113 protein-coding genes and 3 tRNA genes (1 of these 116 running past the window's edge) are annotated in these 115,343 nt (G+C 28.7%); 56 read left to right on the forward strand and 60 right to left on the reverse strand.

What is annotated here, in order from left to right:
- Positions 1-209 precede the first annotated feature (209 nt).
- The 5 genes from L3J60_RS00005 (at position 210) to L3J60_RS00025 (ending at position 8,842) form a co-directional block, all read left to right on the forward strand.
- A complete protein-coding gene (locus L3J60_RS00005; RefSeq protein ID WP_291973088.1) occupies positions 210-2,720 on the forward strand; it encodes a DUF5686 and carboxypeptidase-like regulatory domain-containing protein in 2,511 nt (836 codons plus the stop codon).
- Between the two features lie 54 nt (positions 2,721-2,774).
- Positions 2,775-5,150 (forward strand): MMPL family transporter, encoded by a 2,376-nt coding sequence (locus tag L3J60_RS00010; RefSeq protein WP_291973090.1) that lies wholly within the window; start codon positions 2,775-2,777, stop codon positions 5,148-5,150.
- A 92-nt stretch (positions 5,151-5,242) separates the two neighbouring features.
- Positions 5,243-6,676: an asparagine--tRNA ligase gene (gene asnS / locus L3J60_RS00015; protein WP_291973092.1), complete on the forward strand. Its 1,434-nt coding sequence runs from the start codon at positions 5,243-5,245 to the stop codon at positions 6,674-6,676.
- A 79-nt stretch (positions 6,677-6,755) separates the two neighbouring features.
- Positions 6,756-8,216 (forward strand): RNA polymerase factor sigma-54, encoded by a 1,461-nt coding sequence (rpoN, locus tag L3J60_RS00020; protein ID WP_291973095.1) that lies wholly within the window; start codon positions 6,756-6,758, stop codon positions 8,214-8,216.
- Positions 8,217-8,236: 20 nt separating this feature from the next.
- The gene (locus L3J60_RS00025) at positions 8,237-8,842 is read left to right on the forward strand and encodes a hypothetical protein (RefSeq protein WP_291973097.1); all 606 of its coding nucleotides are present in this window, start codon (positions 8,237-8,239) and stop codon (positions 8,840-8,842) included.
- On the opposite strand, the gene L3J60_RS00030 is transcribed toward L3J60_RS00025, so the two are convergent.
- The 6 genes from L3J60_RS00030 to L3J60_RS00055 all read right to left on the reverse strand — a co-directional run bounded on the left by L3J60_RS00030 (position 8,830) and on the right by L3J60_RS00055 (position 13,242).
- Positions 8,830-9,504 carry a porin family protein gene (locus L3J60_RS00030; RefSeq protein ID WP_291973099.1) on the reverse strand — a complete coding sequence of 225 codons (675 nt, stop codon included), beginning with the start codon at positions 9,502-9,504 and terminating at the stop codon, positions 8,830-8,832. The genes L3J60_RS00025 and L3J60_RS00030 overlap by 13 nt on opposite strands.
- Before the next feature lie 81 nt (positions 9,505-9,585).
- A complete protein-coding gene (locus L3J60_RS00035) occupies positions 9,586-10,056 on the reverse strand; it encodes a biopolymer transporter ExbD (protein WP_291973101.1) in 471 nt (156 codons plus the stop codon).
- Between the two features lie 9 nt (positions 10,057-10,065).
- On the reverse strand, positions 10,066-10,683 hold the full coding sequence (locus L3J60_RS00040; protein WP_291973103.1) for a biopolymer transporter ExbD: 618 nt from the start codon (positions 10,681-10,683) through the stop codon (positions 10,066-10,068).
- A gap of 4 nt (positions 10,684-10,687) precedes the next feature.
- Positions 10,688-11,149, reverse strand: a complete 462-nt coding sequence (locus L3J60_RS00045) for a hypothetical protein (protein ID WP_291973105.1) — start codon at positions 11,147-11,149, stop codon at positions 10,688-10,690.
- 8 nt (positions 11,150-11,157) lie between these two features.
- A complete protein-coding gene (locus L3J60_RS00050; RefSeq protein WP_291973107.1) occupies positions 11,158-11,907 on the reverse strand; it encodes a MotA/TolQ/ExbB proton channel family protein in 750 nt (249 codons plus the stop codon).
- Positions 11,908-12,204: 297 nt separating this feature from the next.
- A complete protein-coding gene (locus tag L3J60_RS00055) occupies positions 12,205-13,242 on the reverse strand; it encodes an asparaginase (protein WP_291973110.1) in 1,038 nt (345 codons plus the stop codon).
- A gap of 78 nt (positions 13,243-13,320) precedes the next feature.
- On the opposite strand from L3J60_RS00055, the gene L3J60_RS00060 reads away from it, so the two are divergent.
- The gene (locus L3J60_RS00060; protein ID WP_291973111.1) at positions 13,321-14,019 is read left to right on the forward strand and encodes a zinc metallopeptidase; all 699 of its coding nucleotides are present in this window, start codon (positions 13,321-13,323) and stop codon (positions 14,017-14,019) included.
- 1 nt (position 14,020) lies between these two features.
- On the opposite strand, the gene L3J60_RS00065 is transcribed toward L3J60_RS00060, so the two are convergent.
- The 7 genes from L3J60_RS00065 to pdxA form a co-directional block, all read right to left on the reverse strand.
- Positions 14,021-14,485, reverse strand: a complete 465-nt coding sequence (locus tag L3J60_RS00065) for an Lrp/AsnC ligand binding domain-containing protein (protein ID WP_291973113.1) — start codon at positions 14,483-14,485, stop codon at positions 14,021-14,023.
- Positions 14,486-14,571: 86 nt separating this feature from the next.
- Positions 14,572-15,930: an acetyl-CoA carboxylase biotin carboxylase subunit gene (accC, locus tag L3J60_RS00070; protein WP_291973116.1), complete on the reverse strand. Its 1,359-nt coding sequence runs from the start codon at positions 15,928-15,930 to the stop codon at positions 14,572-14,574.
- A 77-nt stretch (positions 15,931-16,007) separates the two neighbouring features.
- Positions 16,008-16,490, reverse strand: a complete 483-nt coding sequence (gene accB / locus L3J60_RS00075) for an acetyl-CoA carboxylase biotin carboxyl carrier protein (RefSeq protein WP_291973118.1) — start codon at positions 16,488-16,490, stop codon at positions 16,008-16,010.
- Between the two features lie 27 nt (positions 16,491-16,517).
- Positions 16,518-17,513, reverse strand: coding sequence for a beta-ketoacyl-ACP synthase III (locus L3J60_RS00080; protein ID WP_291973120.1), 996 nt, complete (start codon positions 17,511-17,513; stop codon positions 16,518-16,520).
- A 149-nt stretch (positions 17,514-17,662) separates the two neighbouring features.
- Positions 17,663-17,857 (reverse strand): 50S ribosomal protein L32, encoded by a 195-nt coding sequence (rpmF, locus tag L3J60_RS00085; protein ID WP_291973122.1) that lies wholly within the window; start codon positions 17,855-17,857, stop codon positions 17,663-17,665.
- Positions 17,844-18,404, reverse strand: a complete 561-nt coding sequence (locus tag L3J60_RS00090; RefSeq protein WP_291973124.1) for a DUF177 domain-containing protein — start codon at positions 18,402-18,404, stop codon at positions 17,844-17,846. Before L3J60_RS00090 ends, rpmF begins: the two co-directional genes overlap by 14 nt.
- An 84-nt stretch (positions 18,405-18,488) precedes the next feature.
- Complete coding sequence (pdxA, locus tag L3J60_RS00095) at positions 18,489-19,526, reverse strand: 4-hydroxythreonine-4-phosphate dehydrogenase PdxA (protein WP_291973126.1); 1,038 nt, start codon at positions 19,524-19,526, stop codon at positions 18,489-18,491.
- A gap of 61 nt (positions 19,527-19,587) precedes the next feature.
- Between pdxA and L3J60_RS00100 the strand changes: the two genes are divergently transcribed.
- Positions 19,588-20,172 (forward strand): riboflavin synthase, encoded by a 585-nt coding sequence (locus L3J60_RS00100; RefSeq protein WP_291973128.1) that lies wholly within the window; start codon positions 19,588-19,590, stop codon positions 20,170-20,172.
- A 3-nt stretch (positions 20,173-20,175) separates the two neighbouring features.
- On the opposite strand, the gene L3J60_RS00105 is transcribed toward L3J60_RS00100, so the two are convergent.
- Complete coding sequence (locus L3J60_RS00105; protein WP_291973130.1) at positions 20,176-20,376, reverse strand: PID-CTERM protein-sorting domain-containing protein; 201 nt, start codon at positions 20,374-20,376, stop codon at positions 20,176-20,178.
- Between the two features lie 274 nt (positions 20,377-20,650).
- Positions 20,651-20,724: transfer RNA gene (locus L3J60_RS00110), tRNA-Ile, on the reverse strand.
- Positions 20,725-20,824: 100 nt separating this feature from the next.
- Between L3J60_RS00110 and L3J60_RS00115 the strand changes: the two genes are divergently transcribed.
- Positions 20,825-21,343, forward strand: coding sequence for an alpha-ketoglutarate decarboxylase (locus L3J60_RS00115; RefSeq protein WP_291973132.1), 519 nt, complete (start codon positions 20,825-20,827; stop codon positions 21,341-21,343).
- Here the strand turns inward: L3J60_RS00115 and L3J60_RS00120 are convergent.
- On the reverse strand, positions 21,327-21,671 hold the full coding sequence (locus L3J60_RS00120; RefSeq protein WP_291973134.1) for a hypothetical protein: 345 nt from the start codon (positions 21,669-21,671) through the stop codon (positions 21,327-21,329). The genes L3J60_RS00115 and L3J60_RS00120 overlap by 17 nt on opposite strands.
- Entirely contained in the window at positions 21,671-22,642 is a 972-nt protein-coding gene (locus tag L3J60_RS00125; protein WP_291973136.1) for a polyprenyl synthetase family protein, read from the reverse strand. The genes L3J60_RS00120 and L3J60_RS00125 overlap by 1 nt, the downstream gene beginning before the upstream one ends.
- 265 nt (positions 22,643-22,907) lie before the next feature.
- Between L3J60_RS00125 and L3J60_RS00130 the strand changes: the two genes are divergently transcribed.
- The 10 genes from L3J60_RS00130 to L3J60_RS00175 all read left to right on the forward strand — a co-directional run bounded on the left by L3J60_RS00130 (position 22,908) and on the right by L3J60_RS00175 (position 34,061).
- The gene (locus tag L3J60_RS00130; protein ID WP_291973138.1) at positions 22,908-23,651 is read left to right on the forward strand and encodes a hypothetical protein; all 744 of its coding nucleotides are present in this window, start codon (positions 22,908-22,910) and stop codon (positions 23,649-23,651) included.
- Positions 23,652-23,662: 11 nt separating this feature from the next.
- On the forward strand, positions 23,663-24,220 hold the full coding sequence (locus L3J60_RS00135; protein WP_291973140.1) for a DUF308 domain-containing protein: 558 nt from the start codon (positions 23,663-23,665) through the stop codon (positions 24,218-24,220).
- Between the two features lie 116 nt (positions 24,221-24,336).
- Positions 24,337-24,915, forward strand: coding sequence for a DUF6134 family protein (locus tag L3J60_RS00140; RefSeq protein ID WP_291973142.1), 579 nt, complete (start codon positions 24,337-24,339; stop codon positions 24,913-24,915).
- A 5-nt stretch (positions 24,916-24,920) separates the two neighbouring features.
- Positions 24,921-25,154 (forward strand): hypothetical protein, encoded by a 234-nt coding sequence (locus L3J60_RS00145; protein ID WP_291973144.1) that lies wholly within the window; start codon positions 24,921-24,923, stop codon positions 25,152-25,154.
- 135 nt (positions 25,155-25,289) lie between these two features.
- Positions 25,290-26,579 carry an APC family permease gene (locus L3J60_RS00150; protein WP_291973146.1) on the forward strand — a complete coding sequence of 430 codons (1,290 nt, stop codon included), beginning with the start codon at positions 25,290-25,292 and terminating at the stop codon, positions 26,577-26,579.
- A gap of 381 nt (positions 26,580-26,960) precedes the next feature.
- Complete coding sequence (locus L3J60_RS00155; protein WP_291973148.1) at positions 26,961-27,560, forward strand: TetR/AcrR family transcriptional regulator; 600 nt, start codon at positions 26,961-26,963, stop codon at positions 27,558-27,560.
- 7 nt (positions 27,561-27,567) lie between these two features.
- Positions 27,568-28,911, forward strand: coding sequence for a TolC family protein (locus L3J60_RS00160; RefSeq protein WP_291973150.1), 1,344 nt, complete (start codon positions 27,568-27,570; stop codon positions 28,909-28,911).
- Positions 28,912-28,925: 14 nt separating this feature from the next.
- Positions 28,926-30,059 carry an efflux RND transporter periplasmic adaptor subunit gene (locus L3J60_RS00165; protein WP_291973153.1) on the forward strand — a complete coding sequence of 378 codons (1,134 nt, stop codon included), beginning with the start codon at positions 28,926-28,928 and terminating at the stop codon, positions 30,057-30,059.
- A gap of 24 nt (positions 30,060-30,083) precedes the next feature.
- The gene (locus tag L3J60_RS00170) at positions 30,084-33,557 is read left to right on the forward strand and encodes an efflux RND transporter permease subunit (RefSeq protein WP_291973154.1); all 3,474 of its coding nucleotides are present in this window, start codon (positions 30,084-30,086) and stop codon (positions 33,555-33,557) included.
- An 18-nt stretch (positions 33,558-33,575) separates the two neighbouring features.
- The gene (locus L3J60_RS00175) at positions 33,576-34,061 is read left to right on the forward strand and encodes a regulatory protein RecX (RefSeq protein ID WP_291973156.1); all 486 of its coding nucleotides are present in this window, start codon (positions 33,576-33,578) and stop codon (positions 34,059-34,061) included.
- Between the two features lie 50 nt (positions 34,062-34,111).
- Here L3J60_RS00175 and L3J60_RS00180 read toward each other — a convergent pair whose 3' ends face one another.
- Both L3J60_RS00180 and L3J60_RS00185 read right to left on the reverse strand, forming a co-directional pair.
- On the reverse strand, positions 34,112-34,642 hold the full coding sequence (locus L3J60_RS00180; protein ID WP_291973158.1) for a nuclear transport factor 2 family protein: 531 nt from the start codon (positions 34,640-34,642) through the stop codon (positions 34,112-34,114).
- Positions 34,643-34,651: 9 nt separating this feature from the next.
- Positions 34,652-35,287: a hypothetical protein gene (locus L3J60_RS00185; RefSeq protein ID WP_291973160.1), complete on the reverse strand. Its 636-nt coding sequence runs from the start codon at positions 35,285-35,287 to the stop codon at positions 34,652-34,654.
- Positions 35,288-35,429: 142 nt separating this feature from the next.
- On the opposite strand from L3J60_RS00185, the gene L3J60_RS00190 reads away from it, so the two are divergent.
- From L3J60_RS00190 to scpA, 8 genes are all read left to right on the forward strand, one after another.
- Positions 35,430-36,386 carry an NAD-dependent epimerase/dehydratase family protein gene (locus tag L3J60_RS00190; protein WP_291973162.1) on the forward strand — a complete coding sequence of 319 codons (957 nt, stop codon included), beginning with the start codon at positions 35,430-35,432 and terminating at the stop codon, positions 36,384-36,386.
- Positions 36,387-36,954: 568 nt separating this feature from the next.
- On the forward strand, positions 36,955-37,362 hold the full coding sequence (gene mce / locus L3J60_RS00195; RefSeq protein ID WP_291973164.1) for a methylmalonyl-CoA epimerase: 408 nt from the start codon (positions 36,955-36,957) through the stop codon (positions 37,360-37,362).
- Between the two features lie 18 nt (positions 37,363-37,380).
- A complete protein-coding gene (locus tag L3J60_RS00200; protein WP_291973166.1) occupies positions 37,381-38,940 on the forward strand; it encodes an acyl-CoA carboxylase subunit beta in 1,560 nt (519 codons plus the stop codon).
- A 2-nt stretch (positions 38,941-38,942) separates the two neighbouring features.
- On the forward strand, positions 38,943-39,299 hold the full coding sequence (locus L3J60_RS00205; RefSeq protein WP_291973168.1) for an OadG family protein: 357 nt from the start codon (positions 38,943-38,945) through the stop codon (positions 39,297-39,299).
- Between the two features lie 54 nt (positions 39,300-39,353).
- Entirely contained in the window at positions 39,354-39,776 is a 423-nt protein-coding gene (locus L3J60_RS00210) for a biotin/lipoyl-containing protein (protein ID WP_291973170.1), read from the forward strand.
- Positions 39,777-39,830: 54 nt separating this feature from the next.
- Entirely contained in the window at positions 39,831-41,153 is a 1,323-nt protein-coding gene (locus tag L3J60_RS00215; RefSeq protein WP_291973172.1) for a sodium ion-translocating decarboxylase subunit beta, read from the forward strand.
- A gap of 33 nt (positions 41,154-41,186) precedes the next feature.
- A complete protein-coding gene (locus L3J60_RS00220; RefSeq protein WP_291973175.1) occupies positions 41,187-42,998 on the forward strand; it encodes a methylmalonyl-CoA mutase family protein in 1,812 nt (603 codons plus the stop codon).
- Between the two features lie 5 nt (positions 42,999-43,003).
- Positions 43,004-45,136, forward strand: a complete 2,133-nt coding sequence (gene scpA / locus L3J60_RS00225; RefSeq protein WP_291973177.1) for a methylmalonyl-CoA mutase — start codon at positions 43,004-43,006, stop codon at positions 45,134-45,136.
- Between the two features lie 82 nt (positions 45,137-45,218).
- On the opposite strand, the gene meaB is transcribed toward scpA, so the two are convergent.
- From meaB to L3J60_RS00270, 9 genes are all read right to left on the reverse strand, one after another.
- The gene (meaB, locus tag L3J60_RS00230) at positions 45,219-46,235 is read right to left on the reverse strand and encodes a methylmalonyl Co-A mutase-associated GTPase MeaB (RefSeq protein WP_291973178.1); all 1,017 of its coding nucleotides are present in this window, start codon (positions 46,233-46,235) and stop codon (positions 45,219-45,221) included.
- 84 nt (positions 46,236-46,319) lie between these two features.
- Positions 46,320-47,102: an ABC transporter permease gene (locus L3J60_RS00235; protein ID WP_291973180.1), complete on the reverse strand. Its 783-nt coding sequence runs from the start codon at positions 47,100-47,102 to the stop codon at positions 46,320-46,322.
- Positions 47,095-47,802 carry an ABC transporter ATP-binding protein gene (locus L3J60_RS00240; RefSeq protein WP_291973182.1) on the reverse strand — a complete coding sequence of 236 codons (708 nt, stop codon included), beginning with the start codon at positions 47,800-47,802 and terminating at the stop codon, positions 47,095-47,097. Before L3J60_RS00240 ends, L3J60_RS00235 begins: the two co-directional genes overlap by 8 nt.
- Positions 47,795-49,027 (reverse strand): nitrous oxide reductase family maturation protein NosD, encoded by a 1,233-nt coding sequence (locus tag L3J60_RS00245; RefSeq protein WP_291973185.1) that lies wholly within the window; start codon positions 49,025-49,027, stop codon positions 47,795-47,797. Before L3J60_RS00245 ends, L3J60_RS00240 begins: the two co-directional genes overlap by 8 nt.
- Before the next feature lie 5 nt (positions 49,028-49,032).
- Positions 49,033-49,470 carry a nitrous oxide reductase accessory protein NosL gene (locus tag L3J60_RS00250; RefSeq protein WP_291973187.1) on the reverse strand — a complete coding sequence of 146 codons (438 nt, stop codon included), beginning with the start codon at positions 49,468-49,470 and terminating at the stop codon, positions 49,033-49,035.
- 53 nt (positions 49,471-49,523) lie between these two features.
- On the reverse strand, positions 49,524-50,150 hold the full coding sequence (locus tag L3J60_RS00255; protein ID WP_291973189.1) for a hypothetical protein: 627 nt from the start codon (positions 50,148-50,150) through the stop codon (positions 49,524-49,526).
- 73 nt (positions 50,151-50,223) lie between these two features.
- Positions 50,224-52,200, reverse strand: coding sequence for a Sec-dependent nitrous-oxide reductase (nosZ, locus tag L3J60_RS00260; RefSeq protein WP_291973191.1), 1,977 nt, complete (start codon positions 52,198-52,200; stop codon positions 50,224-50,226).
- A gap of 40 nt (positions 52,201-52,240) precedes the next feature.
- On the reverse strand, positions 52,241-52,699 hold the full coding sequence (locus L3J60_RS00265) for a cytochrome c (RefSeq protein ID WP_291973193.1): 459 nt from the start codon (positions 52,697-52,699) through the stop codon (positions 52,241-52,243).
- Between the two features lie 24 nt (positions 52,700-52,723).
- Positions 52,724-53,305 carry a fasciclin domain-containing protein gene (locus L3J60_RS00270; RefSeq protein ID WP_291973195.1) on the reverse strand — a complete coding sequence of 194 codons (582 nt, stop codon included), beginning with the start codon at positions 53,303-53,305 and terminating at the stop codon, positions 52,724-52,726.
- Positions 53,306-53,534: 229 nt separating this feature from the next.
- Between L3J60_RS00270 and L3J60_RS00275 the strand changes: the two genes are divergently transcribed.
- Together L3J60_RS00275 and L3J60_RS00280 are read left to right on the forward strand one after the other, a co-directional pair.
- Positions 53,535-54,131, forward strand: a complete 597-nt coding sequence (locus L3J60_RS00275; protein WP_291973197.1) for a thioredoxin family protein — start codon at positions 53,535-53,537, stop codon at positions 54,129-54,131.
- Positions 54,132-54,176: 45 nt separating this feature from the next.
- Positions 54,177-54,662, forward strand: coding sequence for an ABC transporter ATPase (locus L3J60_RS00280; protein ID WP_291973199.1), 486 nt, complete (start codon positions 54,177-54,179; stop codon positions 54,660-54,662).
- Positions 54,663-54,673: 11 nt separating this feature from the next.
- Here the strand turns inward: L3J60_RS00280 and truB are convergent, their stop codons facing one another.
- Genes truB through L3J60_RS00300 form a run of 4 tightly spaced genes read right to left on the reverse strand, consistent with a single transcriptional unit; the run spans position 54,674 to position 57,309 of the window.
- Positions 54,674-55,366 carry a tRNA pseudouridine(55) synthase TruB gene (gene truB / locus L3J60_RS00285; RefSeq protein ID WP_291973201.1) on the reverse strand — a complete coding sequence of 231 codons (693 nt, stop codon included), beginning with the start codon at positions 55,364-55,366 and terminating at the stop codon, positions 54,674-54,676.
- Complete coding sequence (locus L3J60_RS00290) at positions 55,366-56,178, reverse strand: undecaprenyl-diphosphate phosphatase (RefSeq protein ID WP_291973203.1); 813 nt, start codon at positions 56,176-56,178, stop codon at positions 55,366-55,368. The genes truB and L3J60_RS00290 overlap by 1 nt, the downstream gene beginning before the upstream one ends.
- 2 nt (positions 56,179-56,180) lie before the next feature.
- A complete protein-coding gene (locus L3J60_RS00295; protein ID WP_291973205.1) occupies positions 56,181-56,429 on the reverse strand; it encodes a DUF3098 domain-containing protein in 249 nt (82 codons plus the stop codon).
- Between the two features lies 1 nt (position 56,430).
- The gene (locus L3J60_RS00300) at positions 56,431-57,309 is read right to left on the reverse strand and encodes a permease-like cell division protein FtsX (RefSeq protein ID WP_291973207.1); all 879 of its coding nucleotides are present in this window, start codon (positions 57,307-57,309) and stop codon (positions 56,431-56,433) included.
- A 531-nt stretch (positions 57,310-57,840) separates the two neighbouring features.
- On the opposite strand from L3J60_RS00300, the gene L3J60_RS00305 reads away from it, so the two are divergent.
- A complete protein-coding gene (locus L3J60_RS00305) occupies positions 57,841-58,137 on the forward strand; it encodes a GIY-YIG nuclease family protein (protein ID WP_291973209.1) in 297 nt (98 codons plus the stop codon).
- A gap of 332 nt (positions 58,138-58,469) precedes the next feature.
- Here the strand turns inward: L3J60_RS00305 and mce (L3J60_RS00310) are convergent, their stop codons facing one another.
- Entirely contained in the window at positions 58,470-58,871 is a 402-nt protein-coding gene (mce, locus tag L3J60_RS00310) for a methylmalonyl-CoA epimerase (RefSeq protein ID WP_291973211.1), read from the reverse strand.
- A gap of 99 nt (positions 58,872-58,970) precedes the next feature.
- Here mce (L3J60_RS00310) and rbfA point away from each other — a divergent pair, with 99 nt between their 5' ends.
- Together rbfA and L3J60_RS00320 are read left to right on the forward strand one after the other, a co-directional pair.
- Entirely contained in the window at positions 58,971-59,363 is a 393-nt protein-coding gene (gene rbfA, locus L3J60_RS00315) for a 30S ribosome-binding factor RbfA (RefSeq protein WP_291973213.1), read from the forward strand.
- A gap of 1 nt (position 59,364) precedes the next feature.
- Positions 59,365-60,567 (forward strand): FtsX-like permease family protein, encoded by a 1,203-nt coding sequence (locus tag L3J60_RS00320; protein ID WP_291973215.1) that lies wholly within the window; start codon positions 59,365-59,367, stop codon positions 60,565-60,567.
- A 7-nt stretch (positions 60,568-60,574) separates the two neighbouring features.
- Here L3J60_RS00320 and dusB read toward each other — a convergent pair whose 3' ends face one another.
- Complete coding sequence (dusB, locus tag L3J60_RS00325; RefSeq protein WP_291973217.1) at positions 60,575-61,555, reverse strand: tRNA dihydrouridine synthase DusB; 981 nt, start codon at positions 61,553-61,555, stop codon at positions 60,575-60,577.
- A gap of 94 nt (positions 61,556-61,649) precedes the next feature.
- On the opposite strand from dusB, the gene L3J60_RS00330 reads away from it, so the two are divergent.
- Entirely contained in the window at positions 61,650-62,756 is a 1,107-nt protein-coding gene (locus L3J60_RS00330) for a hypothetical protein (RefSeq protein ID WP_291973219.1), read from the forward strand.
- A 74-nt stretch (positions 62,757-62,830) separates the two neighbouring features.
- A complete protein-coding gene (gene lepA / locus L3J60_RS00335; protein WP_291973221.1) occupies positions 62,831-64,627 on the forward strand; it encodes a translation elongation factor 4 in 1,797 nt (598 codons plus the stop codon).
- A 62-nt stretch (positions 64,628-64,689) separates the two neighbouring features.
- On the opposite strand, the gene L3J60_RS00340 is transcribed toward lepA, so the two are convergent.
- Entirely contained in the window at positions 64,690-65,043 is a 354-nt protein-coding gene (locus tag L3J60_RS00340; RefSeq protein ID WP_291973224.1) for a 4Fe-4S dicluster domain-containing protein, read from the reverse strand.
- A 168-nt stretch (positions 65,044-65,211) separates the two neighbouring features.
- On the opposite strand from L3J60_RS00340, the gene L3J60_RS00345 reads away from it, so the two are divergent.
- From L3J60_RS00345 to L3J60_RS00410, 14 genes are all read left to right on the forward strand, one after another.
- On the forward strand, positions 65,212-67,068 hold the full coding sequence (locus tag L3J60_RS00345; protein WP_291973226.1) for a 2-oxoacid:acceptor oxidoreductase subunit alpha: 1,857 nt from the start codon (positions 65,212-65,214) through the stop codon (positions 67,066-67,068).
- Positions 67,069-67,070: 2 nt separating this feature from the next.
- Positions 67,071-68,084, forward strand: a complete 1,014-nt coding sequence (locus L3J60_RS00350; protein ID WP_291973228.1) for a 2-oxoacid:ferredoxin oxidoreductase subunit beta — start codon at positions 67,071-67,073, stop codon at positions 68,082-68,084.
- An 86-nt stretch (positions 68,085-68,170) separates the two neighbouring features.
- Positions 68,171-68,521 (forward strand): NADH-quinone oxidoreductase subunit A, encoded by a 351-nt coding sequence (locus L3J60_RS00355; RefSeq protein ID WP_291973230.1) that lies wholly within the window; start codon positions 68,171-68,173, stop codon positions 68,519-68,521.
- On the forward strand, positions 68,512-69,111 hold the full coding sequence (locus L3J60_RS00360) for an NADH-quinone oxidoreductase subunit B (protein ID WP_291973232.1): 600 nt from the start codon (positions 68,512-68,514) through the stop codon (positions 69,109-69,111). Before L3J60_RS00355 ends, L3J60_RS00360 begins: the two co-directional genes overlap by 10 nt.
- Before the next feature lie 18 nt (positions 69,112-69,129).
- Positions 69,130-69,591, forward strand: a complete 462-nt coding sequence (locus L3J60_RS00365; protein ID WP_291973234.1) for an NADH-quinone oxidoreductase subunit C — start codon at positions 69,130-69,132, stop codon at positions 69,589-69,591.
- A gap of 8 nt (positions 69,592-69,599) precedes the next feature.
- Positions 69,600-70,721 (forward strand): NADH-quinone oxidoreductase subunit D, encoded by a 1,122-nt coding sequence (locus L3J60_RS00370; RefSeq protein ID WP_291973235.1) that lies wholly within the window; start codon positions 69,600-69,602, stop codon positions 70,719-70,721.
- A 10-nt stretch (positions 70,722-70,731) separates the two neighbouring features.
- A complete protein-coding gene (gene nuoH / locus L3J60_RS00375) occupies positions 70,732-71,811 on the forward strand; it encodes an NADH-quinone oxidoreductase subunit NuoH (protein WP_291973236.1) in 1,080 nt (359 codons plus the stop codon).
- A 19-nt stretch (positions 71,812-71,830) separates the two neighbouring features.
- A complete protein-coding gene (locus L3J60_RS00380; RefSeq protein ID WP_291973238.1) occupies positions 71,831-72,307 on the forward strand; it encodes a 4Fe-4S binding protein in 477 nt (158 codons plus the stop codon).
- 4 nt (positions 72,308-72,311) lie between these two features.
- Positions 72,312-72,824 (forward strand): NADH-quinone oxidoreductase subunit J, encoded by a 513-nt coding sequence (locus L3J60_RS00385; RefSeq protein ID WP_291973240.1) that lies wholly within the window; start codon positions 72,312-72,314, stop codon positions 72,822-72,824.
- A gap of 6 nt (positions 72,825-72,830) precedes the next feature.
- A complete protein-coding gene (gene nuoK, locus L3J60_RS00390; protein ID WP_291973242.1) occupies positions 72,831-73,148 on the forward strand; it encodes an NADH-quinone oxidoreductase subunit NuoK in 318 nt (105 codons plus the stop codon).
- Between the two features lie 55 nt (positions 73,149-73,203).
- Entirely contained in the window at positions 73,204-75,120 is a 1,917-nt protein-coding gene (gene nuoL / locus L3J60_RS00395; RefSeq protein WP_291973244.1) for an NADH-quinone oxidoreductase subunit L, read from the forward strand.
- Between the two features lie 9 nt (positions 75,121-75,129).
- Entirely contained in the window at positions 75,130-76,617 is a 1,488-nt protein-coding gene (locus L3J60_RS00400; RefSeq protein ID WP_291973245.1) for an NADH-quinone oxidoreductase subunit M, read from the forward strand.
- A 13-nt stretch (positions 76,618-76,630) separates the two neighbouring features.
- Positions 76,631-78,061 (forward strand): NADH-quinone oxidoreductase subunit N, encoded by a 1,431-nt coding sequence (locus L3J60_RS00405; protein ID WP_291973247.1) that lies wholly within the window; start codon positions 76,631-76,633, stop codon positions 78,059-78,061.
- A gap of 6 nt (positions 78,062-78,067) precedes the next feature.
- Positions 78,068-78,388: a hypothetical protein gene (locus L3J60_RS00410; protein WP_291973249.1), complete on the forward strand. Its 321-nt coding sequence runs from the start codon at positions 78,068-78,070 to the stop codon at positions 78,386-78,388.
- 275 nt (positions 78,389-78,663) lie between these two features.
- On the opposite strand, the gene L3J60_RS00415 is transcribed toward L3J60_RS00410, so the two are convergent.
- The 10 genes from L3J60_RS00415 to L3J60_RS00460 form a co-directional block, all read right to left on the reverse strand.
- Entirely contained in the window at positions 78,664-80,484 is a 1,821-nt protein-coding gene (locus L3J60_RS00415) for a sodium:proton antiporter (RefSeq protein WP_291973250.1), read from the reverse strand.
- 40 nt (positions 80,485-80,524) lie between these two features.
- Positions 80,525-80,995, reverse strand: a complete 471-nt coding sequence (locus tag L3J60_RS00420) for a CYTH domain-containing protein (protein WP_291973252.1) — start codon at positions 80,993-80,995, stop codon at positions 80,525-80,527.
- 197 nt (positions 80,996-81,192) lie between these two features.
- The gene (locus L3J60_RS00425; RefSeq protein ID WP_291973254.1) at positions 81,193-82,479 is read right to left on the reverse strand and encodes a YaiO family outer membrane beta-barrel protein; all 1,287 of its coding nucleotides are present in this window, start codon (positions 82,477-82,479) and stop codon (positions 81,193-81,195) included.
- Between the two features lie 60 nt (positions 82,480-82,539).
- Complete coding sequence (locus tag L3J60_RS00430) at positions 82,540-83,094, reverse strand: methyltransferase (protein WP_291973257.1); 555 nt, start codon at positions 83,092-83,094, stop codon at positions 82,540-82,542.
- A gap of 44 nt (positions 83,095-83,138) precedes the next feature.
- The gene (locus L3J60_RS00435) at positions 83,139-85,553 is read right to left on the reverse strand and encodes a sulfatase-like hydrolase/transferase (RefSeq protein ID WP_291973259.1); all 2,415 of its coding nucleotides are present in this window, start codon (positions 85,551-85,553) and stop codon (positions 83,139-83,141) included.
- A 14-nt stretch (positions 85,554-85,567) separates the two neighbouring features.
- A complete protein-coding gene (locus L3J60_RS00440) occupies positions 85,568-87,004 on the reverse strand; it encodes a glycosyltransferase family 2 protein (RefSeq protein ID WP_291973261.1) in 1,437 nt (478 codons plus the stop codon).
- A 3-nt stretch (positions 87,005-87,007) separates the two neighbouring features.
- A complete protein-coding gene (locus L3J60_RS00445) occupies positions 87,008-88,108 on the reverse strand; it encodes a hypothetical protein (RefSeq protein WP_291973263.1) in 1,101 nt (366 codons plus the stop codon).
- A gap of 17 nt (positions 88,109-88,125) precedes the next feature.
- The gene (locus L3J60_RS00450) at positions 88,126-88,494 is read right to left on the reverse strand and encodes a response regulator (protein ID WP_291973265.1); all 369 of its coding nucleotides are present in this window, start codon (positions 88,492-88,494) and stop codon (positions 88,126-88,128) included.
- Positions 88,491-90,779 carry a response regulator gene (locus L3J60_RS00455; RefSeq protein WP_291973267.1) on the reverse strand — a complete coding sequence of 763 codons (2,289 nt, stop codon included), beginning with the start codon at positions 90,777-90,779 and terminating at the stop codon, positions 88,491-88,493. Before L3J60_RS00455 ends, L3J60_RS00450 begins: the two co-directional genes overlap by 4 nt.
- A 500-nt stretch (positions 90,780-91,279) precedes the next feature.
- The gene (locus tag L3J60_RS00460; protein ID WP_291973269.1) at positions 91,280-92,683 is read right to left on the reverse strand and encodes a hypothetical protein; all 1,404 of its coding nucleotides are present in this window, start codon (positions 92,681-92,683) and stop codon (positions 91,280-91,282) included.
- A 103-nt stretch (positions 92,684-92,786) separates the two neighbouring features.
- Between L3J60_RS00460 and L3J60_RS00465 the strand changes: the two genes are divergently transcribed.
- The 7 genes from L3J60_RS00465 to L3J60_RS00495 all read left to right on the forward strand — a co-directional run bounded on the left by L3J60_RS00465 (position 92,787) and on the right by L3J60_RS00495 (position 100,544).
- Complete coding sequence (locus L3J60_RS00465; protein ID WP_291973271.1) at positions 92,787-93,302, forward strand: RNA polymerase sigma factor; 516 nt, start codon at positions 92,787-92,789, stop codon at positions 93,300-93,302.
- Between the two features lie 51 nt (positions 93,303-93,353).
- Positions 93,354-94,256: a FecR family protein gene (locus L3J60_RS00470; RefSeq protein WP_291973273.1), complete on the forward strand. Its 903-nt coding sequence runs from the start codon at positions 93,354-93,356 to the stop codon at positions 94,254-94,256.
- Complete coding sequence (locus L3J60_RS00475) at positions 94,240-96,798, forward strand: TonB-dependent receptor plug domain-containing protein (RefSeq protein WP_291973275.1); 2,559 nt, start codon at positions 94,240-94,242, stop codon at positions 96,796-96,798. The genes L3J60_RS00470 and L3J60_RS00475 overlap by 17 nt, the downstream gene beginning before the upstream one ends.
- Positions 96,799-96,939: 141 nt before the next feature.
- Positions 96,940-97,692, forward strand: a complete 753-nt coding sequence (locus L3J60_RS00480) for a hypothetical protein (RefSeq protein WP_291973277.1) — start codon at positions 96,940-96,942, stop codon at positions 97,690-97,692.
- A 353-nt stretch (positions 97,693-98,045) separates the two neighbouring features.
- Complete coding sequence (locus L3J60_RS00485; protein ID WP_291973280.1) at positions 98,046-99,350, forward strand: tyrosine-type recombinase/integrase; 1,305 nt, start codon at positions 98,046-98,048, stop codon at positions 99,348-99,350.
- 142 nt (positions 99,351-99,492) lie between these two features.
- Complete coding sequence (locus tag L3J60_RS00490; RefSeq protein ID WP_291973281.1) at positions 99,493-99,957, forward strand: mobile mystery protein A; 465 nt, start codon at positions 99,493-99,495, stop codon at positions 99,955-99,957.
- A complete protein-coding gene (locus L3J60_RS00495; RefSeq protein ID WP_291973283.1) occupies positions 99,948-100,544 on the forward strand; it encodes a mobile mystery protein B in 597 nt (198 codons plus the stop codon). The genes L3J60_RS00490 and L3J60_RS00495 overlap by 10 nt, the downstream gene beginning before the upstream one ends.
- Before the next feature lie 10 nt (positions 100,545-100,554).
- On the opposite strand, the gene L3J60_RS00500 is transcribed toward L3J60_RS00495, so the two are convergent.
- The 13 genes from L3J60_RS00500 to L3J60_RS00560 form a co-directional block, all read right to left on the reverse strand.
- Positions 100,555-100,974, reverse strand: coding sequence for a hypothetical protein (locus tag L3J60_RS00500; protein ID WP_291973285.1), 420 nt, complete (start codon positions 100,972-100,974; stop codon positions 100,555-100,557).
- Positions 100,975-100,993: 19 nt separating this feature from the next.
- Positions 100,994-104,743 (reverse strand): CUB domain-containing protein, encoded by a 3,750-nt coding sequence (locus L3J60_RS00505; protein ID WP_291973287.1) that lies wholly within the window; start codon positions 104,741-104,743, stop codon positions 100,994-100,996.
- A gap of 33 nt (positions 104,744-104,776) precedes the next feature.
- Complete coding sequence (locus L3J60_RS00510; RefSeq protein WP_291973289.1) at positions 104,777-105,364, reverse strand: hypothetical protein; 588 nt, start codon at positions 105,362-105,364, stop codon at positions 104,777-104,779.
- Positions 105,365-106,013: 649 nt separating this feature from the next.
- Positions 106,014-106,403, reverse strand: a complete 390-nt coding sequence (locus L3J60_RS00515; protein ID WP_291973291.1) for a hypothetical protein — start codon at positions 106,401-106,403, stop codon at positions 106,014-106,016.
- The gene (locus tag L3J60_RS00520; protein WP_291973293.1) at positions 106,403-107,020 is read right to left on the reverse strand and encodes a recombinase family protein; all 618 of its coding nucleotides are present in this window, start codon (positions 107,018-107,020) and stop codon (positions 106,403-106,405) included. The genes L3J60_RS00515 and L3J60_RS00520 overlap by 1 nt, the downstream gene beginning before the upstream one ends.
- A gap of 117 nt (positions 107,021-107,137) precedes the next feature.
- Entirely contained in the window at positions 107,138-107,335 is a 198-nt protein-coding gene (locus tag L3J60_RS00525) for a hypothetical protein (protein WP_291973295.1), read from the reverse strand.
- Positions 107,322-107,513, reverse strand: a complete 192-nt coding sequence (locus L3J60_RS00530) for a hypothetical protein (RefSeq protein WP_291973297.1) — start codon at positions 107,511-107,513, stop codon at positions 107,322-107,324. The genes L3J60_RS00525 and L3J60_RS00530 overlap by 14 nt, the downstream gene beginning before the upstream one ends.
- Positions 107,510-107,866: a hypothetical protein gene (locus L3J60_RS00535; protein WP_291973299.1), complete on the reverse strand. Its 357-nt coding sequence runs from the start codon at positions 107,864-107,866 to the stop codon at positions 107,510-107,512. Before L3J60_RS00535 ends, L3J60_RS00530 begins: the two co-directional genes overlap by 4 nt.
- Positions 107,867-107,922: 56 nt before the next feature.
- Entirely contained in the window at positions 107,923-108,456 is a 534-nt protein-coding gene (locus L3J60_RS00540) for a hypothetical protein (RefSeq protein WP_291973301.1), read from the reverse strand.
- A gap of 38 nt (positions 108,457-108,494) precedes the next feature.
- Positions 108,495-108,680, reverse strand: coding sequence for a helix-turn-helix domain-containing protein (locus tag L3J60_RS00545; RefSeq protein ID WP_291973303.1), 186 nt, complete (start codon positions 108,678-108,680; stop codon positions 108,495-108,497).
- A 123-nt stretch (positions 108,681-108,803) separates the two neighbouring features.
- Positions 108,804-109,613 (reverse strand): hypothetical protein, encoded by an 810-nt coding sequence (locus L3J60_RS00550; protein ID WP_291973305.1) that lies wholly within the window; start codon positions 109,611-109,613, stop codon positions 108,804-108,806.
- 149 nt (positions 109,614-109,762) lie between these two features.
- Positions 109,763-109,837 (reverse strand) — tRNA-Arg (locus L3J60_RS00555).
- Positions 109,838-109,880: 43 nt separating this feature from the next.
- A tRNA-Asn gene (locus L3J60_RS00560) sits at positions 109,881-109,954 on the reverse strand.
- A gap of 287 nt (positions 109,955-110,241) precedes the next feature.
- On the opposite strand from L3J60_RS00560, the gene L3J60_RS00565 reads away from it, so the two are divergent.
- Positions 110,242-112,971 carry a 2-oxoglutarate dehydrogenase E1 component gene (locus L3J60_RS00565; RefSeq protein ID WP_291973307.1) on the forward strand — a complete coding sequence of 910 codons (2,730 nt, stop codon included), beginning with the start codon at positions 110,242-110,244 and terminating at the stop codon, positions 112,969-112,971.
- A gap of 156 nt (positions 112,972-113,127) precedes the next feature.
- The gene (odhB, locus tag L3J60_RS00570) at positions 113,128-114,339 is read left to right on the forward strand and encodes a 2-oxoglutarate dehydrogenase complex dihydrolipoyllysine-residue succinyltransferase (RefSeq protein ID WP_291973308.1); all 1,212 of its coding nucleotides are present in this window, start codon (positions 113,128-113,130) and stop codon (positions 114,337-114,339) included.
- Between the two features lie 160 nt (positions 114,340-114,499).
- On the opposite strand, the gene L3J60_RS00575 is transcribed toward odhB, so the two are convergent.
- A complete protein-coding gene (locus tag L3J60_RS00575) occupies positions 114,500-114,952 on the reverse strand; it encodes a retropepsin-like aspartic protease (protein ID WP_291973310.1) in 453 nt (150 codons plus the stop codon).
- 10 nt (positions 114,953-114,962) lie between these two features.
- Positions 114,963-115,343: the 3' portion of a CHAT domain-containing tetratricopeptide repeat protein gene (locus L3J60_RS00580; protein ID WP_291973312.1), read on the reverse strand. Its footprint extends 2,310 nt past the window's final position; only the last 381 of its 2,691 coding nucleotides appear in the window; the start codon falls outside the window, past its right edge; its stop codon occupies positions 114,963-114,965.

Genomic DNA, 115,343 nt, shown 5'->3' on the forward strand with positions numbered 1-115,343 from the left:
TCAATTCGAGTGAATTTTAGCCTTTTTAGGCTTAAAATTAGTATCGAGAATAGGTTTTTTATTTAAAAACAGCCGTTCTCGATACAATTTTTTATCAAAAATTACCTGCCTTGCCGTCAGGCAGGCTCGAACTGACGTAACAGTAGGTTTAAAAAGTTAAAATGCACAACGAGTTAACTTATATTTGTACATCCATCATCCAATATTGAATGAAAAATATATTTTTATTAATACTATTACTTCCTCTTTCTGTATTTTCACAATATCAAATTAATGGAAAGGTTATTGACTCTAAATCTAAAAATCCTTTAGTTTTTGCCAATGTAATCTTAAATAAAACAAATGGTACTTTAACTGATATTGATGGGACTTTTCAAATAAACAGTACAAAACCTATTACAAAAATTACCATATCGTATGTTGGTTATACTACAAAAATAGTTGCGGTAAGCAATTCTAAAAAATATGTAATTATCCCTTTAAAAGCTTCTGTAGAAAATTTAAAAGAAGTATTAATAACGGCTAAAGAAAATCCAGCTTTACAAATTATACGTGCTGTTATTAAAAATAAAAAAGAAAACAATATTGAAACTCGTTTAAATTCGTTTAAATTTAATGCATATAATAAAATATTAGTTACGGCTAACCCAGATTCTATTAAAGGGAAAATAGATTCTATTTTCAAAATTGCTAACGGTAAAAAATCATTTTTTAAATTAGATTCTTCTAATTATAAATTCCGTAAAGAAATTGAAAACAAACATCTATATATTTCTGAAAAGATATCTGAATTTCAATTTCAAAAAAGAAAAAAGAAAAAAGAAATTATTTTAGCTTCAAGAATGGCTGGGTTACAACAACCTGTTTATGAATTATTAGCAATTACGTTACAAAATTTTTCAATTTACAATCCATTTTATACTATTGCCGGAACAAAATACAATAATCCAATTGCTGACCATGCATTAAAACATTATTCGTACAAAATATTAGACACGGTTAACAATACCATAGGAAAATCAGTAGTAATTCATTTTAAACCTAAACAAAATAAAAAAGTTTTGGGTATTGAAGGCGTTTTATATATTGATCAAAAAAGTTTTGCAATTACTAAAGCTATATTTGAATTAAAAGGAATTGTTCATATTAAAGCAACTCAAAACTTTATTTACAAAAAAAAATCAAAAATTTGGTTTCCTAGTGTTCAAGATATTTTGATAAAAAAAGGAATTAATAAAAAACAGATTTCACTTTTTGGCGGAATGGTTCAATTTTCTGAATCTGTTAAAAATGATAGCATTCAAAATACCAAAAAAAATAGTGCAGAAACAATTACGTATTTTCTTTCAAAAACTAAAAATTTTAATATTGAAATTAATAAACCCGTAAACATAAATAAATCGGCAACTACCATACAATTTAAGGATGATGCAGCATATAAATCTGAACTTTTTTGGAATACGTATAGAACGGATTCCATTTCTAATCGTGATAAAAAAACTTATTTGGTTTTAGATAGTTTAGCAAAAAAAGAACATATAGAACACAAAATTAATTTAGCTCGTTCTATCTTAAAAGGATTTTACCCAACAAAATATATCGATTTAAATCTGGGAAAAATTATCAATTTAAACAATTATGAAGGACTTCGATTAGGTTTTGGAGGAGTTACAAATAACCAGTTTTCTTCAAAATTTAGACTTGAATCATTCATAGCTTACGGAACTAAAGATAACGATTTTAAATACAGTTTTGGTGGATCAATTAGGTTAAATAAAGAAACTAACACCTGGCTTTCAGCTAATTACACAAACGATATTAAGGAAGCCGCTTCATTAGATTTTATTGCGAAAAACACTTCTTTTTCTCCTGTTAATCCAAGAAACTTAAACATCAGTAAATTTTACAATTACAAAACAATTAGTGTTGATTTAAAACATGATGTCCAGCCTAATTTTGAAACCAAACTTCAATTAAGTACCGGAGATTATTCACCTGTTTTTAACTATAAATTTATTTCTCCAACCAAAAATTTAAACAAATACCAATTAACTTTGGCTATTATTGGATTTCAATACAATCCAAATAGCGAGTATATGAACTCGCCAATTGGAAAGTTAACTATCAAAAATAAATATCCTCAATTTACATTTCAAGTAGCAAAAAGTTTTGAAAATATTTTACAAAGCGATTTTAATTTTACACAAGTAAATTTACGTATTTTAGAAAACATAAAACCACTTAGAAAGGGAACTACTAAAATTTTAATTGAAGGCGGTATTGTTTTTGGCGATGCTCCTATTTCTCATTTATTTAATTCTGCACCAAATTACACGTTTAAAAGTCCTTGGAGAAGACGCATTAATTTAGCAGGAACCAATAGTTTTGAAACCATGGGTTATAACGAGTTTATTTCAGATAGATATGCTGCAATTCATATAAAACATTTATTAAAACCACTTAGATTATTTAAAAAATTTAGACCACAATTTACATTGGTAACTAGAGCCGTTATTGGTAATATTAATAATCCTAGCTACCAAACTGGTATTCAATTTAAAAGTCTAAAAAAAGGATATTTTGAAAGTGGACTAGAACTAAATAACTTATTTAAAGGTTTCGGCTTAAGTGCAGATTATAGATATGGAGCTTATACAAACCCTATTTGGAGCGATAATTTAGCCGTTAAATTAACCTTTAAACTTAATTTAGGAATTTAATGGGCGAAATAATAATTAGTCAACATTTTTTATAACTTTGCAGAAATTTTTTTAATGGATTTTTGGTCTCACGTTTCACGTATAATTATTAAAGGACGCTACTTTATTTTAGTACTACTAGCAGCAATCACTTATTTTTTAGCTACACAAATGCAATATATGCGTTTTTCATATACAGAAGCTAATTTGTTACCCGAAAACCATCCTGTTAACATACAATATAATAAGTTTTTAAAGTTATTTGGAGAAGAAGGAAACTTGATTGTTATGGCAGTTCAGGATTCTACCATTTTTACTCCTAAAAAATTTAAAGCTTGGACCCAACTTTCAAAAAAATTAGACAGTTTTCCAGAGATTGACTTTTCATTAGGAATTGGAGATGTTAAAGTTCTTAAAAAAGATAAAACTAAGCAAAAATTTGATATCGTTCCTTTATACACAAAAGAACCTAACACTACAAAAGAAATTTTAAGTATTAAAAATAAGCTTTATAATAAATTACCTTTTTATGAAAACTTATTATATAATAAAAAAGCAAAAACGCTTAGAACTATTATTTATTTAAAAAAAGACATTGTAAATACAGTTGTACGAAAGGATTTTATTTTTAACGTTCTAAACCCAGCTATTAAAAATTTTGAAAAAGAAAATAATATAAAAGTTCATGTTTCTGGTATGCCATATATCCGAACCATGAATGCTCAAAATATTATAGATGAAATTGGTTTGTTTGTTGGCTTGGCTTTAGGAGTTACTTCCTTAATTTTCTTCTTTTTCTTTCGCTCAATTAGGGCTACTTTTATCGCCTTTTTAGTAGTAGGTATCGGCGTAATTTGGGCTTTTGGGTTTATAGGACTGTTCCGTTACGAAATTTCGGTTTTAATGGCATTAATTCCTCCTTTAATTATTGTTATTGGAGTTCCAAATGCAATCTTTTTAATTAATAAATACCAGCAAGAAATTAAAAAGCATGGCAATCAGGCAAAATCATTACAACGTGTTATTACCAAAATTGGTAACGCAACTTTAATGACTAGTACAACTACTGCAATAGGTTTTTTAACCTTCGCTTTTACTAAAAGTGAATTGTTGCGGCAGTTTGGTATTATCGCATCTATTAATATATTTGGAATCTTCCTTTTAGCTTTATTATTAATCCCAATTATTTATAGTTTTTTACCACCGCCAAAAGAAAAACATTTAAAACACCTTGACCGCAAGTGGATTGAATCTATTGTTAAAGGACTTATTTTAATCGTAAAAAATCATAGAATTGCAGTTTACTTAACTACAGTAGCTTTAATTATTATAAGTATGATAGGTATTTATATGATTCGAGTTTCTGGTAGTTTAATTGAAGACATGCCTAAAGGAAAACCATTTTTTAAAGATATTGTATTTTTTGAAAAAGAATTTGGAGGCATAATGCCTTTAGAAATAATTATTGATACAAAAAAGAAAAATGGTGTAATGAAACTTTCAACCTTAAAACGCATGAATAAGTTGGAAGAAACAATAAATGAAATACCTCAATTATCTAAACCAATTTCTATTTTAAATTTAGTAAAGTATGCTAAACAGGCATTTTATAATGGTAATCCTGCATTTTATCAACTCCCTAACAATCAAGAAAAAAATTGGATTTTAAACTATACTAAAAATTCAATTTCAAACACCAATTTATTAAATAATTACGTTGATTCTACAGGAAGATATGCTCGGATAACCACTTTTATGAAGGATATTGGAACCGATAAAATGGATATTATTGAAACTCAAATAGCTCAAAAAGTAGCAAAAGTATTTCCTAAAGATAAATTTAACGTTACCCTAACAGGTAAAGCATTAGTATTTCTAAAAGGAACACATTATTTAATTTATAACCTAGTTATATCTTTATCATTAGCCATTTTATTTATTGCCTTATTTATGGCAATGATGTTCCGTTCGTTTAAAATGATTTTAATTTCATTAATTCCAAATATTTTCCCACTTTTAATAACAGCAGGTTTAATGGGTTATTTAGGAATTCCTATAAAACCATCTACAATTTTAGTGTTTAGTATTGCTTTTGGTATTTCTGTAGATGATACTATTCATTTTTTAGCAAAATACCGACAAGAATTAAAAATAAATAATTGGAAAATTACACCTTCCGTTCTTGCCGCATTAAAAGAAACAGGAGTAAGTATGTTTTATACATCAATAGTGTTATTTTTTGGATTTTTAGTGTTTACAGCTTCAAGTTTTGGAGGAACAAAAGCTCTAGGAGGTTTAGTATCAATAACCTTATTAATAGCAATGGTATCCAACTTAATATTGTTACCTTCATTATTACTTTCTTTAGAAAAAAGTATTGCCAATAAAGAAGATTTTAAAGAACCAACATTAGATATTTTGCCGCCTGAAGATGAAAATAATAATTTTTAGGTTAAAATATTTCTTAAATTTTTAATTTTAATTGCTGGATATTCGTATTTTTTAATGCAATTGGTATCTTTGCATCTCTTAAAATATAGAACATGAAAAGATATACGGTTGCTGAACTTTTAAGTTCCACTAATTTTTTAAATGAAGTTACCTTAAATGGCTGGGTAAGAACCTTTAGAGCCAATAGATTTATTGCGTTAAATGATGGTTCAACCATTAAAAATATTCAATGTGTAGTTGATTTTGAAAATACCGATGAAAATATATTAAAACGGATAACAACAGGAGCTGCAATTAAAGTAAAAGGCACCTTAGTAGAAAGTTTGGGAAAAGGGCAAAGTATTGAAATACAGGTTTCTGAAATCAAAATTTTAGGAGAGTCAAACCCTGAAGAATATCCAATTCAACCAAAAAAACACAGTTTAGAATTTTTACGTGAAAATGCACATTTACGCATTAGAACAAACACCTTTAGTGCTGTTATGCGTGTTAGATCTGCATTAGCCTTTGCAGTTCATAAATACTTTACTGAAAAAGGTTTTTATTATTTTAACGCTCCAATTATTACAGGCTCTGATGCCGAAGGAGCAGGCGAAATGTTTAGAGTTTCAACGCTTGATTATAATAATTTTCCTAAAAACGAAGATGGAAAAGTAGATACTTCAAAAGATTTTTTTGGAAAAACCACCAACCTAACCGTTTCTGGTCAATTAGAGGCAGAAACTTATGCAATGGCACTTGGTAAAGTATATACTTTTGGTCCAACTTTTAGAGCAGAAAATTCTAACACAACAAGACATTTATCTGAATTTTGGATGATAGAACCTGAAGTTGCATTTAATAATTTAGATGATAATATGGATTTGTCTGAAGATTTTATCAAATCTGTTATTAATTATACTTTGAAAAATTGTAAAGATGATTTAGCGTTTTTGGAAAATAGATTACTACAAGAAGAAAAATCAAAACCAGCGAATGAAAGAAGTGACATGAACCTTTTAGAAAAGCTGAATTTTGTAGTAAATAACAACTTTAAACGCGTAAGCTACACTGAAGCTATTGATATTTTGAGAAATTGCAAACCCAATAAAAAGAAAAAATTTCAATATTTAATTAATGAATGGGGAGCAGATTTACAAAGTGAACATGAACGTTTTTTAGTTGAAAAACATTTTAAATGTCCAGTGATTTTATTTGATTATCCTGCTAATATAAAAGCATTTTATATGCGATTAAATGAAGATGGAAAAACAGTTAGAGCAATGGATGTTTTATTCCCCGGAATTGGAGAAATTGTTGGAGGAAGCCAGCGTGAAGAACGTTTAGATGTTTTAAAACAAAAAATAGCAGAGTTACATATTGACGAAAAAGAACTTTGGTGGTATTTAGATACTCGAAAATTTGGTACAGCAGTTCATAGTGGTTTTGGTTTAGGATTTGAACGCTTAGTACAATTTACTACAGGAATGGGAAATATTAGAGATGTTATTCCCTACCCTAGATATCCTCAGAATGCTGAATTCTAAAAAGAAACAAATCAAAAACATAGTATAAATTATACTATGTTTTTTTGTATTTTTAACTATTATATTTTTAATTAAATTTATGCTAAGACAAAGTTTACAACAAAGATTATTACAAAAATTATCGCCTCAGCAAATTCAATTAATGAAATTGATTCAATTGCCTACGCAAGCATTTGAACAAAAGTTAAAACAAGAATTAGAGGAAAACCCTGCTTTGGAAAGTGGCAAAGAAAATGATGAAGATGCTATAAATTCAGAATTAGATAATTCAGAATTTGATACCACAGACAATGAGAGTATAACTGCTGATGATATTAATATTGATGAATATTTGAGTGATGATGAAATTCCAAATTATAAAATACAATCCAATAATTATTCTGTTGATGATGATGAAAAACAAATTCCTTATGCCGCAGGTACTTCATTCACTCAATATTTAAAAAATCAAATTAATACTTATAGCTTATCTGAAAATGAAGCAATTATAACTGATTTTTTAATTGGAAGTATAGATGAAAGTGGCTATATAAGAAGAGATTTAGAAGATATTTTAGATGATTTAGCCTTTACTCAAAATATTTATACCAACATTGAAGAATTAAAACGATTATTAAAAGTTGTTCAACATTTAGATCCGGCAGGAGTTGGTGCAAGGAATTTAAAAGAATGTTTAATCATCCAACTAAAAAGAAAAAAAGAGAATCCGAGTTGTAATTTAGCAATTAAAATACTTGAAGAAGGTTTTGAACATTTTGTAAAAAAACACTACGTTAAACTTCAGCAAAAATTTAAAATAAGTGAAGTAGAATTAAAAAATGCCATTTCTGAAATTGAAAAATTAAATCCAAAACCTGGTGGTTCTTATGTAAATAATAACAAAATTGCAGAACAAATTGTTCCTGATTTCAACATAAAAATTGAAGAAGGAGAATTAATTTTAAGTTTAAATTCTAGAAATAGTCCAGATCTCCACATTTCAAACGAGTACAATAATTTATTACACGGTTATAAAGATTCTAAAATTAAGTCTAAATCTCAAAAAGATGCAGTACAATTTATCAAACAAAAATTAGATGCAGCTAAATGGTTTATTGATGCTATAAAACAACGTCAGCAGACTTTATTTTTGAATATGAACGCTATAATGCAATACCAAAAAGAATATTTTTTAACTGGAGACGAGCGTAAACTTAAACCAATGATATTAAAAGATATTGCTGAGACTATTAAAATGGATGTTTCTACAGTGTCAAGAGTTGCTAATAGTAAATATGTTTCAACACCTTATGGAACTAGATTAATAAAAGATTTCTTTTCAGAATCTATGAAAAATGATAAAGGTGAAGATGTTTCTACCACAGAAATTAAAAATATTTTATCTTCAGTTATAGATAAAGAAAACAAAAAGAAACCTTTAACTGATGATAAATTAGCAATAATTTTAAAGGAAAAAGGTTATCCTATTGCACGAAGAACTATTGCAAAATATAGAGAACAATTAGATATTCCTGTTGCAAGGCTACGAAAAAAAATATAGATTTACTCTAAAAAAAAACTATGAAATTATCTAAAATTATATCTGCATTTTTCCACCCAATCAATTTTCCCATTGCTGGTGCAATTTTGTATTTTTTATTACTCCCAAAATATTTATTTATAGAGCAGGAGCGATTTTTATTAATCGTAATATTTGTTATCACCTATATTTTTCCTCTTATTCTAATTTTTTTGCTAAAATCATTTAAAATGATAGATAGTTATCATATGGTAACCATTGAAGAACGTAAATTCCCTTTACTCTTATTTATATCTATTACTATTTTTATAGGATATTGGTTATTAAAATCTACAGTTGTAAATCTACTTTCTCTTTTTTATTTTGGATACGGATTAGGTTTAATTATAACCTATGTTTTACTTTATTTTAAAATAAAAGTTAGCTTACATACCTCTGCAATTAGTGGTTTAATAGGTTTTATTATTTGTTTTAGCTTTTACTACAAAGTTAATCTTATCATTTTATTAGTAGCTCTTTTGTTGTTAGATGGAATTTTAGCAACTTCAAGACTTCGCCTAAACGCTCATAAACTTAATGAAGTAATAATAGGTTTCTTTTTAGGTTTATTATCACAATTTTTAGTTTATTTTATTTACATAATGTAGAATTTTAATCCAACATTTAACTGTTTTAATTCTATTTTATTAGTGTTAAAAACTGCGTTATCAAATAAAGGATTAAGAGCATAATATATAAACAAATTCCAGGTTCCATATCCTGCAGCTAAAGTTAATCCATATTGAAATCTATTAAATTCAGTACTATTTTTGGTGCTTACCAATTCCGTACTACTCCTAAATTTTGATTTTACAGCAGTTACGTAAGACAATTTCATACCTGCATATATTCTCCAAAATTTAAATTTTAAAGGTGTAGAATTTCTCCATCTAAATTCAATAGGAATATCAACAGACTTAATTGTTAATTTATTACTGGTAAAGTTAACTGCTTCATCAAAAATAGTTGTTCCATTTATTTGGCTGATTTTTAAATTTTGAATTAACGCATTATAAGAATACCCAATTCCTACTCCAAACCCTAAAGTTCTTGACTTATTTATTGGTAAGTCTTTAATAAAGCCCAAAGAAACACCACCCGAAAAGCCATTCTGATTAATTAAAGGAGGTTTATTTAGCAATAAATTATAAGTTAAAGAAACATATATTTGATCTTCTAAATATTTATCATCACTTAATAAATTATTTTGTGCATAATTTATTTCGACTGTTAATAAAAAAACAATAAACCAATAGTGTGGAATTTTCATAAAACAAATATACTTTTAAAAATAAAAAAAGGCAATCAAATTTATGATTGCCTTATATATTTAATAAAACTAATAAAGTTATTAGTAGTTACTTTTAAAGTTATCGCCTCTTCTTGTTGAAAAACTAACCTTAAGAGCATTAACATCTCTAAGCTGATCTTTAATATCTAATATAGTACCAACACTTGCTTTTTTATCTGCTTTAATAGAAGTTGTCATATATTTTACTTCATCTTCTTTTCTTTGAGATCTTTCTGATAAAATAAAACTAATAATATCACCAACTTTAATAATTTTATCATTTACCTGAATTTCATCTCCTGAAATACGTTTATCTTTAGATTTACCAACATAAATTGTGCTAACTAAACTTTTATGTTCAAGTTTTTTAACCTCACTTGCCATAGGTAAATCTGGTTTCTTAATTATTAAATCTGTTTGTCTCATAGTTGTTGAAACCATAAAAAAGAACAATAACATAAATACAATATCAGGTAATGACGCTGTCGAGATTGCAGGCAATCCTTTTTTCTTTTTTGAAAATTTACTCATAATCTGATATTATTTAATAGGTTCAGGTTCAGTAATAATTTGAGGGTATTTTGCTTTCAAATTATCTAATTTCGTTTTTATCGCTTCTGACTTATCATTTTTATAATCCTTCTTTAAATCACTATAAGATCTATTATATAATTTTAAAGAAAGATTATTTCTTAATTCATTATATGCCATTTCAATTTCATTTTGAATGGTAATGTACATACCATAAGTAGTTCCTCTTGAGCTTGTTAATGAAATAATCGCTTTTGTAGGATGATCAGAAGATGCAGGGTCTTTTGCTCCATTACAGTAATCACAAGGCTCTCCAGGTTTACCATCTTTTGGGGCACTTAATCCTCCACCATTATCTATAAAATCCATTGCTAATTTCTTAATATCTCCAACTTTCACATTTGCATTCTCAACTAACAACTGGTTATTTCTGTTAACCACAATATCTAAGATATTTTTTTCCTTGATAGTAACTTTAGATTCTACTTTTGTTTTTTCAGGCAATTTACGTGCTATACCTGAATCAACATCCATAGTAGTTGTTACTAAGAAAAATATTAAAAGCAAAAATGCAATGTCTGCCATAGAGCCAGCATTAATTTCTGAATTTTCTGTTCTTCTTCCCATATTATTATTTTACTAATGATTTTAAAAAATCATATAAAAACAGCACTAAGCCTATAACACCTAAGTAAAAACTAAAATTTATTAAAGTACTCACCCATTTAGACACTACGCCTGCTTCTCCATCTTTAATTATATTTCCTAAGTTATTAGTAACTGCCCCACTAGATGCAGTACTATACCCAATTACTAATAAAACAGCAAAAAAGGCTACACCTATTAAAGTTTTCTTTAATATTTCTGGGTTTTTAAATAAGTTAAGTAATGAAAAAACGACAGAAACAACCGCAACTAATACTAACAAAATTAAAGAGTAAGTTATAAATGGCGATAATATAGAATTTTGTAACGCTACATCTGATTTAATTGAATCATCACCCGCCATTACAATTCTAATGAAATAATAGATACCTATTAGTCCAAATACTCCTGTAATTAAGGTTAGTATTTTTGATAATTTCTTATTCATAATATTTCTTATTTTTTTTGTCTAATCAAAAGATCAATAAGTGAAATTGAAGCATCTTCCATATTATTTACAATACTATCTACTTTAGAAATAATATAATTATAAAATATTTGAAGAATAATTGCAACCACTAAACCAAATACTGTTGTTAATAATGCTACTTTAATACCACCAGCAACAACTGCAGGGGAAATGTCACCTGCTACTTGAATAGAGTCAAAGGCAGAAATCATACCAATTACAGTACCCATGAAACCAAGCATTGGTGCAAGAGCAATAAATAAAGATAACCAAGAAATATTTTTTTCTAATAATCCCATTTGAACACCACCATAACTTACTACGGCTTTTTCAACGTTATCAATACCTTCGTCCATTCTATCTAAACCTTGATAGAAAATAGAAGCAACAGGTCCTTTTGTATTTCTACATAATTCTTTTGCAGCTTCAACACCTCCAGAAGCCAAAGCTTCATCAACTTTACCCACTAATTTTTTAGTGTTAGTAGTTGCCATGTTTAAATATAAAATTCTTTCAATTGCAATTGCTAAACCTAAAATTAAGGTTACCAATACAATACCCATAAAGAAAGGTCCTCCTTCAATAAAACGTTGTTTTAATTCTTGGCGGAAAGTTTTTGCTTCAACTGGTTTGTCAGCAACTTGTTCGGTTTTAGCAGCTTCTTGAGCTATAGCTTTTGGTGCCGCTCCAAATAACAATAATCCTGTAATTGCAAGGATAGTAAATACTCTTTTCATCGTGTAATAGTTAATTTATTAATTTTTTACGAGTTAAATATAAAATAATTTTCACAAAACAAACAAATCTTAAGAAAAGAAAGATTTTGAAGTCTTTAACTTCTTCTCATCCCCTGTTTTTGATATCTTTTGCGAATGGCAAGTAACAAAAAATTGTTGAATTCTGAAAATTTTACAAGTACTTTAAGCTATTTTTTTATAAATAAACACTTTTTTAAACATTCAATAAATTTTTATTAAAAAATGAGTTGTTTATTAACAATTAGACTAATAATAGCTTATTTAACTATAAAATAGTTATTCAATAATACTGATTTCTCCACGCAAAGAAGTTTCAAAAACACTTTTAAATTCTTTTTTGGAAATATTTTCACCTAAAAGATACATTAATTTTGCTAGAGCAGACTCTGTTGTAATATCATTTCCACTTATAATTCCAATTTCTTTTAAAGCAATACTTGTTTCATATTGTCCCATAATAACATTACCTGATTCGCATTGAGTTACGTTAATTATATGGATACCTTTTTGTATTCCTTTTTTTAATAAATTGATAAACCAAGATTCAGTACTTGCATTTCCTGACCCGTAGGTTTCTAAAATAACTCCTTCAATATCTGGAATATTTAAAATACTTTCAACAACCTTTTTATTAATACCTGGAAATACTTTTAGTATAACAATATTGTTATTTAGTTTTTTTCTAACTTTTAATTCCTTTCTTAATTTTGGCTTATAAATTATTGATTTATTAAAATTTAAATGCACTCCACTTATAGCTAAAGGTTGAAAATTTGGTGAAGTGAAGGCTTCAAAATTTTCAGCATTTATTTTTGTAGTTCTGTTAGCTCTATATAATTTATATTCAAAATACAAACAGACTTCCGAAATAATTGGCAATCCATTTTCTTGTGCTGATGCAATTTCAATGGAGGTAATTAAGTTTTCTTTAGCATCCGTTCTTAAATCTCCAATTGGTAATTGTGAGCCTGTAAAAATTACTGGTTTAGCTAAATTTTCAAACATAAAACTAATTGCAGATGATGTATATGACATTGTATCAGAACCATGTAACACTACAAATCCATCATAATTTTCATAATTTTCTTCTATAATTCCAGCAATTAACACCCAAGATTTAGGATTCATATTAGAGGAATCAATAGGATTTTCAAATGAAATACTACGTACTTTACAATTAAGCTGATTAATTTCAGGAATATGTTTTAATAATTTATCAAAATTAAAATTCTTTAAAGCTCCTGTTTTATAATCTTTAAGCATACCAATAGTTCCACCAGTATAAATCAATAATATTTGAGGAATTTTTGTCATTTTGTCTTATTCTTTTTTTGGAATAATTTATGATGTAAATTTACCAAATAAAAACACATTACATAAAAAATTAAAGAGATGATTGGATTTTATGTCTTAATAGGAATTATATCACTAATTAGCTGGCTTGTCAGTAACCAATTAAAAAAGAAATTTGCCTACTATTCTAAAATTAGCTTACAAAACGGATTAAGCGGAAAAGAAATTGCTGAAAAAATGTTACATGATAATGGTATTTATGATGTTAAAGTAATTTCAGTACAAGGACAATTAACAGATCATTACAATCCTATCACCAAAACGGTTAATTTAAGCGATGTTGTTTATAATCAACGAAACACCGCATCTGCCGCAGTAGCAGCTCACGAATGTGGTCATGCAGTTCAACATGCAAAAGCGTACAAATGGCTAACTTTACGTTCACAACTTGTTCCTGCCGTTAATATTTCTTCAAAATTTTCTCAGTGGTTAATAATTGGTGGACTTATTTTAGGTGCAGCATCTGGAAATACTGGAATAGGATTTTTAATTGCTGTAATTGGATTAATAATGATGGTAGTTGCTACTATTTTCAGTTTTATTACACTCCCAGTAGAATATGATGCAAGTAACAGAGCTTTGCTTTGGTTAAAAAATAACAACATGTTAACTAATAATGAACAAGAAGGAGCAAAAGATGCTTTAAAGTGGGCTGCACGAACTTATTTGGTTGCTGCTTTAGGTTCTTTAGCAATGTTACTTTATTGGGGATTAAAAATTTTAGGTTCTAGAAATTAAGTTATATTTTTATTTGTCGATCTATTTGTTGATCTAATGATATAAAAGTTTCTGTTCTGGCTACTCCTTTAATAGATTGAATTTCTTGATTTAATAATTTCATTAAATGCTCATTATCTTTACATAAAATTTTTATGAAAATTGCCCAGTTTCCTGTGGTATAATGACTTTCAATTACTTCTGGTATTTCTTTTAAACGCTTAATTGCTTCAGAATATTTACTTGCGGTATCTAAAAACACACCCACAAATGCCAATGTTTTATATCCGATTACTTTTGGGTTAATTACAAATTTTGAACCTGCTATTAAACCTGATGCTTCTAATTTTCGTAATCTTTGATGAATGGCAGCACCAGATATTCCAACTTTTCTAGCAATACTTAATATTGGTGTACGAGCATCTGCCATTAAACTTTTTAAAATAATTTTATCTATACCATCAATATGTAATTGCTTTTCTTTCATAAGTTCTTAATTTGAAGGTAAATTTATAAAAAAAAGAGGATTTGAAACCAAATCCTCTTTTTTAATTTAAAATATACTTTTTTAACTTATTCTTCCTCTTCTTCTATTGGAAGTAATTCAAAACTATCCATAAAAGCAGTAGTATATTTACCTGCAATATAATCAGGATTATCCATCAATTGCCTATGAAATGGAATAGTTGTTTTAATTCCTTCAATTATAAACTCCTCTAAAGCTCTACGCATTTTATTAATTGCTCCTTCTCTCGTTTGAGCCGTAGTAATTAATTTTGCAATCATAGAATCATAATTTGGCGGAATAGTATATCCTGCATACACATGAGTATCCACACGAACTCCATGCCCTCCTGGAACATGCAATGTTGTTATTTCACCTGGTGACGGCCTAAAATTATTAAAAGGATCTTCTGCATTAATTCTACATTCAATAGCGTGTAATTTTGGAAGATAATTTTTTCCAGAAATTGGAATACCTGCAGCAACTTTAATTTGTTCGTAAATTAAATCATAATCTATAACTTGTTCTGTAATTGGATGTTCTACTTGAATTCTAGTGTTCATTTCCATAAAATAGAAATTTTTATGTTTATCCACTAAAAATTCTACAGTTCCTGCACCTTCATAATTTATACTTTCTGCTGCCCTAATAGCTGCTTCTCCCATTTTTTTTCGAAGTGCAACGGTCATAAAAGGTGATGGAGCTTCTTCTGTTAATTTTTGATGACGACGTTGAATAGAACAATCTCTCTCAGATAAATGGCAAGCGTGCCCTTCTGAATCACCAATTATTTGAATTTCAATATGACGAGGTTCTTCAATTAATTTTTCCAAATACATTCCGTCATTTCCAAAACAAGCAAAGGCTTCTTGTCTGGCGGCATCCCATTTTTCTTTTAAATCTTCCTTTTTCCAAACATCTCTCATTCCTTTTCCTCCTCCTCCAGCAGTTGCTTTTAACATTACTGGATAACCTATTTCATCAGCTAATTTTTCAGTTTCTTCAAAAGTTTCTAAAATCCCCTCAGAACCCGGAATTATTGGTATACCTGCAGCTTTCATTGTTTCTCTGGCAGATGCTTTATCTCCCATTCTATTAATCATATCTTCAGAAGCTCCGATAAATTTAATACCATATTCTTCACATAATTTTGAAAATTTAGCGTTTTCAGCTAAAAATCCGTACCCTGGATGAATGGCATCTGCATTGGTAATTTCTGCTGCCGTAAAAATAGCTGTCATTTTTAAGTAGGATTCACTGCTTGGTGCAGGACCAATACAAACTGCTTCATCAGCAAATTTAACATGTAAACTATCGGCATCAGCAGTAGAATAAACTGCAACTGTTTTTATACCAATTTCCTTACAGGTTCTAATTATGCGCAATGCTATTTCACCTCTATTGGCTATTAATATTTTTTTAAACATACTATCTATTTGAAGTTTCAATTTTCAATAAATATCAAAGAGTTGATAAATTTAATTATTGAAGTTTGGATTAAACGTTACGATGGATCTACTAAAAATAGAGGTTGTCCAAATTCAACTGGTGTACCATCTTCTACTAAAACTTTAATTATTTTACCTGATACTTCAGATTCAATTTCGTTAAATAGTTTCATAGCTTCTACAATACAAACTATAGTATCTTCATTAACATTATCTCCTACTTCGATAAACATTGGTTTATCAGGTGATGGTTTTCTATAAAAAGTACCAATAATAGGTGAAGTTATTTCAATATATTTTGAATTCTCTTCTTTTGTAGAATCCTCAGCTGGTTTTGATATTTCAGCAGGAGTTTGAGCTACAGGTACTCCCATTGTCATTTGGGGCATTCCCATTGGTGCTTGTTGAACAATAGTAGTTTCGGTTTTCTCTGATCCCGTTTTAATGGTGATTTTTATATCTTCCATTTCCAATTTCACTTCACTTGCTCCAGATTTTGCAACAAATTTTATAAGATTTTGAATATCTTTTAAATCCATACTCTTTTGGTGTTAGTTGTTTATATTTTATGAGTTATAGCCCCATTTAAAGTAAATGGCTCCCCAAGTGAAACCACCTCCAAAGGAAGCAAAAATTATATTATCTCCTTTTTTAAGTTGTTTTTCGTAATCTGATAGTAATAATGGAATGGTGGCTGAGGTTGTGTTTCCATATTTTTCAATATTCATCATTACCTTAGAATCGTCTAAATTAATTCTTCTTGCAGTAGCATCAATAATACGTTTATTTGCTTGATGTGCTGTTAACCAATTTACTGATTCATTAGTTAAATTATTTCGTTCTAATATTTTCACAGTAACATCTGCCATGTTAAAAACAGCATTTTTAAAAACAGTTTTACCATCTTGAAATACAAAATTTTCTTTTTTATCAATGGCTTCTTTGGTTACAGGATATAATGAGCCACTTGCTTTTACTTGTAAAAATTCACGGCCAACGCCATCACTTTTTAAAATTTCATCTTGTAACCCTAATCCTTCTTCATTTGGTTCAAATAAAACTGCACCAGCACCATCTCCAAAAATAATACAAGTTGCTCTATCAGTATAATCAATCATTGATGAGCATTTATCTGCTCCAATAAGCAACACTTTTTTATATTTACCAGATTCAATATAACTTGACGCTACAGACATTCCGAAAAGAAAACTTGAACAAGCTGCTTCTAAATCGAATCCAAAAGCATTAGTTGCACCAATTTGAGTTGCTGTAAAAACCGCTGTTGATGCCGCTTGCATATCTGGCGTTGCAGTAGAAACAATTACTAAATCAATTTCTTTAGGATCAAGATTTTTTTTCTCTAGAAGTTGCTTTGCTGCTTTAATTGCCATATAGGAGGTTCCTTTACCTTCTCCTTTTAATATTCTGCGTTCTTTTATTCCAGTTCTTGCTGTAATCCATTCGTCATTTGTATCTACCATTTTTTCTAACATTTTATTTGTTAAAACAAAATCTGGTACATACTTTCCTACGCCCGTTATTACTGCTGTAATTTTTTTCATATATAGTTAAATCATACTAAAAAAGTGGTTCAAAGTAATGAAAATTATTTTGATTTAATAGCGACTTTTATCATTTTCTGATGAGATTAAATGTTAAAAATAAAAAAACCCTCAGTAAGAGAGTTTTTATAATCTTAATATTAAACCAATTAAGCTATGTTTTCTTCAGAATCAATTACTATTTGACCACGGTAATATAACTTACCTTCGTGCCAATGAGCTCTGTGATACAAGTGAGCTTCTCCTGTAGTTGGGTCAACAGCTACTTGAGGTGCAACAGCTTTGTAATGAGTTCTTCTTTTATCTCTTCTGGTTTTTGATATTTTTCTTTTAGGATGTGCCATTACTTGTATTTTTATCTATTAGTATATTCTTTAATTTATTCCATCTAGGATCAATATCCTCGTTTTCAATTTTATTTTTTAATTCTTTTGGTTCTAATTCTTTTAACTTTTCTAAAACTTGAGATTGCAAAGTTCCATCTTCAACACCTGGATGAATTCGTTTTAAAGGTATTGTCAATACTATTGATTCATACAAATATTGAGCAACATTTACTTTAAACTCACTATGCGGAAGAATTAATAACTCTTCATTTTCGTTGTTATAAGCATCACCAAACTTAATAATTAAGTTGTTTTCTGCTTTTATTGGTTGATGATATAATTCGTTTGTAACATCACAAGCCATTTCAACCCAACCTGAAAATGAAAAATTTAATTCAAAAATAGTAGGTTTTTTTAAAAACTTTATGTGCACCTTTACATTTGAATCATTTAATTCATCGTAGTTAAAAAAATCAAAGAACTTTTTTTCAATTAAATATTCAAATTGATGGTTTCCTTCTTTTAATCCTATAAAAGAAATGTCAAAGTCTTTTAAATCTTTCATTTAGATCTTCAATTTGAGCGTGCAAAGATATAAAATATTTATTTTTTAAATAGAATATATTTTGAAAATTTATTTATTTTATTTTTATTTTTCTGCTTTTAACACATTTTTAGTTAATAATTTGTAATCTTTTCGAGTTCTATAAATTTTTATAGCGGTAAAAATAGCTTCTTTAAATGAACTAATATTTGCAATTCCCTTACCTGCAATATTATACGCTGTGCCATGGTCAGGCGAAGTTCTAATTTTATTTAAACCCGCTGTATAATTTACACCTTCGCCAAAAGACAGTGTTTTAAAAGGTGCTAAACCTTGGTCATGATACATGGCTAAAATTCCGTCGAAGTTTTTATAACTATCTGAACCAAAAAAACTATCTGCTGCAAAAGGTCCGTAAACCAACTTACCTTCTTCCTGAATTTTAGTTAAAGTTGGTTTAATAATTTCATCATCTTCATTTCCAATAACGCCGTGATCTCCACAGTGTGGATTTAATCCTAAAACTGCTATTTTTGGTTTAGAAATTGCAAAATCTTGCACTAAAGTAGTATAGAAATTTTCTACTTTTTTTGTAATTAATTCTGGCGTAATAGTTTCTGCTACTTTTGATATTGGAATATGACCTGTTATTAATCCGATTTTAAGTTCATCAGTCATTAAAATCATTAAACTTTCTCCGTCTAATTTTGATTCTAAATATTCTGTATGCCCTGCAAAATGAAAATTTTCTGATTGAATATTATTTTTATTTATTGGTGCTGTTACCAAAACATCAATTTCTCCTTTTACTAGAGCAGTTGTTGCAGATTCTAAAGATTTAAATGCATGTTCACCTGCAACTTTTGTTGCTTTCCCTAATTCAACTGGCACATCTTCATTCCAAATATTTAAAATATTTAGTTTCCCTGTTAAAGCTTTATTAACATATTTAATACCATTAAATTGTATATCAATATTTAAATTCTTTTTATAGAATGAAATTAGTTTGGTGCTTCCAAATATAATTGGAGTACAAAAATCTAACATTCGTTTATCTAAAAATGTTTTCAGAATAATTTCAATACCTACACCATTACAATCTCCAATAGATATTCCTACTTTTATTTTTTCACTTTTATTCATAAATAAAGTTAATTATACTTAATTTTACGAATCAAAAGTAATCAATTAAATTGATAAAAATATGTTTACAGGTATTATTGAAAAACTAGGTGAAATTACTGCAATTGAGCAAGAAAATGAGAATTTTAATTTTACAATTAAAAGTGATTTTACTTCAGAATTAAAAATTGATCAAAGTATTGCTCATAACGGCGTTTGCTTAACTATTGTTAATATTAATGGTGATAATTATACCGTTACAGCCATTAAAGAAACCTTAGATAAATCGAATATGCGTTTCTTAAAAGTGGGTGACAAAATTAATTTAGAACGGGCCATGAAATTAGGGGAACGATTAGATGGTCATATTGTTCAAGGTCATGTGGATCAAACCGCAAAATGCACTTCTATTTTAGATGAAAATGGAAGCTGGCTTTTTACTTTTGAATATGATAAAAATGCACAAAACATTACTATTGAAAAGGGTTCTATAACTATTAACGGGGTTAGTTTAACTGTGGTAAATTCTAAAAAAAATAGTTTTTCAGTTGCTATAATTCCGTATACTTTTGAATTCACCAATTTTCACACTATAAAAATTGGCTCAGTAGTAAATTTAGAATTTGATGTTATTGGAAAATATGTGGCTAGGCTATTGGAAAAATAATTACTATTTTTTCTTTAATTTATATACTCCATAAGCAGCTCCCATAATTAATAAATAAGTTAATCCTCCGTCAATTGGTAAACCAGGATTTGGTGGTGGTCCAGGTGGTGGTGGTCCTTTATATGAATAGGCAGAAATGCTTATAAATAGAAAGCATATACTCACAATTAATAATCTAAATCTATTTTGGAAATGGGGTTTCAAAAATAATATTTTTAGGGGTTTATTTTTTAATAAAAACTATTTCACTAAACAACTTTTATGATACAAATTTACAGTTTTTTATTAAAAATCAAACAGTTACAAGTTAAAAAATGCTGAAACAACTATTCTTTTAACGAATAGTAACTATCTGCTAATAAACGGTAAATTTATTTAACTACCAAAAAACTGTTAGGTAATTTTAAAGAAAAAACTACTTCGGTTTATTGATTTTTAAAAAAAAGCCTTGTATTGCTACAAAGCTTTTTAATAATTGTGGTCCCACTAGGGCTCGAACCTAGGACCCTCTGATTATGAGTCAGATGCTCTAACCAGCTGAGCTATGGGACCAAAAACTGGTGGCAAAAATAATACTTATTTATATGATGTACAATATTTATTTAACAAAAATATTTTCAATTAATTATTTATATTAGCAAAAACAGATAACATGCAGAAAATCTATATTTTACTTTTATTGATGTTTTTTACAATCAGTAGTTTATTTAGTCAAAATTCTGAATTAGAAAAACACAAATTTATAGATGATGTTCGGTTTGGCGGAGGATTCAATATTGGGCTAAATAATTCATATTCAACTTTTTCTTTCTCACCAAGTGCACTTTATGATTTTTCAGATGAATTTAGTTTAGGATTAAGTTTAAAATACGTTTATGTCAAAAATAAATCTACCATACAAAATACTTCAAATATATTTGGGGGTAGCGTTTTAGCTTTTTATCGTCCTATTGAAAATATTCAATTTTCAACAGAATTTGAGCAATTAAAATTAAATCGAAAAATAAATTATGTAAATGCTATTAATTCGTGGCAACCTGCTTTATATGTTGGTTTAGAATATGTAACTGGTAATTTAGCTATGGGTTTGCGTTATGATGTTTTGTTTGATAAAACAAAAAATGTTATTTATGCATCTGGATTAACGCCTGTATTTAGATTGTATTTTTAAACCATACTTTTTGGTATTCTCTCTTTAAAATTAAAAAGGTAATATTTTCAACGATTAGTTCTAAAGATTTTTCTTTGATGTTTGCCAATTCTTTTTCTGATAAATCAATTCTGTAAATTAAATTTAAATATCCGTCGTAATTATTGACAATTATTTTCTGTAAAATTATTGTTAAAGAATTTATGAGTTCTTTAGGGGTTTCTGTTTCTAAAAAACGGTACGGTAAGTTTGCTAATAAAAAATCTTTATTTAGTTGTTGAATTAGCTTTAAATACAAGCTTTCATTTTGAATTTTATTTAATAATTCAGAAATTACAGGTAATATCATTATAAAGCTCTATTCATTAAATTTAAGCTGAAATTTTTAAGAATTTCTTTTTTATCATTACTAATAGATAAATATTTTAAAGTATTAATGGCAATATCAGTGTACTTTTTAATTTCGTTTTTTGTAATTTCTGCAATATTATTTTTAGTAAATATTTCGGTTACTTCTTTCACCTTCAAATTTGATGGTACTTCTGATTTATACCATTTCAATAGTTGTGTTTTATCATTATTGCTACACTTATCCAATGCTTTTAAAAATAGAAAAGTTTTTTTATTTTCATTAATATCTCCGCCAATTTTTTTACCAAAAGTAGCTACATCCCCAAAAGTATCTAAATAATCATCTTGTAATTGAAAAGCTATTCCTAAGTTTAATCCAAATTTATAAATTTTATTTGCTTCTTTTTCTGAAACCTCAGCTAAAATTGCACCCATTTTCATAGCAGCAGCAACCAAAACTGATGTTTTGTAGGTAATCATTTTAATATATTCAGCAATACTAACTTCTTCTTTAGTTTCAAAATCAATATCAAATTGTTGGCCTTCGCAAACTTCTAAGGCTGTTTTACTAAATAAAATATTTAGTTTTTTATAAATAATAGGTTCGTAATTTTCTAAACATTGATAAGCTGTAATCATCATGGCATCACCAGATAAAATCCCTGTATTTACATTCCACTTTTTATGAACTGTAGTTTTACCTCTTCTAATAGAGGCACTATCCATAATATCATCATGAATTAGGGTGAAATTATGAAACACTTCAATAGCCGTTGCTGCATCCATTGCTTTTGCTATATCTCCATTATAAATATCGCAAATTAACAAAGCCAAAACGGGTCGTAATCGTTTACCTCCTAGTTGTAAAATATATTGGATTGGTTCGTATAATTTTATTGGCTCTTTTACTTTTATTGTTTTATTTAAATAAAGTAAAAAATCTTCTTTGTAGGTTTCAATGCTTTTCATTTAGTTACAAATTTTGGTAAAAATACAGCTTTCAATAGTACTTTAAAAAATTTATGGTTTGTTTTTAAACTTGGCACGTATCTTTAATGTTATAGAGCGTTTCTTTTAATATACTTTAAAATTATGTTAAATTTAGAGTTAAGCACCTTTAGGTGTTTTCAATGGCTAATTTTCATATTACTTTTGATTATAATTTAAATATTATGCAAAAAAAAAGTAACTACTAAATTAATTTTGATATAATTAAATATAAAACTTAAATAAAATGAAAAATTTTGTAAAAACTATTAGAGATAAAGACATCAAACTAACTAAAAGTTTAGATAAAAAGGAATTAGTTGATATTGAAAAAACGTTAAGTGACTTAGAAACTCAACATCAAGAAATTAAAGATGATTTAAAAGATGTAAATTATTTATTAAATTTAATTGAAAAACATAATATTGCAGAAGTTAGTGATTCAGAAGCAAATAAAAAAGTAGCACATAGGTCAAGCTGGTTAGCTAAAATAAAAGATAACATTGAAAAAATTCATGTATTACATACTAATAAGCTAACTTCAGATGATATTGCCTTTTTACAAAAAGAAAACAGTAAGCTAAAATTTGAAAAAGATCAGTTAGAAAAAGAGCATCATTTAATACATCAATTAATAGCCAAAGCTAAGGTTTACTTAATGAATACTCGTAATGTTATTTGTGAAGAAATTACAAAAGGTCATGACATTGCAGCTGTTGGCGAAAAATTATTAGAGCATTTTGGAAAAGAAATAAAAGAAGAAATGGATTATGATTTTGGTAGAAGAAAAATTATAAACAATCTTGAAGACACATTTTTAATTAACAAAATTCAAGCCCATAAATTATTTAATATCCTTGAAAAAAGTAAGGTTTTACAATATAATATGGATACTTCAAACATTATTCCTATTCCTGATTTTGAAAATTATAGTGAATATACAAATATAAATTACATGCCTTTATTTGGTACTTGGCATATTAATGCATAAAACTTAAAAAAATGAGACACAACAATAAAATTGCAAAAAATTGGTGGTTATTAAGTATTGTAGGAATATTAATAACTTTTCTAGGGTTTTGGGTTTACCAAAATCCATTAGCAAATTATATTGGGTTAAGCGTATTATTTAGTGTAATCCTATTTATTTCCGGTGTATTTGAAATAATTTTTGCAATAACTAATAAAAAAATTCTAAAAAGTTGGGGGTGGATGCTTACCTCAGGAATTTTTGATTTAATAATTGGTGTAATATTAATAGCCAAAGAAAATTTATCCATGGAAATTTTACCTATTGTTTTTGGTATTTGGTTAATTTTTAAAGGAGTTTCAATGATAAGCAGAGGCTTTTTACTCAAAGAAATGCATCTTTCAAATTGGGGATGGCCTATTTTTGGTGGAATATTTGTTGCTGGTTTTGGTTTTATGGTTGTTTACAGTCCTAGTTTTGGAGCCTCTAGTATTGTTATTTGGACTTCTATGTCGTTAATTCTTTTAGGAATATTAACTATTCTATTTTCATTTTTAATAAAAAAAGTACAAAATTTTATAGCCAATTAAGGTATATCTATTTATTTTCACACTATTATTTAGTTCTAAATCTATATAAAAATTTAATTAAAAATATTATACTTGCTAAATTAACCTACCATTAATTTTGAAATAATTAAATTATGATGAAGAATTACATATTGATGCTATTTTTGTTAATTACTTATATTACTAAGGCTCAAACATTAAATTATGATATAATATCTAATCATTTTAAACTTGGAGATTTAACAGCAACAAAAACAGAAGATAAAAATAATGTAAAAATTAATATTGTTAGTCAGGTTAAAATTGATTTGTTAATAAAAACAGATGTAACCTATAATGTAAATTGTATTTATAAAAATAATCAATTAATGACTAGTAATGTTACCGTACGTGAAAATGGGAGAATTCATTCAATTAACAAAACTGAAAATTTAGGAACTTATTATTTGTTAACAGATAATAAGCATAGCTCTAACTATTTTAATAAAATCTACTACTCAAGTGCTCTATTATATTTTAAAGAACCTAAAAATATTTCCATTATTTTCTCTGAAACCGATAATAAAAATAATATAATTAACCATGTTGGAATTAACGAGTATCAAATTACAAATTCTAAAAATGGACTTAAAAATCAATATTATTACAAAAACGGAATACTTCAAAAAGCAATTATTCATCACTCATTATTCACTTTTAGTATTATAAAAAAATAAAAACAATGCAAAAACATATAAAAAAAAATAGACTATCTTTAAAACGAATTTTATTACTTTTAATGGTATATATTCTAGTATTTATTACAATATTTTCCTTTTTAGATTATTATGCTTATTATATAATTAATGTTTATTTATTAATACTGCTATCCGTTATTTTAGGAGTAATTTCAACGTATGTACATATAAAAGCCAAAGGAAGATCAAGAGTTGACGATATTGTAGATAAACTATAATTATAGAAAATTATTTATTATTTTGTTTAACTATATTTGGTAAAATAATAAGATTAATAATAGCAATTATTGATGCAGAAATGGTAACCAAAGAAATAAAAACATCCTTTTCAATTTAACAAAAACAATATATAAATGAAAGATAGTCAAATAGGATTAAAAGATGCGGTAGCTATTGGAATTGGAGGAATGGTTGGTGGTGGAATTTTTGCAGTTTTAGGCCTTGCTGTTGAATTTGCTAAAGGCGGAACTCCTTTAGCTTTTTTAATTGCAGGTATTATTGCAATTTTCACTTCATATTCTTATGCAAGATTATCCTTATTTTTTCCTGATAAAGGAGGTACCGTTCATTATATAAATAAAGGATTTGGTAAAAATGTATTTAGTGGAGGTACAAACAATTTACTTTGGATTAGCTATATAATAATGCTTTGCTTATATGCTTCTGCTTTTGGTTCGTTTGGGGCAAAACTAATCAAAATAACAGGAGATTATACCACAGATAAACATATTTTATTAAGTAGTATTATTCTATTTTCAGCACTATTAAACTATATTAGTTTTAAAGCTGTTAGCATTGCAGAATCCATAGCTGTTTATACTAAAATGATTATTTTAAGTGGTTTTGTTATCATTGGCTTTTACGGCCTATTTAGCAGCAATTATATATCTCAATTAGAAATTTCAAACTGGTCGCCATCAATTAAATTAGTTAGTGGCGGAATGATTATTTTTGTAGCTTATGAAGGGTTTGAGTTAATAGCAAATGCTGTTCCTAACCTTAGAAATCCAGAAAAAAACGTATTTAAAGCCTTCTTTATTTCTGTTATAAGCGTTGTAATTTTATATATATTAATTGCAATTATAACTGTTGGTTCCGTTTCATTTAGTCAAATTGGCAAAGCACAAGAATATGTACTAGCTGTAGCCGCAGAACCAACACTTGGCAAAATTGGATTTGTAATTATTGGAATTACTGCAATGATATCTACCTTTTCTGCAATAAATTCTACACTTTACGGAGGAAGTAGAGTAAGTTATGAATTAGGAGAAGACGATGAAGATCCACATGAGCTTACAAAAATATTTTGGAATGAACCTATAGGATTATTAATAACAGTTGTTTTAACATTAGTAGTTGGGAATATTCTAAACTTAGAAAGCATATCTACTGTAGGTAGTGCTGGTTTTCTGTTTATTTTTGCACTTGTAAATTATGTAAATTATAAACTATCTAAAACCACTAAATCAAAAAAATACATTTCATTATTTGGTGCACTATTATGTATTGTTGCACTTGTAACTTTACTATACCAACAATTTGGAATAAACCCTGCCGGATTATATACCGTTTTAGCAATTGCATTTGCTAGTTATTTTGCAGAATATATTTTTAAAAAAACAGAAAAGAAAAACAAAAAATAATTTTTATATTTTAAAAACCATCAAAATATATAAGCCTTATTTTATTTTACCCATAACCTGAGTTCGATGTAAGAAAATAAATACCGGGTTGAAAATCAACAAGCTACGTCATTGCGATGAATGAAGCAAAGCGAAATGAGGAAGCAATCTCATTTTTATGAAAAGATTGCTTCAAATTATGGCACTACGTTTATAATTTTCGCAATGACATTTTGATTTTCAGTTATTTAAAGTAAATCCTTAGGTCGAACTCAGGTCCATAAGTTATATATAAAAACAGCCTACAACATTTACATAAATTTCAAAACTTTGGAAACTTTTTTTGTGTTTTAAGTTTCCTTTTATATCTTTGCACTTCAAAATTGTAAAAACACAATTTTAATGAAAAATGAAATCTTAAAAAAATCTGGTGAAATATTTTTAAAATTTGGTTTTAAAAGTACTACTATGGATGATATTGCTAACAAATTAGCAATCTCTAAAAAAACTATTTATAAATATTTCAAAAACAAAGAGCAATTGGTAGATGAATCCGTTAGTTTTTTTCATAATTCAATTCATAATGAAGTTTCAGTAGTTTGTAATAAAGGATACAATGCCATTGAAGAAAATTTTGAAATAAAAAAAATGTTTAAAGATTTACTTCAAAACTCTAGTGAATCACCAATGTTTCAATTGCAAAAATACTATCCAAAAACCTACCATAATGTAATGGTTAACGAATTTACTATGTTTAAAGATTGTATTTCTCAAAATATTGAAAAAGGTATTACTGAAAAATTATATCGAAATAATATTGACATTAATATTACCACTAAACTGTATTTTACTATAGTTTTTGGTATTCATGATTCTAACCTTTTCCCATTAGAAAACAAAACATTAAATCAACTAGAAATTGATGCTTTAGAATATCATACCAGAGCAATTGCAACAAAAAAAGGAATAGATATATTAGAAAATCAATTAGATAAAATATAATTAAGGAATGAAAAAATTATTAGTTATAACTTTTACTTTACTAATCGCAATTATAAGTAATGCCCAACAAACCAAATCTCTTTCGTTAAAAGAAGCCATTAATTATGCTTTAAAAAATAGTTATGCATCTATTAATGCTTCACGCGATATAAAAGCGGCAAAAAAGAAAAAATGGGAAACTACTACTATTGGCTTACCAAAAATTAGTGCCGAAATTGATTATCAAAACTGGATTAAACAACAAGTATCTTTACTGCCTGCTGAATTTTTTGGTGGAAACCCTGGTGAATTTACTGAAATTACCTTTGGAAATAAACAAAACATGAATGCTACCGCTACGGTGAATCAATTACTTTTTGATGGCTCGTATTTAGTTGGATTACAATCCGCCAAAACCTATTTAAAAATTTCAGAAAACGCTAAAGAAAAAACTGATCTAGGAGTTAGAGAAGCCACAATTAATGCGTATGGAAATGTACTATTAAGTGAAGAAAGTATTAAAATTTTAGAAAAAAATAAAAAGACTTTAGAGAAAAATCTGCACGACACCAATCAAATATACTTAAACGGTTTAACAGAAGAAGAAAATGTTGAACAGTTAAAAATTACGCTTGCAAAAGTGAATAGTCAATTATCTAGAACAAAAAAATTGAATGATATTGCGTATAAAATGCTAAACATTACCTTAGGAATTGATATACATTCTAAAATTATTTTAACCGATACTTTAGATCATTTATCCCAAGAAAGTGAAGATTTACAATTATTAAATAATCAACTTAACATTGAAAATCATATTGATTATAAAATTGCAAAAAATACTGAAAGATCTAATGAGCTTTTGGTAAAACTAGAACAAAGTAAAGCATTACCATCCTTAAGTAGTTTTGTGAATTTTGGATATTCTGGTTTTGGAAATAATTTTGATTTCTTAAAAAAACAACAAAAATGGTTTGATTCTTCTTTATTAGGTGTGAATTTAAAAATTCCGCTATTTAGTAGTTTAGAACGAAGCTCAAGAACACAACAAGCTAAAATTAAATTAGATAAAGCTAAAACTAATTTATACGAAACCTCTCAAAAAATTCAATTACAAGTAGAAAAAGCTAAAACTAATTATAATTATAGTTTGGAAGAATTAACCACATCAAAACAAACCTTGGCATTAGCCGAACGTATTGAACATAAACAAGAAATTAAATTTTTTGAAGGAATTTCAACCAGTTTTGATTTATCCAATGCACAAACTCAATTATACACCATGCAACAAAGCTATTTACAAGCAATGCTAAATGTTATATCATACAAAGCCGCTTTAGATACCGCTTTAAACACACCAATTAACCACTAGAAAAACCTATAAAAATGAAAAATATATCACTACTTATTCTTACGGTTATCACTATCCTTTCTTGTGGTGAAAAGACTGAGAAATCAACTTTAGAACAACTAAACCTAAATAAGAATAACATTATAAGCAAAATAGATAGTTTATCTACAGCATTAAAATCTGTAGAACTAGAAATTGCCAAAATAGATACTACCAAAAAACTACAAATTGTAACCTCAATTCCTGTAAAAAATGAAATTTTTAAACATTATGTTGAAATACAAGGTGTTGTAAAAACTAATAAAAATATTGAAATTAGACCTGAGTTAGGTGGCAATGTTACCAAAATATTTGTAAAAGAAGGTCAACATGTTGCTGCTGGACAAATACTGGCTCAATTAGATGACTCAACCATCAAAAGAAATATTGATGAATTGAATACCCAATTAGCTTTAGCTAAAACAACTTTTGAACGACAAAAACGTCTTTGGGATCAAAAAATAGGTTCTGAAATTCAATACTTACAAACAAAAACTAAAAAAGAAAGTTTACAAAATAATATTGCTGTTTTAAAAGCACAAGCAAAAAAAATGAAAATTATTGCTCCGTTTAGTGGTGTAATTGATGAAATTTTTCCAAAAGTTGGAGAACTTACCAGCCCGCAAACACCCGTTGTAAGATTACTAAATTTAGACAAAATGTATATAGAAGCAGACGTTTCTGAAAAATACGTTAACGCTATAAAAAAAGGTACTGAAGCAATAATTTCATTTGAAAACAACCCAAATCAAATAATTTCAAAAGTAAATCAAGTAGCTAACTTTATTGAACCAAATAATAGAAGTTTTAGAATTAAAGTGCCTATAAATGGTTTTAACAAAATACTAAAACCAAATTTAATAGCAAATTTAAAATTAAACGATTTTACAGCTAATAATGCAATAACAATTCCTTCAAATTTAATTCAAGAAGATCAAAAAGGAGAAAGTTTTGTGTTTAAAATTCAAAAAAATAACAATCAATTTAAAGCTGTAAAAACAATTGTTAAAACTGGTTTATCCTACAATAACACTACAAACATATTAGCTGGTTTAACCACAAACGATTTAATTATAAATAAAGGTTCAAGAGGTGTTAAAAACAATCAAGCTATAACCGTTGTAAACTAATTTTTAATTTGTAGAAATCAATTTATGGAAACAACCAAAAACACCATACTTAAAGAATTTAAACTTTCCTCCTGGGCTATTAAGAATAAAATGACAGTCTATGTTCTTATTCTTATCATATTTTTAGCAGGTTTAAGTTCATATATGGGAATGCCACGTGAAGCATTTCCTGAAGTTTCAGCTCCCGAAGTTTATATTACCACTCCATATCCTGGAAATTCAGCTTTAGATATTGAAAAATTAGTAACCCGACCTATTGAAAAAAAGGTAAATAACATCTCTGAAGTAGATGATATTATTTCTAATTCACTAGAAGGATATTCTACTATTGATGTAAAATTTGATTTTAGCGTAACTCCTGATGAAGCCTTACGGAAAGTAAAAGACAAAGTTGACGAAGCAAAAGCAGATAAAAATTTCCCAAAAGATTTACCCGCTGAACCCAACGTATTTAAACTAAATTTTGCTGAAATGATGCCTATTATGAATATCAACCTATCAGGTGATTTTTCTATGGATCAATTAAAAAAATTCGGTGAATATTTACAAGATGAAATAGAAGCATTACCCGAAATTAGTGAAGTTGACATTCGTGGAGTTCAAGACAAAGAAATGGCTATTAGTATAGACTTGTACAAAATGCAATCTATGGAAATTAATTTTAATGATATTGCTAATGCTATAAAAAATGAAAACATAACTATTAGTGGTGGTGAAATTAAAGAAGGTGGTTTACGTAAAAACATTAGAGTTGACGGCGAGTTTAAAAACGCACAAGAAATTGCAAATATTATAGTAAAACGTGAAAAACAAAAAGCAGTTTATTTACGTGATATAGCAACAGTAACCTATAAAGAACAAGAAAAAGAAAGCTATGCACGCCAATACGGACAATCTGTTGTTATGCTTGATGTAAAAAAACGCGGTGGCGAAAACTTAATAAACGCTTCAGAAAAAATTGATAAAATTATAGCAAAATCAAAATCCGAAGTCTTTCCTCAAAATTTGGTTATTTCAAAAACCAATGATATGTCCGGAAAAACTAAAACTCAAGTTTCAGACTTAGAAAATAGCATTATTTTAGGAATGCTATTAGTCATTGGAGTTCTTATGTTTTTCTTAGGATTAAGAAATGCATTATTTGTCGGTATTGCAATACCAATGTCAATGTTTATGTCATTTATTATTTTGAGTTTAATGGGAGTTACCTTAAATACTATGGTTCTGTTTTCATTAGTATTGGCTCTTGGAATGTTAGTAGATAATGGTATTGTGGTAGTGGAAAATATTTATCGTTTAATGGATGAAAAAGGATATTCTGCCATAGATGCTGCCAAATATGGCGTTGGTGAAGTTGCTATGCCAATTATAGCATCTACAGCAACTACTTTAGCCGCATTTTTACCATTAGCTTTTTGGCCCGGTATTATAGGTGAATTTATGAAATACTTACCTATAACTCTTATTATTGTACTCAGTTCTTCTCTATTTGTTGCTTTGGTTATAAACCCAGTGCTTACCTCAGTTTATATGAAAGTAAAAGAAAAAAAGAGAAATGTTAAAACTCGATTTAAAGTTGGGCTGCTCTTATTTTTTATAGGAACTTTAATTATAGTGTCAGGATTAACTTTTGCTTCTAAAATAATGGTAGCTATTGGTAATTTGGTAATATTAACTGGTGCTTTAGGCTATTTAAACACAAAGGTTTTAGATCCAGGAACACAATGGTTTCAAACTGTATTTTTACCTAAATTAGAAAACTTATATGAACGTTTTTTACAATATGTGCTTAGAGGTAAACATCCTTTAGCTTTTTTTGGTGGTACTATTTTATTACTAGTGTTTTCTTTAGTATTATTCGCATTATTCCCGCCAAAAGTAGATTTTTTCCCAGACAATCAACCTAAGCAAGTATATGTTTATATAGAATTTCCTATTGGCACTGATATAAATACAACCAATAATTTTACCAAGCAAATGGAAAATAAAGTGGTTAATTATTTAAATCAATATACCATAAACGGCAAAAATTTTATGATAACTTCTGTAATTGAACAAGTAGGTGAAGGAGCCGGAGACACAAGCAGAGGATATCAAGGTGGTAGTACGCCTAACAAATCTAAAATTTCTATTGATTTTGTTGACTATCAAGATAGAGTTAACCCAAAAACAGGTGAAAAAGTTAGTAGCCAAAAAATAATGAATGAGGTTAGAAAATTAATTGGTAGTTATGCTGGAATTAAAATTGTAGTAGCTAAAGATAAAAATGGACCTCCAACAGGTGCCCCTATAAATTTAGAAATTTCAGGAGACAACTATTCGCAATTAATGAATGTTGCCAACAATATGAGAAGTTTTATAAACAAACAAAATATTGCTGGAATAGAAGGATTAAAAATAGATGTAAATCAAGGAAAACCTGAACTTCCCGTAATAATTGATCGACAAAAAGCACGTAGATTAAATATTTCTACCGGGCAAATTGCAGATGCTTTACGAACCGCTTTGTACGGAAAAGAAGTTTCAAGATTTAAAGATGGTGAAGATGATTATCCCATAAATATAAGGTTAATGGATAAATACCGCTACAATGAAGATGCCTTAATGAACCAAAAAATAACCTTTAGAGATCAAACGGATGGAGGAATTATAAAACAAATTCCTATTTCTTCAGTGGCTACATTAAAAAACGCTTCAACATTTGACGTAGTTAAACGAAAAAATTTAAAACGAGTTATTACATTATATTCTAATGTAATTGATGGTTATAATGCAAATCAAATTGTTGCTAAAATGGGTGTAGCCATTAAAAATTACAAAATGCCAACTGGTGTAAAATACCAATTTACTGGTGAACAAGAAAAGCAAACTGAAAATATGAATTTTTTACTTAATGCTTTAATGATTGCGTTAATGGCAATCTTTTTAATACTTGTTGGACAATTTAACTCTGCCTCTACTCCTTTTATAATCTCAATGGCAGTACTACTTAGTTTAATAGGAGTATTTTTAGGTTTAGTAATTTTTAGAATGGATTTTATTATTATCATGTCAATGTTAGGTATTATTTCCCTAGCAGGAATTGTGGTAAACAACGCCATTGTACTTATCGATTATACCAATTTAATAATGGAACGTAAACGGAATGAGAACAACATAAAAGAAGGTTTATTACCTATTAACTTAGTTTTTGAAAGTATTGTTGAAGGAGGTAAAACACGTTTACGACCTGTACTTTTAACAGCTATAACTACAGTTCTAGGATTAATACCATTAGCATTAGGTATTAACATAGATTTTATTGGTTTGTTTACTGAATTTAAACCTAATATTTATATGGGAGGTGAAAATGTTATGTTTTGGGGTCCTTTAGCTTGGACCGTTATTTTCGGACTTACATTTGCTACATTTTTAACCTTAATAATTGTACCAGTTATGTATTATTTATTAAATAAAGTCAAATTATATTTCTCAAAAAATAAGACGGCTCAAGTTTAGGTAGTTTTATTTTATTTTATGAAAACCCAAAAAACATATACTGTTGATGAAGCCACCAAAGTTTTAGAACATTTTTGTGCTTATCAAGAGCGCTGTCATAAAGAAGTTGAAAAAAAACTTTATAATTTAAATATGATTCCTGAAGCTAAAGAAAAAATTATACTTCATTTATTACAACATAATTTTTTAAATGAAGAACGATTTGCAAAAGCCTTTGTAAGAGGTAAATTTTCTATAAAAAAATGGGGGCGAATTAAAATTATTAGTCAGTTAAAATTTAAACAAGTTTCAATATATAATATTAAAACCGCACTGCAAGAAATTGATGAAGAAGCCTACTTTAAAACGCTTCAAAAAATTGCAGAAAAAAAATTGACATTAATAAAAGAAACTAATAATTATAAAAAAAGAAATAAACTTTCTAATTATTTAATTTCTAAAGGATTTGAATCAAATTTAGTTTATAAAATTGTTAATAGTTTATTTACTGATTTAAATCACTGATTTTAAGCATATAAAATATTAATCTAAAAAAATTATTGCCTAAAAATCTTCTAATAAGAACCATTAAAACTACGTTTTAACTTTTTTATTAATATTGAATCTTTTTCTTTATTAACTTTTATAACTTCATCAATATTTGCATTAGGAATGGTTAACGATAATACATAATGTTTTATTTTCCAAGAATTTTTATATCTAATTAGTACTCCAGAACCTCTACAAACTCCCATCCAAGTATCTAAAAGTTCGTCAAACCAAGCAATTTTATTATCTTTTTGAAAATAAATATTTCGTTTTAAAGGAGTGAAATTCCAAGCTTTTCCTCTGTCAAAAAAAGGCTTACTGAACTTTTCAAATTCTTTTTTATTCCAATGTTCCCCAGCTTCTGTACCAAGAAAAACAAAATCTTTATCCATTGCATCAAAATAACCTTTATAATTTGTGGTGGCAGCATCTTTATGCCAAGTATTTAAAACATTATTTATGGCTTCTTTCTTTTTAACTACATTTAAATTAGTTGACTTTTGATTATTACAACTAATAAAAAGTAAAAGTAGTACTATTGGAGTGCAATATTTCATAAGCTAAAATTATTTAATAATTGGTTTATCTTTTGATATTTTTTTTCGAAAAGGTCTTTTCCTGTAACGATTAATATCTTTTTTAAAAGGACTAACCTTAGGTTTTTTAATCTCTTTTATTGGCTTTTCCGTATCTATCTCTAATGCCTTTTGAAGAGCTAAAGTCTTGTACAAAGTATTAATTTTAGAATTTAAAGCTGAAAAAACAGTTAAAATACTTGTTACTTCTTCCTTAACTTCAGCGTTTTTTATAGAAGAAATTGTAGCCATATCTGCCAACCGTAAGGTTTCATTTTCTAACACATTTATCCTCGCAATTACACTCGGAATTTTTAAATCTTCTACCCTTATAGAGTCTTTCATTAAAATTACCAAATCACTTAATTCTTTAGCATTTGAAAGTGCTTCAGAAGTAGAAATATTATAAAATTGAATTATAAAATCATCCACATCTGTATATTCTCTCCATTTAGAAAGCTTATTTTTTGCAGTTGGAATTAGCACTTCCCCCAAAGGAACCTCAATTCTACTATTTACAATTTTCAAGGAATCTTTTGTGGAAATAACCTGAGTTTTAAGTTTCTTTTTAGAACAGGAAACTGTTCCTAATAAAATAATTACAAAAAGATAAAATAAATGCTTCATACAATATTAAATTCACTTCAAAAATAGCAATAAATTACTTGTTTTAATAAAATTTTATCAAATTGATAAAAATTAATTCTCAAAAAATTAAATTCATATTTTCAGTATCTTTGAAATCTATAATTGAACAACAAAACTAACAATGAATAAACAAATATTAATTATTGGCGCTTGTGGTCAAATTGGTACGGAATTAACGTTAAAACTTCGGGGAATTAATGGTAACGATTCGGTAATTGCATCTGATATCAGAGAAGGAAATGAAGAACTAATGCAATCTGGCCCTTTTGAAATTGTAGATGCCATGGATAAAAACAGTATTGAAAAAATAGTAGATAAATATGCTATTTCTGAAATTTATTTAATGGCTGCTATGCTTTCTGCAACAGGTGAAAAATTTCCTGCAAAAGCTTGGGAACTTAACATGACTTCATTGTTTAATGTACTTAATTTAGCTAAAGACAAAAGAATAAAAAAAATGTTTTGGCCAAGTTCTATTGCGGCATTTGGACCAACAACTCCAAAAGAAAACACACCACAAGAAACCATAATGGAGCCTTCTACTGTTTACGGCATTAGTAAACAGGCAGGTGAACGTTGGTGTGAATATTACTTTAACAAGTATGGAGTTGATGTTAGAAGTGTACGTTATCCTGGAATTATTAGTTGGAAAACAAATCCGGGTGGAGGCACTACTGATTATGCCGTTGAAATATACAATAATGCTTTATTAATTGGTAAATATGATTCTTTTTTAAATAAAAACACCAAATTACCAATGATGTATATGGATGATGCCATTGCTGCAACCATTCAAATTATGGATGCAAAACCAGAAGATGTTAAAATTAGATCCTCATATAATTTAGCCGCAATGAGTTTTACACCTGAAGAAATTGCTTTAGAAATTAAAACGTTTATTCCTAATTTTGAAATTTCTTACCACGAAGATTTTAGACAACGAATTGCAGATAGTTGGCCTCAAAGTATTGATGATTCTAGAGCTCAAGAAGATTGGGGTTGGAAACATCAATTTGATTTGCATACCATGTCAAAAAACATGCTAAATAGTCTTCATAAAAAATTTGAAGATAAATAATTAGTCATTATTTCAATGAATTAACCTGTACTAAAAGTACAGGTTTTTTTGTTTTTAATCTAAAATTATATGCATTATAATAGTGCTAACACAAACTATAAATTAAAAAAACAATAAAGAATTTAAACATTTATTATAACTATAACCCGTTGTGCTTTATGATAAAATTTCGTCAATTCGAGTGAATTTTAGCCTTTTTAGGCTTAAAGTTAGTATCGAGAATAGGTTTTTTAGTTAGAGACAATCGTTCTCAATACCAATTTTTTATCAAAAATTACCTGCCTTGCAGTCAGGCAGGCTCGAACAGATGTAACAGTAAGTTTGAAGAGTAAAAGTGCACAACAAGTTAACTATATAATTTATTTTAAAAAATTCTTTATTTAATTAGGTAAATCACTTCTGATTTTACGAAAAGGATTTCGTAAATTTATTGGTTTTATATGATTAATATCATACAATCAAAGTTAGATTCCCACTAAATTTGTTACCAATTTTATTATGAATAATATAATTTTTTATCATTTTAATTGAATTTAATTAAATATTAATATTTAAATAGGTGTTAATTATGAATATTTCGCATATTGAACATATAGGTATAGCAGTTGATAATTTAGAAGAATCCATTCTCTATTTCGAACAGGTTTTAGGTTTAAAATGTTATACTATTGAAGAGGTTGTTGATCAAAAAGTGAGAACAGCCTTTTTTTTGGTAGGCACCACAAAAATTGAATTATTAGAAAGTACTTCCTCTGATGGCCCTATTGGGAAATTCATCACAAAAAAAGGACAAGGAATTCATCATATTGCATTTGCAGTAGATAATACTACCGAAGCTCTAAAAAAAGCCGAAGAAAGAGGAGTGAAATTAATTGATAAAGTAGCTCGAAAAGGAGCTGAAAATTTAAATATTGGTTTTTTACACCCAAAATCTACTCACGGTGTATTAACAGAACTTTGTTCAAAACAAAAATAGATACTAAAAAATTTAATAATGTCTAAACAAGATAAAATAAACGAACTCATTGAAAAAAGAATTAAAGCTAAACTAGGCGGAGGTGAAAAAAGAATTGAATCTCAACATGGTAAAGGAAAATTAACCGCTCGTGAACGAATTGAAATTCTACTTGATGAAGATAGTTTTGAAGAATTTGACATGTTTGTTACTCACAGAACGCATTCCTTTGGATTAGAGAAACAAATATACTTGTCAGATGGTGTAGTAACTGGTCATGGAACAATAGATGGTAGAATTGTATATGTGTTTTCACAAGATTTTACCGTATTTGGCGGATCACTTTCAGAAACTTATGCCTTAAAAATTTGTAAAATTATGGATATGGCAATGAAAGTAGGAGCTCCTATTATTGGGCTTAATGATAGTGGAGGTGCTCGTATTCAAGAAGGCGTTAGATCACTTGCTGGCTATGCTGAAATTTTTCAACGAAACATTATGGCATCTGGCGTAATCCCACAAATATCTTCAATATTAGGCCCTTGTGCAGGTGGTGCAGTTTATTCTCCTGCTCTTACCGATTTTACTATTATGACAGACAAAACAAGTTATATGTTTGTTACTGGACCAAAAGTGGTACAAACGGTTACTGGTGAAGTAGTAACTGCTGAACAATTAGGCGGAGCTTCCATTCATTCAACCAAATCAGGAGTTTCTCATTTTTTGGCTGACAATGATGAAGAAAATTTACTATTAGTAAGAAAATTACTAAGCTATTTACCATCAAACAATTTAGAAGATCCACCAGTTATTAAATGTACAGAACCTATAGATCGTGTAGATGATATATTAAATGAATTAATTCCTGAAAACCCAAACCAACCTTATGATATTGTGGATGTAATTACCACAATAGCAGATAGAAGTGAATTTACCGAAGTGCATCGTAATTATGCAAGAAACATAGTAGTAGGTTTTGCTCGTTTTAATGGTAGACCTGTTGGAATTGTTGCAAACCAACCTAAATATTACGCAGGTGTTTTAGATATTGAAGCTTCTAGAAAAGCAGCCAGATTTGTTCGGTTTTGTGATGCCTTTAATGTTCCAATCGTAACACTAGTAGATGTGCCAGGTTTCTTACCTGGAACAGGCCAAGAATACGGAGGAATTATTCTTCATGGAGCAAAATTGTTATTTGCTTATGGGGAAGCAACAGTACCAAAAGTAACCATAACACTACGAAAATCTTACGGAGGGGCTCATGATGTAATGAGTTGTAAACAACTTAGAGGAGATGTAAATTATGCTTGGCCAAGTGCTGAAATAGCAGTGATGGGAGCAAAAGGTGCTGTTGAGGTTTTAGAAGGTAAAAACATAAGAAACATTGAAAATGTTGACGAGCAACAAAAATTTATTATTAAAAAAGAAGATGAATATACTAAAAAATTCGCCAACCCTTATGAAGCTGCTAAATACGGATTTATTGATGATGTTATTGAACCTAGAAATACCCGATTTAGAATTATTAGAGCGTTAGAATTACTAGCAAATAAAAAAGAGGTTAATCCTCCTAAAAAACATTCAAACATACCTTTATAATCATGAATATAATGTTAAGTATTGATCGAATAAGTGAAGGGTATCTTATTTTGATAACCGGATTATTAATAGTTTTTAGTGCTTTACTAATATTAGTACTGTTTTTTAAATATGGTTTACCTCTATTACTCTATAGTTATAAAATAATTACTAAAAAAAGAGTCATCAAAATTGGAAAACAACCTAAAAAAAGTAATGAAGAATTTACAGGAGAAATTGCAGCAGCTATTTCGACCGCTGTTCATTTATATCTAAATGAAAATCACGATAATGAAAATGCGGTACTAACCATAAGGCAAGCTAGAAAATTATATTCACCTTGGAGTTCAAAAATTTATGGCACTCATAACAGACTTTAATCATAAATTATTTAATGATTATCAAAATAACAACACGATAAACATCCTATTAAAATGAAAAATTTTAAATTTAAGATACATCAAAATAACTTTTATGTAAAAGTTGTTTCTCACGATAAAAACGAAATTAAATTAGAAGTAAACGGAACCTCCTATTCTGTTGAAATGGAACAAGAAATTAAAAAAACAAAAACCCCAACTTTAGTTCGTTCAGCTTCTCGAAACCCATCCGTTCCATTAAAAAAAGTTAGTCCAAGCTCAGAAAAAACTAAAGTTTTTGCACCTATTCCAGGTATAATTTTATCTATTGATGTAAAAGTTGGAGATGAAATAAAAATTGGAGATAAATTACTTGTTTTAGAGGCAATGAAAATGGAAAACAACATAACGACTGAGAAAGAAGGTAAAATTAGTGTTATTCATATAACCACTGGTCAACAAGTACTGCAAAACGAACTACTGATAGAATTTGAATAAAACACTAAATAGATTTTAAAAAGAAATAAATCTATAGTTTTTAAAATTAGAAAAATGAAAAAATTATTTATAATATTTGGTGTACTATTATTTTTATTGTTTATCCGACCAATTATCACTAATAGCATGGAGGTACAAACTTCAGCTAATACACAAACTACCAAAATACAAGAAACTGCAACTAACCAAAACAATATTTATAAAGGGGCTTATAATGCATTGTTAAAATTTTATCATTATACCGGTTTTGCAAATGCAACATCTGGCAATTTATTAATGATTTTAATAGGAATTATGTTTATTTATTTAGCCATTAAATTTAATTATGAACCATTACTATTAATACCAATAGGAACAGGAATAATTATAGGTAATATACCATTTGTAGCAGGCAACCAAACTGGTATTTACGAATCAGGATCTGTACTAAATTATTTATATTTCGGGGTGGTAAAAGGTATTTATCCGCCATTAATATTTCTTGGTATTGGAGCAATGACAGATTTTTCTTCCTTAATAGCAAATCCTAAACTTATGCTTTTAGGAGCAGCTGCTCAAATTGGTGTATTTGGTACTTTTTTAGGAGCACTCTATTTAGGTTTTCGGCTTCCTGAAGCTGGAGCCATTGGAATTATTGGTGGAGCTGATGGACCAACAGCCATCTTTTTATCTTCAAAATTAGCAAATGGGGTAAATGTTTTAGCAGACGGCACAACAGTTAAAAATTTAATTGGCCCAATTACTATTGCTGCATACTCTTATATGGCTTTAGTTCCTGTTATTCAACCTCCAATAATGCGATTACTTATCTCAAAAAAAGATCGTAAAATTAGAATGAAACCACCTAGAGCTGTATCTAAAAAAGAAAAAATGATTTTTCCTATAGTTGCTTTATTATTAACCACATTTATTTCTCCTAGTGCCTTACCATTATTAGGAATGTTATTTTTCGGTAACTTACTTAAAGAATCTGGAAGAACTGAAAGACTTGCAGAAACTGCAAGAACCAAACTAATTGATATTGTAACTATATTATTGGGCGTAACCGTTGGTGCTTCAACTCAAGCAGATATTTTTATTACTAAAGATTCAATGATGATTTTTATTTTAGGTGCTCTTTCTTTTGTTATTGCAACAATGGGCGGATTAATTTTTGCAAAATTTATGAATTTATTTTTAAAAGGCGATGAAAAAATAAATCCATTAATTGGTGCTGCAGGAGTATCTGCAGTTCCTGATAGTGCAAGAGTAGTACATACTGAAGGATTAAAATCTGATCCAAATAATTACTTGCTAATGCACGCCATGGCACCAAATGTTTCTGGTGTTATTGGCTCTGCAATTGCTGCAGGTATTTTATTAAGTTTCTTAGGATAATTATTATTAAACAATCATTAATAAAGATTTTTTATGATGAAGGATAAAAAAAATAAACTTTTTTCAGAATTCAATCCAGCAACTAAACAAGAATGGATGGAAAAAATTACATTCGATTTAAAAGGTACAGATTTTAACAAAAAATTGGTATGGAAAAACTTGAATAATATAAAAATTCAACCTTTTTATAGAGATGAAGATGAAACGCTTCATTTAAAAACCAACAGAAAAACCTCTTCAAATATTGTAAATTATAGAACCATAATTACAAATTCAGACCTTAAAGGGAATAAGCAAGCACTTATTGCCATTAAAGAAGGAATTACCGGTCTAATTTTTAAAATAAAAAAAGGATTTTCTGTCGTTAACCTCTTAAATAAAATTGATATAAACAATGTTTACATTTCGTTTATTTTAGAAACAAACGAAATTGAGTTTGTGAAAGAATATTTAAATCTTGCTAAAAAAAATAACGTTCCAAGTGAAAAACTAAACGGGTTTATTGATGTAAAATTGATTTCCGAATACTTAACCACAGGAACTTTAAATGCTTCAAAATTTGATGTAATTCAAGAATTAATTGAGCTTACCAAAAATTATCCAAATTTTAAAACGGTAACTATTTCTGGTACAGCATATTTAAATTCTGGAGCAAATCAAACTCAGGAAATTGCATACACTTTAAATTCAATGGTGTTTGTAATAGATAAACTTACTGAAATGGGTATTAAGCTTAAATCCATTTTTAATAACCTCCATTTCCATTTAGCTATTGGCTCTGAGTATTTTATTGAAATTGCAAAATTTAAAGCCTTCAATTATCTTTTATATAAAATAGCTGCTAAATATGATATAAAAAAATTCTCACATGTACTAACCGTTGAAACTTCTGTTTGGAGTAAGTCTGTGACTGATGCTCATACCAATTTATTAAGAGCAACTACCGAAGCTATGTCAGCTATTTTAGGAAATGTAGATGGAATATTAATTGATGCTTATGATAATGAATTTAATGAATCTTCTGATTTTTCAAGTAGAATTGCAGGAAACATAACCACTATTTTAAAAGAAGAATCTTACTTTGGTAAGGTTGAAAATCCAGTTGATGGATCTTATTATATTGAAAATATAACTTCAGAACTTGCTGCCAAAGCATTAGAATTATTCAAATTTATTGAAGATAAAGGCTGCTTTTATCAATGTTTTGAAGGAGAATTAATACAACAACAAATTGCAGAAATTCGTCAACAAAAAATTAAATTAATTAGCAAACGAAAATCCATAATGGTTGGGGTAAACAAATATCCAAATTTAATGGAAAAAATTGCTTCTACCCTGCTTTTCAATGGTGATAAAACAAACTCTTCTAAAATTTTGAAACCAAGAAGAGCTTCCTTAGAAATTGAAACAATTAGAAGAACAACCGAAGAATTAGTTGAAAAAACTGGTAAAAGACCAGTAGTTGAACTCATAAGTTATGGAAACTTAACTATGCGAAAAGCAAGAGCTGCTTTTTCTTATGATTTTATTGGAGTTAGTGGATATAAAATACAACCAGAAAAAAGCTATAATTCTGTAATTAATGCAGCTGAATCCAGTGCAAAATCCGACTCAGATATTGTTATTATTTGTAGTTCAGATGAAGATTATAATAAAACAGTACTTTCATTTGTGCAAACCTTTAGAAAGTTGAACAGTAATAAAATATTATTAATTGCTGGTGCTCCAGCAAACATAAATGAATTAACTAAAGCTGGTTTAGATGGTTGCATTAACTTGAAATCAGATATTATTACGACCATTTCCAACATTCAAGAAAAAATTCAGAAAACTTTAAAATTCTAAGACGTATGAGACCCGATTTTTCAGATATAGAATTAAATACCGAAGTAAAGCAAGCGGACACCATTTCAAAAAATAAAGAAGTTTGGAAAACTCCTGAAGGAATTCCTGTAAAAAAACATTTTACAAAAAATGATATTAAAGATGCCGAACATTTAAATTTTGCTGCTGGAATCCCCCCATTTTTAAGAGGTCCGTACAGTACAATGTATGTTACACGCCCTTGGACCATTCGTCAATATGCTGGATTTTCAACTGCAGAGGAATCCAATGCCTTTTATAGAAGAAATTTAGCAGCAGGTCAAAAAGGACTTTCCGTTGCTTTTGATTTAGCAACTCACAGAGGTTATGATTCTGATCATCCTAGAGTTACAGGTGATGTTGGTAAAGCAGGTGTTGCTATCGATTCTATTTTAGATATGGAAATTTTGTTCGATCAAATTCCATTAGATAAAATGTCGGTATCCATGACTATGAATGGTGCTGTTTTACCAATTATGGCATTTTATATTGCCGCGGCTAAAAAACAAGGAGTTTCGTTAGACAAGCTTTCAGGAACTATTCAAAATGATATTTTGAAGGAATTTATGGTTAGAAATACCTACATATATCCGCCACTTCCATCTATGAAAATTATTGGTGATATTTTTGAATATACCACTAAGAATATGCCTAAATTTAATTCAATATCTATTAGTGGATATCACATGCAAGAAGCTGGGGCAACTGCTGACATTGAATTAGCATACACCCTTGCTGATGGAATGGAATACATTAGAACAGGATTAAAGTCTGGTTTAAAAATTGATGAATTTGCACCTCGATTATCCTTTTTCTGGGGAGTTGGAATGAATCATTTTATGGAAATTGCTAAAATGCGTGCTGCACGTATGCTTTGGGCCAAAATTATAAAACAATTTAATCCTAAAAATCCAAAATCTATGGCTTTGCGTACACATTGTCAAACTTCTGGATGGAGTTTAAGTGAACAAGATCCTTATAATAATGTTGCTAGAACTTGTGTTGAAGCTATGGCGGCTGGTTTAGGGGGAACGCAAAGTTTACATACCAATGCCTTAGATGAAGCCATTGCTTTGCCAACTGATTTTTCAGCAAGAATTGCACGAAATACTCAAATTTATATTCAAGAAGAAACGCAGATTACAAGAGCAGTTGACCCTTGGGCTGGATCCTATTATGTTGAATATTTAACCCAAGAAATTGCAAAAAAAGCCTGGAAATTGATTGAAGAAATTGAAGAATTAGGCGGAATGGCAAAAGCTATTGAAACTGGAGTACCAAAAATGAGAATTGAAGAAGCTTCTGCTCGAAAACAAGCAAGATTAGATTCTGGTCAAGATATTCTAGTGGGTGTAAATAAATTTAAAACCACCGAAAAATCAAAAATTGAAATTTTAGAAGTTGATAATTCTGCGGTAAGAAATTCACAAATAAAACGCTTAAAGAAACTGAAAGCAAACAGAAATCAAAAAATTGTGGATGCTAACTTGGCTGCACTTTCTAAGTGTGCTGAAACGGGAAAAGAAAACTTATTAGAATTAGCCGTTGAAGCAGCTGAAAATTTTGCTACTTTAGGTGAGATTTCTGATGCTTTAGAAGTTCATTTTGGACGTCATAAAGCAGATACCAAATTAATAAGTGGTGTGTATGGTAAAGAAGTACATAATGATAGTATTTTTGCAAAGGCTCAAAAATTAGCAGATAAATTTGCTAAAATAGAAGGTCGTCGTCCAAGAGTAATGATTGCAAAAATGGGACAGGATGGACACGATAGAGGAGCCAAAGTAGTGGCTTCCAGTTTTGCTGATTTAGGTTTTGATGTAGATATGGGACCTTTATTCCAAACCCCTGAAGAAGTTGCTAAACATGCAGTAGAAAATGATGTTCATTTTGTTGGAGCATCAAGTTTAGCGGCTGGTCATAAAACATTAATTCCACAATTAATTGAAGAGTTAAAAAAATTAGGAAGACCAGATATTATGGTTTTTGCAGGTGGTGTAATTCCTGAACAAGATTATGATTATTTATTAGAACGGAAAGTAGTCGCCATTTTTGGTCCTGGCTCTGTAATTTCGGAATCTGCCATTACTATTATGGAAAAATATTTAGAGCACGCTTAGCTCAAATTATGTTTATTTTGAATCAAAAACCTCTTTATTTAATTATAAAGAGGTTTTTTTATAAATAAACTTTCAAAAAACATTAAGTCATGTTTCTGAAAGATTTTTTAAAAGCATCCATAATTTGCTGTGCTGCTTTTACAGGTGATATTTTAGTGGTAACAACTTCTTTTTCCAGCTTATCAAGTTGATTTTTAATTTTTTTAGAGCCATAAAATAAATCTTTTAAAGCTTCATTAATGTTATTGTACATCCACTGAATTTGCTGCTGATTTCTATTTTTTTGAAAAAACCCATTTTCTGAAACCAACTTTCTATATTTTGTAATTTCATCCCAAACTTCAGCTATACCAGTATTTTTAATTGCTGAAGCTGTAGTAACTACAGGGCTCCATCCTGAATCAGATTGTGAGAATATATGCAAAGCATTTTGGTATTGTCTTTTTGCCAATTCACTATTTCGAATATTATCACCGTCTGCTTTATTAATTACTAACATATCAGCCATTTCCATAATGCCTTTTTTTATGCCTTGTAATTCGTCTCCAGCACCTGAAAGCATTAGCAATAAAAAGAAATCTGTCATACCATGCACAGCAGTTTCAGATTGGCCAACGCCTACCGTTTCAATTAAAATAACATTGTAACCTGCTGCTTCACAAAGCAACATAGTTTCACCTGTTTTATTTGCAACTCCTCCTAAAGTATCACCAGAAGCGGAAGGTCTAATATAAGCTTCTTCTTTATTTGCAAGCTCTTCCATGCGTGTTTTATCGCCTAAAATACTCCCTTTTGTACGCTGACTTGTAGGATCAATAGATAATATGGCAACTTTTTTACCTTGGTTGATTAAATGCTTGCCAAAAACTTCAATAAAAGTACTTTTTCCAACACCAGGAACACCTGTAATTCCAATTCTAATTGATTTTCCTGATTTTGGCAAAACAGATTGAATTATATCTTTAGCAAGTATTTTATCACTTTCTAAATTGCTTTCTATAATGGTAATTGCTCTTGAAAGCAATACTCGATCTCCTTTTAAAATACCATTAATATATTCTTGAGAAGTTAGCCTTCCTTTTGGTCTGTAATTTTTCATTTAATAAATATCCTTGTTTTTGAAAACAATTCAAAGATAAGCATATTGAAAATATTCACCGAATGGAATATGTTTTAAATTCGGTTAAAAATCTTTTTTTCGAAGTTTTCTATTCATTCTAAAAACTGGAAGTATCACCCATAAAGATAGAAGCAATAAGGATACTACCATACCTAAACTTGTTCCAAAGAAACTTCTAAACACAGCTCCTGTATATCCTAAGAGTGCCGAAATATCTAATTTTAATAAAATTAAAATTCTAGATAAATCAATTGGATTAAGCATAGTGGCAATCAAAGAGAATTTATCTAAAGGATAATCATTAAAAAGCAATAAGGATATTAGGAAAATACCATCATAAATTACCGCCAAAAATAACCACATAAGTATGGCATAGCCAAATCCTTTAATTTTATTATCCGTTGAAAGTGCAATATTATATGACAGTGCAACAAATATAAAATTTAAAAAAGAACCCACTACTAATAATAAACTAAAATCAAAAATAGCAGTAGATCTAAATAAACCATATAGCACAAACGGAATGCCTAATCCTAACACTAAACTAAGCGTTAATGAAAGTGCAATACCTACATATTGCCCCATAAAAATGGTATTTCTTTTTATGGGTTGTGCTAATAATAATTCGGTAAATTCTTTAGAGTTATAGTAATACATTACTCCAAAAATTGTTCCTATTAAGGGTGTTAAAACAATAATAATATTCATAAGTGTAATTACTGCTTTATTTAAATCATTGTTTAAAAACAACAGCACAAAACCTAAAGCTAAATAAAAAATAAAATAGACATAACTCCAACGGCTTCGCATTAAATCGAAAAAACTATATTTTAATATTTTAAGCATATTGTTTTGAAATTAAATTAGCAATTGCATGCTCTAAATTATCGTTATTAGTTTGTTTTTTAAGTGCATCAATACTGCCTTTAAAATAAATTTTCCCATCTAATAAAAACACAATTTCATCAGCCATTTCATCAACAAAACTCATAATATGAGTGGTAATTAAAATGGTTTTTCCTTTTTCCTTTTCTTTTTTAATTAATTCTTTTAAATGAATTAAAGCAATAGGATCTAACCCTGTGGTAGGTTCGTCTAAAATTATCAATTCACTATCAAACATAAATGTTAGCACTAAATTCACTTTTTGTTTGGTTCCGCCAGAAAGTGTTCCTAATTTTTTTTGTAAAAATGGTTCTAACCCAAATAATGTAATAAGGTCTTGTTCATTTGACTCCTTTGGTCTTAGATTTTTTACCATTTTTATCAATTCAATTACTGATAAATTAGGTGGAAAATTTGCTATTTGAGGTAAATAATTTAGCTGATTTCTGTAATCCCATTTTTTAAGTACACTTTTATCTTGAAATAAAATATCACCTTTATTAGGAATTACCATACCTAATAAGGATTTAATTAAGGTTGTTTTTCCTGATCCATTAGGCCCAAGTATAGCAAAAATACCTCCTTTTTTAATAGAAAGATTAAGTCCGTCTAATACGACTAATTTTCCAAATTTTTTATGAATATTTTTAAACTCAATCATGAACTTTTTTCATTAAAGGTTTTTTATCTATTAAATTATCTGGAGTAAAAACAGGAGCTACTTTTTCAGAAAAATTAATAATCTCTACAAATAAACTTCTAAGTAACACTAAAGCTTCTGGTGTTCGATTTACAATATACGAAAACAGCTTTACTGGTCTGTAGGGCACATCACCAATACCATCTTTATTTAAATCATATCCTGTATAATCACTCCAGTAATTATTTTCAAAACGATTACTATTTAGCTGGCTATTATACGATAAATCGAAAGCGTTATACAAAAAATCATTTTGTTTAAAAATATTTTTATAACAGCCACCGCTAAATTTTAACGCCCATCCATTTCTTATAAATTTGTTTTTGGTATAATCAATTCTTGAACAATTTTCTACATTAATACCAATAGTGTTTTGCTCAAAAGTATTGTTTTCAATTTGAGCATCATATATTTCTTTTAAAAGTAATCCGTAGGACGCCATTCCCCAATTATAATGAAATACATTCTCACGCATGATAATGTATTTAGAAAACATAACTGCTACACCAGCTCCATTATGTTTAAACTCGTTTTTAAAATACGTGTTATTATTAGAAAACATAAAATGCAATCCATAGCGGATATTATTTTCACTAATATTATTAGAAATAGTGCTGTTTTTTACAAATTCAAAATAAATTCCATCACGTAAACCTGATACCTTATTGTTTTCAACTTTCATGTGTGAACAATGCCACATATGAATACCATTCCCAGAGTTAGCTTCATTTTCTGCATGGCTTGAAACTTTATTATTTAAAATAGTTCCATAATGTGACTTTTCAATAAGAAAGCCGAAAAACACATTTTTTAAAGTGTTATTTTTTAATACAAAATGCTTGCTACGAGAAACTAAAATTGCTGCAAAATCTTTAGTATAACTTTGACCAACATTTATTAACGTTAAACCTTCAATAGAAAAATTATTTGCGGTTACTTTAATTATGGTTTCTTTAAATTCTCCATCAATTATTGGGTTGTTTTCTCCTATTAAATGAATGGATTTATTGATGATTATAATACTTTGTTCTTTGTAAATTCCTTTTTTAATAAGAATAGAATCGCCATCTTTTGACAATGAGACTGCTTCTTTAATCGTTTTAATTTTACAAGATTTGCAAACGGTTATAGTAGAAGCTTGAATTTCAAAAGAAAACAAAACAAAGATTAAAACTAAATATTTCATTCTGTTTAGTTACTGAATTTTTTCTTTAGCTGCTGCCAATTATAGATAGTACCTCCTAATTTAGTTTGCATTTTTTTTGCATTTTCTAAAGAACTAAAAGCAGATAAGTTGGCACCCATTGGACTTTTAATTTTTTTTGTAATTAAATAAGTAGCAGATTTTGCATCAATTAATACTCCTGGTTTTTGATAATTAGCAACTAAAATATAAGCTAATTTTTCTTCGTTATTTTCCTGATTTATTTTTTGTGTCATACATTCAATAGCATCAAATACATAACTTTTACCCTTTTTGGTAACATATTCAGAAGCATGCGTTTTATCTACCACAGTCATATCACAAAACGCACAATGGTCTTGTCCGTAATTAATTTTTTGTGGTTCAACTTTACAAGAAATAAGCGTAAAAAGCAACCCTATAAATATAAATTTAACAACAGACATAAGTACTATTTTTGATTTTTTTATAAAATTACAAAATGTAACCTAACAAAAAGTTAGTTTTTTAATTTATTTTTTGAACTTACAATAAATGCCAAAACTACAAGTACAAATGATAACCCAATAAAATATACACCAGTTGATGGGTAAGAATACACCTGAAAATTTAACATCTGTTTAAATCCGAAAACAGGTGGTTGATAAGCCATCATTTCACCTGTTACCTTATCGGTAATTTTTAAAATTGCATTTGGATCTAATTTATGTCCATAAATATATAGCCAATTATAGAAATCGTACATTCCAACAATTCCAGAAAGTGCTAATAGACCAAGCCAAGTTGCATATAATTTTCGTTTTCCAATAAACCCAAAAATAACTCCAAGCACCACAAGAACTATTACAACTATTGGAATAATAACAAATTCTTTAAAAGGTTTTACCTCTCCTTTTTTAACATTTATTTCCGTAGGTAAATGAGCCATACCAATATAATGATTTAACAAATCAATATTGTTTACATCGTTAAACTGATTGCCATCAGACAAATGTGTAATATGGATATTTAACCCTAAAGGTTCAGGGTATTGAGGTGCTAACAATGTTATTTTCCATAATGGAAACACAAATAATAGAAGCAATAGTAAACTTCCAAAAATCATTAATAATTTATCTTTTCTCATTTTATAAATTTTAAAAAACTGGCAGTAAATCAATCAAACACTGCCAGTTTTTATTTTGAATAAGTATATTCAATTATTCTTCTTCTTCACCTGGTACTTCATCATCCAAGGTGTATTTAATTGGTGTATTTGCTCCTTTAGCTGATACACGAACATAACCTTGCATTTCTTGATGTAATGCTGAACAGAAATCTGTACAGTAAAATGGCCAAACACCAACTTCTTTAGGTTCCCAAATTAAAGTAGAAGTTCTACCTGGCATAATTAGCATTTCTGAAGTATTAGCTCCAATCATTGCAAAACCATGTGGCACATCGTAATCTTGTTCTAAGTTTGTTATATGGAAAAATACTTTATCTCCAACTTTTACACCTTCAATATTATCTGGTGAAAAATGTGAACGAATCATACTCATATAAACATGAACTTCATTTCCTTTTCTAATTACTTTTGTATCTGCTTCACTTTTAACAGCATCAGGATGTTTATTATCTTCTAATTTATATATTTTTTGAGATTTATCCATAATCATTTTTGCAGGAATACCAGCAGCATAATGTGGCTCTCCAATGGTTGGGAAATCTAATAATAACTGCATTTTATCTCCTGAGATATCAAATAATTGAGCAGATTGACAAACTTCAGGTCCTGTTGGTAAATAACGGTCTTTAGTAATTTTGTTCAGAACAACCAAATATTTATCAAATGGTTTTCTAGAATTTCCTCCTGGAATCATTAAATGACCAACTGAATAATAAACTGGATGTCTGTCAATAACTTTTAAATCTTTTATATTCCATTTTACAACTTCAGATGAGATAAAGAAAGAGGTATAAGCATTTCCTCTAGTATCAAATTCAGTATGTAATGGACCTAAACCTGGTTGTTCTAAAGTACCATAATTAACTGCTTCAAATTTTAAAATTGGAATACCATAAGCATCTCCATCAAAAGCTTTATCTGCAATTGCTTTTTTCATTTTAGTAAATGAATGAACCGTCATTGAAGCTGCCAATTTACCATTGCCAATAATATATTCACCTGTTGGATCAACATCACAACCATGTGGAGATTTTGGAGTTGGTAAAAGGTATATGGCTCCAGGAACATCTACTGGATTTACAACCCAAATTTCTTTTTCCATAGTTGAAGTTGCAGTGTGAGTATCATCATTCCATAAATTATGAGCATATCTAGTTTGTTCTTTATGCCCTTTACCTTGTTTAATATATTCTTCTATTTTTTTCCAGTTTACAGCTGCAATAAAATCTTTATCATTTTGAGAAGCATTTACTTCTAATAAAGAATGTGCTTCTTCCGTATTATACATAGAGAAGAAGAACCAACCGTGAGATTTTCCTCTACCAGGATGTGATAAATCATAATCAAAACCAGGCATTCTAAGTTGGAATGCAATATTCATATGCCCTGATTCAGGATTAATTTTTATGAATGATAAAGAAGCTTTAAAGTTTCCTTTATAATCACTAATTGGCATATCTCGTTGAGGAATTGGAATTGCAAAACGAGTACCAGCAACTACATATTCTGAGTTTTCCGTAACAAAAGAAGAGCTATGGTTACCTGCTGAGTTAGGTATTTCTATAATTTCTTCTGTTTCAAAAGTTTTTAAACTAATACGAGCAATACGTGGTGTATTATTTTCATTAATAAATACCCAACGCCCATCTATAACTCCATTAGTTTGAGAAATATCAGGATGGTGAGAATCTCCCCAAGGTATAAAACCATGTGAAGTATTTAACATTGGTTTAGTTTCTTCATTATATCCATAACCTTCTTGAGGGTCTTGTGAAAAAACAGGAATTACTCTAAATAATCTACCAGAAGGTAATCCGTAAACAGCTAATTGTCCACTAAATCCACCTGACAGAAAGGCATAATATTCATCATATTGCCCTGGAGCCACATAAACTTTTTCTGCTGCATTACTCGCTAAAGCTCCTTTAGAGCTTTTTGAACTTGTTGGTGCTGGATTACAGCTAACCAAAAAAACAGCTACCGTTAAAAATGCAAAAATTGATTTCATAAATAGTTAAATTTGTTTGTTGTTTGTTGTTTATATTTTTTTAATTTTTTGTTCTAAAATATTCATATATAGCCCTTGCTTGTTCTTCATTTAAATGTTGATTTGCCATAGGAGCATTATATTCTTTCAGTAATTCTTTAGCAGTTTCATTTTTAACAATCATTACTTCAGGATTTAATATCATATTCATAATCCATTCTGGTGATTGTCTTTTTGTAACTCCTTTCAAAGCTGGACCAATATAACGTTTTTTAATTTTGTGACAAGCAGTACAATTAGCTTTGAAAAGTTTATGACCTTTTGCTACAAGAGCTTCATCAAGCTCACCAATAGTAACACTTTTTACAGGACCAACACCTTTATCATCCATAGGATTTGTACTTTTCACTTCTTTAACAACCTCCTTTTTTGGGGTTTCTTTTTTTACTTCTTTTTTATTATTACCTCCACAACTTGATACAGCAATTACTAAGGCTACAAGAATAAGTTTTAATTTCATTTTTTTTAGTTATTTATTTTTAATTTATTTATCAGTTGGTACTAACACATCTCCAATAACGTGAATCCAACCATTACTTACTTTTACTGATTTTAAAATTTTTGTTCCACCAACGTAAATTCCATCTTTTCTATTTTCTACCGTTAAATATTTACCAGAAGCCATATATAACTTACGTCCTTTCTTGGCTTCTTTTTTTAATTGTTTAATTGGGTAATTTGATGGTGCTACATGGTTTATTAAAATGAAAGCTAATTTAGCTTTATTTTCTGGTTTTAATAAGTTTTCAACAGTCCCTTTTGGAAGTTTATCAAAAGCACTATTTACTGGTGCAAACACGGTTAAAGGTCCTACATTAACTAATGCATCTTCAACACCGGCAGCTTGTACAGCAGTTACTAGCGTGGTAAAATCAGGAAGTGACATTGCAACTTGCAATACATTCGCTGCAGACACATCATCCTTTACAGCAGATTGCCCTTTACCAACAATTTCGTTAGTTTCTGTTTTTTTCACTACTTCTTTTTTCTTTTCATTGGTGTTACAGCTTGTTAACATTACAAGTGAAACCGCAATAAATGAGATGGTTAAAATTGATTTTTTCATATTTTTAAAATTAACGTTAATTATTTTATATTGCAAATTTAAGAGTTTCCCTCAATTAAAATATGATAAATATCATTTATTTTATATTAAAGGACTTTTTTATCTTATTTATTTGTGTAATGTTTGTTACTACATTAAAATTGACAATAATTGTACTTTTGACATCCTAATTAAACTTGTAAGTTTGCATTAAAATTATCGTCAAAAAACTTGCATTAAAATTTATAAAATGAAAAAAATAATTATTGAAGAAAGCTTACAAAAAGTACTTTCTTATGTTGAATATAGAACACTTTTAAAAAAATCATTGCTAACCAAAACAAAACAAGAGATTGAAAACGATGTTTTTTTAGGATATACCTTACTTAATGATAAAAGGATGGACAGACTGGATAAAACATTAAAACTATCAGAAGAAACCATTAATTCAATTCAAAATTTAACATCTTCTTTCTCTTTTTTAGTTATTAGTGAAGGCTGGTGTGGTGATTCTGCACAGGTTTTACCTATTTTAAATAAAATAGCAACTTCTTCTTCAAATATAGATTTAAAAATTGTTTTTAGAGATGAAAATGAAGGTTTAATGAATCAATTTTTAACCAATGGCAGTAAATCTATTCCTAAAGTAATTATTGTAGATGCCAATAATAAAGTGATCAATTCTTGGGGCCCACGTCCTTCAATTGCTACTAAAATGGTGTTAGATTATAAAGAAAAACACGGAGTTATTGATGCTGAATTTAAAAAAGATTTACAGCTATGGTACAATAAAGATAAAGGACATAATACAGAAAATGATATACTTAAATTATTGAAAGCTTCTTAATATTAATTGAAACAATTAATTACCTTTGTCGCTTAAAAAAAACAAATGATTGTAGATTTTGAAGAAATTCCAGATTGGGGTAAACTTTGGGTTTTTCCTTCAAGTAGAAAATTTTATCCTCAAGAAATTCCTGAATTAAAACAACAAATTGAAACTTTTTTAAATAACTGGAATTCTGGAACGGATGTATTAAAAGCATCTTACCAAATAAAATACAATCGGTTTATTATTATTACTGTTGATGATTCTGAAATTAAATTATCTATTGAAGCTCATGATTCGTTAAGTGAGTTTATTCAAAATCTTGAAAAAAAATATAATCTTATTTTATTAGACAAGATAAATGTTTGCTATAAACAAGGAGAATTTGTGCAATACAAGGATTTAATAGCTTTTAAAAAGATGATAAAAAGTAAAGGAGTTTCTCAAAAAACTATTGTTTTTAACAATATGATTACTGCCAAAGAAGAATTAAAGAATAATTGGGAAATTAATATTATGGATAGTTATTTAAGTCACTTTTTTAAGTAAATAAATCTAAGTTAACTCAACTTATTTTCTACAAAAGTTAAAGGAGCTACAGCATTTTCAACACTAAAATTTCCGATTTTTGTTCTACGTAATTTAGATAAATGCCCCCCCGATTTTAAGGCTTTTCCAAAATCAAAAGCCAACGATCTAATATAAGTTCCTTTGCTACAAACCACTCTAAAACTTACTTTAGGTAAAGTTATATTGGTAATTTCAAAAACTTCAATAGTAATTTTTCTGGTTTTAATTTCAGTGGTTTTTCCTTCCCTTGCCAATTTGTATAACTTTCTTCCATTTTTTCTGATTGCAGAAAAAATTGGTGGTTTCTGATTTATTTCACCTACAAACTTTTTAGCTATTTCATATATCAATTTATCTGTAATATGTTCAACAGAAAAAGTTTCATTTATTTCAGTTTCTAAGTCATAGCTAGGTGTGGTTGCTCCTAAGGTAATTTCTCCTGTATATTCTTTTGTTTGTGCCTGATACGTTTCAATTTGTTTAGTGAATTTTCCTGTACATAATATTAACAATCCTGTAGCTAAAGGATCTAAAGTTCCAGCATGTCCAACTTTAATTTTTTTAATTCCAAATTTTAGGCTGATATGCCAACGGATTTTATTTACCACCTGAAAAGAAGTCCAGTGCAAAGGTTTATCTATCAATAAAACCTGCCCTGCTTTATAATTTTCGCCTGTTAACATTATATAAGTGTTAATTTATACACAAAAAAATGAATGAAAATAATTGCAATTCCCACTATAATTCTATAATAACCAAATATTTTAAATCCACGTTTACTTAAATAATCGATAAAAGATTTTATAGCAAACATGGCTACTATAAAAGCGATGATATTACCGATTAAAAGATAATTAATTTGTTGAGATGTTAATGTAAAACCATTTTGATAATAATCAAATAATTTTTTGGCTGTTGCCCCAAACATTGTAGGGACAGCTAAAAAAAATGAAAATTCAGCTGCTGTTTTTCTATTTAATTTTTGAGTCATTCCACCAACAATAGTAGCACCACTTCTTGAAGTTCCAGGAATCATAGCTAAACATTGAAATAATCCAATTTTAAATGCAGTAGTATAACTTATCTTAGTATGTTCAGAAGGATTTTCATTATCAAGTTCTTCATTTGCTTTAAACCAATTATCCACTTTAAGCAAAATAAATCCACCCAAAATAAGTGTACTTGCCACCACTAACGGACTTTCTAATAATTCATCAATAATATGATTAAAAAGCAATCCTAAAACAACTGCGGGTATAAAAGCAACTAATAATTTTAAATAAAAATCTACACTTTGAAAAAATCGTTTCCAATATAAAACCACCACAGCTAAAATTGCTCCTAGTTGAATTACAATAGTAAATAACTTTGTAAAATCTTCACCAGCAATATGCAAAAAAGAAGAGGCTAAAATTAAATGACCCGTTGAAGAAACTGGTAAATATTCTGTAATTCCTTCTATAATGGCAAGCAGAATTACTTCAATATAATTCATAGTTATTTTTTAGATTTTGCTAAAATTGCATAAATCTCAACTGCCAAACCAATAAGAACCAAGGTTGGTGCTAAACGAATTCTTCTAAAATTATAAATATCAGGATTAAATACATTTGGGTTATTACTACCGCCACCCGACATTAAAATAAATCCTAATGCAATAATTGCAATGCCAATTAGCATAATGATATAATTTTTTTTACCAAATAAAAATTGATTTTTTAAAGATGATTTTTTTTGTTTTGCCATATTAATAATATAATTCGTCCACTTGTAAATTTAAAAATCGTTGTGTTGCAAAAAACGTACTTATCCAACTAATTAGTATTCCTAATCCAAAAATAAATAAAGCTAAAAACCCTAACCATTTATAATCGGACAGCAAATTTAATTCGGGAACTACGTTATTAACGTACACACCTACTGCAATTAAAGAAATAATAGCTACTGTTGCTCCTAAAAAACCTAGTTCAATACTTTTCCAAATAAAAGGTACTCTAATAAATTTTTTGGTAGCACCTACCATCTGCATCGTTTTAATAGTAAACCGTTTTGAATATACCGATAACCTAATAGAACTGTTTATTAAAACTACTGCAATTAATGTAAAAACACCGCTAAAAAGTAACATCCAAAAAGTGAGTCGGTTAATATTTCTAGTTAGCAAATCAATTAAAGATTTATCGTAGGAAATTTCATAAACCAAACTTCTATTTAACAAATTTTTCTCAATTGCAGCCATTTTTTCTGGCGTTACAAATTCCGATTTTAAAGTAATGTCAACTGCATTTTTTAATGGATTTTCGCCTAAAAATTCCATAAAATCTTCTCCAATATCTTTACTGTACTTTTCTGCTGCCGCTTTTTTAGAAATATAGTTAATAGATTTTGTGTAATCTGCCCTTTTTAACTCTGCTTTTAAAATATCAACATCATTAGCTTTTGCATCATTTTTTAAAAAGATGGTCATAACTACCTGTTCTTTAAAATGCTTTGAAATACTTTTAGTTTTTATTAAAGTTAAGCCCAAAACACCTACTAAAAACAACACTAAAGCAATGCTAATTACTACCGAAAAGTAAGAAGATCGTAACCTTCTTTTTTGATATTTTTCAAAAGATGTACTCAAAATTTTATAAAGTTAAATATGTTGCAATATACAAATTAGTTGCGGATTGGTTAATGGGTAAATTGTTTATTTATTAGAAATTAGAAACCTTAATTATTATGGTGTTTCCCTTTGGGTCGGGCTATCACTACTCGCTTTTTAATAGTAAAAAAACTATTAAAAGAGCTCAAACAAACCGTTCTATCCCTAACACAAAAAAACAAATTATTTTGCAAAAAACAAAACGTCATATTTATAGTGAAGTAGTTGCAAATGAAGTAATCCGATTCTTTATCCCGTCATTACGAGGAGCGTTAGCGACGAAGTAATCTGTCACTTTATTTCATCCCGTCCGTCACTGCGAGGAGTATTTCACGACGTGGCAGTCTCATGAATTGCGACAGATTGCCACAGTTTTTCTCAAAACTTCGCAATGACAAAATCACACGTCATTACGAGGAGCATTAGCGACGAAGTAATCTCTTCCAATAAAAACGGATTTCACTACATTTCATTCCGCTCGCAATGACGAATAAAATAATATATTTGATTATGAAAAAAAGCTATGTATATTTTATGACGAATAAAAATAATACGGTTATTTATATAGGAGTAACAAGTAATTTAATAAAACGTGTGTATCAACATAAAACCAAATCTTATAAAGGATTTACAAATAAATACAATTGTGATAAATTAGTTTATTTTGAAGAATTTGAAGATATTAATCAAGCTATTATTAGAGAAAAACAATTAAAAGCTGGAAATAGAAAACGAAAAGAAGAATTAATAAATATTGAGAACTCTGATTGGAATGATTTATCTGATGGATGGTTATTTCAATTTTAACGTCATTACGAGGAGCACAACGACGAAGTAATCTGCCACCTTCATCTCCTTCGCCACTGCGAGGAGTATTTCACGACGTGGCAGTCTCATGAATTGCGACAGATTGCCACAGTTTTTCTCAAAACTTCGCAATGACAAAATCACACGTCATTACGAAGGAGGCACGATTGAAGTAATCTCATCATCCAAAACAAACAGATTGCTTCGCTACATTTCATTCCGCTCGCAATGACGTCATTACGAAGGAGGCACGACTGAAGTAATCTGTTACTTTCAAGTTTACATCATGAGATTGCTTCACTCCGCTTGCAATGACGTTATAAAACAAATAGCTAATCCACTTCTTGGCAAAGTTCAATTAAAACACCATTAGTAGTTTTTGGATGTAAAAAAACCACTAACTTATTATCTGCTCCTTTTTTCGGTATTTCATTAAGTATGGTAAATCCTTCTTTTTTTAATCGTTTTACTTCACCTAAAATATCATCTACCGCAAATGCAATATGATGTACGCCTTCTCCTTTTTTTGCTAAAAATTTTGCAATCGGACTATCAATATTGGTTGCTTCTAGCAATTCTATTTTATTTTCGCCAACTTTAAAAAATGAAGTTTTTACGCCTTCACTTTTAACTTCTTCTATTTTGTAATGTTTTTCACCTAAAAGACTTGCAAAAAGTGCATTAGATTTTTCTAAATTTTTTACAGCAATTCCTATATGTTCAATTTTATTCATCTTTGTAAAATTTGTAATTCAAAATTACTGAAAAAAATTGCAACTATTTATCTAATTTAAAAACAGTATTTATGTATATTTAATCGTTATTTTTGCAATATGGAAACAAACAGACAAAAAAAAATAGCAGGCGTTTTACAAAAAGATTTAGCAGATGTTTTGCAACGTGCTGCACATGACGGAATGAGAGGTGTAATAATTTCTGTAACTAAAGTACATGTAACCTCCGATTTATCTCAAGCCAAAGTTTATATCAGTGTTTTTCCTCAATTAAAAAGAGATATTATTTTAAAAGGAGTAAAAGAAAATTCTTCAAGCATTAGATATGAAATGGCAAAAAGAACCAAAAATCAATTAAGAAGAATGCCAGAATTATCCTTTTTTATGGATGATAGCTTAGATTATATTGAAGATATTGATAGTGCTTTAAAAGGAGAAAAAGGAAATCCAATTAAAAATCCAGATTTACTATCTAAACGCCAAAAAAGATAATTTGAATTTTCCGTTGTACATAGCAAAGCGTTACTTGTTTTCAAAAAGCAGTAACAGTACTATCAACATAATTACCTTAATTGCTGGTATTGGTGTAATTGTTGGAAGTTTAGCTTTGTTTATTGTTTTATCTGGTTTTTCAGGACTACGAACTTTTAGTGTTGGTTTTTTAAAAACATCAGACCCCGATTTAAAAATTACAGCTACTCAAGGAAAATCCTTTTTTTTAAATGATACTATCAAATCTATTTTAAAACAAGAAAATGGCATATTAAATTATAGTAAAGTAATTGAAGAACGTGCTTTTTTTGAATACAATAAAAAAACGCATATTGCATTTATTAAAGGAGTTGATAGTAATTATACTAAAGTAAATAGTATTGATACTACCGTTTATATTGGCACTTGGCTTGATAAAAACATTCCTTACGGCTCCGTAATTGGCAATGGAATTTCAAATACTTTATCAGTAGGGGTTTTTGATTTTATTGAACCGCTTACTATTTATGTTCCAAAACCTGGAAAAGGATATGTTATGAATCCTAAAAATGCTTTTTCAAAAATAAATACACAACCTATTGGTATTTTCGCTTTAACGGATGATTTAGATAAAAAATTCACTTTTGTCTGGCTTTCTGCATCACAACAATTATTGAATTATAAAAACAATCAGATTTCTGCAATTGAAATAAAACTAGCTAAAAACAGCAATTTAGCAGAAGTTCAAAATTCCTTAATAAAAAAATTAGGCAATCGGTTTACCATTAAAAACAGAGAGCAGTTAAATTCTGTTTTCTACAAAATGTTAAATACTGAAAACTTAACATCCTATTTAATATTCACTTTAATTTTAATTATTGCGTTATTTAATGTTATTGGAGCGGTAATTATGATGATTTTAGAAAAAAAAGATAATTTAAAAACCTTATATAGTCTAGGTGCCAACATTAAGCAGATAAAAAAAGTATTTGTTTTACAAGGATTTTTATTAACCTTTTTTGGAATGATTATTGGAGTTAGCACAGGAGTTATTTTAGTACTATTGCAAAAGAAATATCATTTATTTATGATAACCAAACACCTTCCGTACCCTGTAGAATTAACTTTTTTTAATATTTTTACAGTAGTAATTACTATTTTAGTTTTAGGTTTTATTTCCTCAAAAATTGCAAGTAGTAGAATTTCAAAAAAATTAGTTGAATAATATTTCGTTAAGCAAACTTTTGAAGAACCTCGTCAAAAACATTAAAAACATCTTGAGCGGAATCTGAAGTAACCATTTTTAAACGATATTCTTTAAAATGAGGAATTCCTTTAAAATAATTACTGTAATGTCGGCGAGTTTCCATAACACCTACAATTTCATTTTCTTTCCATTCAATTTCCATTTGCAAATGACGTTTTGCCATTGCTACACGTTCTGCTATGGTAATTTCTGGCAAATGTTCACCCGTTTTAAAAAAATGCTTTACTTGTTTAAAAAACCACGGATTTCCAATACTTGCTCTACCAATCATTGCTCCATCCAATCCAAATCCATCTCTCATTTCCATTGCTTTTTCTGGCGTATTTACATCGCCATTTCCAAAAACCGGAATGTGCATTCTTGGGTTGTTTTTTACGGCTGCAATAAAACTCCAATCCGCTTCTCCTTTATACATTTGAGCTCTGGTTCTACCATGAATTGAAATTGCCTTACAGCCCACATCTTGCAAACGTTCAGCTACTTCTACTATTTTTATAGAATCAAAATCCCAACCCAACCTAGTTTTAACGGTAATTGGTAAATTGGTGTGTTTAACCATAGCATCCGTAAGTTTTACCATTAAATCAATATCCTTTAAAATTCCTGCTCCTGCACCTTTACTTACTACTTTTTTAACAGGGCAACCAAAATTTATGTCAATAATATCTGGCTTAGATTGTGCTACAATCTCCACCGTTTTTAACATCGATTCTAAATTTGCTCCAAAAATTTGGATACCAACCGGACGTTCTTTTTCATAAATATCCAATTTTTTTCTACTTTTTACAGCATCACGTATCAATCCTTCTGATGAAATAAATTCGGTATAAACCAAATCTGCTCCTTGCTCTTTACATAAAGCTCTAAATGGTGGATCACTTACGTCTTCCATAGGTGCTAATAATAGCGGAAAATCTGGTAATTCTATATTTCCAATCTTAACCAATATATTTGTTTTTTTGATGGCAAAAATACATAATTTATCTTATTTCTATTTTCTATATTAAAATTGTATTTTTAGCAACTTTAAATTCTGTTATATGAAATATTCTTTTTTAATTTTACTATTTTCTTTAGCTTTTGTAAGTTGCAAAAAATCTGGAAACAAAAATACTACGGATGGGAAATCTGGAGCAACAGTTATTGCAAACATTATTCATTATCCACAAGAAAAACATTTAAAAAACATTAAACAACTAACTTTTGGTGGTGATAATGCCGAAGCTTATTGGAGTTTTGATAACTCCAAATTAGTTTTTCAATCTAATAATAAAAAATGGGGGCTAAACTGCGATCAAATATTTATGATGAATGCTTCAAAACCATTAGATAGCACCGAAATTCCTCAACGAATTAGTACCGGTTTTGGTAGAACTACTTGTAGTTATTTTATGCCAGGAGATTCTACTATAATTTATGCATCTACACATTTGGTAAGTAAAGATTGTCCTCCTGTTCCTAAAAAAGAAGATTATGGGAATAAATATATTTGGCCAGTTTATAAAGGTTATGATATTTTTGTGGCTGACACCAAAGGAAATCAGCTAAAACAATTAACTTTTAATGAAGGTTATGATGCAGAACCAACTGTTTCTCCAAAAGGTGATAAAATTGTATTTACATCAACCAGAACTGGTGACTTAGAGTTATTTACTATGAATTTAGATGGAAGTAATGTAAAACAAGTAACTCATGAATTAGGTTACGATGGCGGTGCTTTCTTTTCTCCTGATGGAACAAAATTAATTTTCCGTTCCTCACGACCAAAAACTGAACAAGAAATTAAAGATTATAAAGAGTTATTAGCACAAGGATTAGTACAGCCAATCAATATGGAATTATATATTTGTAATGTAGATGGTTCTGATTTACATAAGATAACTAATTTAGGTGATGCCAATTGGGCACCGTTTTTTCATCCTTCAGGCAAAAAAATTATCTTTTCATCAAACTATAAAACGAAGAAAAGTTTTAATTTATTTATGATTAATGTAGATGGAACTGGTTTAGAACAAATTACTTACGATACTGTTTTTGATGCTTTTCCTATGTTTTCTCCTGATGGTAAAAAACTGGTATTCTCTTCAAACAGAAATAATTACGGAACACATGATACTAATTTATTTGTTGCTGATTGGGTAGAATAAAACTTAGTTAACCATGTTTTTCACATTGTAAATTAGTTATCTTTGCCAACAGAAAGCTGAAAGGAAAACGATACATGAAACACATCCGAAATTTTTGCATTATTGCACATATTGATCACGGAAAAAGCACATTAGCCGATAGATTATTAAGTTTTACAGGAACTACAACAGCTCGTGAAGAGCAAGCTCAGTTGTTAGATAACATGGATTTAGAACGTGAACGTGGTATTACCATTAAAAGTCATGCCATTCAAATGGACTACGTATTTAACGATGAAAAATACGTTTTAAATTTAATTGACACTCCCGGCCATGTAGATTTCTCTTATGAAGTTTCTCGTTCTATTGCTGCTTGCGAAGGTGCTTTACTAATTGTTGATGCCGCACAAAGCATACAAGCACAAACCATATCCAACTTATATTTAGCTTTAGAAAATGATTTAGAAATAATTCCGGTGCTGAATAAAGTAGATTTACCTAGTGCAAATCCTGAAGAAGTTACCGATGATATTGTTGCTTTATTAGGTTGTTCTCCTAAAGAAGTAATTCATGCTAGTGGAAAAACCGGATTTGGTGTTGAAAACATTTTAGAAGCTATTATTACTAAAATTCCAGCACCAAAAGGCGATGTTAACAAACCATTACAAGCCCTTATTTTTGACTCCGTTTACAACTCCTATCGTGGTGTTGAAACTTATTTTAGAGTGATGAATGGTGAAATTAAAAAAGGGCAACGTGTTAAATTTATGGCGACTGGAAAAGTGTATAATGCTGATGAAGTGGGTACCTTAAAACTAACGCAAGTTCCAAAACAAAGTATTAAAGCTGGTGATGTTGGGTATTTAATAACTGGCGTTAAAACAGCCAGCGAAATTAAAGTTGGGGATACTATAACCGATGCTTTAAATCCAACGCAACATAGCATTGACGGCTTTGAAGATGTAAAACCAATGGTTTTTGCAGGGATTTATCCTGTAGAAACTGAAGATTATGAAGAACTTAGAAATTCTATGGAAAAATTACAGTTGAATGATGCTTCTTTAGTATTTACACCTGAAAGTTCTGCTGCCTTAGGATTTGGTTTTAGATGTGGATTTTTAGGAATGCTTCATTTAGAAATTATTCAAGAACGCTTAGAACGTGAATTTGATATGATAGTAATTACTACCGTACCAAACGTATCTTATCATGCCTTTACAAATAAACATCCTGATGTTCCGGTTTTAGTAAATAATCCTTCTGATTTACCTGAACCTTCCAAAATAAACCGTGTTGAAGAACCTTATATTAAAGCTTCAATAATTACAAAATCCGATTTTGTTGGACCCGTAATGCGATTATGTATTGAAAAACGTGGACAAATAACGAATCAAAATTACTTAACACCTGAGCGAGTTGAACTAACTTTTGACATGCCTTTATCTGAAATTGTTTTCGATTTTTACGATCGATTAAAAACCGTTTCAAAAGGATATGCTTCTTTTGATTATCATCCAATAGGAATGAAAGTATCTAAATTAGTTCGTGTTGATATTTTATTAAACGGAACTCCAGTAGATGCACTTTCTGCTTTAATTCATGCGGATAATGCGTACAATATTGGCAAAAAAATGTGTGAAAAATTACGACAGTTAATCCCACGTCAACAATTTGACATTCCAATTCAAGCTGCTATTGGAGCAAAAATCATTTCTCGGGAAACCGTAAAAGCTTTGAGAAAAGATGTTACCGCAAAATGTTATGGTGGTGATATTTCGCGTAAACGAAAACTTTTAGAAAAACAGAAAAAAGGTAAAAAACGAATGCGACAAGTAGGAAATGTTGAAATTCCACAACAAGCATTTATGGCTGTTTTAAAGTTGAATGATTAAAAACAACACATAAAAAAACACCGAAACATTCGGTGTTTTTTTATACAATAATTTGTTAGAATTTATTCTCCGTGTAACCAAACTTTTTTAGCCAATAATTGTTCTTCTGTTTCTTCGTGATCTTCGTCAAGAATACAACAATCAACTGGACATACAGAAGCACATTGAGGTTCATCGTGAAAACCTTTACATTCTGTACATTTATCAGTTACAATAAAATAAAATTCATCAGATATTGCTTCATGTTTTTCATCAGCATCAATTTCTTCACCTGTACTAGGAGAAGTAACCGTACCACTCAAACTAGTTTCATCTGACAATGCCCATTCGCTATCTGGTTCATAAATTGCATTGTTTGGACATTCTGAAATACATGCATCACAATTAATGCATTCGTCTGTTATTATAATTGCCATGATTAATTTTTTAAATTTATTATTTTACAAAATTATATAATTTTTATTAAATCTTATGTGATAAAAATCATTTACTTTTATAAAAAGTAACGATACATTTGGCACTTAAAATTCGAGTATTAAATTATTTTTTTAAATTTAACAAAAATTTTCTAATTATCATTAATTATGATTACAATTAAAAATAAAAAGCCTGTTGAGGTTTTAGAAGGCGTAGTTATCAGATTTGTAGGAGATTCAGGTGATGGAATGCAATTAACTGGAACTCAATTCTCTGATACTTCTGCTATGTTTGGAAATGATATATCAACTTTTCCAAATTATCCTGCCGAAATTAGAGCTCCTCAAGGAAGTTTATATGGTGTATCTGGATTTCAAGTTCATATAGGAAGTATGGAAGTGAGTACTCCAGGAGACGATTTAGATTTGTTAGTAGCTATGAACCCTGCAGGTTTAAAAACTAACTTATATGCCGTAAAACCTGGTCATACTATTATTGTAGATACAAATTCTTTTACTAAAAAGAACTTAGAAAAAGCTCAATATGAAGCTAACCCTTTGGAAGATGGAAGCTTAGATAATTATCGTGTAATTGAAGTTTCTATGACTTCTTTAACCAAAGAAGCTTTAAAAGATGTTGCTGGATTAGACAATAAATCTATAACAAGAAGTAAAAACATGTTTGCTTTAGGTATGGTTTATTGGATGTATCACAGAGAAAAAAATCATACCATTGAATTTTTTAATAAAAAATTCAAAAAGAAACCACTTATTATAGAAGCAAATACTAAAGTTTTAAATGCTGGTTATTTCTTTGCAGAAACTTTAGAATTAATACCTAATTCTTATACTATTTCTCCTGCAAAAATGGAAAAAGGTACCTATAGAATTATAATGGGTAACGCTGCAACTGCTTGGGGATTATTAGCTGCTGCAGAAAAATCTGGATTAGAATTATTTTTAGGTTCATATCCTATAACTCCAGCAACTGATATTTTACATGAATTAGTAAAACATAAACATTTTGGCGTTAAAGCTTTTCAAGCTGAAGATGAAATTGCAGGTATTTCTTCTGCAATTGGAGCATCTTTCGCTGGTGATTTAGCCGTAACTACAACTTCTGGTCCTGGTTTAGCCTTAAAAGGTGAAGCATTAGGGCTAGCTATGATGATTGAATTACCTTTAGTAGTTGTTAACGTGCAACGCGGTGGTCCATCAACAGGTTTACCAACTAAAACAGAACAATCTGATTTAATGCAAGCTATGTATGGTAGAAATGGTGAGAGCCCTGTTGTGGTAATAGCTGCAAGTACTCCGGCAAACTGTTTCAATTATGCTTTTGAAGCCGCAAAACTAGCTTTAGAACACATGACACCCGTTATTTTGTTAACTGATGGTTATATTGCAAATGGCTCAGCTCCTTGGAAAATTATTAGTGTAAAAGATATGCCTGAAATTAAAAACAATAAAGTTACTGAATATTCAGAAAATTGGCATCCTTATACTAGACATAAAGATACTTTAGCTAGAGATTGGGCAGTGCCAGGAACTCCTGGTTTTGAACATAGAGTTGGTGGTTTAGAAAAAGATAGCATTACTGGTAATGTGTCTTATGTTCCTGAAAATCATGAAAAAATGACTCAACTTAGAGCTGAAAAAATTAAACGAGTTCAAAATTACATTCCTAATTTAGAAACTGAATTTGCTAGTGAAGGCGATTTATTAGTTGTTGGTTGGGGTGGTACTTATGGTTCTTTACATTCTGCTGTAAAACAGTTTAATGGAGAAGGACATAAAAATGTTGGTTTTGCACATTTCAATTATATAAACCCACTTCCAAAAAATACAGAAGAAGTTTTACGTAAATTCAAAAAAATAATAGTTTGTGAATTAAATAGCGGTCAATTTATAAATATTTTAAAAATGAATTTTAATAATCTTGATATCTATCAACACAACAAAGTTCAAGGATTACCATTTTCAAATGGAGAATTAATTGATCAATTTAAAAAATTACTAAAATAATTATGGAAACAACAGCTGAAAAAAAATATACATTTAAAGATTTTCAAAGCGATCAAGAAGTACGTTGGTGTCCAGGTTGTGATGATTATGTAATATTACGCTCTATGCAAAAAGCTTTGCCAGAAATGGGCGTTAAAAGAGAAGACGTTGTGTTTATATCAGGAATTGGATGTTCATCACGTTTTCCATATTATATGAATACTTATGGCGTACACTCTATTCATGGTAGAGCTCCAGGAATTGCATCTGGAGTAAAATTAGCAAATCCTGATTTAAGTGTTTGGGTAGTAACTGGCGATGGAGATTCATTGGCTATTGGTGGTAATCACTTTATTCATGTACTTCGTAGAAACATTGATTTAAATATTGTAATGTTTAATAATGAGATTTATGGATTAACTAAAGGTCAGTTTTCACCAACTTCTTTAATTGGGCAGAAAACAAAATCATCTCCTTACGGAAATACGCAACCTCCTTTTTCACCCGGTGAATTAGCATTAGGAGCAAAAGCTCGCTTTTTTGCAAGAATTGGTGGTAATGTACCTAAAGACATAACAAAAATTTTAATAGAGGCTCATAAATTTAAAGGAACTTCACTAATTGAAGTATTACAAAACTGTGTTATTTTTAATGACGGTTGTTTTACTCAATTTACTGATAAAAAAATAAAAGAAGATAAACAAATTTATCTTGAAGATGGAAAACCAATGATTTTTGGCAAAAATAGAGATAAAGGTTTAATTCTTAATGGTCTAAAATTAGAAGTGGTAACTATTGGAGAAAATGGCATTACCGAACAAAATATTTTAGTCCATAATGCAAAAGAACAAGATCCAACAATGCATCAAATGTTAGTTAGATTAGAATATCCTTTAGCAACTGGAATTATCAGAAGTTTTAATGATGTAACCTTAGAAGAACGCGAAGCAGAATTGACAGCACAAGTTAAAGCAAACTCTAAATTTACTAAAACAGACGATTTATTTTTCTCTGGAGAAACATATGAGGTTAAGTAATAATTATTACTTTTTTAACTGACTATTATCATTTAATTTTAGAATGTATTCATCTAATTTTGCCTTCTAATTAAAAAGTAAAAAAAATGGGTTCAGAAGCCATCATTGTATTTTTTCTTGCTGCTGTTGTATTAGTAGTGGGAGCAAACTTTTTATCGAATTTAATATCACATAAATCAGATAATCCTCAAAAAAGAGAACCTTACGAGTGTGGTGTTCCAACTATTGGTCCAACTTGGATTCAATTTAATGTAGGGTATTATTTATTTGCTATTTTATTTCTAATTTTTGATGTTGAAGTAGCATTTTTAATTCCTTGGGCAGTGGTTTTTAAAGAAGTTGGAACAGTTGCCTTAGTTGAAATAATTGTATTTATATTTATTTTGGGTTTAGGATTATTATATGCCTATAAAAAACGTGCATTAAGATGGGAGTAGAAAAAAAACGATTTTTAAATCAATTTGAAGCAGACGGGCTAAAACAAGTTGTACCTGAAGATTTCCCAGGAAAAGTTATCCCTGGTGGTAATGGCGGGAATTTTGTTGTTACCACTTTAGATAGTGTTATTAACTGGGGTCGATCAAATTCTTTGTGGCCTCTTTATTTTGGAACAAGTTGTTGTGCCATTGAAATGATGCAAACTGGTGCTCCAAGACACGATTTTTCTAGATTTGGATTTGAAGTTGCTAGACCATCTGCAAGACAAGCCGACCTTATTATTATTGCAGGAACTATTGTAAATAAAATGGGACCTGTTTTAAGAAGATTATACGACCAAATGGCTGAACCAAAATACGTGATAGCTATGGGAGCTTGTGCAATTTCAGGAGGTCCATTTTACTATAATTCTTATTCTGTAATTAAAGGAGCCGATCATGTAATTCCTGTGGATGTTTATATTCCTGGTTGTCCACCAAGACCTGAAGCATTATTAGAAGGAATGATTATGCTACAGCAAAAAATTAAAACAGAAAATATGAGCCATAAGGTAAACCCTATTGATGGTTTTGATGAAGGTAAAGTTTGAATTTAAGCAAAAGATAAAATGAAAAACGAAGATTTACAAAATATCATAAACGGCTTAGGAGAAAATTTAGAATTTTCAACAGAAGAATCTGAATTTTTAAATGTATTAGTACCAAAAGAGCAACTTCATACTATTTGTAGTCAATTAAAATCAAATAAAGATTTAAAATTTGATTATGCTTTTTGTATAACTGGAATGGATTGGGGAAAAGAATTAGGTGTTATTTATCATTTAAATTCTACTGAATTTAAACATGAAATAGTAGTAAAGGTAAAAACAGAAGATAGAGAAAATCCAACGTTAGATTCTGTTCATGATATATGGCAAACCGCTGAGTTTCACGAATTAGAAATTTATGATTTTTTCGGTATAAAATTCAATAATCACCCAAAATTAAGACGCTTATTCTTAACACCTGATTGGGAAGGTTTTCCTTTACGAAAAGATTATGTAGATGAAGCTAATATGATTATCAAATAAGTATATCCATGGCAGATCAAGAATTAGAAACAAAAATTAAAACGGAAGAGTATTTCGTTAATATGGGACCTCAACACCCTGCAGCTCATGGCGTTTTACGTTTATTATTAACCATTGATGGTGAAATTATTAAAAATGTAGAACCAGATTTAGGATATATTCATCGTTCTATTGAAAAAATGTGTGAACGTGATAGCTACCAACAAATTGTCCATTTAACCGATAGAATGGATTATTTATCTTCAAACATAAATAATGAAGCCGTTTGTTTAGCGGTTGAAAAAGCATTAGAAATTGAAGTTAGCGACAGAGTTAAAGTTATTAGAACTATTATTTCAGAGCTAACACGTATTGCATCGCACTGTTTATGGTGGGGCGTAATGGGAATGGATTTAGGTGCTTTAACTACTTATTTTTATGCTTTTAGAGATCGTGAATATATCAACGATATTTTTGAAGAAACCTGTGGAGCTCGTTTAACTATGAATTATAATGCTCCGGGTGGATTAATGTTTGATATTCATCCAAATTTTGTAAAAAGAACGAAGGACTTTATCAAACATTTTAAAACCAAAATCCCTGAATATGATCGTTTAGTTACTGGGAATGTTATTTTTCAAAAAAGAACAAAAGGTGTTGGCGTTTTAACAAAAGAAGATGCCATTTCCTATGGGGTAACTGGACCGGTAGCAAGAGGTTCAGGACTTTCAAGCGATGTTAGAAAACTTCATCCATATAGTGCTTATGATAGGGTAGATTTTAAAGAAGCTTTATTAACTGCAGGAGATACTTTTGCTAGATATGAAGTTAGAATTATGGAGCTTTGGGAATCTATTTCAATTATTGAACAATTAATTGATAACATTCCAGAAGGCGAAATTAAAGCAACAACAAAAGCAGTAATTAAATTACCAAAAGGAGAATATTATCAACGTGTGGAAGCTGCTAGAGGAGAATTAGGTGTTTATATTAACAGTACAGGCACTAAAAACCCTTATCGTGTTAAATTCCGTTCTCCAGGATTTTCTAACTTATCTGTTTTAAATCATATAACAAAAGGAAGTAAAATAGCAGATTTAGTAGCTACTATGGCTTCTTTTGACTTTGTAATTCCAGATATAGATCGTTAATTAATAGATTATGAATTTTTTAATAATGAATATTCCTTTAAACATCACTAGTACAATCCACGATTGGATTTATAGCATAATGCCTGAAACTGCTGCAAGTATTACCATTATGGTATTAATAGCTGTAATATATTTAGCTTTGTTTGCAATAATAGGTTTATATTTAGTTTTATTAGAACGTAAAGTTGCCGCTTGGTTTCAATTACGTTTAGGTCCAAATAGAGTTGGTCCTTGGGGTATATTTCAAACTATTGCAGATGCTTTAAAATTAGTTTCAAAAGAGTTAACTTCCAATGATAGAATTGATAAATTTCTTTACAATTTAGCTCCTTATTTTGTAATTGTTTCTACCTTAATTGGAATTTCTGTATTCCCTTTTTCAAAACAATTTCAAGCATTTGATATTAATATAGGGCTCTTTTTTCTATTTGCTGTTTCCTCTATTGGGGTTATTGGTATTTTAGTTGGAGGTTGGGCAAGTAATAATAAATTTGCTTTAATTGGAGCCATGCGTAGTGGTTTACAAACTATTAGTTATGAGCTATCTGTTGGTTTATCCCTTTTAACTATGGTTTTATTAACTGGAACCTTACAATTATCAGAAATTATTGAAGTACAACGCACAGGAGGTTGGCTAATTTTACAAGGACATATTCCTGCAATTATTGCATTTATGATTTTTATGATTGCGGGTACTGCAGAAACTAACAGAGCACCTTTTGATTTAGTAGAAGCTGAATCTGAACTTGGTGCAGGTTTCCATACGGAATATTCAGGAATGAAATTTGCTTACTTCTTTTTAGCTGAGTTTATAAATATGTTTATTATAGCTTCTATTGCGGTAGTTGTATTTTTTGGTGGTTGGTTATCTCCATTTGGTATTACCGATGGCATTACTTGGTTTCCTGAAGTACTTTGGTTTTTAATAAAAGTAGTAATGATTATCATTTTAATGATGTGGTTTAGATGGACTTTCCCACGTTTAAGAGTAGATCAGTTACTTACGCTAGAATGGAAATATTTATTACCAATTAATTTAGCCAATTTAATGTTTATGGCAGTTATAATTTGGATGAATTGGACAATTTAACAATTGAAATAATAAGATAATGAGTTATTTTTCAGATATATACAACGGGGTAAAATCCTTAATTACAGGAATGAAAGTTACTGGAGGATATTTTATTCATGCAAGAAAAGGAGCTATAACACAACAATACCCAGACAATAGAGAAACTCTTAAAATGTTTGACCGTTTTAGAGGTGAAGTAGTGATGCCTCATGACGAAAATAATCAACACCGTTGTACGGGTTGCCAATCATGTGAAATTGCTTGTCCTAACGGTTCTATTGAAATTATTTGGGATAGAGCTATTGATCCAGAAACTGGCAAAAAAAAGAAAAAAATAGACAAACATATTTATCATTTATCTATGTGTACTATGTGCGGATTGTGTATTGAGGCTTGCCCTACCGATGCTATTGTTTGGGCTCAGAATTACGAAAACTCTGTATATGACAGAAGTTATTTAACAAAAACATTAAATCAACCAGGTTCAACAGTTCAAGCTGGTGTAGAAGATTAATATTATGGAAGCAATTTTATTTTATATACTCGCAGCACTTATAATTATATTCGCCGTTGCATCTGTTACAAGTCGTAAAATTTTAAGAGCAGTAATTTATTTACTATTCGTTTTAATTAGCATTGCAGGATTGTATTTCTTAATTAATTACAATCTGCTTGCCGCTATTCAATTAACCGTTTACGCCGGTGGAGTTATTGTCCTATTTATATTTTCTGTTTTATTAGTTCATCACGTAGAACTCGAATTAGAAAAAACACCTTTAAAAAGAAAAATTATAGCAGGAATTCTTAGTCTTTTAGGATTAGGAATTACACTTTGGTCAATTTTCACATATACTTTTAAAACAGCAACAACTACCTATTCTTCTATTGAAGTAAGAGATATAGGACTTAAGTTATTAAGTTATGGTGATGGTGGATATATTTTACCTTTTGAAGTAATAAGTGTGCTTTTAGTAGCGGTTATGATTGGAGCTATAATTGTAGCAAAAGGAGAAAAATTAAAAGAAAATTAGTTAAAAATGATAGCAGGAATCAATATTTACGAAATTTTAACCCTAACAAGTATCTTATTTTTTATTGGATTATATGGGTTTTTCACAAGAGAAAACTTGATTACAGTATTACTGTCAATTGAATTAATTTTAAATGCATCGGCTTTAAATTTTGTGCTTATAAACACTTATTTGTATCCAGATTTATTACAAGGTGCCATTTTTACCATATTTATAATTGCACTGGCTGCTGCCGAAACAGCTTTAGCTATTGCCATTATCATTAATTTGTATAAACTCATATACTCTGTAGAAGTAAAAGATACAGAAACTATGAAATATTAACCGTTTATACTTAAAAAATAATTAAATAAAAAGACAAGAATTTAAATTATAAAAAATGGATTTTAGTTATACTATTCTTATTCCCTTAATTCCTTTAGCCCTATTTGTTATTTTAGGAATATTTAGCAAAAAAATACCACCATCAATTTCTGGATGGATTGGTTCATTAGGCTTAGGAACTTCATTTGTTTTATCTTGGTATACCGCTTATTCTTATTTTCTAGGTGGAAAATTAAATGGTGTGTATCAAACTTTCATTTATAAAACCACTTGGTTAAATTTTACAGATAAATTACATATTGATATGGGCGTACTTATTGACCCAATATCTGTAATGATGTTAGTAGTAGTTTCTACCATTTCTTTTATGGTACATTTATACAGTAGAGGTTATATGAAAGGTGATGATGGTTATACACGTTTCTTTTCCTATTTAGCATTGTTTAGCTTTTCTATGTTTGGCTTAGTATTAGCAACTAATTTATTTCAAATGTATATTTTTTGGGAATTGGTTGGAGCTTCATCATACCTTTTAATAGGTTATTATTACACAAAACCATCTGCTGTTGCAGCAGGGAAAAAGGCTTTTATTGTTACCCGTTTTGCTGATTTAGGGTTCTTAATAGGAATTTTATTAATCAGCTATTATTCAGGCACTTTCGATTTTCAAGAAATTAATAGTTTACATGGAAGCATTATTACAAATTGGGCAGCCACTTCGTTTATGGGATTATCCGTTATCACTTGGGGATTAATTTTAATTTATTTAGGAGCTGCTGGTAAATCTGCAATGATGCCTTTTCACATTTGGTTACCAGATGCTATGGAAGGTCCAACACCAGTTTCAGCATTAATACACGCAGCAACCATGGTAGTTGCTGGTGTTTATTTAGTTGCACGTTTATTTCCTGTTTACTATTTTGTTGAAAATGGATTTGCATTGCAAATTGTTGCCTACGTTGGTGCGATATCTTCTTTAGTTGCAGCGATAATCGCAATTACTCAAACGGATATTAAACGTGTTCTGGCTTTTTCAACTATGTCTCAAATTGGATACATGATGTTAGCCTTAGGAGTTTCAAAATATGATGGTCATGAAGGATTAGGTTATATGGCTTCTATGTTCCATTTGTTTACACATGCTATGTTTAAAGCATTGCTATTTTTAGGTGCGGGTTCTGTTATTCATATAGTACATAGTAATTATTTAAAAGATATGGGGAATTTAAGAAAGCACATGCCTATAACACATATTACTTTTTTAATTGCCTCTTTATCTATTGCAGGTTTCCCTGGGTTTGCAGGTTTCTTTAGTAAAGATGAAATTTTAGCTGCTGCCTATGAAAACAATATGCTTATTTATGTTAGTAGTGTTTTAGTAGCAGGATTAACAGCTTTTTATATTTTCCGCTTATATTTTGGTATATTTTGGGGAAAAGACAATACATATGAACATACGCCTCACGAATCTCCTTGGTCTATGACCATACCAATGCTATTTTTAGCATTTATGAGTATTGCTGGTGGATATATTCCTTTTAGTGATTATATTTCCGCTGATAGTATTCCTTTTAAATCCCATTTAAATCTTCCTTTAGCTGCAATAGCTACTTCAATAGGTTTTATAGGAATTATTTTAGCATATGTATTTTATAAAAAAGAAAATAATTTACCTGAACGATTTGCAAATTCATTTGGCGTTTTCTATAAATGGACTTATCACAAATTCTATTTTGATGAAATCTACTTGTTTGTTACCAAAAAAATATTATTTGGAATAGTTGGTTTTTCAGCAGCTTGGTTTGATAAACATATTGTTGATGGAACTATGGTTGGCATAGGAAATACAACAGTAGCAATTTCTGAAAAAATTAAAGGATGGCAATCTGGAAAATTTCAAGATTATGCAATGTCCTTTGTTGGTGGTGGCGTAGTAATCGCAATGGTAGTTTTTTATATATGGATAAATTAATTTAATATAATGGATATTTTATCACTTTTTGTAGTTGTACCCGTTTTAACTGTTTTAGTTTTAGTTTTTGCTAAAAATTTAAAACAAGCAAGGGTAATATCGCTAATTGGTATGACAATTCAGTTTGCCATGTCTATAAATTTAATTTTCGCTTATATAAAAGAGCGAACTGTTAATACAGATATTATGGTTTTTACCAAAGATGCACTTTGGTTTGAAAACTTTAATATTCATTATAGCATTGGCGTAGATGCCATTTCTGTTTTAATGATCGCTTTAACTTCAACAGTTATTTTGGCAGGTATTTTCATTTCTTGGAAAGTAGATGATTTAGCTAAAGAATTCTTTGTTTCGTTAATTATTTTAGCGTCTGGAGTTTTTGGTTTCTTTATTTCTATAGATTTATTTACCCTATTTGTATTTTATGAAATTGCCGTTATACCAATGTATTTACTAATTGGCATTTGGGGTTCTGGTCCAAAAGAAAACTCAGCAATGAAATTAACGTTAATGTTAATGGGAGCATCAGCTGTGTTATCTGTTGGTATTTTAGGAATCTATTTTAATTCAAATGCTGATGGAGGTGCTTTAACCTTTAATATATTAGAAATTGCAAAAGTTCATATTCCTGTAGCAGCACAAAATTTATTTTTCCCATTTGTATTTATTGGGTTTGCAGTTATTGGAGCATTATTTCCTTTTCATACTTGGTCTCCTTCTGGTCACGCATCTGCACCAACAGCAGTATCTATGCTACACGCAGGTGTTTTAATGAAATTAGGTGGATATGGAATATTTAGAATAGCAATGTATTTATTACCGCTTGGAGCAATAAATTGGACAGACTTCTTTTTAGTTTTAGCAGGTTTTGGCGTTATTTATGGAGCTTTTGGTGCCGTTATGCAAAAAGATTTAAAATATGTAAATGCATATGCATCTGTAAGCCACTTATCCTTAGTTTTATTTGCTTTATTGATGCTTAATAAAACGGCTTGGACTGGTGCTATAATTCAATCTTTATCTCACGGTTTATTAACCGCATTATTCTTTGCTTTAATTGGAATGGTATATGGAAGAACACATACCAGAGAGATAGAAAAGTTAGGTGGTTTAATGAAAATACTACCTTTTATTGGAGCCATATATGTAATAACAGGATTAGCTTATTTAGGATTACCTGGTTTTAGTGGATTTGTTGCCGAAATGAATATTTTTGTTGGAGCATTTCAACATCCTGACATGTTCCATAGAATTATAACTATTGTTGTTATTTCCTCAATTGTAGTAACTGCCGTTTATATTTTAAGAATGGTTGGAAAAATTATGATGGGACCTTTATCAAATACGGAATACGCAAAGTTACCTAAAGCTACTTGGTATGAAAAAGCCGGATTAATATTACTTATGATTCCCGTTATTATTATTGGGGTAATGCCTTTTGGATTAAGTGAAATGATTAAAGCAAGTATTCAACCGTTTTTAGAACGATTATTATAAAAAATTAAGAAAGATGAACTTAGAAAGTTTACTATTGATGCGATCAGAAATAGGATTAATTATCATTATTTTATTGTTAATTATATTCGAAATATTTTCTAACAAAAAACAAAAAGCGGCTATTATTCCGTTTGCGTTAATTCTATTAGCTATAAATACTATAATAGGATTTTTTCCATTACAAACAGGTGAAATATTTGGTGGAATGTTTAGAACAAACACCTTATTACATTTCTTTAAAACGACCCTAAGCCTTGGTGTTTTAATATTATTACTTCAATCTGCAGATTGGTTAAAAGAAAAAGTAGTAGCTGAAAATAAAGCAACAGAATTTATAATTTTAATATTATCATCACTTTTAGGAGCAAATTTTATGATTTCCTCAGGTGATTTTTTAATGTTTTATATTGGCCTTGAGTTAACAACTTTACCTGTTGCTGCTTTGGTTGCTTATGAAGCTTCTAAAAGGAAATCAGCTGAAGGTGCTGTTAAATATATTTTATCTTCAGCATTAGCATCAGGAACGGCATTATTTGGAATTTCTTTATTATATGCAACTACTGGAACATTATATTTTGATACTATGGCAACGGTTCTAACAAGTTCTCATCTTGCCATATTAGGTTTTATATTTTTCTTTTCAGGACTAGCATTTAAAATATCGTTAGTGCCTTTCCATTTCTGGACTGCAGATGTTTACGAAGGAGCACCAATCAATGTAGCTTCTTATTTGTCTGTTATTTCTAAAGGTGCAGCAGTAGTTATTTTAATGATTTTACTATTTACCGTATTTAAACCTTTAATGCCTGCTTGGACTAAAGTTATTTATATAGTTACCATAGCTACTATGTTTACTGGTAATTTATTTGCTTTAAGACAACAAAATATGAAACGCTTTTTAGCCTATTCATCCATTGCTCAAGCTGGTTTTATTTTATTAGGTTTATTATCTGTAGATCAATTAGGAACAGCAACCGTTATTTATTTTGTTGCTATTTATATATTTTCAAATTTAGGTGCATTTGGTGTTGTTCAAGCAATTTCATCGGCAACAAATAAAGAAAATATGGACGATTATGAAGGCTTATACAGAACTAACCCTAAATTAAGTTTAGTTATGATGCTTGCGTTGTTTTCTTTAGCTGGAATTCCACCATTAGCAGGATTTTTTGGGAAGTTCTTTTTATATGCCGCAGCAGCGAGCAAAGGTTATTGGGTAATGGTATTTATTGCAGTGGTTAATGCAACCATATCTTTATATTATTACTTATTAGTTATAAGAGCTATGTTTTTACGTAAAGGTGAAAATCCAATACCTTATTTTAAAAGCGGAAACTATATGAGGCTAGGCTTGCTAATTGCTGTAATTGGTATTTTAGTAATTGGTTTATATAGCCCTATTTATGAATACATCTATTCATTCAGTAATGTTTTTTTTAATTAATATAGTATGAGACTAGGAGGCAAACATTTATTTGGAAGTATTGAAGATCAACGTGTAACTTTTGTTGAAAAAAAGATATCAGAAGATCGAAAAGATTTTTTAAAAAAATTATTAGAACATAATGGTTTTGAAGTGATTATTCAAGAAGAAAAACGAAAAAGTGAAGAAGATCCACAATTATATACAGTAGCTGTAACAGATATGACTTTTAACCCAACTATTTGGGTGTTTCAACGACGTTTAAAAACTTTTGATGGCAGAAAAGTAACGCATGATTATTGGAATCAAGAAACGGAAGAAACAAAACCTCAATATTGGAAAATTTAAAAGGTAAATATATATATTTAAAAAAGGAGTAACTTTAAATGAGTTACTCCTTTTTTTATAAACCTGAGTTCAATAAAATAATTACAGGACTGAAAATCAATAGCCTGCATCATTACGATGATTGAAGAGCAACAAAAAAAGAAGCAATCTCGCTAAAAATATGGAGATTACTTCAAATTATGCACTACCGTTTATAACTTTTGCAATAACGTTATAATTTTCAGTTGTTTATCGTGAACCTTATGTAGAACTTAGGTTATAAGTATTAGTTTTAATTAAACAATTGTTTTTCCTAAATATACCAACTCATTACCTTTTTCTATTTTATAGGATTCGGTTATGGAAGGAATTAAATGTATAACATCTTTATTATCTTTTAAAAATAATGGTATTGCAAACTTTTCTGATTGTAATTTTTTGAATAATTTTTGAAAATGCTCTTCTGAAGTTAAACTAACCTCATTCATAAAAGGATAATCGCGAACTACTTCACTTAAATTAATAAAATCTTCAGTGCTACAAAACAAACCTTTTTCAGGTTTAATAGTAGTATGCTGTTTCATTTCTTCCGAAGATATTAAACGAAATGCTCCTTGTTCTCCAAAGCTAGTTTTATATTTATCTAATACGTTTTGGTTCACTGTTGGGCTTCCTGTTAAAGCTAATAAAAATCCAATATCATTTAACTCAACATTTTCAACTAATTCATCGGAATACACATCACCTTCAAAAGCATCTAATCCAAGAAGTTTAGCTTGTTCAATATTGCTAACATTGCTATCTACCAGAACAACTCTTCGATTATTTTTTTTAAGATACATAGCCATTAAACGGGCAAAATTTGAAGCACCAATTATTAAAATTCCATTTGAAGAATCTAAAAACACACGAGTAATTTTAGCAACAAAACGAGCAGTAGTTGCATTTAATAATACCGTTCCTAACACAATCATAAACACTAATGGTGTAATTAATTCTGCTCCGGGTTCGCCAATCATAACCAATTTTAAACCAAATAAAGACGCAATACTTGCTGCAACAATTCCTCTTGGTCCAACCCAACTAATAAATATTTTTTCATTACGTTTTAAATCAGAATGAGAAGTGCTTAAAAAAACAGAAATAGGTCGTAAAACTAAAATTACAATTCCAAACAATGCTAATGTTTTCCAATTATAAATTAATAGTAAATCTTTTATATTAATATTAGCAGCCAATAAAATAAAGAGAATAGATATTAATAATATACTAAGTGATTCTTTAAAATATAATATATCTTTAAGTTCTTTTACCTTCATATTACCTAAAACCATTCCCATAATTACAACTGCTAAAAGTCCTGATTCGTGAGCAAATAAATCGGATAAAACAAAAATAGCCAGCACCCAAGCTAAGGTGATAACATTTAATAAATAATGCGGAATTAATTTATGTTTAATAGAATAAAATAACCCATAAGCCGCTGTAAACCCAATAGATGCACCAATAATTATAATTTTACCAAATTCAATTAAAGCATCTTTTGTATAATTATAACCTTCACCAACTATAATAAATTCGAAAACTAATACTGCTACTAAAGCACCAATTGGATCTATTAAAATTCCTTCCCATTTTAAAACAGCCGCTATATTTTTTTTTAGTGGAATGTTACGAAGTATTGGAGCTATAACCGTTGGACCGGTAACAATAATTAATGCGGAAAATAAAAAGGAAATTTGCCAACTTAAATTAAAAATATAATGTGCTGCTAAACCACCGCCAAAAAAAGTAACAGCAGCACCTAAGGTTATTAATTTTACTATTGAAGGTCCTACATTTAAAATTTCTTCTTTTTTTAAAGTTAATCCACCTTCAAATAAAATAATGCTAATGGCAAGTGAAACAAAATTAAAAAGTCGTTCTCCTGGAAACAATCCTTCTGTTCCGTTCCAAACAGGTTCAATAAGTTTAGAACCATTTTCAATAAACAATGTTGAAAATGGCCCAACAGCTAAACCAATTAATATTAAAGGAAGTATCGCTGGAATTTTAGATTTCCAAGCAAACCATTGGGCAAAAATTCCTAAAACAACAATACCTGCAAATTCTAACATAGTATCTTTTAATTACATTTTTTGACAATATACATACTATTTACCATTTTGAAAACGGCTTTTTAGAAAGCATTGCATTGTAATATTTGACTTTCCCTGTTACTTCTTTTCCTAACCAATCTGGTTTTTCAAAATTAGTGTTTTCTTCGGGGAGTTCAATTTCTGCAACAATTAATCCTTTATTTTCATTTAAAAATTCATCTACTTCAAAAAATAAATTATTGCTTGTAGGAATTATATAGCGATTTTTTTTTATAACTGTTGATTCACAAAGTAATAGTAGTTTCTCCGCTTCTTTTACTTTAATTTCTTTTTCCCATTCAAAACGTGAAATTCCGGTTTTGTTACCAATTCCTTTTACGGTAATAAATGCTTGTTGGTTTCTAATCCGAATTCTAACGGTTCGTTCAGGTACTGTAGATAAAAACCCTTGAGAAATTTGATAGCTTTTTACGGCATGTTTTTTAAAACTACCTTTTACTAAAAATTTTCTTTCAATTTCAATTGCCATTATTAAGTTTTAATTTTATTAAATGTATATCCGTTTTGTGTCATATTTCATATTTATACGTCCTAAACTCGTTTCAGCATCTCATAGTTTTTACTAATCCCCGATTTGTATTGATGAGACCCTGAAACAAGCCCGCCTGCTGCTGGCAGGTTCAGGGTAACGAACATTTTATGATTAATTACGGACAATCAATTTTATTATCTGAATTTTACTTCCCACGATATTGATAAAGAATAAATCCAAAAATAATTTCCAGGATCAAAACTAATTTCTTGATGTGTAATACCAAGAGTGGAACCCCATAAATTTTTATTATTTTTTGATGAGAAATAATACCCTCCACCAAATTTTTGAGAATTTAATTTAACAATGGCATTTTCATTCCCATTAAAATTAAACCGATCAATTTCCGGCGAATAACCCATACCAACTGAAACGCTAAAATAATTATTAGCGTCGTTTCTATATTTGCGGTAATTTAAGATTCCAGATTTACTACTACCACTATTATTTGGAGTAATATAAGTTCTAAACGCCCAATAACTATTTCCTGTATACCAAGCAATAGAGCCCGTGTAAATAGTAGTAGTTGAGCTATATTTTAAGGCTCTAAATCCTGCAGAAATTTCAAAACTTTTTGGTAACGATTTATATAATTCCGCTCCGTACCTAACATCTGGAAACAAAAAAGTATTAGCAAAACCTAAATTAACATAAGCATACAATCCATTAGCAATTCTTGGATATAAATCTACCTCAAACTGCACTCCATTTTCTTGAAATCTTCTATTAAAGTTCATTTTTACAATAATGCTTCCATATTTAGTTTGACGACTATATTTTAAAGTATGCAATTGCATAGGATCAAAAACATCTGAATACAAATCAACAGATGATTTTAATCCAATAGTATTATAACTTAATGCGTCTATAAGACCTTTTTTATATTCAATTGCTTTGCTGTTTTTTGGGCTATTTAGTAACACTTCCTGAACTGTTTCTAAAGCATCTTCAGGGTTTTTACCGTTTTGTTGTGCTTTTGCTTTTAGCAACAAAATCTCTTCATTATTTGGAAAGTGTTTTAGAGCTGATGTTGTTAATTCCAAAGCTTTAAAAGGTGATTCACTCCATAACTCGTTATTTATAGCTGCTATCCAAGTTGTTTTTCGTTTTGGATCTTTATTAAGCACATTCATAAACTCTTTTCTAGCTTTATTATAATTTCCATCCCAGGAATAAGTACTAGCCAAAAAAGCTCTAATATCATTATAATTTGGATATTTGGTTAAAATCAATAACAGCGTATCTTGTGCTTGTTTTCTGTGTTTATTAAACGCTAATTCGCGAGCTACTTTAAATGCAGTATCTGGGTTTCCAGTAAACTTTTTTTGCTGAGAAAAAACATGAAAAACAGACAAAAAGATTAAAGCGATAGTGAATTTAACAACTAATTTTAACTTTATAGGTTGCTCATTATATTTCATGGATTATTTTTATAGTTTGTCATTCGTAAAAAAACACTACTTATCAATTAAACAAAAAAGTTATTCTTGAACTTTCCTACAGTGATAAATATATTCTGTTGGTATATTTTTTATTGCTTTGATAGTACAATGATTAATAAATATTTTTTGAAATTTTTTGAAATTAAACTTTGTGTATAAAACTTGACTATAATAAGCATTGTTGACCAACTTATCATAAGCGTCTTGAATTATTTTATTTCCCTTTTCTTTCGAGAAAAAGGAAAAAGGTATTGACCCAATAACTCCATCAACGTTTTCCTTTACATGATTTTTAATGTTTTCTGCCCCATCATTTACTATTATAAGTCTGTCATCATTAATGTTTTTGCGAACATGTTCGCAAAAACTTTTTTTCACTTCAAATGCATACACCTTTGAAGTTGGTGCTATATTTTTTAATATTTCCCTTGTTATATTACCGTAGCCCATACCAAATTCAATAATAATTTTGTGGTCTCCTTTTGGAATATATTTACAAATTTCAATCTCTGCCTTTTTACTGGTTTCATAAATTGCTCCTGTAACAAATAGGTTTTTTGTAAACGCTAAGGATGTTTTTAATTTCGTAATCATTCTATTATTTTATAATGAGTGGGTTTTAACGTTAAACTCATCTATTAATTTAAAGATTTTTTAAACGTTTTATAATCTTTATTATCTGGATATTTAAGCAACAAACTATCCATAATTATTTTTGATTTATTAGTATTTTTTAATCGATTGTATGCCTTTGCCATTTTAAACCCAATATCCGAATTAGTTAATTTATTTTGTAATGCTTTTTTATAAATTCCAAAAGCTTTTTCATCTTGGTCAGACCACCAATACAAATCTAATAAAGCCGAATAACTATCAGAATAATATGGATTTCTTTTTGTTACATTTAATAACGTTGATTCTGCTTTTTTATAATTTTTATTCCAAGCATATACTCTTCCTTTTAAAGTTCTAGCATCATTTTGGTTAGGAAATTCATTTAAGATATAATTACATAATAATATCGCCGTTTTATACTTTTTATTAAATGCATTTTCTCTAGCTAGATTAAAAATCTGATTAAAATCTAATCCTTTAGTTAACTTTTTAATGGTGGTTAATTCTGTTTTAGAAAATTTAAAGTTTAATTTTCCATAAATATTTAATGAGTCTGGATAAATTTTATTTCGTTTAGTTAAGTAGGCATTCAAATTTTTAAATTTATCTAGCGAGTCCTTTATTTCCTCTTGTAACAGGTCTTCTTTTACTTTGTAAATTCCAAAGTCAGCATTTATTTTATACAAATTACCTGCTGAATAAAAATAATCTTTTAACATATAATCATCAATTTTTCCTTTATATCGCATAAATGCAATTTGATGGATGTTTCTAAATTTTTTTGCAGTGTCTAGCCCTGAACTAATCCATGCTACTTCTTTTAACGGATTCATTTTGTAATTATTTATCAAAAAAGAAAGTAAACTTGGCGTAATATCCCAATGTGAAGAAACTGATTTAAACGTTTCTGTTTTTTTTAATAAAGGACTTGTAATATACAATGGTACATGAAAACGGCATAATTTATCTTTTTGTGGAATTGGAATTAATCGATGATCTCCTGTAATAATAAAAATGGTGTTTTTGTAATCTGGTCTTTTGGAGTATGCTTCCATAAAGTTTTTTATAGAAGTGTCTGTATATAATAAACTAGCAAAAATATCTTTGTATTCTATTACTTTTTCTTTACTTATTTTTAAAACTTTTCTGGAATTTAAAATACTATCTACTTTTTTTAAATAAGTTTCTTTATTAGGAAAAGTAAAAGGCTCATGATTACTAAGAGTCATAACAATATCTAATCGAGGTGATTTTTTATGTTGTATAGATACTAACATTTTTTTAAATATTTCTTCATCTGGATAACCCCAAGAGAATCCACCATCATTAGCTTTGGTTATTTTATATGCTGAACCGTACTTGCTTTCATCAATTTCATTATCAATTTGATTGTATTCTAAAAAATTAATTTTTCTATCAAATTTAGAAGAACCACCAGAAAAATAAGATGTTGTATAGCCATTAGCTTTTAATACACTTATTAAGGATATATGAGATGGCGTATTTTGTATTTCTAAGAAACCTTTATCACCGAAAGGCAAAGAGGCTGTTATAGATGGTAACGACCCAAAACTTCTACCCGCATTACTTAAAAAATTTTCCCAATACAACGATTTTGGTATTAAGGAATCTAAATATGGGGTAAACCCTGCATACTTATGAGTGCCGATAAACTCACCTCCCAATCCTTCAACTATTATAATTACTATGTTTGGTTTAGTTTCTGTAATATTAAAAAATGGTTTTAAAACATCTTTTATTTTTGAAGAAGGTTCTAATAAAGGGTAATCATTTCTACTATATAAGTTTGCGTTGGTTCTGTGTTTTTCAGCTTGAAAATTAATTATATCAGTAGTTAGATATTGTATTTTATTTTGAAACTGCTCATTAGAAGCATTTGGTAATGCTAATTTTAAGCTACCAAATAACAAAACCATTAAAATTGTAATAATCAAAATTTGAGATGGTAATACTCGTTTTTTAAGTAAAAAATAAACCCCATAAAAAAAACCAATTAATATTAATAATGGCAATATGGTAATAAATGATAAAGATATTGATGTGGTTACGGTTGCATAAATATCATCATACGAATACCCTAATAAATCTGCTCCTAAATTAACATGAGTGGTTAAGCTATATTTTACTAAAGCTGCTTGTATAAATAAAATAATTAAAAATAGCACTTGAAATATTATAATTACACGTTTTTTAAAAATTACACTACACATCCATAACAACGGAAAAAGGACAATTCCAAGAATAACAATTGCCCAAAAATCATTTATTAATTTATACATTAAGATTACAAAAACAGAAAATTGTGTATTATACTCCGTTAAAGTCCATTCTAAAAAGCTGCCCGACCATACTAATATTAGTGCTGTAAATAAAATATATGCATAGCTATATAATAATTTTGAATTAAGCGTTTTCATATTAATTTAATCCTTTATTTAGTAATATTTCCCATCCCTTTTCTTGTCATTTCTCCCCATCTTTTCTTTTTATTAAAAAAATAATCTAAGTTTCCTTTAACAGCTGCGTATAAAATAAATGGATGCAGCACAAACGGCTCAATTAAACTGATGAGTACTAATTTAAATCCTGATCCTTTTTTTTTGTATTGATGATACGTTAATTCTTCAGAATAAATTGCCCCTAATGATAATAAAACAGTAAACATGTAAGCTAAAATAAAAAATGCTAAAGCATAATCCCATTTCACTTCCCTTAATATTATTAAAATTCCAAAATAAATAATACCTATAACCTCTATAACTGGAGCAAATCTCTCAAAAATTAACCAATAAGGATAACTTAGCAACCCTAAATTTCTATAATTTGAGTTAAAAGCTATCTTTCGATGTTTTCTTAAAACTTCAATAGTTCCACGAGTCCATCTATTACGTTGAGAAATAAATGTTTTGTAATTATCTGGAGCTTCCGTCCAACATAAAGGATCTGGAATATAAGCTACTTTATAATTCATATTTTGTTCCTCTAATTGTCTCCGCATTCGCACAATAATTTCCATATCTTCTCCAACCGTAGAAGTATCATATCCCCCAATTTGAATTGCAATTTTTTTATGAAACATCCCAAAGGCACCTGAGATAACTAACAAACCATTTAATCTACTCCAAGCCATTCTCCCTAATAAAAAAGATCGTAAATATTCAAGTATTTGGGCTTTTTCTATAAGTTTATTTGGCAAATTTACTTCCATTAATTTACCATCTTTAATAATACTGTTATTTACTATTCTAATAACGCCACCTGTTGCTACTACTTTTTTATTGGTAACTTCTAAAAAGGGTTTTACCATTTTTTGTAAAGCGTCTTCTAACAATAAACAATCTACATCAATACAAGCTACATATTTACTGTTACTAATATTCAAACCCATATTTAAAGCATCTGCTTTTCCTCCATTTTCTTTGTCTATGACTATCAACTTTTCAAAAGCAGGATTTGTAGATTTAAAAACTCCTTTACGTAATGGTTTCGTTTTCAATTGTGGATTTATCAAGTACTTTACTTTTACTAAATCATAAGCTTTTATTAATAATTCTAAGCTGTTATCCTTACTTCCATCATTTACTATAATAACATCATAATTTGCATAATGATTTGACAATAATGATCGAACATTTTCAACAATATTTAATCTTTCATTATATGCTGGTGCAATAATTGAAATGGAAGGTGCAATATTTGAAGAAAGTATTTTTGTGTAATCAACAAAATTATTTTTTTTAAAATAATCAATGGTTTCAAAAGCTGAAATTATAGACAAAATAATATAGGAAGAAATAGCCAAAAAAGCATAGGTAAAAAACAAGTAATGTATTACTTGAATTATAGCATTTAAGGTAATTGTATTCATACATTAATTATTTTGAATAAATTTTAAAATGTTATTGTCAAAATTGTTATTCTTTTTTAATAAATTATTAAAAGACTTCTCACTAATGTTTTTCAGCATTTTTAATGCGGAATATTGAATCTCAAAATTGTTATTGGTACTATTTTCAATAATAAAATCCTCGTCATTAGGTTCGTAAATATTTTCAAACATTTTTAAAGTTGCAATTTGTTCTTCTAAACTTCTCACTTTGAAACTATTTTTCAAAATTTCTTTAGCATCTAAAACTTGTAAATGCGTTATAACATCAATAACTTGTAATCTTATTTTTTGATTTGTGTGATTTAATAATTGTATCAGAGTATCAACGATTTCATACTTATTATAAATTTTAGCTAATTTTAATGAAAACAACACCACAGTTTCATTTTTAGATTTTAGCCAAGGAGTAATATCTGGAATTTCTTGATTCTCGAAATGTTTTAATTCTTCCAACAACTCAATTTGATCCCATTCGGATAAGTTAACTTTTAAATTATTTAAAAATTCGAGACCTTCAAAATGAAATAGGCTAACTAAATATAACTCCACTTCTTTACGAACTTCTTTTTTAGGATGTTTTAGTAATTTTTTTACCTCAGGATAGGCTTCTTTAACTTTAAATTGTGCAAGCTCTTTAATTCCATTAGCTACTATGTACCGTTTTTTACTTTTTATTTGCTGATATGCATATTCTTTTAAATTAGATTTTAAATATAAATTTTGAATAGCCCTTTCAATTTCTCCTGAAACTTCGTTTTTCAATTTTAATAAAGTTTCTACTATGATTTTTCGTTTAAAATCATCGTTTATTTTACTTTGAATGATTTTAATAAACTCATTTTGATGTTCACTTAATTCATTATCATTTGATTCTTCAAACAAATAAGATAATAAGAGCCCTTCGTACTTATGTTGTAATTTAATTTTTAATACTTCTTTTTTTCTTAATAAATTTCTTAAAAACTTTAAATAAATCGATAAGGTGATTACAATGCAAGCTAAAAAAGAACTCAAAATCCAAACCAATTGTAATTCAATTGGCAATTGCTGAAAATAATTTTGAAGAATTTTAAAAGTTTCCAAGTTAAAACGGTTTGGGATTAGATTAATATTCTTTTAATTCTAATTATTAATTCATTGGGACTAAAAGGTTTTGCCATAAAATCAGTTGCCCCCAAATTAAAGGCTTTTAACACCATTTCTTCTTGCCCAGCCGCAGAAAAAACAATAATTGGAGTTTCTAACTTTAATTTATTTTTTACGTGGCTTATCACTTCTAAACCACTAATAAATGGCATCATAATATCTGTTAGAATTAAATTTGGATTATGTTTTTCAATAAGTTCAATAGCTTGTTTTCCATCTTGAGCTATAAAAGCAGTATATCCTTCTTTTTGAAGTCTAAATTTTAATAATTGAGATAATGTGGTGTTATCTTCTGCTAAAACAATATTTTTTGTTTCGTTCATTCTCTTAAAGATTTAAGTTCAATCTTTAATTCTTTTTTCACATTCACTATAATACTCTTGCCTTTTTTTACTAAAGAATCTACATCTTCCAAATCTATTTCTTCTTTAAATTTTTGTTCTAAAGAAAATACTATAGGTTCTAATTTTGTAATACCAAACATACTAATGCTTGGTTTAATTTTATGTGTTTCTTTATATAAATCTTGCCATTTTTTTAGTTTAACTTTCTCATCTAATAACTGCATATATGCCTTTAAATCTTTAAAAAATAGTTCAATTAAAAGCACTAGAACAGTAGATTCATTAAGAGTTTCCTTCTCTAAAAATTCTAAATTTATATGCTTATAACTTCTTTTAACTTCATTTTTCATAGTAGGTTCAATTATTTTTGGATGATCACCATACTTCTTTAGAATTTTAAATAATTCGTCGGGTTTAAAAGGTTTAAAAATATAGTCATCCATACCCGCTTCTAGGGCTCTTTTAATCTCTGTTTTAGAGGTAAATGCAGTCATTGCAATGATTGGAATTTTTGAAACCTCCTCCGATATATCATTTTTAATAATTTTAGTTGCCTCATAACCATCCATAACAGGCATTTGTATATCCATCATAATAATATCATACAGTTGCTGCTGTGTTTTTTTTACGCCTTCAAATCCGTTATCGGCAATATCCACAGTGCAATTCCATCTTTGTAAACGTGTTTTTGCAAGTAATTGATTGGTTTTATTATCTTCAACTAACAAAATGGAATATCCTAAATTTTTATCATTTACTTCTTCTTTACTTTTTTCAGCATTAATTTTGCTACTATTTTTTTCTCCAATTTTTAAAGGTAATACCATTGTAAATGTACTTCCTTTTCCAAACACACTTTCTACTTTAATTTCTCCGTTTAGTAAGTTAATTAATTTTTTTACAATAGTAAGACCCAATCCTGTACCTCCATAAATTCTTGAAGTGTCGTTTTTGGCTTGTGTGAAAGCACCAAAAACTGAATTAATTTTATTAGACACAATTCCAATTCCAGTATCTTTTATTTCAAAAGAAATGGTCGCTATTTTATCATTTTCTTCTATTTTAACTACTGTTATGGTTACTCCACCTTTATCAGTAAACTTTATGGCATTACCTATAAGATTTAATAAAATTTGACTAATTCTATTTGAATCACTAACTACTTCAGAGGGTGTATTTGAATTAATAATTAAATCTAGTGAAATTCCTTTTTCTTGGGCTTTTACTCTCATTAATTTAACAACTTCATTTAAAGTTCTCTTTAAATTAAATGATGTTTTTTCTATTTCAAATTTATTAGATTCTAATTTAGAAAGGTCTAGTACATTATTTATAAGCGTAAGCAAAATTTCACCTGATGTATGCATGGTTTCTAAATGCTGACGCTGCTCTGTTGTTAATGTTGTTTCTAATAATAAATCCGTAAAACCAATAACTGCATTTAGTGGAGTTCTAATTTCGTGACTCATATTTGCTAAAAATTCATTTTTAACTTGTACCGATTCTTCAGCTGCTTCTTTCGCTTTTTTTAGTTCAAAATCTTGTAAAATTCTATCCGTAATATCTGATCCAATTGAAATATAAGTATCATTCACTCCCTTTGAATATTGCCATTCAATCCACTTATCTAATCCTTCTTTAGTTTTAAGTTTCTGTTTAAAGATATCTAAATAACTTCCTTTGTTTGAAAAAATATAATTATTAATGGCTTCTTTAGCATCTTCAGCTTTGTTTTTACTTAAAAACACTTTTTGCCACCAATTTCTACCTAAAACTTCATTTGCTGTATATCCTAATATTTTTTCAATAGAAGGTGATACAAAAATTATTTCTCCATTTTTATTGCTTACTAGAACAATAGATGGAATATTTTTTAATATTGCTTCTGATTGAATTTTATGTTCTTCTTTCTTTTTCCAATCGGAAATATCTACTCCTACAGAAACAAAATTGTTATTAGCACCTAAAGAGTCTCTCCACTCAATCCACCTACAACTTCCATCTTTACAAAGCATTCTTCGTTCATATACTTTTCCGTTTATAGGAGATTTATTAGATAATATTTTAATAACATTTTGCTTAAAGGCTAAACCATCTTTTTTATTACAATAGGTGTTTTCCCACCATAAATCACCTAATAAATTTTCAGTTTTGTAGCCACTTATTTTTTCAACTGCTGCAGAAACATATTTAATATGTCCTTTTTCATCTGCTGAAATTGCAATCAAGTTCGCATCGTTTAAAAGTAATTCTGAGGTTTTCACTTATTAATATTTTCTATTTTATTATTTAATTTTATTGATTGTCCGTAATTAATCATGAAATGTTCGTCACCCTGTACTTGTTTCAGGGTATCATTAATATAAATCGGTGATTGTCAAAACTATGAGATGTTGAAACAAACCCGCCTGCTGCTGGCAGGTTCAGCATGACGACGTATAAATATGAAGTATGACACTAAACGGATATACACTAATTTTATAATTTATCTAACGAATTTTACCTATTATTCAAAAACATGTACCATTTACTTGTAAATATAATTAAATTTTAGCTTGTTTATACCATTAATATAGATGTGTTTTTTGATTATCCGTAATTAATCATAAAATGTTCGTCACCCTGAACCTGCCAGCAGCAGGTAGGTTCAGCATGACGACGTATAAATATGAAGTATGACACTAAACGGATATACACATGTGTTTTTATTTAAAAAAAAAAAAAAGCCACTTAAAAGCGGCTTTCATTTAATCAAGAGAGGGGTTTATAAACGCTCAAAAACTAATTTGCTTTCAGCATTTGTATCACTATCAATGTTTTTAACCTCAACCCTAGCTGTTTGTACATCAACAGTAATCCAATCTTCATTAAATTCATTAAAAGGAATAATTTCATTAAAATTTAGTTCTAATTTTAATTTACCACTATCATATACAACTTCCCAGATTCCGTTAACAACATCGCTATTTTTTGTTGCAGTAACGGTACCATCAGTCATAAAATCTAAAACAAAATCATTATAATTACTAGTTTCACTAACGCCTTTATTCATAAAATCGGCTATTTCCCAAGTTCCTTCGCTTAATGTGTCTTCTAATAACGTTTTGTCTTCTGAACAAACTTTTTCTAAAGTAAGTTCATTGTCTTCAAAAGTTAAATCTATTTCAGAGAGGTTGTCATTATATTCGTGAAGATTCCAATTGAAAGAAAAATCGGATAATCCTTCAAAATTAATTTTCACCAAAATTTCAGTATCTGTTTGCTCTATAATCCAAGTTCCTTGTAATTCATTTCCGTTATTTTTGGCTACAACAGTGCCATCTTCATTAAAAGTAAAAATATAATTTGCGTATTGTTCGCTATTATCTTGCTCACTAATTTTTACAGTGCTAGGCATCCAACTACAAGTAAGCAACATTTCGGTAATTTGTTCAACGCTACAGTTTACACAATCATCATCATTATAATCATTATTATCATCTTCGTTACATGTATTTTTTGCATTATCAATTGCTGTTGCTAACTCATCCATATTATTAATGGTTTTTTCAGTTCCATCAGCTAAAACCATAGTAATAGGAAAATTAATTTGAACAATATCACTTTCGTTCATATCTTCTAAAAATAAATAGAATTGTTCATCATTTTCTACGGAAATAGTATCTGTAAGTTCATTTACTGAGTCAAAAATTGAAAAAGTAATTGGATATACAAAATCAATACATTCAATATCATCATCTGGTTCATTTTCTCCACCACACTGATTTACGTAATTTTCTAGTTCATCCATATTATTAATAGTAATTTCAGTATAATCACTTAAAATAATAGTAATTGGAAAAATAATGTCTAAATGATCTACATCAAAATTAAATTGGTCAAAAATAGTTTCAATTTCAGCATAATCTGCTTCAGATGATATTACAATTTCTAATCCGTTAACTATAACAGTTACAGGTAGTTGCACGCTTATACAACTAGCATTATCTATAATATTATCTTTTGAGCCATCTTTTGTAACTGTTTTTTCAACTAATGTTGCAACAGTGGTATTAGGTGTTAAAATCTCATTTTGTTGTGGTTGCACAACAGTTGTAATTTCTTTTTGACATGAAAAAAGAAATACAGAAATTAAGCTTAAAATAAAAAAGTAATTTTTCAGTTTCATATGTGTTAGTATTTAGGTTACAATAAAGGAACAGTTTTAAAGGCATTTACCCTACCTTTCCCTAAAAAAATATATATTTACAAAATAATAAAAAAATTGATGAATGCCAATAAAAAATAAAAATGAGTTCTGTAATGAAAAAAAGTTTACTTCTTTTTTTTTAGAGCAATCTACATTACTTTTTAACTATATATTTTATAAATGTGGCAATACGGATTTAGCAGATGATATTGTACAAGAGGCTTTTATTAAAATTTGGAACAATTGCTCAAAAATAATTCCGAATAAAGCAAAATCATTTTTATTTACTATTGCAACTAATTTATTTTTAAATGAATATGCAAAAACATCCGTTATTATTAATTATAAAAATACCATTAAAAAAGATTACACTAATGAGTCTCCTGAATTTATTTTGGAAGAAAAAGAATTTGAGGTGAAATTACAAAAAGCTATCTCAAATTTAACTGAAACACAACGCGTTGCTTTTTTAATGCACAGAATAGATGGGAAAAAATATAGAGAAATTGCGGAATTATTAGGAATTTCTATAAAAGCAGTTGAAAAAAGAATTCATAATGCTTTATTAAGTTTAAGAAAAGAAATTGATGAAATTTAAAAAAAGTAGGGTAAATGCTTTTTTAATTGTTTATAGGTTATATTTAAGAATATGAAAGAAAACTACTTTTTAGCCAAATGGTTAGCTAATGAAATTACAGACGAAGAGCTTAAAAAAAATATAAGCACGGAAGAGTTTATCACTTATAAAAAAATTAAAACGACTTCTGAAAACTTAATTGCACCTAAATTTAATGCAGAAAATATATTAAGCACCATACAAGAAAATAAACGAAAACAAAAGGTTTTAAAACTGCGTTTTAATTATTTCTATAAAATAGCAGCAATGCTAGCGATTATTATTACTTCATTTTATTTTATTTCTTCTAAAAACACGGTTTACACTACTAAATATGCTGAAAAAACTAGTTTTGAATTACCAGATGAATCTAAAGTTGATTTAAATGCTGATTCTAAAATTACGTTTAAAGAAAAAAATTGGAATACTCATAGAAATTTAAAATTAAAAGGAGAAGCTTTTTTTAGCGTAAAAAAAGGATCAAAATTTACAGTAAATACTAAATTAGGTTCCGTAAGCGTTTTAGGTACTAAGTTTAATGTAATTGCAAGAGACGATTATTTTCAAGTTACGTGTTACAGAGGTTTGGTTAGTGTTAGCTATAAAAACAAAACTGTAAAAGTTCCAGCAGGAACTTCATTTAAAACAGCTAAAAATTATACCGCACAAACTTTTGAAATTAATGATAAATTACCTTCTTGGATCCAAGATTTTAGTTCATTTAAAAGTATGCCGTATCATTTTGTAATTGAAGAATTACAACGACAATACAAAATAAAAATAGTGTATAATCATAAATATTCAAAGACATTATTTACGGGTAATTTTACACATACCAACTTAAAAACAGCATTAAAATCAATTACAGTACCTTTAAATTTAACTTTTAAAACTATTGGTGAGCATAAGGTTTCTTTTATTGAAAATAAAAATTAACAAATCGTTATTTTTATTATTTTTAGGTTGTTTTCTAGTTACTAATTTATTGTTTTCTCAAAACTTATTAGAAAAAGAAACACAGCCTTTTTCTATATTGCTTAAAAATGCTGAAAATCAATTTCAAATTAAATTTTCATATGTAGATAAAGATATTAAAACCATTACTATTTTATCTTATGATAAAAGTTTAACCTTAACCAAGGTAATTCAATATTTTAAGAACAATACTCCGCTAAATTTTACTATTTTAAACGATAAAAATATATTAATTAGTAAGCCCATTTTAAAAAACTCTATTTGCGGTTACTTAATAGATGTTAATACTAAAAAACAAATAGAAGGAGCTCATATTAGTATTTTAAACACTAATATTCACGTAATTTCAAGTGTTAACGGTTATTTTTTTATTGAAAATGTAGCTGAAAATTCGGTATTAGAAATAAGACATATTTCTTATCCAGCTATTTTTTTAAATGCTAATGATTTTTTAATCCAAAAAAAATGCCTTGCTGTTTCGCTAACTCAAAAAATACAACAACTACCTGAAATTATAATAAGTAACTTTTTAACTTCAGGAATTTCCCTAAAAACCGATAATTCTTTTCATATAAATTTACCAGAATCAGGAATTTTACCCGGCTTAATTGAGCCTGATGTTTTACAAAAAATAAAAGTTATTCCTGGTGTTAGTAGTGTTAATGAAACGGTTTCTAACATAAATATTAGAGGCGGAACAACCGATGAGAATTTGTTACTTTGGGATGGAATTAAAATGTACCATTCCGGTCATTTTTTTGGACTAATCTCAACTTTTAATCCTTATTTAACTAAAAGCGTAACGGTTATTAAAAACGGAACAAGTGCACAGTATAATGACGGAGTTTCAGGTACCATTAAAATTGAATCTTTAGATAAAGTAAATAAAACTATTTTTGCAGGTGCAGGATTTAATCTACTTAGTGCTGATGCTTATGCTTATATTCCTATTTCAAAAAAAATTGGATTTCAATTTTCAGGAAGGCGATCAATTACAGATTGGCTAAAAACACCAACGTTTACACAATATTTTAATAAAGCATTTCAAGATTCAAAAATTACATCAAATACCTCTTCAGAAGAAAATGTAACCCAAAATTCAAACTTTAACTTTTTTGATTATAGTTTTAAGTTTTTGTATAATTTTAATAAAAATCACCATATTAGAATTAACTTTTTAAGGATAGAAAATAGTTTAGATTATAAAGAATTGTTATCTAATGAAACAAACTTCAGCTCAAAAACAAGCAACCTAGAACAAGAAAATATGGTATTTGGATTTCAACTAAAAAGCAAGTGGAGTTCTAAATTTAATACTTTTTTACAGGCGTATTATACTAAATACACAAATAAAGCTTCCAATTTTTCATTATTAACTGACCAGCGATTATTACAAAATAACATTGTGCTAGAAACGGGTATTAAACTTAACACTAATTATCAAATTAATAAAAACCTATCGGTTTTATCGGGTTACCATTTTTATGAATTAGGAGTTACAAATTCTGATGATGTAAATTTACCTTTATTTATTAGAACCATTAAAGATGTAATTAGAAACCACTCTTTATATTCACAAGTAAAATTTCATTCAAATAACTATAAAACCTTTATTAACGGAGGAATACGTTTAAATTATATAAATAAATTTAAGTTGTTTTTAGCTGAACCTAGAGTTCAAATTTTGCAAAAGTTAACTCCTCAATTATCCTTAAAACTAGGAGGAGAGTTTAAAAGCCAAAACATTACTCAGGTAGTAGATTTACAGGAAGATTTTTTAGGCGTTGCAAAAAGCAGGTGGACTTTAGCTGATAACAACACTGTTCCAATAATTAAAAGTAAACAAGCTTCTTTTGGGTTTAATTATAAAGCAAACCATTTGTTTATTGATTTGGAAGGTTTTATTAAAAAAGCAACAGGCATTACTTCATCTAACCAAGGATTTCAAAATCAATTTCAATTTGTGAAAACAAATGGAAATTACAATGTTAAAGGAATTGAATTTTTAATTAATAAAAAAATAAATAATAGTAGTTTGTGGTTAAGTTATACTTTTAATGATAATCAATATACCTTCAAAAATTTAACTCCAAATTCATTTCCAAACAATTTAGATATTAGACATAATATTTCATTTGGTAGTACTTATACCTATAAAAAATTAAATATTGCATTTGGAGTTCATTGGCGAACAGGAAAACCATATACCGTTCCAACAGAAACTAATCCTGTTATAATTAATGGAATTTCAAATTCCATTAATTATAGTTTACCTAATAATAAAAATTTAAAAAACTATCTTCGAGCCGATTTTTCAAGCACATATTCTTTTAAATTCAATAATAAAGTTAATGGATTTGTAGGGGCTTCTTTGCTAAATATTTTTAATACTAAAAATATACTTAATACTTATTATAGAGCAAATTCTAACGCTACTATTACTCAAGTAAATAACAGTTCTATTGGAATTACTCCAAATTTTACTTTTAGAATTAGCATGTAATTTTTTAAATTTAATTTACTGTAAATCAATAAGTTATTTATATAGATTTCATTTATTATAAAATATTTAATTTATTAGGTAGGGTATTTATTCTTAAAGATGTTAAGTAAATAGATATAACCTCTAAAGACATTTTTAATTATGAAAACAAAAAAAATTACCCCAATGATTATTGCTATTTTTTTAATAGCACTTACTATTTCTTGTTCAAAAGATAATTCTACTCTAACTAATGTTGCATCCGCTGGCAATGTAGATTTAAAAGCAAAAGCAACAATTACAAACACAGCCCCTAAAAATAGTTCATCTGCAAAAGGATTATTTAATAACCTTAACATTACTAGTCTTAAAATCAATATTAAAAATATTGAATTTGGAGTTAATGAAAACGAAGGAGAGCACATGAATCCAAATGATAGTATTTATCATGATTTAGAATTAGATGGTCCCTTTTTATTAGACCTTGCCTCAGGTAATACCACTATAGATATTGCAAATGTTCAAATACCTAATAACATATATAATAAAGTTCAGTTTGAATTAAATAAAAACATGAATCCTAATAGTACTATATTTGGGAAATCAATTGAAATTAAAGGAGATATTAATGGTATTCCTTTTATTTTTTGGACAGATGCAGAAGAAGAAATGAAAGTTAACTTTTCAGCTGCAAACACAAATATTGTTGTAAACGGAACAACAACAACTACTACTATTAATTTTGATTTAAGTGCTATTTTTGGAGCTGCTTCAACAATCGATTTTTCACTAGCTGTTGATGGGAATGCAGACGGTATAATTGAAATTTCACCTGATAATGTTGATGGAAATGCAGATTTAGCTGACTTAATTAAAAATTTATTTGAAGAAGGCACTGACCTTGAAAATGACTAATATTTATTAATCTTGAATTTAATTTAAAGCCTATGATTTTCTCATAGGCTTTTTATATATATTACCATTAAACGTTTAAAAGGATACATCTCTTAAATTTAAGTAAAAAAAAGAGCTACAAACCCCTGTAGCTCTTAACTGTGACTCCACCAGAGTTTATTTCATTTCTAGGTTTACACCTATTTTATTGACTTTCGTGCGTTTTTATTGTCCTCATGATTGAGGTTAATTTTAACCGAGTGGACATAAATGGACTCAAAAGGACTAGAATGGACACATAAATGGACACATTTTTAGGCTAAAAAAACTCTGAATCATAACTTTAAGAATATTAAATTTTAAAAAGTTATACAATGAAAACAAAATTTTATTTACGTAAAAGTAGCAAAAAAACAACTATTTATTTTGAATTTAGAAATGGAACTAAAAATAAATTAAGAGTATCAACAGGATTTTCAATTAATAATGAAAAAGAATGGAAACCTATTAATCAAAGAATAAAATTACCCTCATCAACTATTAATGCAAAAATAATCAACAGTAAGTTATCCGATATGGAATCCGAACTTAATAAATTGTATGTTAAAATGGAAATGGAAGATATTAATATTGAATTAATAACTAAAATATTCAATAAAATATTTGGTAAAAAAAATTTAATCAAGGCTAAATTTCAAAACAAGAATATTGAATCAAATGAGTATAATGGTAAGTCATTAAACAATGTGTTAAACTATTATGATTATTATGTTGAAAAATATCAAAAAGTACCTTTGCCATCAACTAAGAAATTGCTAAAAAAAGTCTCAACAAAGGCTTATAAAAGTTCTAAAAAAAAATTAGAATTATTTCTTTCTTCTAAAAAAATTTATAATTTCACTTTTAACGATATAAATGAAAGTTTTTATGAAAGTTTTATTGATTATTTATATACATGTGATTTTTCAATTAATTATATTGGCACAATAATTAAAAGGTTGAAATCGGTTATGAAATCATCTTTTGATAAAGAAATTCATTCTAATATCGCCTATCTTAAACCATATTTTGTCGCACAATTTGAAATTATAAATCACCCATATCTGAATACTTCTGAAATAGATAAAATAATAAATCTTAAAATTAATGACGAAGATGATGAAAATATTAGAAACATATTTGCAATTCAATGTTTAACAGGTTATCGAATTGAAGATTTATTAAATCAACTTAAAAACCCTGATATTACAACTGAAGGGGACAAAAGATTTTTTCATACAATACAATTAAAAACTCAAAATGAAGTATATATTCCTATAACATCGAAGATTTTAAAAATCATTTCAGAAAACAAAGGGAAATTGCCTAAATATGTTCATCAAAATATTATTAATAAAAGAATCAAAGAAATATGCAAAGAAGCTGGAATAACAAAAAAATATTCAATCACTAGAACTTATGGAAGGGAGCGTAAAATAATTACTCTTCCAAAATATAAGTTTGTTGCAACTCATACAGCAAGAAGGTCATTTTGTACTAATGCTTATATGGCTGGTGTCAGAGTCCACCATATTATGAGTATATCGGGACATAAAACCGAAAAGGTATTTTTAAATTATGTGAAAGTTGAAAAACGTTTTGAAGCAATAAAAATCGCTGAACATCCTTATTTTAAATAATTTACTTTAAATCATCTTGAAAACTTATTTATTATAATAAAAGTCAACATCAAACTATAATTTAAGTTTAAAGACTGATAAAAATTTGTAATAATAAGTTTAAAAGCTTAATTTTGCAATTAAATTTTAAGTTTATAAACTTATGAAAAATACAAAACAACAATTAATATTAGAAACACTAGATAAAAAATTACTGTCTTTTCAGTCGTTAAAAGATATTGCTGTACCTCCAAAAGGTTGGGTACACACTTTAAGAACGGCATTAAAAATGTCGTTACGACAATTAAGCTCTAAAATGGGTATTACACCACAGAGTTTAAAAGATATGGAAAGTAGAGAAGTTACAGGAACAATTACCTTAAAAACGTTAAGAGATATTGCTAGTGCTATGGATATGCAATTAGTTTACGGTTTTGTATCTAAACATTATACATTGGAAGAAATGATACATAATAAAGCAAAATTATTAGCAACTGAAATTGTTTTGCGAACAAATAATACAATGGTATTGGAAGAACAACAAAATTCTGAACAGCGTATAAAAAAGGCTATTAATCAAAAAACAGAAGAGATTATGAATGAATTACCAAAATATCTATGGGACTAACAATTAAGTATATCGATGGGCAAACTCCACTTAATGAAGAAGAGCAAGAAGGTTTAAAAATTGCTGTTATAACTACTCGTGAAGAATTAGACGAATTTGAACAGTTAAATATTGAAAAAGCTATACATTGGACTATTGGGAAAAAAATAAAACCCGAACAGTTATTTTCAGAAAAATTTATAAAAGACTTGCATAAAAAAATGTATGGAGATGTATGGAAATGGGCAGGAGAATTTAGAACCTCTGAAAAAAATATTGGTGTTAAAAGTTACTTAATAGCTACACAATTAAAACAACTGTTAGATGATGCTTCATTTTGGGTTAAGAATAACACATATAATGCCGAAGAGTTAGCAATACGCTTTAAGCATCGTTTAGTAAGCATTCACTGTTTTGCAAACGGAAACGGTAGGCATTCTCGTTTAATGGCAGATTTAATTATGGAAAAAATATACCATAAAAACTTTTTTTCGTGGGGTGGTACTAATTTAGTGAAAGCTACAAAAACAAGAGAAAATTACATTAAGGCTATTAAAAAGGCAGATAAACAAGATATAAGCCAACTAATAGCCTTTGCAAAATCATAAGTGTTCTTTTTCATTCAATCATTTCTTTTAATTTAAAAGACTGTTTTTCTATTTCATCAATAAAGCTATCAATTTCATTTGTTGACAAACCTGAAACAGAAAATTTAATTGATTTATTTTCTGTTGAATTTATATAAACAACTTTTTCTTTATTAAAGGTGTACATCAAATAGAATATAACTGATAACGCTAATGGAAGTTGAAAAGGTAAGTTTAGCTTTAAAGCTATAAATATACTTGCAAAAGAAATTATTGCAAAGTGCAAATACTTAATATTTTCATAGTATGTTACATTTATTATAGAGATTTTATCTAACATTACAGAGGTATAAGCATAATTGCTTGAATAAAATCGCACTCTATAATTAGTCAGTTTAATTGATTTATTTTTTAATTCTTTAATTAAATTTTCTCCTTTTAAAGCTTCCATTTTTTATTGTTTTATAAAACTACTTAATAATTAATTTTTTAGTACTAGAACCTGACTCGTTATAAAATTTCAAATAATAAATTCCTTCACTTAAATACGAGGCATTAATGTTATTTATTCCTTTTTTTAATAAAAAAGATTTTAAAACTTGTTTTCCTAATACATCAAATAATTGCACCGTTACTTTTTCATTAAACTCTGATTGAATTGTAAATATTCCAGACGTTGGATTAGGAAATAATTTAATATTCTCATTGATATTTAAATCATTTACTCCTAATGTAATTGAATTATAACTAGCTTTCCAACCATTACTTCTTAAAGATTCATCAGAGAGAAACAATACAAACATACTTCCTCCAGTAGAAGTCACGGGTGATGGAATAGTTGTCCCAGTAAATGTTCCTAAAACAGGAGATGTATCATCAACACCGTCATAAACTATTACCCCATCATAATCTAATTCAGTATCAAATTCAGAAAATGACAAAGTAATTGAATTTGCACTCGTTGGCTGAATTAACCAAGAGTAATAAGAGTTATTAGAATACATATCAACATCACTTCCATCTGAAAAAGCACCATTTATTGCCGTTAAATTTGTAGTTGAGCCATTGCAGTAAGTAGCTTCTGTTGATATGTAGTTTGCAGACCAACCTTGATAAGTGTCTGAAATATCAGAGTAAAAACGTACAAACATACTACCTCCAGATGAAGTTATATTTGGAGGGATATTACTACCTGTAAATCTACCCAATAAAGTTGCATTTTCTGAAGTTCCATCATAAATTTCAACTGCATCATAAATAGTATTACCATCAGTTGTAGCATTCTCAAGTTCAAAACCCGTAAATCTTAAAGTAACACTAGTTGCTTGTGGAGGTTGTATCAACCAAGAACAATTACTATTATTACAATAATTATTTGTCCCGCTTCCATCTGAAATTGTACCATAATCAGAAGTATTTAGAATTGTTACATCTGAGCAATAGGTAGAACCTGTAGAAGTGTAATTTGCTAAAAAACCTTGCCCAGTTGTTGAAAAATCTGAAATAAAAACAACTGTCATAACCCCAGTAGTTGAGGTAACTGAACTTGGTAAAGTTGAACCAGATAAAGTCGCTATTTGATGCGTACCTGTTAAATCATCATAAATTACTAAACCATCATAATCTAATTCTGTGTCTAATTCAGATAAAGATAAAGTGACTGTATTTGCACAAGGAGGAGCTATAAACCAATAACACATTTGATTATTTCCATAATTTAAAACACCCGAACCGTCACTAAATGAACCCGTTGGTGTAGATAAAATAGTACCCCCATTACAAGTAGGTGCATTGCTTATTGTAGTATAATTAGCTGACCAACCATTAGCATTAATAGATGTGTCAGAAATAAATTTAATATACATAGCACCAACTCCCGAAGAAGTACTTATTGTGGGGGGCAAAGTGTTACCCCACCAAGTTGCTAAAATTGGATATGTGTCATTTGGTCCATCATAAACTGTAACAACATCATTATTAGGTTCTGTGTCAAAGGCACTAAATGTCAAACTAATTTGAGTTGCACCCTTTGGTGCTATTAACCAAGAACAATTTCTATTATCATTGTAGTTTGCTAAACCACTTCCATCCGTAATTGTACCACTTGTGGCAGTTAAATTTGTAGTACCACTACAATAATTGTTTGGGTCATTTCCAATGCCAACTGCATACCAAGCCTGCCTAACGGATGTATATTGTGTTGAAGGATTACCATATAAATCTTCTGCGGATTGTAATGAACCGTAATAAGCATCCATATAAGTAGCATTTGGAGTTAAATAAGTTACTAAATTTCTATATGCTATTTGTCTGGCATTTGCAATTCCAATTCCTGTTACTGAATAAGTATTGCTAATATCATTTGTCCCAGAACCACCTTGACTCAATAAATAAAACCAGAAATTTTGTACACCACTATTTGTATGTACGCCGCCGTGGTCATTGGTTGTGTCAGCAGTATTTACCCAATAAGTACCATTGTATGTGTCAGGTTGTTGTGAAATACCAGTTGGATTATTAGGGTTTGACATTGAGCGAAGATTGGAAGTAGAAACCATAACATCTTCTCCAATAGTCCAATCTGGATTTACGCCTGAATAAAATTCTATACAAGTGCCAAAAATATCTGCAAATGATTCGTTTAAACCACCTGACTCTCCTTGATAAGTTAAACCTCCATTTCCATTATTATTTATTACCATATGAGAAAATTCATGTCCTTCAACATCAATTCCAACAAGAGGTTTCATATAAGTACCATCCCCCATACCATAAACCATTAGATTATAAGGAGAAGGAGCTGCGAACGCATTATTTGGCAAACCAGCTGTTGAACCAAAGACTGATTGAACAACTGAAGGTGGAGGATTAAGATACTGTCTAATGATACTACCACTGCCATCATAACTATTTCTGCTAAAGATATTTAAATAAAAATCATACGTTTCTTCCATACCCCAATGAACATCTAAGGCAGGATTTCCAAGAACAGAAATTAAATATGTGCCATTATTACCACTGCCTGACCAACTTTGTGTGCCGCTTGATGTTGCGATAGCGTAAGAACCCCCAAAATCATCCGAATTAACAGCATCATAATCCCAAATTTCTGCTGTATAGGGTGGATTGGTTAATAGAATATTTAAATTACTGAATGTAACAGATGGGTTTGTATTATTAAAATAATTAGATGTATAAACTGTTTGATTAGAACCATCTTTAATTTTAATGTATAAATCAGGAGTTACATCTGCAAAAACAGTGTACCACCAACTTTGAGCAATGTTTGAAATTGTAAAAGATGATAGTCGAGAAACACCATTCCAAGAAGTTGAAGCATTTGTAAAGTCTGTTGAACCAGTAAATCCAGCAGTTGTTAATCCTGTTGCATTTGTAGCGTTGTAAGTTTCAATATTTCTACCACTTTCTCTTAAACGGTAACCTCCTGAGTAACTGTCGAAAGTAATGTTTTGAGTGCCACTATAAAGCGTTTGTGCAGTTCCTGATGTGTCTGCATTAGCAATAAGATTTATTTTGTTAATTACTTTTCCTGTTTTTGTGTCAATAAATAGGTTGCACATTTCAAAAGGAGTATAAGAATCAATTCTTACTTTATAAGCTAATCGTGTATCAACCCCGTTTTTTGTAAGTATTTGTGTAATTACAGTTTTAACAGGATAGTCTGTTATTAATTTGGTAACTTTTAGATAATTCTTGGCTATATTTTTAGCTTCTGTTTTAGAAATATTAATCTGGGGGTCAAAATCTTTAAACTTAGCAAGAATACCATTTATTGAGTTTGTAATTCCGTTTTTTGAATGTGTCATAATTAGATTACCATCAATTGCATAACCTTTATAAAACTGTTGGTAATTGGTATGAGTAAAACCTAATTTATCTGTTTTGGTATTAATTTTTTGAAATGTATGATTTGAATTTAGTTCAAATAGTGTGTTAAAATTACTTGAAATAGATTTATTTGATTGATTTCCTTTTTTTAGTTTAATAAAAAAAGAGCCATTCTTTATTTTATTTTTTGGTTTTTGTTGATTCGATTTATTACTACTGGGAGTAATAAAAGTTGTTGTGTTTTTTACAGGTTTATTTTGAAATGGATTAACAAAATTCTGTAAAGATTGTTGTTTAATTTGTCCAAATGATAATGTACTTATTAATACAAATACAATTAGTAGAATTGATTTCGTGTAATTTTTTTTCATAATTTTTTTTATAAAAATTGATTAAAGATTTATTTAAAACTTGCCAAAAGCAACGACCTCAACAATTACTTTTAATCCTTTAAATTTATTATTATTCTTTATACCAATCCAAAAATCATCCCCCAAAACCTTACTTGTTTCAAAAAAATCTGAAGTGTTGTTTTTGGTGAAATTTTTATAAACCATAAAATTATTATTCCCAGTTTGTAGAAAATTAGCAATATTAGATTCAGGGATTATATAAAAATCAATTTGTTCATTTGCTCTATTAAATAATTCTAAATCTTTATTTTTAATTTGATTAACAAGTTTTTCATTTTCTCTTAACCTAAATGAATCGTTTAACTCTAAAACTGTAATTCTATAATACCAAATTGAAGTGTTTTTCGGTAAATTTAAAGAAATACCTTTTCTTGTTTCCCCTCCTTTGAACCTTGCGTTACTTACTGAGTTCACTTCTAAAGTTTCATTAATAACTTCTCTAAAACTGTAAGAACTTTCTTTTTTAGTATTTAATAATTTGTATAATTTAGTAATACTTTCTTTTAAATCATCATTTTGAGAATATACGTTTGGAATGCTAAAACAAAGTACAAAAGTTAATATAATTAGGTTTTTCATAATGTAAAAATTTATAGGTTAAATAAATATCTATTGTTTTTTCTTTTGCTTTGTCAAGCAAAATATATAAAGGCTTTTTTTATTAGTTTTATATATATTAAAATCTTTGGCTACTGTTTTCATTTGTATTGTTATATAATCTATGGTTTTAGTAAAATTAGAAGTGATATGTTCTAAAGAGTAAATGGTAATCTAAGCTCATTATCAGAAATATTAAAACAAGAAAAAATTGTAAGCATTAATGCTAAAAACAGGGGTTTAAAGAAGGTTTTCATAAGAAATTTTTTCCTCTTGTCCCGAAGAGGTTTAGTTTTTTGTAAAACTAAAAACGTGGGACAGTTGCCATTACTCGTAACCGTAGGAGTCGAAGCCCAAACCACAAAGTAAAGCAACGCCCACGCCAAAACGTGAGCGTTATGCTTAAACTTCCCTGTGGTGTTGAAATTTCGACTTTTCGGTTACAGGATTTTTAGCAAACGCTATTAGTTAGAATTTTATATTCTATTTCAAAAGTAGTAAATATTTAGAATTTATCGAGTTAATGGTTTAATTTTAATATTATTTATAATGATGCTAAATAATAATTTTTAATCAGCTTTTCAATGAAAGTTTATTATTTTATTTAATAATAATTATTTTTAAAAATAATTTAGTCTAATAATACAGATTCTACGGCAGCATACTTTATTGGATTATCTGGGTTATCAACTTCGAGGCTAATTGCATATCTAAAATAGAAATCTTTTCCATTTCTCTCTACTAAATAAACAGGGATGCCATTTTCCATAGCAGTATTACATTCTTTATAAGAGCCTTTGCCAATATAGCCTTCAATATTTGACACAAAAACAATATCAGCTTTCCTAACAATAGACAGGTAATCTTCATTATTTGTCAGTTTCCCAATATGGTTGTTAGGGCAGATAACTGTCCCTTTAAATTTTTTATTTATTGCTTTAAGAAACGCCTTTTCTTCTTCTGTATTATATATTCTTTTACTATGAGAATAGTAACCAAAGTTGCCTTTTAATTTTTTCATTATATTATATTTTTTAATTTATTATTTATTTTTTTAATTTTAGAAACTGTATTTGGGTGTAGCCCAATAATTTTTGCTACTTCGCTTTGCTTATAGCCTTCCTCTAATAATTTCACTGCTTTTTTATTTTTCTTCTTGTTTAAGAAAGTTAATCCACTTTCAGAGGTTCCTTTTCTTCTACCATCATAAACTCCTTTTGCTTTTGCAATAGCAATACCTTCTAACTGCCGTTCCCTAATTAAGTTTCGCTCCATTTCAGCAACAACTCCTAAAATCGAAATAATCATTTTAGATATTGCATTTTCTTTACTATCTTCATCAAGTGTTTTTAATCCTTGTTGAAGAAAATTGATATTAACTTTCTTTTGATTAAATATTGCTATTGTATTAAGTATATCAATTAGATTTCTACCCAGTCTATCAATTTGATGAACATTTAATGAAGTGATTGAATTATTATTTAAAAGTTTTAAAATTTTCTTTCCACCATCTCTCTCAAAAAAAGGAATAGTTCCTGAACATTTATCTTCAATTATTAAATTGTAATCTTTTTTATGAAGAAGTTGTCTGTCATTGTTTTGAATCAATGTTGAAACTCTTGTATATAATATGTCCATTTTATCTTATTTTTAGATTAGTACTTTGTTTACCCTATTATTGTGATGAAACTTGTATTAATTGTTCAATTAAGGGTCTTAAATCTAATTTCATTTAGCTCTAATTTTAAGTACACTCTAATTTTGGTTATGAAATGAGTTTTTTAACAACTGATAGTTAGAATTGGTAAAAGCCAATATTTTAAAAATATAACCAAATAGATAAATACCACCCATAACTACAACACCAACTTTAATAAGTTTAAATGTTTTGGACTTTAAAGCCTCATCTATTAATTCTTCTTTATTTTTAAAAATTAAATTACTTGTTTTCATCTTTCTTGTTTTTAGTATTTTCAATAAAATAAAATGCACTAATTATGATTACAATTAATATAATTGAACTTGTTAGTAGTTTATTTTCATTTTTTAAATTAGATATAGTTTGTTCTTGGTTTAGAACATTTAAACTACTTGGTATTAATACCTCTTTATTTAATTCTATATTTGTCATTGTTTCATAATTTTAATAGTATTATTATCTAATTTGAAAAAAGCATAATTATAAATACCATAGATTGTTGTATTACCTTCTTTCATTATATGAGTCAAAATACTAAAGTCAAAACCTTTCCCTTTTAAGAACTCATTATTTAAAATTAATTCTTGTCTATCCTCTAATAATTCAACTATTATTTTATAGTTTTTTAATAACCTTTTGTTAATAGATTTAACTATTTTTTGAAGTTTTCTATTTTTAATATTATTAAATGTAATTCTATTATAAGCAGTTGCATAAATTTGGTTATTCCTTTTTGGAATAAAAGTTTCACCACTAAAAGGACATTTTTTCTTTGTTTTATCCATTTTTAATTATTTTAAATTCTTTTTATTTGTTTTAATTTAAATTTTTGTATTTGTTATTAAAGGAATTTTCTACTTTTCCCATATACTCTCTTACGTTTACCTATATAGTATATCTCTTTCTTTAATAGGTAATTCATTAATCTTGGTTTATTAGTTACCATTGCTGAGTGAATCCTAGTTCCCTTAAATTTCAGTTTAAATTCTTTTGGTAATTTCTTACCTTTTATATTTATCTTTTCAATAGCTAGTACAAGATGAAAATGCATACCACCATATTCTCCTCTATCAACTAACCATACATATCCTAGTACAGTAATACCTATCTTTTTTAACTGTCTTTTAAGTTTAAATAATATATTGCTTATGTGTTTTGTAGAATTAAAATCTACTCCTATTTCTATCATTGTATATTTTGAGTTAGATATGTATTTTTTTAAAAAAGAAGTAATTAATTTGTTTCTTTTATACTTCATTATCTGAACATCATTTATAATAAACCGTTGCCCATTTATTTTATTAATGAAAGTTTTTTCACGATTAGGGTTTCTAGTAGAATTGATGTAATTACTTGCTTTAAGTCGTTTAGACATCTTGGAGAAGTCTTTACAGTATAAAAAATCGGTCATAGTTATAAGAATTTAGGTTTTGTAGCGTTAATATTTTCTTCAGTAAGAGAATCAGCATAAATAAGTACACTTCGCCCATTTTTAAATGCCTTTATTCTACCATCTCTAATTAATCTGTCAATTTTTTTTGTTGAGCATCTTAGTATTAATCCTGCTTCGGTGCGTGTACAATAATTTAATGTTTCCATTTCATCTACGTTTGAATTCAAAATTAGATAGAAGTCTTAATTTAGGGCATAAAAAAATCGTCCATAAGGAATGAAAAAATTCAAATCATTTTGGACGATTTTTATTTGGAAATAATATTAATTTTATTTAAAGTCGGAAAAAAAAGTCTTTACTTCTTTGGTAAGTGCAGTATTTGCTTCTTTGGTATCACTATAAGCCTTGCCCTCAATAGCAGTAATAATTTCAACATAAACTGGTTTAAACAATTTATTACGTTGATTAGAAATTACACCTTTATTAATGATGAATATTCTTTTTAGCAATTTTTTAAAAGTACTTCTTATTTTTTTTTGAGTATGTTCCTGAATACTTTCTATTTTTTCAAGAATATCTCCAATATCCTTAGTATTGAAAGATTTATAGAAGTATTTAGTATATTCTAATTTGAATTCAAAATTTGATATTTCTGATGGACTAATTTCGTCCAATTCTTTGGAATATTTCATAAAATCTCTAAAATCCTTATTGAAATCGAGAAACAAATTTGCTTTAGGATTATCAGAGTAACTAACTATAGAATAAAGTTTTAGAAAAAATGATTTATATAAAAGTAGATAAATACTAGAATAAAAATCTTTTTTATTAAATACAGCAATTTCATTAATTCTATTTAAAGAAATTTCCAATATCTGAAAGTCAACCTTAAATTGATTTAATAAATTAACAAATGACATTTTATCTCTTATAAAAGGAGAACTAATATCAGCTTTCTTTAACTTTAGAGTAGACTGTATTAAAATTGGAAAAAAAATTGAAAAAACAGGAAGAAGTTCATAACCTTTCTTTTCATTAATTAGATTCACAAAGCCTTGATTGATAGTAAAATCATTAGACATATCAAAGAAATTAAGCGTTGAGAGTTTGTGTTCTTGTAAATCTTCTATTGACCCCATTTTAATAAAGTCATGAATAAAAAAATAAACTATTGGAAATTTCAAGCCATTTTTATACATTAGAAATTAAATTAAAGTGGACACAAATTGGACACACGAAGGTATAAAAAAATCTCAAACCCTTATATAATAAAGGCTAGAGATTTATATGGTGACTCCACCAGGACTCGAACCTGGATCTAAAGTTTAGGAAACTTCTATTCTATCCCTTGAACTATGGAGCCTAATCAAAAAAAGCCACACCATAGTGTAGCTTTTAATAGGTTGCTCCTCCTCTTGGGCTCGAACCAAGGACCCTCTGATTAACAGTCAGATGCTCTAACCAACTGAGCTAAGGAGGAATTTAATTTCTCAATTGCGAGTGCAAATATACAAGGTTTTATACTTTTTGCAAGACTTTTTTTAAAAAAATAAATCTTTTTAATTTATTAAATTCACCTTTACTATTTAAAAGTAAGATTCCTTTTATAAAATTATAAAAAATAAAACACTAATAGTAACAATATCAGATATTAAACTTCCTAATTTACACAATTCATAAAAAAATGTAAATATCTACTTTTAAAAATGTACATATTCCTAAAAATTGTATTTTTACCGCCTATAATAGATACTACTAACTAAAATTATGGATAAATTTTCATTCTTAAATACTGTTCATACAGGATTTATTGCTGATTTATATGATCAGTATTTACTGAATCCTGATGCTGTTGAACCTAGTTGGAAAAGTTTTTTTCAAGGCTATGATTTTGCCAATGAAAATTACGCTAACACTTCTTCTGAAAAAAACTATGAACTTCCTGAAAATGTATTAAAAGAATTTAAAGTAATCGATCTTATAAACGGATACCGATCAAGAGGTCATTTATTTACTAAAACAAATCCGGTTCGTGAACGCAGAAAATATGAGCCAACACTAGCAATTGAAAATTTCGGGTTATCAAAAAACGATTTGAATACCGTTTTTGATGCTGGTGAATTAATTGGAACAGGAAAAGCTACTCTTAAAGAAATAATCGCTCATCTTGAAGCCATTTATTGTGATGCTATTGGGGTTGAGTATATGTATATTAGAAATCCTGAAGAAATTAAATGGATTCAAAAAAAATTATTTTACAATCACGCTGTACATAAATATTCAACCGAATCTAAAAAATATATTCTTAAAAAACTAACACAAGCCGTTACTTTTGAAAGTTTTTTACAAACAAAATATGTTGGTCAAAAAAGGTTTTCATTAGAAGGTGGCGAAACCATAATCCCTGCAATAAGTGCCGTTATCAGAAATGCAGTGGAACAATATGATGTAGAAGAATTTGTTTTAGGTATGGCTCATCGCGGTCGATTAAATACCTTATCCAATATTTTTAGAAAACCAATGCATGAGCTTTTTAGTGAATTTGAAGGAAAAGATTTTGAGGAAAAAGAATTTGATGGTGATGTTAAATATCATTTAGGCTTAACTACCACCAAAACGCTAAAAAACAACAAAGAACTGAAGATGAATTTAGTTCCAAATCCTTCTCATTTAGAAACTGTTGGACCAGTTGCTGAAGGTATTTCAAGAGCTAAAATCGATTTGGAATATAATGGAAATAATTCAAAACTGCTTCCTATTATTGTGCACGGAGATGCCGCAATTGCTGGTCAAGGAGTGGTTTATGAAGTTATTCAAATGAGTAAATTAAATGGCTATTCCACGGGTGGAACCATTCATATTGTAATTAATAATCAAATTGGTTTTACCACCAATTATTTAGATGCGCGTTCCAGCACTTATTGTACCGATGTTGCAAAAGTTACCCTTTCTCCTGTACTTCACGTTAATGCGGATGATGTAGAAGCCGTAGTCCAAGCCATTGAATTAGCGCTAGATTTTAGAATGAAATTTAAACGCGATATTTTTATTGACTTACTTGGTTACAGAAAATACGGACATAATGAAGGTGATGAACCTCGTTTTACGCAACCTAAATTATATAAAGCAATTGCCAAGCATTCAAATCCTAGAGATATTTATGCTCAAAAATTAATGGAAGAAGGCGTTATTGATGCCAACTATTTAACAAATTCCATTGCAGAGTATAAAGATTTTTTAGAAACAGAATTTAAAGAAGCTAAAAAATCTAAAACTTCTAAAGTTCGTGAATTTATGCATGATACTTGGAAAGATTTTACAAGAAAAGGTTTACAAGAAATGTTGCTTGCTGAAAACACTACTTATCCTACCAATAAATTAAAAGAAATTGCTGCAGTTATTTCCACAGTTCCTGAAAATGTAAAATTTTTAAGAAAAGCTGAACGAATTTTACGAGACCGAAACAAAATGGTTTTTGAATCTAATAAAATGGATTGGGGAATGGCAGAAACCTTGGCGTATGGAAGTTTATTAGAAGAAGGTTTTAATATTCGCATATCAGGGCAAGATGTTGAACGCGGAACTTTTAGTCATCGCCACGCTATTCTACGAGACGAAATTTCAGAAGAACGCATAAATTTGTTAAATACCATTCCTAATAATAGAGGTAAAATGAATATTTACAATTCATTATTATCAGAATATGCTGTACTTGGTTTTGACTATGGCTACGCTATGGCAAATCCAAATACCTTAACTATTTGGGAAGCTCAATTTGGAGATTTTAGTAACGGTGCTCAAATTATATTTGATCAATATATATCAGCTGCCGAAGATAAGTGGAAACTTCAAAACGGAATTGTATTATTGCTTCCTCACGGATATGAAGGTCAAGGGTCAGAACATTCTTCAGCTAGAATAGAACGCTATTTACAACTTTGTGCAGTAGATAATATGACGATGGCAAATTGTACCACTCCAGCTAACTTTTATCATTTATTACGTCGTCAAATGAAACGTAATTTTAGGAAACCTTTAATTGTTTTTACACCTAAAAGTTTGCTCCGTCATCCATTAGCAACTTCTACCATTGAAGAATTATCCGATGGTAATTTTCAAGAAGTAATAGATGATACTATCAAAAAAGAAAATATTACGAAACTGGTATTTTGTAGCGGAAAATTTTATTATGATTTATTAGCTGAACGTACAAAATTAGAAAGAAATGATATCGCTTTGGTGAGAATTGAACAATTATTTCCGTTACATATAAATAAATTACAAGAAATAATTGATAAATATATAAAGGTGAAAAGTTATATTTGGGCACAAGAAGAACCAGAAAATATGGGAGCTTGGAGTTATTTATTACAACGATTTAGATTGGTGAATTTAGAAGTTGCATCTCAACCGTTTTATGCAGTGCCAGCCGCAGGTTCATCGGCACGATTTAAAAGAAGGCATCAACGTATTCTTGATAAAGTATTTAAAAACTAATTAAAATAATTGATAAAATATTAAAATAAGTTTTCGTCAACCTGAACTTGTTTCAGGTTCACATACAACTAGCAATCAAAACTATGAGATTCTGAAACAAGTTCAGAATGACGTTTAAAAAACTTTTTTACTGTATTTTTAAAAAGTAAAATTAAGATGATTTTAGAAATGAAAGTTCCCTCTCCGGGAGAGTCTATTACAGAAGTAGAAATTGCAACTTGGTTAGTTGCAGATGGTGATTATGTAGAAAAAGATCAACCCATTGCTGAAGTTGATTCAGATAAAGCAACTTTAGAATTACCTGCTGAAGAAAGTGGTATAATCACTTTAAAAGCAGAAGAAGGAGATGTAGTTGCCGTTGGTGCAATAATTTGTTTGATTGATTTAGATGGTAAAAAACCTGAAGGTGTTGTTGCAAATAAAGAAGCTAAAATTGAAACGCCAAAAATTGCTGAAAAACCAGTCACTTCAAGCACACTTGAGAAAACCTATGCAAGTGGAACAGCTTCTCCAGCAGCTAAAAAAATATTAGATGAAAAAAATATTAAATCTGATGAGGTAAAAGGGAGTGGACGAGATGGTAGAATTACCAAAGATGATGCTGTAAATGCAGTTCCTAGTATGGGGGCTCCAACTGGAGGATCACGTAATTCAGAGCGTAAAAAAATGTCAATGCTTCGTAGAAAAGTGGCTCAACGCTTGGTTGCGGTAAAAAATGAAACGGCAATGCTTACTACTTTTAATGAAGTTGATATGCAACCTATTTTTGATTTGAGAAAAGAATTTAAAGAAGATTTCAAATCAAAACACGGTGTTGGTTTAGGATTTATGAGCTTTTTTACTTTGGCTGTGGTTAGAGCTTTAAAATTATTTCCAGATGTAAATGCTATGATTGATGGAGATTATAAAATTATGCACAATTTTCAAGATATTTCCATTGCGGTTTCCGGGCCAAAAGGATTAATGGTTCCTGTAATTAGAAATGCTGAAAACTTATCATTTAGAGGTGTTGAAAGTGAAGTAAAACGTTTGGCTTTAAGAGCTAGAGAAGGTGAAATTACCGTTGATGAAATGACTGGTGGAACATTTACCATTACAAACGGAGGTGTGTTTGGATCTATGCTATCAACTCCAATTATCAATCCTCCACAAAGTGGAATTTTAGGAATGCACAATATTATTGAACGTCCAGTTGCTATTAATGGCGAAGTGGTTATCAGACCAATAATGTACGTTGCGCTATCTTATGACCATAGAGTTATTGATGGACGTGAATCGGTAGGATTTTTAGTGGCTGTAAAAGAAGCTCTAGAAAATCCTGTGGATATTTTAATGAATAATGATATTAAAAAAGCTTTGGAATTGTAATTATAACAACATGAAATAATAAAAAATAACGTTATGCTGAACTCGTTTCATCATCTCATTTCTGTTTGATAACCAGTATTTTATTGAATACGACCCTGAAACAAGTTCAGGGTGACAACGTTATGTAAGATTACGGACTATCAGATTTTATTATCTCTATTTAAAACTTAAATACTATTTTTTTTAAGTACAATCTATGTTTTTTATAATCAATAATTGCTTTACCCTTTTCTAAAACATCGGCACCAATAATGCCATCAATAGCTTTTGCCTTATGCTCAGTTAAGGCTGTATTTACGTGAGTTAAATCAAGCAAAACCAAAGTCTGATTTTTGAATTTCCAATTTTGAATTTCGAGTTTATTTTTTGATGAAATTTTAGTTTCCATTCCTGTGGCACCAGCTCCAGCAGCTTTAGTTTCAGAATCTTCAACAATTAGTTTAAACTTTTCAGCTAAATCATTAGCTATACAAGAATTTGAAGCACCTGTATCTAAAATAAACCGACCTAAAACACCATTAATAGCAACTTTTAGCTCAAAATGATTGGTATTTATTTTTTTTAGTTTTATTTGTATGTATCGTTTTCTTTTTAAAATTCTGCTTAGCCTCATACTTCAAAATTTAAGAATTCAAAACTAGTCTTTTTACTAACAAATAACTAGCAAATAAAACAAATACTAAAATAACTATCCATCCTAAATAATCATTAGCATTAGTTATTAAATTAGATTCACCAATATACACAAAACTTGCCCAATAGTAAGGCGATTTTTTACTAGCTGAAATAGTTTTATCATTTAAGTAATCTAGTTTAGAATTGTGTAATGCAATGGCTTTATTGGCTGTTTTATTATATTCTTTATAAAACCCTGCCATTAATTTTTCGGTAGATTTATCGTTTACTTTCCAAAGTGAAACTAGTAAATTTTTAACTCCTGCATACGAAAATCCACGTGCTAAACTCATAGCTCCTTCTCCTTTTCTTAACGTTCCTAATCCTGT

Origin of the sequence: Lutibacter sp., assembly GCF_021647475.1 — a bacterium.
Classification (GTDB): Bacteria; Bacteroidota; Bacteroidia; order Flavobacteriales; family Flavobacteriaceae; genus Lutibacter.

What these genes read in the sequence shown, in the direction of transcription:
- mce (WP_291973211.1), bottom strand. Translation starts at nt 58,871, where the DNA reads ATGAATAAAATTGAACATATAGGAATTGCTGTAAAAAATTTAGAAAAA.
- L3J60_RS00425 (WP_291973254.1), bottom strand. Translation starts at nt 82,479, where the DNA reads ATGAAATATAATGAGCAACCTATAAAGTTAAAATTAGTTGTTAAATTC.
- L3J60_RS00035 (WP_291973101.1), bottom strand. Translation starts at nt 10,056, where the DNA reads ATGAGTAAATTTTCAAAAAAGAAAAAAGGATTGCCTGCAATCTCGACA.
- L3J60_RS00505 (WP_291973287.1), bottom strand. Translation starts at nt 104,743, where the DNA reads ATGAAAAAAAATTACACGAAATCAATTCTACTAATTGTATTTGTATTA.
- L3J60_RS00520 (WP_291973293.1), bottom strand. Translation starts at nt 107,020, where the DNA reads ATGGACATATTATATACAAGAGTTTCAACATTGATTCAAAACAATGAC.
- L3J60_RS00415 (WP_291973250.1), bottom strand. Translation starts at nt 80,484, where the DNA reads ATGTTAGAATTTGCAGGTATTGTTGTTTTAGGAATTTTTGCCCAATGG.
- L3J60_RS00435 (WP_291973259.1), bottom strand. Translation starts at nt 85,553, where the DNA reads ATGAAAACGCTTAATTCAAAATTATTATATAGCTATGCATATATTTTA.
- L3J60_RS00575 (WP_291973310.1), bottom strand. Translation starts at nt 114,952, where the DNA reads ATGAGGCTAAGCAGAATTTTAAAAAGAAAACGATACATACAAATAAAA.
- L3J60_RS00290 (WP_291973203.1), bottom strand. Translation starts at nt 56,178, where the DNA reads ATGAATTATATTGAAGTAATTCTGCTTGCCATTATAGAAGGAATTACA.
- L3J60_RS00010 (WP_291973090.1), top strand. Translation starts at nt 2,775, where the DNA reads ATGGATTTTTGGTCTCACGTTTCACGTATAATTATTAAAGGACGCTAC.
- L3J60_RS00305 (WP_291973209.1), top strand. Translation starts at nt 57,841, where the DNA reads ATGAAAAAAAGCTATGTATATTTTATGACGAATAAAAATAATACGGTT.
- L3J60_RS00115 (WP_291973132.1), top strand. Translation starts at nt 20,825, where the DNA reads ATGCAGAAAATCTATATTTTACTTTTATTGATGTTTTTTACAATCAGT.
- L3J60_RS00150 (WP_291973146.1), top strand. Translation starts at nt 25,290, where the DNA reads ATGAAAGATAGTCAAATAGGATTAAAAGATGCGGTAGCTATTGGAATT.
- L3J60_RS00550 (WP_291973305.1), bottom strand. Translation starts at nt 109,613, where the DNA reads ATGGGGTCAATAGAAGATTTACAAGAACACAAACTCTCAACGCTTAAT.
- L3J60_RS00130 (WP_291973138.1), top strand. Translation starts at nt 22,908, where the DNA reads ATGAAAAATTTTGTAAAAACTATTAGAGATAAAGACATCAAACTAACT.
- L3J60_RS00060 (WP_291973111.1), top strand. Translation starts at nt 13,321, where the DNA reads ATGATTGGATTTTATGTCTTAATAGGAATTATATCACTAATTAGCTGG.
- L3J60_RS00250 (WP_291973187.1), bottom strand. Translation starts at nt 49,470, where the DNA reads ATGTCTGTTGTTAAATTTATATTTATAGGGTTGCTTTTTACGCTTATT.
- L3J60_RS00525 (WP_291973295.1), bottom strand. Translation starts at nt 107,335, where the DNA reads ATGAAAACAAGTAATTTAATTTTTAAAAATAAAGAAGAATTAATAGAT.
- L3J60_RS00210 (WP_291973170.1), top strand. Translation starts at nt 39,354, where the DNA reads ATGAAAAATTTTAAATTTAAGATACATCAAAATAACTTTTATGTAAAA.
- L3J60_RS00145 (WP_291973144.1), top strand. Translation starts at nt 24,921, where the DNA reads ATGCAAAAACATATAAAAAAAAATAGACTATCTTTAAAACGAATTTTA.
- accC (WP_291973116.1), bottom strand. Translation starts at nt 15,930, where the DNA reads ATGTTTAAAAAAATATTAATAGCCAATAGAGGTGAAATAGCATTGCGC.
- L3J60_RS00175 (WP_291973156.1), top strand. Translation starts at nt 33,576, where the DNA reads ATGAAAACCCAAAAAACATATACTGTTGATGAAGCCACCAAAGTTTTA.
- L3J60_RS00460 (WP_291973269.1), bottom strand. Translation starts at nt 92,683, where the DNA reads ATGAAACTGAAAAATTACTTTTTTATTTTAAGCTTAATTTCTGTATTT.
- L3J60_RS00360 (WP_291973232.1), top strand. Translation starts at nt 68,512, where the DNA reads ATGGGAGTAGAAAAAAAACGATTTTTAAATCAATTTGAAGCAGACGGG.
- L3J60_RS00450 (WP_291973265.1), bottom strand. Translation starts at nt 88,494, where the DNA reads ATGAACGAAACAAAAAATATTGTTTTAGCAGAAGATAACACCACATTA.
- nuoH (WP_291973236.1), top strand. Translation starts at nt 70,732, where the DNA reads ATGAATTTTTTAATAATGAATATTCCTTTAAACATCACTAGTACAATC.
- L3J60_RS00330 (WP_291973219.1), top strand. Translation starts at nt 61,650, where the DNA reads ATGAAATATTCTTTTTTAATTTTACTATTTTCTTTAGCTTTTGTAAGT.
- L3J60_RS00190 (WP_291973162.1), top strand. Translation starts at nt 35,430, where the DNA reads ATGAATAAACAAATATTAATTATTGGCGCTTGTGGTCAAATTGGTACG.
- L3J60_RS00440 (WP_291973261.1), bottom strand. Translation starts at nt 87,004, where the DNA reads ATGAATACAATTACCTTAAATGCTATAATTCAAGTAATACATTACTTG.
- L3J60_RS00420 (WP_291973252.1), bottom strand. Translation starts at nt 80,995, where the DNA reads ATGGCAATTGAAATTGAAAGAAAATTTTTAGTAAAAGGTAGTTTTAAA.
- L3J60_RS00515 (WP_291973291.1), bottom strand. Translation starts at nt 106,403, where the DNA reads ATGAAAAAATTAAAAGGCAACTTTGGTTACTATTCTCATAGTAAAAGA.
- L3J60_RS00160 (WP_291973150.1), top strand. Translation starts at nt 27,568, where the DNA reads ATGAAAAAATTATTAGTTATAACTTTTACTTTACTAATCGCAATTATA.
- L3J60_RS00025 (WP_291973097.1), top strand. Translation starts at nt 8,237, where the DNA reads ATGAAATTATCTAAAATTATATCTGCATTTTTCCACCCAATCAATTTT.
- nosZ (WP_291973191.1), bottom strand. Translation starts at nt 52,200, where the DNA reads ATGAAATCAATTTTTGCATTTTTAACGGTAGCTGTTTTTTTGGTTAGC.
- L3J60_RS00535 (WP_291973299.1), bottom strand. Translation starts at nt 107,866, where the DNA reads ATGGATAAAACAAAGAAAAAATGTCCTTTTAGTGGTGAAACTTTTATT.
- L3J60_RS00500 (WP_291973285.1), bottom strand. Translation starts at nt 100,974, where the DNA reads ATGGAAGCTTTAAAAGGAGAAAATTTAATTAAAGAATTAAAAAATAAA.
- mce (WP_291973164.1), top strand. Translation starts at nt 36,955, where the DNA reads ATGAATATTTCGCATATTGAACATATAGGTATAGCAGTTGATAATTTA.
- odhB (WP_291973308.1), top strand. Translation starts at nt 113,128, where the DNA reads ATGATTTTAGAAATGAAAGTTCCCTCTCCGGGAGAGTCTATTACAGAA.
- L3J60_RS00545 (WP_291973303.1), bottom strand. Translation starts at nt 108,680, where the DNA reads ATGGAAACATTAAATTATTGTACACGCACCGAAGCAGGATTAATACTA.
- asnS (WP_291973092.1), top strand. Translation starts at nt 5,243, where the DNA reads ATGAAAAGATATACGGTTGCTGAACTTTTAAGTTCCACTAATTTTTTA.
- L3J60_RS00200 (WP_291973166.1), top strand. Translation starts at nt 37,381, where the DNA reads ATGTCTAAACAAGATAAAATAAACGAACTCATTGAAAAAAGAATTAAA.
- L3J60_RS00510 (WP_291973289.1), bottom strand. Translation starts at nt 105,364, where the DNA reads ATGAAAAACCTAATTATATTAACTTTTGTACTTTGTTTTAGCATTCCA.
- L3J60_RS00485 (WP_291973280.1), top strand. Translation starts at nt 98,046, where the DNA reads ATGAAAACAAAATTTTATTTACGTAAAAGTAGCAAAAAAACAACTATT.
- L3J60_RS00235 (WP_291973180.1), bottom strand. Translation starts at nt 47,102, where the DNA reads ATGCTTAAAATATTAAAATATAGTTTTTTCGATTTAATGCGAAGCCGT.
- L3J60_RS00055 (WP_291973110.1), bottom strand. Translation starts at nt 13,242, where the DNA reads ATGACAAAAATTCCTCAAATATTATTGATTTATACTGGTGGAACTATT.
- L3J60_RS00240 (WP_291973182.1), bottom strand. Translation starts at nt 47,802, where the DNA reads ATGATTGAGTTTAAAAATATTCATAAAAAATTTGGAAAATTAGTCGTA.
- L3J60_RS00220 (WP_291973175.1), top strand. Translation starts at nt 41,187, where the DNA reads ATGATGAAGGATAAAAAAAATAAACTTTTTTCAGAATTCAATCCAGCA.
- L3J60_RS00465 (WP_291973271.1), top strand. Translation starts at nt 92,787, where the DNA reads ATGCCAATAAAAAATAAAAATGAGTTCTGTAATGAAAAAAAGTTTACT.
- L3J60_RS00410 (WP_291973249.1), top strand. Translation starts at nt 78,068, where the DNA reads ATGAGACTAGGAGGCAAACATTTATTTGGAAGTATTGAAGATCAACGT.
- L3J60_RS00180 (WP_291973158.1), bottom strand. Translation starts at nt 34,642, where the DNA reads ATGAAATATTGCACTCCAATAGTACTACTTTTACTTTTTATTAGTTGT.
- L3J60_RS00090 (WP_291973124.1), bottom strand. Translation starts at nt 18,404, where the DNA reads ATGAAAGATTTAAAAGACTTTGACATTTCTTTTATAGGATTAAAAGAA.
- L3J60_RS00380 (WP_291973238.1), top strand. Translation starts at nt 71,831, where the DNA reads ATGAGTTATTTTTCAGATATATACAACGGGGTAAAATCCTTAATTACA.
- L3J60_RS00270 (WP_291973195.1), bottom strand. Translation starts at nt 53,305, where the DNA reads ATGAAAAAATCAATTTTAACCATCTCATTTATTGCGGTTTCACTTGTA.
- truB (WP_291973201.1), bottom strand. Translation starts at nt 55,366, where the DNA reads ATGTTAACAGGCGAAAATTATAAAGCAGGGCAGGTTTTATTGATAGAT.
- L3J60_RS00280 (WP_291973199.1), top strand. Translation starts at nt 54,177, where the DNA reads ATGATTGTAGATTTTGAAGAAATTCCAGATTGGGGTAAACTTTGGGTT.
- L3J60_RS00255 (WP_291973189.1), bottom strand. Translation starts at nt 50,150, where the DNA reads ATGAGAAAAGATAAATTATTAATGATTTTTGGAAGTTTACTATTGCTT.
- L3J60_RS00365 (WP_291973234.1), top strand. Translation starts at nt 69,130, where the DNA reads ATGAAAAACGAAGATTTACAAAATATCATAAACGGCTTAGGAGAAAAT.
- L3J60_RS00405 (WP_291973247.1), top strand. Translation starts at nt 76,631, where the DNA reads ATGAACTTAGAAAGTTTACTATTGATGCGATCAGAAATAGGATTAATT.
- L3J60_RS00065 (WP_291973113.1), bottom strand. Translation starts at nt 14,485, where the DNA reads ATGAAAGAAAAGCAATTACATATTGATGGTATAGATAAAATTATTTTA.
- L3J60_RS00080 (WP_291973120.1), bottom strand. Translation starts at nt 17,513, where the DNA reads ATGAAAAAAATTACAGCAGTAATAACGGGCGTAGGAAAGTATGTACCA.
- L3J60_RS00050 (WP_291973107.1), bottom strand. Translation starts at nt 11,907, where the DNA reads ATGAAAAGAGTATTTACTATCCTTGCAATTACAGGATTATTGTTATTT.
- rpmF (WP_291973122.1), bottom strand. Translation starts at nt 17,857, where the DNA reads ATGGCACATCCTAAAAGAAAAATATCAAAAACCAGAAGAGATAAAAGA.
- lepA (WP_291973221.1), top strand. Translation starts at nt 62,831, where the DNA reads ATGAAACACATCCGAAATTTTTGCATTATTGCACATATTGATCACGGA.
- L3J60_RS00100 (WP_291973128.1), top strand. Translation starts at nt 19,588, where the DNA reads ATGTTTACAGGTATTATTGAAAAACTAGGTGAAATTACTGCAATTGAG.
- rpoN (WP_291973095.1), top strand. Translation starts at nt 6,756, where the DNA reads ATGCTAAGACAAAGTTTACAACAAAGATTATTACAAAAATTATCGCCT.
- rbfA (WP_291973213.1), top strand. Translation starts at nt 58,971, where the DNA reads ATGGAAACAAACAGACAAAAAAAAATAGCAGGCGTTTTACAAAAAGAT.
- L3J60_RS00385 (WP_291973240.1), top strand. Translation starts at nt 72,312, where the DNA reads ATGGAAGCAATTTTATTTTATATACTCGCAGCACTTATAATTATATTC.
- L3J60_RS00540 (WP_291973301.1), bottom strand. Translation starts at nt 108,456, where the DNA reads ATGTCTAAACGACTTAAAGCAAGTAATTACATCAATTCTACTAGAAAC.
- L3J60_RS00205 (WP_291973168.1), top strand. Translation starts at nt 38,943, where the DNA reads ATGAATATAATGTTAAGTATTGATCGAATAAGTGAAGGGTATCTTATT.
- L3J60_RS00215 (WP_291973172.1), top strand. Translation starts at nt 39,831, where the DNA reads ATGAAAAAATTATTTATAATATTTGGTGTACTATTATTTTTATTGTTT.
- L3J60_RS00275 (WP_291973197.1), top strand. Translation starts at nt 53,535, where the DNA reads ATGAAAAAAATAATTATTGAAGAAAGCTTACAAAAAGTACTTTCTTAT.
- L3J60_RS00170 (WP_291973154.1), top strand. Translation starts at nt 30,084, where the DNA reads ATGGAAACAACCAAAAACACCATACTTAAAGAATTTAAACTTTCCTCC.
- L3J60_RS00135 (WP_291973140.1), top strand. Translation starts at nt 23,663, where the DNA reads ATGAGACACAACAATAAAATTGCAAAAAATTGGTGGTTATTAAGTATT.
- L3J60_RS00430 (WP_291973257.1), bottom strand. Translation starts at nt 83,094, where the DNA reads ATGATTACGAAATTAAAAACATCCTTAGCGTTTACAAAAAACCTATTT.
- nuoL (WP_291973244.1), top strand. Translation starts at nt 73,204, where the DNA reads ATGGATTTTAGTTATACTATTCTTATTCCCTTAATTCCTTTAGCCCTA.
- L3J60_RS00480 (WP_291973277.1), top strand. Translation starts at nt 96,940, where the DNA reads ATGAAAACAAAAAAAATTACCCCAATGATTATTGCTATTTTTTTAATA.
- L3J60_RS00185 (WP_291973160.1), bottom strand. Translation starts at nt 35,287, where the DNA reads ATGAAGCATTTATTTTATCTTTTTGTAATTATTTTATTAGGAACAGTT.
- L3J60_RS00530 (WP_291973297.1), bottom strand. Translation starts at nt 107,513, where the DNA reads ATGACAAATATAGAATTAAATAAAGAGGTATTAATACCAAGTAGTTTA.
- L3J60_RS00470 (WP_291973273.1), top strand. Translation starts at nt 93,354, where the DNA reads ATGAAAGAAAACTACTTTTTAGCCAAATGGTTAGCTAATGAAATTACA.
- L3J60_RS00370 (WP_291973235.1), top strand. Translation starts at nt 69,600, where the DNA reads ATGGCAGATCAAGAATTAGAAACAAAAATTAAAACGGAAGAGTATTTC.
- L3J60_RS00265 (WP_291973193.1), bottom strand. Translation starts at nt 52,699, where the DNA reads ATGAAATTAAAACTTATTCTTGTAGCCTTAGTAATTGCTGTATCAAGT.
- L3J60_RS00125 (WP_291973136.1), bottom strand. Translation starts at nt 22,642, where the DNA reads ATGAAAAGCATTGAAACCTACAAAGAAGATTTTTTACTTTATTTAAAT.
- L3J60_RS00565 (WP_291973307.1), top strand. Translation starts at nt 110,242, where the DNA reads ATGGATAAATTTTCATTCTTAAATACTGTTCATACAGGATTTATTGCT.
- L3J60_RS00165 (WP_291973153.1), top strand. Translation starts at nt 28,926, where the DNA reads ATGAAAAATATATCACTACTTATTCTTACGGTTATCACTATCCTTTCT.
- L3J60_RS00495 (WP_291973283.1), top strand. Translation starts at nt 99,948, where the DNA reads ATGGGACTAACAATTAAGTATATCGATGGGCAAACTCCACTTAATGAA.
- L3J60_RS00345 (WP_291973226.1), top strand. Translation starts at nt 65,212, where the DNA reads ATGATTACAATTAAAAATAAAAAGCCTGTTGAGGTTTTAGAAGGCGTA.
- L3J60_RS00490 (WP_291973281.1), top strand. Translation starts at nt 99,493, where the DNA reads ATGAAAAATACAAAACAACAATTAATATTAGAAACACTAGATAAAAAA.
- L3J60_RS00040 (WP_291973103.1), bottom strand. Translation starts at nt 10,683, where the DNA reads ATGGGAAGAAGAACAGAAAATTCAGAAATTAATGCTGGCTCTATGGCA.
- pdxA (WP_291973126.1), bottom strand. Translation starts at nt 19,526, where the DNA reads ATGAATAAAAGTGAAAAAATAAAAGTAGGAATATCTATTGGAGATTGT.
- L3J60_RS00355 (WP_291973230.1), top strand. Translation starts at nt 68,171, where the DNA reads ATGGGTTCAGAAGCCATCATTGTATTTTTTCTTGCTGCTGTTGTATTA.
- L3J60_RS00005 (WP_291973088.1), top strand. Translation starts at nt 210, where the DNA reads ATGAAAAATATATTTTTATTAATACTATTACTTCCTCTTTCTGTATTT.
- L3J60_RS00340 (WP_291973224.1), bottom strand. Translation starts at nt 65,043, where the DNA reads ATGGCAATTATAATAACAGACGAATGCATTAATTGTGATGCATGTATT.
- L3J60_RS00245 (WP_291973185.1), bottom strand. Translation starts at nt 49,027, where the DNA reads ATGAAATATTTAGTTTTAATCTTTGTTTTGTTTTCTTTTGAAATTCAA.
- L3J60_RS00120 (WP_291973134.1), bottom strand. Translation starts at nt 21,671, where the DNA reads ATGATATTACCTGTAATTTCTGAATTATTAAATAAAATTCAAAATGAA.
- accB (WP_291973118.1), bottom strand. Translation starts at nt 16,490, where the DNA reads ATGGATTTAAAAGATATTCAAAATCTTATAAAATTTGTTGCAAAATCT.
- L3J60_RS00140 (WP_291973142.1), top strand. Translation starts at nt 24,337, where the DNA reads ATGAAGAATTACATATTGATGCTATTTTTGTTAATTACTTATATTACT.
- L3J60_RS00400 (WP_291973245.1), top strand. Translation starts at nt 75,130, where the DNA reads ATGGATATTTTATCACTTTTTGTAGTTGTACCCGTTTTAACTGTTTTA.
- meaB (WP_291973178.1), bottom strand. Translation starts at nt 46,235, where the DNA reads ATGAAAAATTACAGACCAAAAGGAAGGCTAACTTCTCAAGAATATATT.
- L3J60_RS00155 (WP_291973148.1), top strand. Translation starts at nt 26,961, where the DNA reads ATGAAAAATGAAATCTTAAAAAAATCTGGTGAAATATTTTTAAAATTT.
- L3J60_RS00295 (WP_291973205.1), bottom strand. Translation starts at nt 56,429, where the DNA reads ATGGCAAAACAAAAAAAATCATCTTTAAAAAATCAATTTTTATTTGGT.
- nuoK (WP_291973242.1), top strand. Translation starts at nt 72,831, where the DNA reads ATGATAGCAGGAATCAATATTTACGAAATTTTAACCCTAACAAGTATC.
- L3J60_RS00350 (WP_291973228.1), top strand. Translation starts at nt 67,071, where the DNA reads ATGGAAACAACAGCTGAAAAAAAATATACATTTAAAGATTTTCAAAGC.
- L3J60_RS00045 (WP_291973105.1), bottom strand. Translation starts at nt 11,149, where the DNA reads ATGAATAAGAAATTATCAAAAATACTAACCTTAATTACAGGAGTATTT.
- L3J60_RS00030 (WP_291973099.1), bottom strand. Translation starts at nt 9,504, where the DNA reads ATGAAAATTCCACACTATTGGTTTATTGTTTTTTTATTAACAGTCGAA.
- scpA (WP_291973177.1), top strand. Translation starts at nt 43,004, where the DNA reads ATGAGACCCGATTTTTCAGATATAGAATTAAATACCGAAGTAAAGCAA.